Consider the following 115,343-nt stretch of genomic DNA (forward strand, 5'->3'; position numbering starts at 1 on the left):
CTTGTTTAGCAGACGAGAATTTATGACGTTTGAAGAAGCGTTTATCGCACTTGATCAATATATGGACTTTTATAATTATCGAAGAATGCATGGTAGCCTGAAGCATATGGCTCCCATGAAGTTTTCGTTATGGGTCAAAATGCTAGAGGATACCTCAAAGTTCCATAAATCGATGTAAACACACAAGAAAATGAGCTGGACTGCGATAACACAAAACTTGTAGGTCAGGACTCCGGATTTAGGGGGCCTAGCCGCTTTTGCAGTTGAATGCGCTGAAAAGCGCCTTTTCCCCAAATATGAACTGTACTTTTACAGTTAACAGCCCTTTCGCTCAAGGATCTTCCCGATTAAGCATCTTTTTCGGGGAGGTCCTTTTGCACTTTCCGAAAGAAGATAAACAAGGTCATTTGGCATATCTTTATATACCAACTAACATCGATACTTTTTCTTATTGACATAATGATATGATACCAATATACTATCCTTATTGAAAACGCTTTAATTGCTATGTTATTCGAAATGAAAAGGGGAGGTTTACAAATGAAAAAGTGGATGATGGTAATGCTGGTGACCGTTCTGTTCGGTGCGATGCTGGCTGCTTGCGGAGGGGGAGGTAACGGCGGAAGTGCTGGCAACGGCGGCAGCGCAAGTAACGGCGGCGCAGGTAACAGCGGAGGCGGTGGTGACACCGGAAGCAGCAAAACCGAGAAAGTGAAGCTGACGTTCTGGGGCGACTGGGGCGGCGAAGGGCAGAAGCAGTTCGAGACGATGGTTGACGCCTTCAACAAGTCGCAAGACAAAATCGAAGTCAAATACGTGCTTCAGCAGGATATGGTCACGAAATTCCTCACGGCAGCGACGAGCGGCGGTTCGCCGGATATTTTGTTCTGGGACCGCTGGAGAACCTCATTGTACGCTCCGAAAAACGTGCTTCGTCCCATCGACGACTATATGGAGCGCGATGGAGTGAACAAGGAGGATTTTTACGAGGAGTCCTTGAAGGAGCTGACCAATAACGGTAAACTGTACGGCCTGCCGTTAACGGTAGATGCCCGCGCGTTGTTCTACAACAAGAAGATGTTTGCGGATGCAGGGCTGGAGGCGCCAACGACGTGGGAAGAATTGGAGCAAGCGGCCAAGACGCTGACGAAATGGAATGGCAGCAAGCTTGAAACTGCAGGGTTCTCCATGGCCGATCCGGGGTTGTTTAACATGTATTTACAGCAATCCGGCGGGCAAATGCTCAGCGAAGAAGGCAAAACCAACTTCAACAACGAGAAGGGCAAACAAGTTCTGGAGTTTTGGCAGCGCTTGCTGAACGAGGACAAAGTCTATAAAGTCGGCTTCGAACAAGGGCTTGGCGAAGGTACCGACGCGTTTGTTACAGGGAAAGTAGCGATGCTGTACACCGGACCTTGGATGATGAGCACGTACAACAAATATGGTAAGGATCTGGATTACGGCATCGTTCCGCCGCCAGCCGGTCCGAATGGGGACAAAGGCAGCGTGATGGGCGGTTTCGGGCTTGTTATCCCGCAAGGCTCCAAGCATCCGGATGAGGCATGGGAGTTCATCAAATGGTGGACAGCGAACAAGGACAACGCCTTGCTGTGGGCAAAAACGAGCTTGAACATGCCAGGCTTTAAACCGGCGCTGGAGGATGCATTCTTTACCGAAGATCCATTGTGGAAGCCGTTTACGGAGACGTTGGAATTTGCCAAAACGCGCCCGACCCATCCGGGATATTCCGTCATGGAAGAGAATGCGCTTATTCCGAACCTTCAACTGCTGCTCCAGAACAAGCAATCGATCGACGATACACTGAAAAAAGCCCAAGAGCAAGGCGACAAACTGCTAGAGGAAAATGCTGTCGTGAAGTAAAAATCGGCCTCTGAAAGGGGAGCGAAGAATGGCATCCATCAATAAGCTTGGACGGCATCAGGCTCGAATGGCCTATCTGTTCATAACACCAACCATGCTGCTATTTGCCGTATTCATGGTCATCCCCGTCGTGATGGCCCTGTACCTCAGCTTCACCAACTATGACGTGCTGAGCAGTAACGATTGGGTCGGTTTGGACAATTACCGCCGCCTGATCGACGATGCGCTGCTTTGGCAGACTTTCATCAACGTGTTCTATTATGCGATTGTTTTTGTACCGCTGAACTTATTGATTTCCTTGCTGTTTGCGATGCTGCTTAACAAAAAGATACGCGGGGTCAAGCTGTTCCGCACGTTTTACTACCTGCCGACCTTGACCTCGGCCGTCGCCGCGGCCACCGTATGGATCTGGATGCTGCATCCCGAATACGGGCTGATCAACGGGTTGCTTGCTTATTTTGGCATCACCGGCCCGGCCTGGGTGTCGCAGACGGAGACAGCGATGTTATCGATCATCGTCATGACGCTTTGGCAGTCGGTTGGCTCCAATATGATCATCTATTTAGCCGGCCTTCAAGGCGTGCCGGACTATCTGTACGAATCCGCCCGGCTGGACGGGGCGTCGCGGTTCGCTTGCTTCCGCTACATCACTTGGCCGCAGCTTCGTCCGACGACGTTCCTCGTCAGCGTCATGTCCATCATCGGCGCCTTGCAGTTGTTCGACCAGGCGTTTGTCTTGACGCAGGGCGGACCGGCGAACGTCACGAAAACTCCGGTCTACCTGATCTATCAGCAGGGCTTTAACCAATTGCAGATGGGGTATGCCTCAGCACAGGCGTTTGTGCTGGCGATGGCGATTCTCGTATTTTCCATCATCAGCATGAAAATCACCAAAGCGGAGGAGCCGATCGTATGACAAATCCAGAGACGATAAAACCAGGCGTCCGTACACGAGGTCCGCAAATCGGTGTATCCACGCAGAACCGAATCGCGAATGTGTTGTTTTATACGGTTGGCGGTATCATTGCGGTCATCATGTTTTTGCCCTTTTATTGGAGCGTACTGACCTCATTTAAACACGATGAAGACATGTTCACTTTGCCGATTAAGTGGTTTACGACGAACCTGACGTTCGAGCATTATTACAACGCGTTCACGACCGTGCCTTTTGGTCTTTATTTCTGGAATTCCTTTATTCTTGCGGCGGCTGGGGTGTTGTGTAACTTGTTCTTCGGTTCGCTGAGCGGTTATGCGTTTGCCAAGCTGAAATTCCGGATGAACCAGCCATTCTTCCGCATTCTGCTGGTCTCCATGATGGTGCCGGGGATCGTGACGATGATCCCCAGCGTCTACGTGCTGCGCCATATCCCGCTGGCAGGCGGCAATGACCTGTTCGGCAGCGGAGGGTACGGGCTGATGAACTCGTTTTGGGGCATTATTTTGCCGGGGGCTTCCGGGACGTTTGCGGTCTTTTTCATGCGGCAGTTCTTTCTGACCCTGCCCAATGACATGATGGAGATGGCGCGGATCGAAGGCTGCGGCGAATTCAAAATCTTCTGGCGCATTTACTTGCCGCTGACCAAGCCGGCGCTGGCGACGCTCGGAATCTTTACGTTCCAGGCCGGTTGGAACGGCTTCCTCTGGCCGATGATCGTCCTGAACGATCCGGCGAAGGCGACGATTCAGATGGGGCTACAGGCTTTTTCGTACAACTATCAGACGGATTATGGGCCGATGATGGCGGGGGCGCTGGTGGCCATTCTGCCGATCCTGGTGCTGTTCCTGCTGCTGCAGCGGTATTTTATTCAGGGGATCGCGTTTAGTGGAATCAAGGGATAGGACAGAGGGGAGAGCTCATATGACGACGACCATGAAAGAGACGGAAATCCGGCAGCAACGGGCCGACCTGGCTCAGACGGCATTGGATGAATTATTCTGGAACGAAAAAATCCGGATGTACAATATTCAAACGCCCTGCGAAAATGGAACCTGCAATGAGATTTTCCATTATTGGTGGATGGCGCATGCGGTGGATGTGCTGGTTGACGGACTGCGGCGCACAGGGGAGCGGCGGTATGTCCAGCGGCTGGAGCAGCTGTATGATGGTCTGCTTCAGCGTAACGGCGGCGCTTGGCCCAATGAGCTGTACGACGATATGGAGTGGATGGCGCTCGCTTGGCTGCGCGCCTATCAGACCACAGGTGAACCGCGTTACAAGGAGGCCGTCCAACTGCTGTGGCAGGACATTCAAACCGGCTGGAACGAGCACATGGGCGGCGGGATCGCTTGGCAGAAATCACAGCTCGACTATAAAAACACCCCAGCCAATGCTCCCGCCGTGATACTGGCAGCCCGGTTGTACCAAGCGTTTGGCGATCCAAACGATTGGGCTTGGGCACAACGGATCTACGAGTGGCAGGCGGCGAACCTGATCGACCCGGACACCGGCCTGGTGTGGGATGGGATGAACCGTACCGGGGATGGCACCATCGACAAGGATTGGCGGTTTACGTATTGCCAGGGCGTCTTTATTGGAGCTTCGGTGGAGATGTACCGGGTAAGCGGTGATGCGGCTTACTTGGAGGCGGCGCTTCGCACGTTCCGCGTCGTCCTTCAGGAGTTCACTTCCAGAAAGACCGGTCTACTGCCGGAGGAAGGGGATGGCGATGCCGGACTGTTCAAAGGCATCCTGATCCGCTACTTGGTGCAGTTGGCACAAGCGGCTCCAGACCATCCCGAGGTTGCCGAGTACGTCGCCCTTCAGGCGGAACGTACCTGGAGCCACCTGGCCGCCGATCCGCAGCAACCGCGGTTTGGCACGGATTGGAGCCAGGCTCCTAAGCCAGATATAGCCGTATCCCTCAGCTCGCAGCTGAGCGGCGTGATGCTGATGGAGGCGGCAGCAGCGCTTAAGCCGAAGGCGGCTCAGGATCAATCAGCCCCAAGGCTAACTTCGGAGGCTGCCCCCCAAGGGGAGACGCCGTGATGGACCGCTGTGAGCTAGGTTGGGCCCAACTGGCGGAACGCATGCACCGCGATCTGTTCGCCTGTTACGGGAATGAGCAGACCGGCATCCTGGACCAGTGGTATCCGCGTTCGGCGGGACGGGTCGGCGAAAATTTCTACTACTGGTGGCAAGCCCATGTCCTCGATGTGCTGGTGGACGCCTATGAGCGGACCGGCGACCCGGCGCTGCCGGATCGGATGCGTCAGTTCTGCCGCAGTCTGGAGCGTTATAACGGCGGGACGTTCACGCACAATTATTATGACGACATGGAATGGACGGCACTGGCCCTGCTGCGGGCTTACCGGGCGACCGGTGAGGCGTGGTATGAGGAGAAGGTTCAAGAGTTATGGGCAGACATCCAAACGGCTTGGAATGAGTATTGCGGCGGGGGGATGGCGTGGAAGAAGGATCAGTTGGATTACAAAAACACCCCGGCCAACGCCCCCGCAGCAATTCTTGCTGCCCGGCTTTATGGCATATTCGGTCGGCTCGAAGATCTCGCTTGGGCGAAACGAATTTACGATTGGAATAAAGCCAATCTGGTTGACCCCGCAACGGGCTTTGTTTGGGATGGCATGAACCGTACGGGGGACGGTGCGATTGATAAAGACTGGCGATTCACGTATTGCCAAGGCGTCTTCATTGGCGCGGGAGTTGAATTATACTTCTATACCGGCGAATCAGCCTACCTAGAGGATGCCCGGCGTACTGCGGCCGCCTGCTTCGAGGAGCTGTGCGAGCCCGGCACTTGGTTGCTTCCGGAGGAAGGCATCGACGATACCGGGTTATTCAAAGGGATCCTCATTCGCTATCTCGACCGACTTCTGGAGGTCGATCCAGCGTGTCCGCACGTGCGGGAGGTTATTTTTGCCAATGCGGAGACACTTCGATCCAGCGGGCTATTTGAGAGCCCGATGCTCTGCGCCCCTTCCTGGAAGGAGCAGCCGACCTTGCCGGTTCAGCTCAGCGTCCAGTTGAGCGGATTGATGCTGCTGGAAGCGGCGGCCCGGCTGGAGGCGCGCAAGTGAGGAACATGTACAACCGAACCACCGAAAGCGAACGTATGTGACCATAACGAGCACAACGAGCACAACCTGCATCACAAGCACAACGACTACGAGACAACACGGAGGAGATTAACCATGACTGAGCAACTAACTCAATCCGACATTATTGCCTTGGTGGAGACCAAAATGAAGCATCGCCCGAAAATCGTCGAGATGTTCAAACGGTGTTATGAAAATACGCTGGAGACCACCATCCATCGCCACGATGACGGCACGGTGTTTATGCTGACCGGCGATATCCCGGCCATGTGGCTGCGCGATTCCGTGAATCAGCTTCGGCCGTATCTCATCCCGGCGGCGCAGGATGCTGGCTTGCGCCAGATTATCGAGGGCGTGCTGAGAACGCAATACCAATCGATCCTGCGCGATCCCTATGCTAACGCGTTTAACGAATTTGAGAATTTCCGCGGTCATCAGACAGATTTGACCGAGATGTCCGGATGGATTTGGGAACGGAAATATGAGGTGGATTCGTTATGTTATCCCCTGCAGCTCGCCTACCTTTATTGGAAAAATACCGGAGAAACTCGCCACTTCACGCCGGAATTTAAGCAAGCGGCGGAACTGATTCTGCAAACGTGGCGGACCGAGCAGCGGCATGAGGAACTGTCAACATACACGTTCGTCCGGGAAAACAGCGGGGAAACCGATCGGCTTCCAGGACCGGTTGGCTACACGGGGATGACCTGGTCGGGCTTCCGCCCGAGTGACGATGCCTGCAAATACGGGTATCTCGTTCCGTCGAACCTTTTTGCCATTGTGGTGCTGGGGTATTTGTTGGAGATCAATGAGAAGTTTTACGGGGATGACGCTTTCGCGGGTGAGGTGCGTGCGCTGCGGGACGACATTCGGCAAGGGATCGAAAAATACGCCATTATTGAGGATGCGGAGTTTGGGAAGGTGTATGCGTACGAGGTAGACGGCCTGGGCGGCGTGAATCTGATGGATGATGCCAACGTGCCGAGCCTGCTGTCGCTGCCTTATCTCGATTACTGCAGCAAAGACGATCCGATCTATCTCAACACGCGTCGGATGATTCTGAGCCGCCGCAACCCCTATTACTATGAAGGAACGTATGCCAAAGGCATCGGCAGCCCGCACACGCCGCCGGACTACATTTGGCACATCGCCTTATCCATTCAAGGGATCACTGCGCTGGAGGAAGCGGAAAAGCTGGAGATTCTGGATATGTTCGAGCGGACCGATGCGGGAACGAATTTGGTACATGAAGGGTTCCACAAGGATAATCCATCGGAGTATACGCGGGAATGGTTCTCTTGGTCTAATGCCATGTTTGTCGAATTTGTGCTCAGTTTATGTGGTTTGGAAATTGCCATGCGCTAGCTTTCGGGTAAGAAAACATTTCCGAAAATGGAGGTTTTGCCGTGAAACGGAATCCGGGGAATGGAACGTTATCGAAATTACTTGCACTCACGTTAACGATGGCACTCTCGATTTCGCTGCTTACCGGAGCAAACGCTTCGGAGGCCCATGCGGCCAGTTGGACTTCCAAGGATGCGGATGCGGCGATCCGGGCATTTAACGCCAAGTTCTGGGATCCGCAGGCTAAATTGTTCTGGGCCGATTCCAATCGCGGCTCTAACTACCAGGGCTTCTGGGTGGAAGCCGAGCTGTGGGAAATGGTCATGGACGCTTACCTTCGTACATCGGATCGGGAGTTAAAGGCGCAGCTGCGGGCCCAGATCGACGATATTTTCGATGGAGCGGTCCTGAAGTATGGCGAGGATTGGACGAACAATCCGTTTAACGATGACATTATGTGGTGGGCGATGGCCAGTGCCAGAGCGTATCAAATCACCGGGGAAGTCCGGTATCTGAATAAAGCGAAGTATTACTTCGATTTCGTCTACGACACCCAATGGGATGATGAGTTTGCTGGCGGCGGCATCTGGTGGTTGAACAGCGAGCATGTCACGAAAAATGCTTGTATCAACTTCCCGGCGGCCGAAGCGGCAGTGTTCCTGTATGAAATCACGGATGACCCGCACTATTTGGAGGCGGCAACCCGGATATATCGATGGGGCAAAACGATGCTGACGGACGGAAACGGCAAGGTATTCGACCGGATCGAGATGGACCAAGGACCTGTGCCGGATGCAACGCATTATAATCAAGGAACGTTTATTGGCGCAGCTGTCGGACTGCATCGTGTAACAGGCGACAAGGTGTATCTGGAGGATGCGATCAAGGCTGCCCAATTTACGATGGCTCATCAGACAGAACCGAACGGACTGCTCGGTTACGAGGGGCCGCATGGAGATCTGAAGGGCGGCAAAACGATTCTGCTGCGCAATTTGGCTTACCTGCAAAAAGCAGTGGACGGCAGTAAGTCCAAGGCGCATCGGGAGTTCGAGCGGAAGTTCGACGATTGGCTCGCTTTTAATGCGGCGATGGCCTGGAGCCATCGGAACGCAGAGGGGCTCGTCGACGGCAACTGGATCGGACAGCTGTTGTCCGGCACCTATGAGTCCTGGTCAGCCTCCAGCGCCGTTCAGGCTGTGACGGTCGTGCAACCAAAGCCGGTGACAGTTCCGGTATATCCGGTGAAGCCGGCCAATCAACGGATCGAGGCGGAAAAATACAACATCGGCCAAGGCTTCGTGCTCGAGGGCAGTGCAGAAGGCACGTTGCAGCTGGGCGGGATCCAGCACGGACATACCGCTGTCTACAAAAATGTCGACTTCGGGTCGAAGGGAGCCGTTGGCTTCATTGCTAGGGCTGCCAGCGCCACGTCTGGCGGAAGCATCGAAATCCGGCTGGATAAGGAGAACGGACCTAAAATCGGTACCGTTCGGGTTGAGGGCACAGGCAGCTGGAACCAGTTTATCGATGCGGTGGCCGTGCTCAAGGATGAACAAGGTCAGCCGGTGGCCGTGACTGGCAAGCATGATGTCTATCTCACTTTTGTCAAAGCAAATGATGATTATCTGTTTAATTTGAACTGGTTCCGGTTTACGGAGACCGATCCGACGAAAACCGATGCCTATGCGAAGCGGAAGGCCGGCGATTTCGATGACGGAAACGGGGTGAGCCGAAACAGTGAATATGGCTTCCTGGAGGGGATCACGAACGGCGCGTACGTTCGGTATGAAGGCATCGATTTCGGCAGCGGTGCGGCCGGAATCACGGCGCATGTGGCAAGCGGAAACCGCGGAGGAACGATCGAGGTGAAGCTGGACAGCTTGAATGGGCCAACCGTCGCCACCCTTGAGATTCCGGCTGTAGGCGATTGGTCAACGTGGATCGACGTAATGTCCACGCTGGATGATTCGGCTGCGAGGGGCATCCATGACGTCTATCTGGTGTTCCACGGTACGGACGGCAGCGATTTTCCGTGTAATCTCGACTGGTTCAGCTTCACGACCGTCAAAGGCCGGGCTCAAGACGCTTACGGCAAGATCGAAGCGGAGAGTTATACCCTTGGCTCAGGGTTTGGCACGGAGCAGGGCGGAGGACAGACGTATCTCGCTGGAATGTACGGCCCGAACCAGCCTTATGCCATGTACAACTACATTGATTTTGGCGAAGGCGGCGCAGCGGGGCAATTCCATGTCAATGCGGCGAGCGATACCGCCGGAGGGACGATTGAGGTGCGGCTGGACAGCCCAAGCGGCCCTGTAATTGCGGAGGTGCAGGTCACAGGGACCGGTGGCTGGCAGGAGTTTAAGGTGTTCTCGGCGGATCTCACGGCTTCGGTTCGCGGCAAGCATATCGTGTTCCTGCTCTTTAAGGGATCGGATTGGTTGTTTAACCTGGATAAATTTACGTTTGGTGACCCGGACGTATTTACGGCACCGCCTGTTACACCTGAGCCGCCTCGGGACCACACTCCTCCAGGAGAGGTTGAGCATGTACGTGCGGTTCGAGAAAATGGACAGATTCGGTTAACTTGGGACGGTCCGTACGATGTGGATGCTGTGAAGGTGCAGATTCGTTTGCTCAAAAACAAGAAGCTAATCGGCAATACATTGGAGGTGGCGCGCGGTGTCCAGACCGCGGTGTTGCCGAACGTAAACAATCCCAAAAGCTATACGGTCCAATTCCAAGCCGTTGATGCTTCTGGCAATGTCTCCAAGGGAACTGCCGTTTCGCTGGGAGACTTGATCAAGAAGTAATAAAAAACAGACCGGGGCGGAGGGGAGATTCAGCCTTCGGTCTGTTTTTTTGCGATTAGAATTCGTATCTTAAATGTTCTGTGCGTACTCTGGTGCAGGAACTTTGGTTAAGAAAACGTACAAGCTGGCGGGCTTGGTTCCGTCATTCCGGTAGGAGAAGGCTTCCGCTCCTTCCAAATGCAGGACTTCACCTTGATTGAGCGGAGAGGTTGCTCCATCCACCGTAATCGTCCCGTGACCTTGCAAGGCGAGAATAAACACGTCTGTATTCGGATGGGTGTGGGTTGGCAGCTCTTGGCCCGGCATAAAGTTTAGCACAAACACGACGCTTTCCCCTTTTTTGTAGGCTATCCGTTTGGTGAATTTATCCGCTTGGAAGTCCTGAAGTTGAGCTATTGATAATTTTTCCATTTTCCTGATATCCTCCTTATTCCGGCCTGGTGGACCGGATCCTTTGGCTGGAATACTCCGGCTTGATCGCCGGGACTCCTGATCCTTGTCTCCTATGTTAGCATCGAGCTTCTTCTTTCTACTTGATTCAGATCAAGTTTGCGAAAAAATACCCCCTATTTCAAAACTCTGTGAAATGGCCACTACTGCAAATTGGAGTAAATTGGAGAAAGGGGATATGGATGTTTTTTGAAAATGTGGTGAAAGGAGTAACGCTCGTGAAACGTTTTCCGGGGATGGATCAAGAAGCGGTCATGATGGAGATTAAGCAGCTCAAGCAGAAAGCTGACCGGCTGCTTGCGATGTCAATTCGGCTGAATCAACCCAGCTTGGCAGACGAAGCGGAGCGGTTGTACCAGCAAATTGACAGGTTGGCTTTGCTCACCGGGTAATTTGACACATTTCATCCTATGCCATACATTTAAATATAGCCTTCATGTAAAATAACATCACATCCAAGTGGATGGATGTTATTTTTTTTGACGTAAACGTATTGACAATCCCTTTTAAACGCCTATAATAAATCACAAGAATGAGAGTTTCATTAATCACACCCCAGAGTTATGATAGAATACATGACATGAAGGAGGGTGTGAGGTATGGCCAACTTGACTGCTGGCGAATGGAAGCAGGACATTTTGAGGATTTACAACGCGATCAATAAGCAAATCTTTAACGTGGGTGTAAAACAGCAAAAGGTCGATTTCGTCGGCAACAAAATTGTGATTATTTCTTTGAACGGGCGAGTGCCGGTCTTAAAGCTATTGGATGAGGCTTATCCTCAGTCCACAAGGCAGCTGGATTACTTGTTATTTCAAGTGTTCAAGCGGGAGATTAAGGCAGCCCTCGAACGTCAATTTCAACTGAATATCGTCGCCATACTCAAAGATTACGATGCAGAGACCGAATTTTCCGGTACGATCGTTGTCTTGGATCGCGACGTGGAGGATTATCTGAAGGAGTTGTCGGAACTTCGCTAATCGAAAGAGCCGGCTAATCGTCAGTTTGGACTCGCAGCGCTATTTGTTAGGGGGCGCTATGGGTTTTAACTGGCGATTTTTTTATATCTACACACGAAAATTTCAAGGAGTGGAGGCGTTGGAGCATGCAGCCCAAAATCGAGATTAACGGAGTCAGTAAATGGTTTCGCCGGAACGGCCGAGATATCCCGGCCATGCAAGAAACGAGCCTGAAGATTGAAGCGGGAAGGTTCGTCAGCATCATTGGCCCAAGCGGCTGCGGCAAGTCGACCTTGTTCAACATCATTGCCGGACTCATTCCCCCCTCTACCGGAGAGGTGCTTGCGGACGGGGAGAACATCGTGGGAAAGACGGGATATGTTGGTTACATGCTGCAAAAGGATATGCTGCTGCCGTGGCGGACGATTCTGGACAACATCATTCTGGGGATGGAAATTCGCGGCGTCCCTAGAAAGGAAGCGGTGGATCGAGCGTTGCCCCTGATGGAGAAGTATGGACTCAAAGGCTTTGACAAGCATTATCCCAAGGAATTGTCGGGAGGCATGCGACAACGGGCTGCGCTGCTGAGAACGCTGCTTTACGATCGCGACATCATCTTGCTGGACGAGCCGTTTGGCGCGCTGGATGCCCAGACCCGGCTTACGATGCAAAATTGGCTGTTGCAAATTTGGACCGACTTTGGAAAAACGGTGCTGTTCGTCACCCATGACATCGATGAGGCGATTTACTTATCCGACGATATTTATGTCTTCTCTTCACGGCCGGGCCGGGTCAAAACGAAAATCACGGTCACGATGGAGCGCCCGCGTAAAACGGAGGATATGACGTCTCCGGATTTTATGGAATTGAAACATCTCTTGCTTGACCAGTTATCAGCGGGACATGCCGAGGAAGAACTCGCGCTTTGACCGTTGGGATAAAAAACGATCTAGGAGGGATGAAGTGTGGAAGAAACTGTGCGGAAATCGACTTTTGTGATTCATTCTCTGTCCACGGATGCGGTGGTGCCGGCAGCTGAAAAAAAGCTAAAAACCCCGTCCGCTACAAAATCCGCACCGCTGATTTATGACGAAGAGGCGGCGGAGCGGAAGAAAGCTCGCAGAATCGGCTGGGGAAGGGTGGCCGTAGGGGTTCTGCTGTTCATCATCTGGGAGGTATTTACCCGGATCGGCTGGTTGGATTCTTATTATTGGAGCAGCCCAAGCGCGATATGGCAAACGACTTGGCTGCAAGTGGCGGAGGGCGGCCTGTTAGGCGATATCGCCTATACATCAGGCTCAACCGTACTGGGCTTTGTGTTTGGCACGTTATGCGGAGCTTTGCTGGGCCTGTCCTTCTGGTGGTCACGCAGCTATGCCGGCATTAGCGAACCTTACTTAATCATTTTAAATGCAATGCCCAAGCTGGCTCTGGCGCCTGTCCTCGTCATTTTGCTGGGAATCGGCTTCTTCTCCAAGGTGGCGCTGGCTTTTTCCATGACGGTTGTGGTATCTGCTTTGTCCGCCTACAGCGGGGTGAAAAGCGTAGACCCGGATATGGAGAAGTTGATGTATTCGCTGGGGGCCAAACGCTGGCAGGTCTTTACCAAAGTCGTCATTCCGTGGTCGATGCCCTGGATCATCAGCAGTTTGCGCATCAACATTGCCCTTGCGCTTGCCGGGGCCATCGTCGGCGAATTTATCGCCTCCAGCCAAGGTGTTGGACGCATGATCATGTATGCGGGGACGATTCTTGACATCAATCTCGTATGGGTTGGCGTGGTGGTGTTGTCGGTGCTCTCTATGGCCATGTATTGGGGCGTCGTGCTGTTGGAAAGAGGGTTGTCCAAAGGGTTCGGCGTTAAATAAAGAGGACCTTGTCAGTCATCCGGAATCAGAAAATGTTCATGAGGGGGAAGTTGGATGAAGAAGAGCAGACTGTTACCGTTATTATTGGGATTGGCTTTGACGGCCAGCTTACTTGCGGGATGCGGAGGAAAAAGCGAGTCCACCGCGGAAGCAGCGGAGGGGAGCACGGAGCTCAAAAAAATCGTTATCGCCGAACCCGTTCATTCCACCGGATATCTACCTCTCTATTTGGCTCAACGGGAAGGTTACTTCAAGAAGCGGGGACTGGATGTAGAGGTGATTCAGGCAGCTGGCGGAGCACATGTCACCGCGGTGGTTAGCGGAGATGCATGGGGCGTCATCGGCGGAACGGAGTCCAACGCACTGGCGAACAAGAAGAACTCCGATCCCATCGTGTCAATCGTCAACGTCGTGAACCGAGCCAACGTCTACTTGGTGGCCAAAAAAGGGCTGGCTCCGGCCGGGAATTCAGAGGCGGATTTGAAAGAGTTCTTTAAAGGGAAGAAGATCAATGCCGGACGTCATGGCGGTACTCCCAATTTGCTGATCCGTTATTTGCTCATCTACTTGGGGCTGGATCCAGAGAAAGATGTCACGCTGCTGGAGCCGGCGGATGCCTCCACTGTCGTGACGATGGTGCAGCAAGGAGCGGCGGATATCGGCAATGGCGCGGAGCCGCAAATTAGCGACGGGATTTCTAAGGATGTCTGGGGCGAACCATTTTATAAGTTCCATGACTTCGGCGATTTCTCTTACTCTGTGCTTAGTGTTAAGAAATCGACGATCGAGAAAGATCCGGAAACGGTGCAGTTGTTCACCGACGCAATTATCGAGGCGCTGAAGGCAGTACAAGAGGACAAAGAACTGGCGATGAAAAACATGAAAGCTGAGTTCCCTACGTTATCCGATGATGCGATTCAGGCCTCCCTTGACCGCGCCTATGCGGACAATCTATGGAGCAGGGATGGGTTCATTACGGAAGCCGCTGTGAAACAAGACATGGATGTGCTGATCAAAACCGGGATTTATACGGGCGATTATTCCTATGATCAATTGGTAGATATGCAGTTCGTTAATTCATCCAAGTAAGGAAAGGGAAGGTGAAGCAAAGTGAATTTAGAACAGAAGCTAATGAACAGCCGGACAGCCATCGTGGTGGTCGATGTACAGAATGATTACTGTCACCCGGAGGGGGCTTTAGCTCAAGCGGGGAATGACATAGGTGCCGTAGCCGATATGATGCCCAATTTACATCGCCTGTTGGCAGCAGCCAGAGTGTTTGAGGTGCCGGTGATTTTTATCCAGACCTTTCATGAAGAAGCGACCGATTCCGAAGCTTGGAGGGGACGATCGAACGGACGATCGATGGCGGTATGTCGGAAGGGCAGCTGGGGCGCGGATTTCTACGAAGTTGCGCCCGAGCCGGGTGAGGTCGTCGTGAACAAACACCGTTACAGCGCTTTTGTGAATACTCGACTCGATTCCATCCTGCGGAGCCAGAAGATCGAAACGTTGATCATGACCGGTGTCAGCACCAATGTGTGCGTGGAATCGACGGCTCGGGACGGTTTTATGCTGGACTATCACATCGTGCTGCTTCGCGATGCCTGCGCCTCTTATTCAACCCAGGCTCATGAAATGACGATAAAAAATATTGAAGGATATTTCGGTGAAGTCACGGACACCCGCGAAGTGATTTCCTTGTGGGAACGGGCCGGGAAAACGACCGTGAACCCGATGACGATGACACAAGTGTAAAGCAGGTGCAGGTATGGGCATGAACGGCAAAACCCGTACACTGGTTCAATATATTATTTGTACGGGAGCCTTCTTATCGAACTGTTCCGCCGGCATGTTCAACATCGCGCTGGTGGATATCGCTAGAGATTATCAGATCGGCCTTGCCTCTGCGCAATGGGTGGTTACGGCTTATTTGCTGGTCATTTCCGTCCTCCTGCCGGTGATGGGGAAACTCGGGGATATCCGGGGGCGGCGGTCCGTGCATAATCTGGGTTACCTCGGCTTTGCGTTAGGGGCACTTGGCTGCGCGCTTGCCCCGTCCCTGGGCTGGCTGATTGCCTTCCGGATCGTACAAGGCGTTGGCGCTTCGATGTATCAGGCGACGAATATGGCGCTGATCGTTTCTCTGTTTCCTCCCGAAAAGAGGGGGAGAGCCCTAGGGATGATCAGCACCTTTGTGGCCGCCGGTTCGATGATTGGCCCCAGCCTCGGAGGGGTGCTGATTCAATGGATCTCTTGGGAGGCGTGCTTCTGGCTGCTGGCCGGCACTGCGTTAGCGGCTTGGATTATGGCCCAGCGGTTTATTCCGAAGGATCAGCCGGAGGAGCAAGGGCACATCGATGTAACCGGAACGCTATTGTTTGGGATTTCGTTAACCGGCCTGGTCACAGCGATTCATCTTGGCTCGGAATGGGGATGGGGATCCCTGGCCGTGGTCGTGTTGTTGCTCTTGTTTGCGGGTTGTGCCGCTGGATTTGTAATGTGGAGTCTTTCCACCAGCGGCTCCCCCTTCATCGATCTCAAGCTGCTCAGCGATGCTGCGACAAATACCGGGCTATGGATCACCATCGTTACGTATATGGCGGCATTTTCGGCGCAACTTGTATTGCCGGTTTATCTTCGCCACGAGTTAGACGCTCCGCCGGCAATGGCCGGATTGATCATGATGGGGTATCCGTTGGCGTTGATCGTCGCTTCCCCGTTATTCGGCAGTTTATCGGACAAGCACGGTTCCTTGCCGTTGTTGACGGCGGGATTGCTCGCGATGTCGGGAACGTTATTGGCTTTGGGATTTCTTTCCTCCTCCTATCCGATGTTTCTGCTCATTACCTTGATTGTCTTGCTGGGGGCATCCATGGGGATGATCACTTCGCCTAATACGAGCCTGGTGATGGGCCGCGTGGATCCAAGCCACTTGGGGTTAATCAGCAGTTTACTCGCGTTGTCGCGGAACCTGGGCATGATGTTTGGCACAGCGGCAGGTGGAGCCCTCCTGGCCGGCGTAGACGGATATCGGATGGTGTTCGTCCTTTGTCTCGCGTTGGTGTTCGGCTCCTTGGTTCTTCTGCTGTTTACCGTCCGTCAAGCGCGGCATCGTCGCCACCATGAAGAGACGGTATCGCCATCTTAGTAAAGCTAAGCCATTGCCTGGACGTTATCGTCCGGGCAATGGCTTTTTGGTGTAATTTGGGCGCGATCCGTTTATAAGGTAACTCCTGTTTTGAAAATTGCCAGTTCGCGGACCTCGTTCTGCTCGTTCCGAGTAGGTTGACCGCTGGCTACTGCAATGACGTATTGAATAAACTGCTCCAGCACTTCTTCCATCGGCGTATCCAACAAGACGCCGGCGTTGAAGTCCATCCAGTGCTTCTTCTTGGCGAACAGCTCGTTGTTCGTAGCCACCTTGACGGTGGGAACGAAGCTGCCAAACGGTGTCCCGCGGCCGGTCGTAAAGAGAACGAGCTGGCAATCGGCGGCGGCAAGCGCAGAGGAGGCGACCAGGTCGTTCCCTGGTGCCTGCAGCAGGCTGAGGCCTTTCTTGCGCAGCTTCTCACCGTATTTCAGGACGTCGACCACCGGGGCGGTCCCGGCCTTTTGCGTGCAGCCCAGCGATTTGTCCTCCAGCGTACTGATTCCGCCGGCCTTATTGCCGGGCGAGGGGTTTTCGTAGACGGGCTCGCCGTAGGATAAGAAGTATTGTTTAAAATCGTTGATAAGTGCAACAATTTGCTCGAACACCTCAGGACTTTCCGCGCGGGTCATTAACATCTGTTCAGCCCCAAACATTTCGGGAACCTCGGTTAGAATCGTAGAGCCGCCCTGGGAGATGAGAAAATCGGAAAAAGCGCCAAGCAACGGATTGGCCGTAATTCCGGAGAAGCCGTCCGAGCCGCCGCACTTGAGCCCAACGTTCAGCTCGCTGAGCGGCACCGGCTCTCTGCGATCGTTGCGCGCCGCTTCAACCAGCTCTTCCAGCAGTGTCAGACCGGCCTCAAGCTCATCCTCAACCTCCTGGGCCACCAGAAATTTGACGCGTTGCTCATCGTAATGCCCCAGCCTCTCCCGGAACTCGGAAACGACGTTATTCTCGCAGCCTAGTCCAAATACGAGAACGCCGCCTGCATTGGGGTGAAGCACGGCATCAGCGAGAATGCTGCGCGTCATGAGATGGTCTTCCCCAAGCTGCGAGCAGCCATAGGGGTGACTCAGCACGGTAATGTTATCGAAGGGACCAAGATCCGGGTGCTCCGCTTTAAAAGCGCGGATCATTTGCTCCGCGATTCCGTTCACGCAGCCGACCGTGGGCACGATGTACAGATCGTTGCGTATGCCGGTTTTTCCATTGGCCCGCCGGTATCCTTGAAAGGTCAAGGAACGCTTCGGATAAATGACGGGGTGCAGGTTCGGTTGATACACGTATTGCTCCTCGCCGACGAGGTTGGTTCTGATGTTATGCGTATGCACCCACTCGCCAGGAGCGATCGCGGTGACCGCATGGCCAATTGGGTAGCCGTATTTTGTAACGGACGAACCGGCGGGGATGGCGGTGAGTGCGATTTTATGGCCTTGAGGAATGTCCTGCGCCGCACAAACAGACTCCTCGTTAAGCTGGAGTTCCTCACCGGCTGTAATTGGCTGTAATGCTACCGCTACATTGTCACGCGGGTTCATTTTCATTAATCGTCGCATAAGCTCCCGCCTCCCAACCATTGTAGTGTCGCTCGGGCGCCAAAAGCGTCCAGCTTCCGCACATATTGCTCCAGGGTTCCCGCGAGTTCGGGAACGCTGGATAAATCCTGCCCCCACAGCTCCGTTTCCCGTAACAGGACCGGGATCGCTTCAGCGGGCTGTGACCAAGCTTGATCAAAGAGGGCCAGCACCTCCGGGCTGTCCTTTCGCGCAAGCCGATCTCCCCGATAACCAACCAGCAAGGCGGCCAAGGCCAGTGTAATTCGCTTTGGCAGCTCGCCCCGTTCCCGCTGGTAGCGTAGGAGCACAGGCAGCAGCCGGGTTTGGAACTTGGCGATGCTGTTTAGCGAAATCGAAGCCAGCTCGTGGCGGATAAACGGGTTCATGAAGCGCTCGCGTACAGCCTCGGCATAAGACAGCAGTCCGGCGCTAGGCAGATCAAGCATCGGAACGATCTCCTGCTCCATCAGTTCCTTGACGAACACAGAGAGATCCTCGTCGTTCATCACATCTTCGACCGTTGTTAGCCCGGCAAGCAAGCCCAACGCAGCCATGGCCGTGTGGGGACCGTTTAACAGATGAACCTTCTGCTCGCGGTACGGACGCAGGTCTTCGGTAAAGATGACGTTTAACCCCGCTTCGGTTAATGGCAGCCGTTCAGGCAGCCAGGCTGGGCCTTCAATCACCCACAGCAGGTAAGGCTCGGCGGTTACCATCAAATGGTCTTGATAACCGAGCTCTTGCGCCAGATGCTCTGCTTGCTGCTGCGGATATCCGGGAACGATCCGGTCTACGAGGCTGCAGCAAAAGGTGTTCTCCTGTTCGAGCCATTGGATGAACCCATCGCCAAGATCCCATTCAGCGGCGTAGCGCAGGACGATCTCGCGCAGCTTCTCGCCATTGCGGTCGATCAGCTCGCAGGGGATGATCGTAAATCCTGCTTTGCCCAGTTGATAGCGACGGTAGAGGAAGGCGGTCAGCTTACCGGGAAAGCTCCGCTGCGGTGCGTCCGTGAGACGATCCTCCGGGTTGTAGGCGATACCGGCCTCGGTCGTGTTCGAGGTGATGAATTGCAGCGAATCTTGCTCCGCTAAGGCAAGAAATTGTTCGTACTCGGTGTACGGACTGATCAATCGGCTGACAGAGTGAATGATCTCATGTTCGTTGATGACTTGCTGCTCGGCGATCCCGTTAATGAGTACCGTGTAAAGATGATCCTGCTTCGCATAATGCTCAGATACCGGGCTGCCCTGCGGCTTAATCATCACGATGCTACCTTGAAACCGGCCTTGCTTGTTCATCTGCTGCACCTGCCAGGCAGTAAAGGCACGCAGGAAGTTTCCTTCGCCGAACTGGATCATCCGTTCCGGATAGGCAGGCAAATCGGGAAATAAGGTTCGGGATAAGAGCGGATATTGCGGGGTGTCCATATTTTTAGCCTCCTTGGTATAGATGCTGAGGAGATTGTGAGATACCACACTTGCTTGCACACGTGAACATTGAGGAGTAGGGTGAGTTGCCTGGCTTGCCGAACAGGGCCAGGACAAACCCAATAAGCTTGCTAGTTGCGAGTCGAAGTCAGCCCTGTAGTGTAATGACTAACAGTCAGTAAGCATGATTCACTGTTCCAGTTTAGGTCAGGAGATCTTGGCCACGGACTGTCGAATCACCAATGCCGTTGGGACGAACAAGGTCTCGCTGGATGGTTCAGTTGGTTGTTCCTGATCCGATGCCCCTGGACCTGCAGGCTGCATTAGCTTGATCAGCTTGCGGGTTCCGAGTTCGCTGATATCGGCGACTGGCTTACGGATGGTCGTCAAGGAGGGGTTGGTGTATCCAGCGAACACAATATCGTCGAACCCGATCAGCGACACCTGATTCGGCACGTTCACCCCCCGTGCGAAGCAGGCGTTCATCGCCCCGATCGCCATATCGTCGTTCGCGCAAAATACCAACGTTGGCGGCTCCTTCAGATCCAGCAGCGCGTTCATCATCCGGTACCCGCTATCGATGCTGTAATCGCCGGCAACTTGATATTCAGCAGGGAGGGCAAGACCGTGGGCGAGCAAGCTTTCCAGAAAGCCTTGCTTTCGTTCTGTCGCAGACCGAAAGCCTGCTTTGCCTTCCATGATGGCCAGCCGCCGGTGGCCTTGGTCAATTGCATAGTTGATCGCCTCCCGCACACCTTCACGGTCATTGGCGACAACGTTCACAATGCCGGGATCATCCAGATAGCGGTTTAAGACAACAAGCGGGATTCCCGCCTGCTTCACATGGTAAATAAACGCATTGTCGGCGTCACTTTGGCTCATAACCAGGATGCCGTCGAAGCGGTACGGCGAAATGCCTTCCAAATGACGGATGCCGTCAATCCCGTGCACAGTAAGACTGTAGTTTTCATCCAGCGCATGATGAATGCCCTTGATTGCATCCACGAGGAAGCTGGCGGACGTTCCTTGATCGATGCTGGAGAAGAACAGTCCGATCGTGTACGTCCTTTTCATCACCAGACTTTTGGCGCTGACATTCGGAACATAATTCATCTCGGCGGCGATTTTTTCAATTTTCGCCCGCGTCTCCGGCTTAATCAGCGGGCTCCCGTTTAACGCCCGGGATACCGTGGTGTGGGATACTCCAGCCACGCGGGCAATGTCTTTAATCGTAATCATAGATCCTCAACTTTCGCAGGAATTCACATTAGTTTTCACGTTTTCATTCTATTCCCCAATATCTAAAAAAGTCAAGAAAAACAAGCAATGCACACGTGAAAATAAAATTTGCTCCAAATTGATTTTAAGCGCTATAATTATCGGTAAATTGTAACGGAGAGGATGAACGGATATGCACGTGAAGGAGCAGCGATCAAAGCTATGGGAGACGCTTGGGGAGTTGCCTTCCTTTGAAAGGCCGGTTTCCGCCCGGTTATTAAAGCGGGAGGAGTTTGACGGCTACGTGCTGGAGACTCTGCTGCTGGATTTAAACGGGCTGGAGGCGGTACCAGCCTTTTTCGCTAAGCCGCAGGAGGGGGAAGGTCCTTACCCGCTGGTTGTGTTTAATCACTCCCACGGAGGAAATTATGGAAACGGCCGCAAGGAGTTGATTCGCAGCAGCGGTTATCTACAAGAGCCGTCTTTTGCCAAGGTGCTGACTGGCTTAGGCTGTGCGGTATGCAGCATAGATATGTGGGGCTTCCATGAACGCAGCGGCAGGAGTGAAGGCGAGCTGGTTAAAGAAATGCTGTGGACCGGACGATCGTTATGGGGCATGATGATTTACGATAATTACCGGCTGATCGATTATATGTGCACCCGGGAAGACGTTGATCCGACGCGTATCGGGACGATCGGTATGTCTATGGGAGGGCTGATGGCGTGGTGGCTGGCGGCACTTGATGAACGGGTAAGCGTCGTCATTGACCTCTGCGGACAGGTTGATGCAGAAACGTTGATTGCGCGGCGCGGTCTGGAACATCACGGGTTTTATTACTACGTACCTGGGCTGCTGAAGCATTTTACGACCCTCGATATTCAAAAGCTCATCGTTCCCCGCCCCCGCCTCAGCTTGGTTGGCCGCAACGACCGGTTATGCCCGTTTGAAGGGGTGCAGCGGCTTGATCAAGGCTTACGTGAAGCCTACGCCGCCGCCGGGAAGGCAAACCATTGGCAAACCGTCATCACCGGCGGCGGCCATATGGAAACCGCGGAAATGCGTGCGGCGTGGCCGGAATTCATCGCTCAGCACTTGCTGCGTTCCGCGCCATAGGAAGAGTTCGCGCATGGAGCGGTCATCAGTCAACGATCATCAGCTGCTTTCCCGTCCGCGAAGCTCCTCCGACGGCAGCCGACCGAACTCGCGCTTGTACAGCCGAGCGAAATAAACCGGCTCCAAGCCGACATACGCCGCAGCTTGGCGAATCGTCATGTCGGGATGATCCAGGAGCAGATGACGGGCTGTTTTTAGTCGAATCTGATGAAGGTATTGCAGCGGCGTTAACCCCATCGCTTGCCTGAAGAGCCGGGTGAGTTGCTTTTGCGAGTAGCCGACGTGACCTGCCAGCCCGGCGATGGTAATCGGCCGATTTAGGTGGTCATGCAGGAAGCGAACCGCAACATCCACAACCGATGCTCGGTAGGAGGCGGGGGGAGCAGCGGGCGGTACCCATGGGGCGGCTGAATCCGCCTTTAGGCTCGTTTGTCCCGATGTATCCTTGAGGATGGCTAGAAATAACGAGTACAATAGCTCGGTCGTTCGCCAAGGGTCATGTTCGTTACCGGACAGCTGCCAGATGGCAAGCAGGCGATCTGTAAAAATTGAAATGTCTGAGAGCTGCATCAACCGCGGGGCATCTCCAAAGCCCCATCGGTTTAGCACCTCGCCGAAGTTTTCCAGCAACGTGACATACCCGACGAACCAAGGCCCCTCCCCGTAGGGCATATATTCATGAGCGCAGCCGGCGGGGATGTAGAGCAATTGGCCGGGGCGCAGAATGTCCCATTTGTCCTTGTTTACGTAGAGCCGGCGAAACTGTCCTGTACCAGAGATCGTTAAGAACAGCTGATGTGCCGAAAATCCCTTCATCCTCGTGAGCGGCGGCTGAATTTCCGTACCCACCGTATAAACGGATAACGGCAAAAGCTCGTTGCGGGAGGGGGTTAAATTACTTCTGAGCGGAAGCAGGTCCATGGGGAGTTCCTCCATTTTGTCCATTTTATCTGGTGGTTTGTCCGATTTGTGGCTTCCGCCCGATTATATCTCAACCCTATAATGAGAGCAAATCGTTTGGGGAGTGTGAAATAGGTGGAACTGAACCGTGAATGGGAAAATTTATCGTGTCTGCACATCGGCCGGCTGCCGGCCCGCGCCTCCTATATTCCGTATGAGAGCGCCATGACAGCCCGAACGGGAAAACGCGGACGCTCACCGCATGTTCAAACATTAAACGGAAGCTGGAAATTCCGCTATTATCGCAGCGTTCGCGAAGTAGACAGTCATTTCTATGAGACGGAAACGGATGTGAGCGGTTGGGACGATCTAATCGTGCCTTCTTGCTGGCAAACGAATGGGTATGATCAGCTGCATTATACGAACGTCAACTATCCGATTCCCTACGATCCGCCGTTTGTGCCGGATGACAATCCTGCGGGAACATATGTAAGGGATTTCAATCTGCCCGAAGCATGGACGAAGAAGCTGACGCGGATCGTATTTGAAGGTGTGAACGCCTGCTTTTACCTGTGGGTGAACGGCCGTTTTGTGGGTTACAGCCAAGGCAGCCGAATTCCGGCGGAGTTTGATCTTACGCCGTTTGTCGCGGCAGGACGTAACCGTCTCGCCGTGCTGGTATTGAAATGGTGCGACGGTACCTATTTGGAGGACCAGGATGTCTGGCGGTTCTCAGGGATTTATCGCGACGTTTATTTGCTGTCCCGGGATAATACGCATATCCGTGATGTGTTTAATCAACCGCTGTTATCGGACGATCTATCCGAAGGCAAGCTGCGGTCGGAGATTGAAACGACGGGGAGCCTGACGATTCAAGCGGAGTTGCGGGATCCTGCGGGCAAGCTGATTGGCCAAAAGGAGGCGCAAATCGACGGCAAAGGAGCGATGGAGCTGGACGTGCCGCAGCCTCAATTGTGGAATGCTGAGCAACCCCGGTTGTATGAACTGATTCTGACAGCGGGCCAAGAAGTGCTGCGCTTTCGGGTTGGCTTCAAAAAGGTGGAGATCACAGATGGCATCTTCCGCATCAACGGCCGCGCTGTGAAGCTGAAGGGAGTGAACCGCCACGATTCCCATCCTGAGCTGGGGCAGACCATTCCGGTGAACCATATGATTGCAGACCTGAAGCTCATGAAGCGGCATAACATTAACACGATCCGGACCTCGCATTATCCGAATGACCCGAAGTTTCTTGATCTATGTGATGAATTCGGGTTTTACATCATTGATGAAGCGGATCTGGAGTGCCATGGTGTGACCAGAACCGGTGAGCTCGAAGCAGGAGCTTTCCATAAGTTGTCGAACAATCCGGATTGGAAAGAAGCGTTCGTGGAACGGGCGGTTCGCATGGTCGAGCGGGACAAAAACCACGCCTCCGTCATCATCTGGTCCATGGGCAATGAATCCGGATACGGGGATAACCATATCGCCATGGCGGAATGGACAAAAGCGCGGGACGCCTCACGTTTAGTTCATTACGAAGGAGCGGATCCTCGGTATTACAGCAATTCGGACACGTCCTGCCTGGATTTGGACAGCCGCATGTACCCTTCAGTGAAGGAGATCGAGCGGTATGCCCTCGATGAGAACAGCACCAAACCGCTATTCCTTTGCGAATATAGCCATGCGATGGGTAACGGACCAGGCGATTTGCAGGATTACTGGAACGTAATTTATCGCTATCCGAAGCTGATGGGCGGTTGTGTCTGGGAATGGTGCGATCACGGGATTGCTGCGGAGACGCCGGATGGGCAACGTTATTATGCGTACGGCGGCGATTTCGGCGATCAGCCAAACGACGGGAATTTCTGCATCGACGGCCTGGTTTTCCCAGATCGTCGGCCACATACCGGTCTGCTGGAATTAAAGCAAGTCATTGCACCGGTGCTGATCGAGGCAGAGGATGTCGCTCAAGGCCGCTTCCGCGTACTGAACCGTTATGATTTCAGCAACCTGTCACACCTGGCGGTCAGCTGGAAGCTGGAGCAGGAAGGAGACGTGCTGCAGCAAGGGCGGTCAGGCTTGCTAACCGCTGCACCAGGTGAGACCGAGATCATCTCTCTTCCCTATGATCTGACGGTGGCACAGGAGGAGGGGACAGGGCCGCTCACCTTAACCTGCTCGGTCCGGCAACAGCTGGACACACCATGGGCGGAGGAAGGATACGAAATCGCCTTCTATCAATTTGAATTGCCGGGTGCGACTTCAGCGTTGGCCCACGAGAAGCTGCAAAGCGAGGGATACGCCGGCTTTATGACGATAGATGAACAAGACGGCATGCTTACGGTACGTGGGTTTGATTTCGAGCACGTCTTTGATCTGAAAAAAGGGATGCCGCAACAGGTATCGAAGCACGGTGTGCCGTTGCTTGCGAGTCTGGCTCGGTTTAACATCTGGCGGGCTCCGATGGATAACGATATGAACATCCGCAAGGAATGGGAAGCGGCGGGTCTTGATCATGCCGCAATGAAGGTATATGGGAGTCACTGGGAGCAAAAACCGGACGCTTCGGTCGAAATCCACGTTGACTTCTCGCTCGCCAGTTATATCTTCGAACCGTTCGTACGCGGCAACGCTGTATGGACAGTTGGGGTCACGGGCGAGATTCAGTTGAAGGTTCACGCCGAAGTGCGCGAGAATCTTCCATTCTTACCGCGCTTTGGCCTCGAACTGACCATGCCGAAGGGGACCGAAGAAATCGAATATTACGGCTACGGTCCGCATGAGAGCTACATCGACAAACGGGCAAGCGTACGAAAAGGCAAGTACTTGCTGTCGGTGGACGATATGTTTGAGAACTATGTGATGCCGCAGGAAACCGGTTCCCGCTACGGTACGGATTGGGCGATCGCCTCCACCGTTCAGGGCATGGGCTTGAAGTTCACGGCAGCCCAATCGTTCTCGTTCCAGGCGCTGCACTACACCGCCGAGGACCTGACAGCAGCGCAGCATACGTACGAACTCAAGCGCCGCCCCGAAACGATTGTCATGCTCGATTACCAAATGAGCGGCTCCGGCTCCGGCTCCTGCGGCCCGCAGCTCGCAGAGCCTTACCGTTTCGCCGAGAAGTCGTTCGATTTTGAGCTAACCATCCAGCCGATATTTAAGGAAGAAGAATAGAGATAACGTATAGTTGGCGTAAATAACCGTTCCCTGGCTAAAGCAGCTGGGTGAGCGGTTATTTCTTACTGCGGGGGAGGAAGAGGTGGTCTATCCGATCCCCCCTTTTGAAGGATTATCCCGTTGCATCAGGTGGTGAATAAAGAGAAGGAGTAACCGTAAGTAAAATTAGAAAAAGAAAAAGCAAAGAAGAGTAAGAAGCCCCAAAGTTAAAATTTAAAAGGAGTAGATATATAGAAAAGGAGTAAACATAGATATTGATATTTTTTTGTATATGAAAATATGGATCAAAAAGTAGATTTCGATATAGATCATAATACATATAAATAATGTATATTAAAGTAAATATTTAGATGATTAATCAGATATAGATTCGAGTGCAAATCTGCATGCTGAATTACGGATTCTCCCGATGCCTGTTGTGCCGAGAGATTAAGCAGCCGTTGCAAGATGGTTTAAGCTGCGGTTGCAATGGACGGATGGTTCCGATGATGTGCGATTAACTGGCGGTAAGGGATGGCAGGAATGGACAAGCACATCTGCAGCAGATTTTGGCGTATCTCTTCCTCGGAACAAGTCATGCGCAGGTAACGGCGGACGGTGTATTCATTCAAATACGCCTGCAAATGCGTTATTCCCAGCGCGACATACGTGCGTCGGATCGAGTCTCTTGCTTGTCGTACGACTCTCCGCAAGGGCAGATACATCCGATAAACGAAAGGAAACCACCGCTTGGTTGAGGTATGTTGTCCATCGACATACTTGTTGATGAATGCCTCAAGATCGCTCCGGTCAGCCTGTTGCTCGCCCCCTCCTCTTTTGTGCGGAATCAGTTGAATCTTCACTCGCTCGGGTTCACCAGTCTCCGTGACCGTGCAGCCGGTAACAACCGCGGTGGCATAAGGTTGACAAGCTGGATGAAAGCGTCTGGTATCCGTGCCATACTGATCGCGGCTTACCTTTACTTCTCCAGAGAGCAAAACCTTCGCCTCACATTCGCCGAGGGTATGACGGATTTTGTGCAGCATGAGCCAAGCGGTCTTGTAGGTCACTTGGATTACCTGACTCAACCGCAGCGCCGAGATGCCATCCGGGAGCAGAAACAGCTCCAGTGCTTGAAACCATTTCACCAAAGGCAGATGGGTTCTTTCAAAAATGGTGCCGACCAAAGGCGAGGCTTGATAACTGCATCTTCCACATTCAAATAAAGGAATATGTCGAGTGGACAGACGGGTGCTCTCGGTATAAGCACAGCGCGGGCAGACGAAGCCATTTGGCCATTTCATCGCGATAATCGCCTCGATACAGTCGGCTTCGCTTCGAAAACGGCTGCTAAAAGATTGAAGCTCTGAACTCGTACTGATCTCCATGTCTGATCCCTCCACCAATCAGAAATACGCACATTTGTTCTCTTTTTTATCATTATACCAAACGTATGTTCGTTTATCAAGAAAAATATTCCAAACCCCATCTTTTTCTAAAAAGGTCGGATGAAATGATCCCCTATAAATTAAATGAATAAATCCCCAATTACTGAACGAAAGGGATAATGGTGCAAAAGGGGCGCGCAAAGGAAGGACAGGGTATACAACATTTTGCATTTTGTGTTGCCAAAAAGTATATTTGGACGAAAGCTTGACGCGAAAATTATTAAGGAGTATATTATTAACCGCTAAAATATTTAAGTAGTAAAGTAATTAAATTGTGAAATTAATCGAATCGAACGGCTCAAGGCAGGGAGGAGGAGAGAAACGTTGGTGAAAAAAGAAGAGCTGTTCGAAGTTACCTCGATGTTTCGAATGCTGTTCAAGGCGATCACCCAGGAGTGGAACAAACGCGGGGGCGAGTTTAATCTTAGTTTTCCGCAATATAAGATGCTCTACATGCTCAATACTTCCGGGACGCATACCGTATCACAGATTGCAGAGAGCTTGGGGATTACCTCGGCAGCCATCACGGGAATTACGGACCGGCTGGTCACGGAAGGATATGTGAACCGTGAACGCGGGGAGAACGACCGCCGGGTTGTCAACATCTCGATTACCGATCGGGGGAGAGAAATCATGAATCAGATCACCGAGCGGCAGAAGGAGATGCTCGAGGGGATTTTTGATCAGTTGCATGAGGAAGATCTACAGCATTTGCGGCGAATTCTTGGCGTGGTGCTTGCAAATATAGAAAATAAATCATAATGGAGATGGAGAAACTACATGGAACATTTATCACTGAAACGTAAAGTTTCGATCATGATCGCCATCATGGCAGCGATGTTCTTCGCCGCCATTAACCAGACGATCGTGAGCACAGCCATGCCGCGAATCATTTCGATTCTGGACGGCATGGACTATTATACTTGGACGATTAACATTTACTTGCTGACGTCCACAATTGCTACTGTCTTGGTCGGCAAGTTGTCCGATATGTACGGGCGGAAGCCGTTCCTATTGATTGGGATATTGCTCTTTATGGTGGGCGCATTTATGACGGGGACATCTTCGAACGTGTTCCAGTTCATCGCCTACCGCGGGATTCAAGGGATCGGTGCCGGGATTATCCAATCGACGGCCTTTACGGCTGTAGGTGACTTGTTCCCGCCGCGGGAACGTGGGAAATGGATGGGTCTGATGACCGCGATTTTCGGCTTCTCGAGCGTGCTCGGCCCAACCTTGGGCGGTTACCTCGTCGATCACATGGATTGGCACTGGCTGTTCTGGATCTTCCTGCCGCTGGGCATCGTTGCATTTATTATGATTTTGTCGCTGTTTCCAAAAATGGAACGCGGCAGCTCCCAAAGTATCGACTATGTCGGCTCGCTATTCATGACGACGACGATTGTGCCGCTGCTGTTGGCCTTCTCTTGGGCCGGAACAACCTACGCTTGGGGTTCGACGCAAATCATCGGCCTGCTTGTGGCCTCGGTCGTATCTGGTTTGATCTTCGTATTCGTGGAACTAAAGGCGAAAAATCCGATTTTGCCAATGCATTTGTTTAAAAACGATGTGGTGACGATTTCGAATATTATCGGTTTTATTATGAACTTCGGGATGATGGGCGCCCTGATTTATCTATCGTTCTTCGTACAGGGCGTGTTGGGCATTTCGCCGACTTATGCGGGCTACGTAACGATGCCGATGTCTATCGTCATGGTTGTCGCGAGTGCTATCACTGGTCAAATGATTGCTAAGAAAGGGAAATACAAACAGTTTGCCTTGTTTGGCGTTCCGATCATGATCGCCGGGATGGTCATTATGATTTTCATGAACAGTGTACCGGTTGCCATTCTTAGTATGATCGTATTTGGTTTAGGCCTGGGCGTTGGGATGCCGGTGTTCTCGCTGGCTACGCAAAATGCCGTGCCGCATAAAGAGCTGGGCGTCGTTACTGCATCGACGCAATTGTTCCGTAACCTTGGCGGTACGATTGGGATCGCCGTGATGGGGACGGTAATGTCCAACAACTTGACGAAAAACCTGAAAGAGGCGCTGCAATCCTCGTCTGCACCGGATATGAGCCAGATGGACCCGCAAGTAGTTCAGCAAATGACGGCTTTCGCGAATCCACAGACGTTGATGAACAAACCGCTGCTGGAGCAAACGCAAGCTAGTTTGCCGGCCGATGCACAGCCGCTGTTTGCGCAGATGATTCAAGGCATCCGTGATGCCTTGGGAACGACGTTGTCTACTGTATTTTTAACAGGTACATTGGTGCTCGTTGTGGCCTTCGTGCTGGTCTTCTTCCTTCGCGAGCTGCCGCTTCGTTCCTCGAACCAGGCACCAACTCCTCAAAGTGCTAAAGAGGGCGGAGAGGAAGGTGCGGTGCAAGCTGCACAAGCTTCGGCTCCGCATCAAGCTTAAGTAGAAAATTTTCTATGTAAGTCATAGCTGTTAAGGCAAGCCAGAGTTCTCGCATTTCGGATGCGAGAACTCTGGCTTTTTGCGTTAAGTTGATGTGAGAAAAACGTGGCGAAAAATGTTGATTAAAGAGAAGTATTGGACAATTTTGCGGAATTAAATTTCAAAATATATTTTCTTATTGAAATAAAATTTCAACGTCTTTATAATTGCCCTAAGAGCAAAACTATCAGCTGATTTAAGAGAGCGGGGGTGGTGAACATGCCGGTACAAATCAGTTGGCCTCCATCGTAGAAAAATGCCTTCTGTCTATACCGGATTACACGGGTAAGCTCCCGTACGTAAGGCTAAGGAGGGGTGCAGATGAGCGAAGTGAACTGGCTCGAGGATACGGAAGCGGCGGAAGCCATGGGACTGGACCCGGCCCGAGTCCCATGGATCGGGAACACGCTGCGCGAAGCGGTGAGCGCAGGGGAGACTCCCGGCGGAGTTGCGGTCGTGTCCCGGCGCGGCAGGCGCATTCGCTTCGCCTGCGGCAACGCCATGGATGACGACACCGGGCAGACGCCGGTCTCGTTTAAGACGATCTTCGACTGCGCCTCGCTGACGAAGATCGTGGTGACGCTGCCGCTGACCTTGCTGCTGGCCGAACGAGGCCAGCTGCGGCTGGATGATCCGGCAGCGATATATCTCTCGCCCCTGGCCGCCGCAGAAGCGAAGCGGCGGTCAGGGACGAGGGGAGAGCAGATGACGCTTCGGCATCTGCTCACGCACACGGCGGGCCTGGCACCATTCTGCGATCTGCACTCCCACGGCTTCAGCCGGGAGGAGATCGTGGACTACATTTGCCAGGCTCCGCCGGAGGCAGCCCCGGGCGCTAGGGTGGTGTATAGCGACCTGGGCTATATTTTGCTTGGCGAGATCATCGCCAAGGTAGCGGGACGCCCGCTGCCGGAGCTGGCGGCAGCGGAGTTGTTCACGCCGCTGGGCCTTGCGTCCAGCGGCTACCTCACGGCGCCGGCGCCGGAGGTGCGCCGGCGTCTCGCCTCAACCGCCGAGCCTGGCACGGCGGTTGGCGCGGGCCCCGCGGGCGTTCCCGTCCACGACGAGAACGCCCGGGCCCTGGCCGGCGTCAGCGGGCACGCCGGCCTGTTTGCCACCGCGGACGATCTGGCATCGTACGCGGAGCTGTGGCTCGGCCGCGGCTACAGTGCCGCCGCCGGCCGGAGAGTGCTCTCGGCCGCGGCGGTGGAAGCCGCCACGCGGCCGTGCACGGACGGCGTGCCGGGCGGCTGCCGCGGCCTCGGCTAGGTGCTGCGCGGCGATCCGTTTGACGCCGCCGGCGACCTGCTCTCCCCGGTGGCCTACGGCCACACCGGGTTCACCGGCACCAGCCTCTACATCGATCCCGAACTGGAGCTGGCTTGCGTCCTGCTTACCAATCGCGTTCATTACGGGAGGGATCGATCCGTGGCCGGCTTGCGTGCCAAGTTTCACAACACGGTTGCCGCAGCGATTGCTGATGCATAGCAACTGCGGCAACAGGGACCGTTGATCGCGAAGTTTATTTCAAAATAGTTCAACGCTACAGAACAGGAGGGATCATCATGGGACAAATCGCAACCCGGGGGTACCGGCCTGGCGACGAAGGGCCGCTGGTCGAGCTTTGGAACCGCGTGCTGCTCCTCGACCCGGTGACGGCGAAGCGATTCCGGAATTTGGTGCTGCTGGACGCCAACTTTGATCCAGAAGGCCTGCGTCTCGCCTTCGACGAGACGGATCGGCTGGTTGGCTGCGTTTATGCGGTGCGCCGGCAGCTTCCGATGAGCGGCACAGAGCTGGAGCCGGAGAACGGCTGGATTCCATTCTTCTTCGTGGATCCCAGGTTTGAACGGCAGGGCGTGGGCAGCCGGTTGCTGCTTGAAGCTGAACGCTTCTTACGCGAGCACGGCCGCACGAAGCTGTTTTTCGCTTCCTACGCCCCGAACTACATCGTGCCCGGCATCGACGCAGCGGGATACCCGAAAGGAGCGGCATTTCTACAAAAAAACGCCTTTACCAAACAGTACTCCGCCGTTGCGATGGATTACAGCCTGGTGGGTTATGAAACTCCGCCCGAGGTCGAAGCGCTGAAGCGGCAAAGGGAGGAGGAAGGTTATACTTTTCGCACGGCGCAGGATAGTGATTTGACGGAATTAATCCGCTTTAATCTGGAGATTTTTAATCCGGACTGGGCTCGCGCGATCCGTGAAGGGATTCTTCAAGGGTTGCCGCTGGAGCAAATTTTAGTGGCCCGTGAGTGCGGCCGGCTTGTCGGCTTCTGCCTGTTTGGCGGGTACGAAGGGATTCGCGAACGATTTGGGCCATTTGGTGTTCATCCGGATCAACGCGGCCGGGGCATCGGCAAAATTCTACTCCATCACTGCCTTCACACCATGCGCGCCCACGGGCTGCACGGAGCCTGGTTTCTCTGGACCGGCGAGCAGAGCCCGGCAGGGCACCTGTACAAACAAACCGGTTTTTCGGTGACAAGAACCTTCGACATCATGGTCAAGACCCTCGCATAAACACCTCATCCGCTTTGCGTAAAAACAGAACAGCCACAAGCAAACACGATCCTAAGTCCGATCCTGGGAGGGAGAAACGTGAAAAAAACGTTTATTTGGCTTTTAACGATCGTCTGCGCCATCGGCATGACCGCCTGTTCATCCGGCAACAACGCGAGTTCCTCCTCGAAAGTGACCCTCACCTTGCTCTCGCATTATACCGGTGAAAACGAGAATTTCCTCAAACCTTACATCGAACAATGGAACAAAGAGAACCCCGACATCCAGGTGAAGCTGACGCCGGTCGAATTTGACCAACTGCTCAGCACGATGATGACCAAGCAGACCGCCGGTCAAGTGGCTGACATTGTCCATACGTACACCTTATGGGGCGGACAGCTATCCAAGAATAAGGTGCTGGCTCCGGCACCGGAGGATGTTGCGGCTGACATCAGAGAGAATTACCCCGAATCCGCCGTGGCTGCAGCAACGATCGACGGGCAAATCTTTGGTTATCCGACCGAAGTGCAGGCATATGGTCTGTTCTACAACAAGCGGTTGCTGAAGGAAGCAGGTTTTGAAGCACCGCCGAAAACGTGGGATGAATTGCTGCAAATGGCTTCGGCCATCGAGCAGAAAGACAAGGACGGCAAAACCACCGTACAAGGTTTTGGCTTCTTGCGAGGTTATGCCGGTAAAGTTGTCCAGCCATTTATGGGCCTGCTGGCTACAGCCGGAGGCACGCTGTTAAGCGAGGATTTAAGCAAGCCGAATCTCGACAGTGAAGCTGCGAAGCAAACGATCGACCTCTATTCGAAGGTTTACGGGAGTAACGGAATCTCCGACATCGGGTTCGAAACGACCAAGGCGTTTGGCGCCGGTCAAGTGGCAATGACAATTGAGGCCGGCTGGTGGGCGGGTTCCCTAAAAACGCTCATGAAAGACAGCTTCGTCGACGTAGGTGCAGCCCCGCTGCCTTCACCGGACGGTCAAACTCAAGGCTCGTTGGCCTATACCTGGGCCTGGGGCGTCAACTCTAAGTCGAAGCATCAAGAAGCGGCGTGGAAGTTCCTCAAGTGGTTTAACTCGGTGGAGGTGAAGAACGGAATGACGCCGGAAGGGAACTTCCTGATCGAAGGCTTTAATACGGTACCAGCGCGCAAAACCGATCTCGCCTCGCAGACGATCCAAGACAAGCTGGCCGCCGACCCGATCGCCAAAACGTTCTCTGATGCGCTGCAATACGCCAATCCTGAACAAAGCCCGGCCACCGCTTCGGAAATCCAGGACATTTTGTATAAGCAGATAGAAAATATGTGGGCAGGCAAAGCCACGAAGGAAGAAGTGCTTGAAAATGCCCAGAGGGATATCCAGGCGAAGCTGGGACAATAAGGGGACCGGCCAATGAAACAGAAGCTAGGTTTAGCATATCGAGAAGGCTTGGTTGGTTATTTGTTCCTGACGCCGGTGTTTGTGTTTTACGCGATCTTCCTGGTGATCCCGTTTATATTCTCCCTGTTCCTCAGCTTTACGGAATGGGGCGGCTTTGACCTTGCATCGATCCGGTGGGTAGGTTTAGCCAATTACCGTACATTGTTTTCAGCGAATTCCACCTTTCTGCATCCGATCTTGACCAACACATTCACGTTTGCGTTTGGCACGGTAGCGATTTCGTTTGTCTGTGCATTGGCAGTCGCCTACTTCATCACCCGTCTGCGTTGGGAAGGGCTATGGCGAACGCTGTACTTTCTGCCGTCGGTCACAACGGTTGTCGCCATCGGCAACATTTGGCTGTACCTGTACAACCCAACAAATGGGTTGATCAACGAAATGTTCACCTGGGTAGGTATCCCTCGGCAAAACTTTCTGCAAGACCCCAACACCGCGCTGACGTCGGTTATTGTGGTTGGAGGCTGGCTCGGGATCGGCAGTTCCATGCTGATCCTGTCCGCCGGACTCAAAGCCATACCGGAGGACTACTACGAGGCTGCGGATCTGGAAGGGGGAAGCTTGTGGAAGGTGTTCCTCGGGATTACGCTGCCGCTGCTGAAGCCATCCATCACCTTCGTACTGATCACCTCGTTTATCGGCGGGCTGCAGTCGTTTACGTTGACCATGGTCATGACGCGCACCGGAGGTCCGGGCGATGCTACCAATGTTGCAGGTTTGGAGATGTATAAGCAGGCGTTTTCCTTTGGTAACTGGGGCCTTGCCAGCGCGATGGCGTTTGTGTTGTTCGTGTGCATCATGATCATTACGGCGATCCAAATGCGATTTTTAAGACAGGGAGGGGTGGAGAGCTACTAATGCGACGGAGAAAAAAGCCTTGGGTTTCCTTCACCATCATCGTCATTGGCTCGATCGCGATGCTGTTCCCTTTCCTGGATATGATCTTCAGCTCGTTTAAAGGGCCGGCGGAGTATAACAGCTTGTACTACCGCTTTTTACCGGAGACGTTCCAGTTCGGCAACTACAAACTGGCGTTTGAATCGTTAAACATCGGGTTGCTGTTCAAAAACAGCCTGCTCAAATCCGTTATCACCACCATTTTGGTGCTCCTGACGAGCTCGATGGCGGCGTATGCGCTGACGAAACTGCGGTTTCGCGGACGGGATGGGATCTTTCGGTTTATTTTGTCGACGATGATGATTCCGAGCTTTCTGTTCTTTATCCCGAACTTTTACATCATGACGCATTTTCCATTGGTAGGTGGTAACGATCTCTTTGGTAACGGGGGCGTAGGCGGGATGACGACGTCGATCCTGTCCTTGATACTCCCCTTTGCGGTAAGTGCGTACGGCATATTCCTGATGCGGCAGTTTATTATGACGATCAATAACGCTTACCTGGAAGCTGCCCGTATTGATGGTGCATCAGAGTTCCGTATTTATTTTCGGCTCATTTTGCCGATGACGGGACCTGCGTTAGCGACTCTGGCGATTTTTGAATTTATCGGGCAGTGGAACGAGTTCATTTGGGCGTTAATTATTAACTCAGTCAATCCGGAATTGGCGGTCTTACCTGTTGGCGTTCAAATGCTGAAGGATCATCTGGATCCTACTTTAACCCAACCGCTTCTGATGGCAGGACTTGTCATCTCAACGGTGCCAATTCTCATCGTGTTTATCATTCTGCAAAAATATTACGTTCGCGGCATGATGAACTCAGGGTTGAAAGAATAGGCATGGCGAGTATATAGGTTTGCAAACGGTTTGCGAACAATACTACGACTTGAAGGGAGATTCTAATTATGGAAATGGATAAGCCGCAACATATTTTGGCCATCGGAGGACATGCCGGAGATATGGATTTAACAGCGGGGGCTGTGATTGCAAAATACGTACAGGCGGGGCATAAAGCGACCTTCCTGCACTTGACGCCAGGCGAGAAGGGGCATCCTAAGCTGTCCCCAGACGATTATGCGAAGCAAAAAATCGAAGAGGCCCACCGTTTCGCCGAAATCGTTGGGGCCGACGTACGGTTTCTTGCCTACAAGGATGCGGAGCTGCCAGTTGATGAAGAGGTGAAATATCAGGTTGCGGATGTCATCCGCGAAGTGAAGCCGACGCTTCTTATTACGCATTGGAAGGGCTCGATGCATAAAGATCATTCGAACACACACTACATCGTTGAGGATGCCCGGTTTTATGCGGCGCTGAAAACGATCGAACGGGCGCTGCCCAATCACTACCCCGGCCCGGTCTATTATGCCGACAACTGGGAGGACCCGTACGACTTCCAGCCGGAGGTGTTCGTGGATATTCCGGATGAAGCCTATGAAACGTGGGTCAAAGCGATGAATGTATACGCTTATGCTCGCGGTGAAACATCCGGCTTCCCCTTCATCGAATACTACAAAGCGTTGACCATCGTGCGCGGGGCGCCGGTTGGGTTCAAGCGGGCTCAAGCGTTTATGGTTCCGCCTGGCGCATTAAACAAGCGGGTACAGTTTTTATAGTATTACACATGCCGACCGGGGCCTTAGGGTCCCGGTTGTTTGTTCACCGTGCATTGTATTGCACCTTTAATGTGTCATTGATGTACCTTTACTGTGACTGTAACAGAATCTGAACCTGAACCTGAATCTGAATCTGAACGTGCACCGCACCTACACAGTACCTTTTGCCTTCGGAGCCCTCTTTTCCACCATTATCCCGTTGGTTCAGGAGTGTATTTGGTTCAGGCGGTGGAGGGGATTGTTTTGTTTGAGTTATGCTTTAGTTAAATCAAATCAATCGAACGATTGGAATCTACTTCAACCTGATTAAGATACATAATGATGTAAAAATGGGGGATGACCATAAGGTCGCAGCCCGCTGATTGAAGGGGATAATGGTGGAAAAGGACCTGAATTCAAAATGACCGGGGCCTAGGGGGCGCGATTGTTTTGTTACTAGGAACCTTTTGCCCGCTGGCCCCTCTTTTCCACCATTATCCCGTTGGTTCAGGAGTGTATTTGGTTCAGGTGGTGGAGGGGATTGTCTTGTTTGAGTTATGCTTTATTAAATCAATTCAATCGAACGATTGGAATTTACTTCAACCTGATTCAGATACATAATGATGTAAAAATGCGAGGGATGACCATAAGGTCGCAGCCCTCTGACTGAAGGGGATAATGGTGGAAAAGGACCTGGACAACGATGAGATAGCAACTTGCTGAAAGGACGCATCTGGCATAAACTTGAGGGCAGAAACCAAGATAAGGGCGGATAGTTATGAAAATGACGCAACCTAAGGTGGCTGTGATCGGCAGTTTGAATATGGATATTGTGGTGGAGGCGCGGCAGATTCCACAGATCGGGGAGACTCTGCTGGGCGATCGGGTTCGCTTTATTCCGGGAGGTAAAGGGGCAAATCAGGCGGTTGCCGCAGCCCGTTTGGGGGCGAGTACCTCGATGATTGGTGCGGTTGGAGCGGACAATTTTGGAGAGGATCTGCTGGCCGCCCTGCGTAAGGAAGGTGTTGATGTCAGCGGCGTCAAGAGGCTGGCCGATACGGCAACGGGCGTTGCTTCGATCTACGTTGCCGATGGTGATAACAGCATTCTGGTTGTTCCCGGAGCTAACGACCAAGTGACTCCGGCGGATATCGATCAGCATTTGGACAAGCTGAAGGAAGCCGATATCGTACTGCTCCAGCTGGAAATTCCGGTGCAAACCGTATTCTATGCAGCGCGGATCGCCAAATCGCTGGGCAAGAAGGTGATTTTGAACCCTGCCCCGGCTCGAGAACTTCCACAGGAGATTTACGGGTATATCGACTATATCACGCCGAATCGTACGGAGTTGGTGCGGTACGCCGGGATAGGGGCGAGCATGACGGATGCGACGGACACAACGGTGGCGACAGACGCGACGGGCACAACAGTGGCAACGGACGTGACGGACATGTCGAGTCCATCGAGCGCATTGAACAAGTCGAACACAGCGCACACAACGCACACGAACAGCGACTTTATCCGCATGGCGATGCAACGACTGAAGGAACTAGGTGCGGCCCAGGTTGTAACGACGTTAGGCGCCGAAGGATCGGCGTTTTTGGATGAGGTTGGGGAAGTTCGGACTGTGGCGGGACATGTTGTTTCTGTCGTGGACACGACAGGGGCCGGCGACTGTTTTAACGCTGCGTTGGCTATCGCTCTCGTTCAGGGACAAAGCCTGAAGGAGGCGATACAATATGCATCGCAAGCTTCCGCGCTGGCCGTGACGAAGTTCGGCGCCCAGGCAGGCATGCCAACGGCTGACGAAGTGCGGCAATTTGCGAAGACTGGCTCATCCCGCCCGACAACGACGCTTGGAGAGCAGATCCGGGTCAAACGGATCTACGAACCACCGGCTCCCGAAGACGGCTATCGCATCCTTGTGGATCGTCTGTGGCCGCGCGGGATGGCCAAGGCCGATGCGGCGATTGACGAGTGGATGAAGGGGATCGCCCCGAGCCCGGAGCTGCGCAAGGAATTCGCGCACCGAATGGAACGGTATGCGGATTTTAGCGCCAATTACCTGCGGGAATTGAGTAGCCGCCCGGAATGTGCTGTACTCGCGGACCGGATCCGCGATATCGCGCGTGAACGTCCGGTCACCTTGCTGTATGCCGCCAAGGACCCGGTGTATAATCACGCGAACGTGCTAAGGCGTTGGCTGATAGATGAGTAAATCAAAAAGCTGCTCCCTCGCTATAGAAGCGAAGAAGCAGCTTTTTTTCGCGAAAGGAATTGCTGCTAGGTGACCGCTGTGCTGTCAGCTCTCCTGCAAAAACCGGAACCCCTTGTGAACTCCATCCCCGGCATAGATCACCGGATTTAGCTTGTCAATTAGCAAACGTCCCTCCGCGCTCAAATAGTCCTTGGCCACAGAGCGGCTCCCGCTTTGAGATGCTGCGCGGCATAGCCCTTGCTGTTGTAGCCCAGCACAATCAGGTCCTCAAATCCCTCTCTATTTGAAGATAACGCTGTGAAAAGAGCGACAAGGTGATTCCGGTCACATTGCCGATAACGCGGAATGAAGGGGATGGACAACTTCAAAGCAAACTAAAAAGCTCCTGGACACAATCGTCCAAGAGCTGATTTTGCATTTTTTTCGATGTCGACCTTATCCGCTTAGCGCTTCACCCAAGCTAACTCCAAATCCATCTCTCGGATGCATTCATCGGAATCGTACCGGTTGTTGTCGATCCGCGGTGTCACCGGGTAGGCACGCATTTCTTCCGCTGCATGCGGCCGCAGGATCGGGTCCAGCGCGTCGAGATCACTAATCCCTTCATCCAGCCACCGGGTCATGTCTTCGGGGGACAAAATCGCCGGCATCCGGCTTTCAAACTCCCCGATCAGTGGGTTTGCCTCTGTCATCACGAGGGTACAGGTGCGAAGCGGCTCGCCGCGCGTATCCCGCCAAACTTCGTACAGGCCGGCGACCCCAAAGATACCGCGGTTTTTCAGCACAACGCGCACGGGATATTCCTTCTTGCCGTCCTTCTTCCAATAATAAAAGCCATTGCAGGGGATCACGCAACGCTGCGTGCTGATGAGCCGACGGTACGTCGGATTCTGATGGACGTTTCGCAGATCGGCATTCACCGCATCTTTGCCCCAATAAGGAACGAGCCCCCAGCGGAATTCGTCGAGCACCCGCTCTCCGTCCTGCTGTAGCACCACCGGCGTGGGCTGTGTGGGGCTGATGTTAAAGCGATTTTTATAATAACACATGACCCGTCCGATCTGAAAATGCTCCTGAACCTCCGGCAGCTCCGCTGCCATGGAAAACCGTTGACACATAATACTCTGCCTCCTTTACGAATTGTGATGTAGTGTTTGCTAAAGGAGGAAAAAAATTCATATTTATTCAATTTGATTTGAGAATTGATCTGAACAGGTTTTGATGGAAAGCAGTTCTTATGACAAAAAATACGAGTAAAGGAGTTGCTGGCATTCCCTTACCTTTGGGTAAGTACCCCACCTGAAAGTGCGTTCTTGTTATATTTTTCAACCCGAATAAAATAATCCTCAAAACAAGAACAGGAGGTTCTCCATGAAAACACTTATCATTGTGGCACATCCCAACATTTCGAAGTCTGTGATTAACAAAAGGTTTATCGAAGAACTGCGAAAAGATCCCGAAAAATACACCGTTCATGAACTCACTTCCGCCTATCCAGATGGGAAAATAGATGTGGACCAAGAACAGAAGCTGGTCGAGGCTCACGATCATCTCGTTCTGCAGTTCCCGATTCAATGGTTCTCTTGCCCGCCTATTCTTAAAACGTGGCTGGATGAAGTGCTAACCCAAGGCTGGGCCTATGGCAGAAACGGGGGAGACAAGCTGCACGGGAAAAAGGTAGCTTTGGCAGTAACCGCAGGGATTCGGCAGAGCGATTATCAGGAAAGCGGCCGATATCATTACACGCTGGAGCAGCTGCTGACACCGTTTGAGACCACTTTCCGCTATTATTGCCATGCGGATTATCGCTCGTTTTTTGCTTTTTACGGTGCTGAGCTCGTCCCGGGTGAAGAATATTCTTCAAGTACAGAAGAAATAGAAAAGGGAGTGAAAGATTACTTGGAGTTTTTAGTGAAGTTGTAACTCTCTCGATTCTGTTCTCCCCAATCGCACATCATGTTTAAGATCGGAATGAGGGATTGTCCCCGCTCGGTTAGCGAATATTCCACTTTCGGTGGTATTTGGGGGTACTCTTTGCGCGAAATAATGCCATCTGCCATAAGCTCTTTCAGCATAACGCTTAGTGTTTTATAGGAGACGGTTTCTAAGTACCGGTGGATTTCATTGTGTCGTAAAACCTTATGCTCTGCGAGTAAGTACATGATGGTCATTTTATATTTTCCGCCGATAACGGACAGCGTGTAGTAGAATCCACTCTTTTCCAAGTCGGGTCCAGGTACAGCGCAACGGGTGTTGTTCATTATCACCACTCCTTACTTATGGGCTAGTCGTTCTTGAATAATTTGTCATATCGTACAATGCATCTCCATATTCGTCAATGCAAGCAAAGGGAGGGATTTTCTTTTCCTCCGTACAGGCACGGATAGGCCTCCGCCCACATACAATGAATTGACCCAAAATGAAGCGAGGTTGTATTCATCGTGATGTGAATCTGCGGGAGGTGTCATCTTTGCCGGGATTGTTTACCGCAATTGCTTTATTCATTAAACAGCTGACGTTGCTCGTATCGTATGTCAAAAATAATGCGTTTCCGCAGCCCCTGACCGAGGAAGAGGAAACGAAGCATTTGCAGCGCATGGCGGAAGGGGATTCGGAGTCCCGCAATATCCTGATCGAGCATAACCTGCGGCTGGTGGCGCATATCGTCAAGAAATTCGATAACACCGGCGAGGATTTGGAGGACTTGATCTCGATCGGGACGATTGGTCTGATTAAGGCGATCGAGAGCTTCCGGCCGAATAAAGGGACGAAGCTCGCAACCTTTGCGGCCCGCTGTATCGAGAACGAAATCCTGATGCATTTGCGTTCGCTTAAGAAAACACGCAAGGATGTCTCTTTGCATGATCCAATCGGAACCGACAAGGAAGGGAATGAAATCACCCTCATTGATATTTTGGGGACGGAAGCGGACGATGTGGTGGACCGGGTTCAGTTAAAGATGGAGAAGAGTAAAATCTATCGCAACCTGGACATCCTGGACGCGCGGGAGCAGGAAGTCATCAAAGGGCGGTTTGGCCTGGAGCATGGGGGAGAAGAACGGACCCAGCGCGAAATCGCCAAGGAGCTCGGCATTAGCCGCAGCTACGTGTCACGAATTGAGAAGCGAGCGCTCATGAAGCTGTATCATGAGTTTTATAAGAAGAAATAATGTTGTTGTTGATCGAAATATGACTATAAAAAAGCGGGTTTGCGTTACTGCGCAAACCTCGCTTTTTTTGTTTCCACAATACAAGAGTTGACAATATCATATAAATCCTATAGGATTTAATTACAAACTGACTGACTAGTCAATCATGTGGGGTGGGAACAGATTGAGCGGAGAGAAAGAAGCCCAAATCAACAGTGATCGCAGAGAGCATATTCTGCAAATTGCCATGAAGCGATTTGCCAAGGATGGCTATCATGCAACAAAAATTTCCGATATTGTCGCTGAGGCGGGTGTGGCTCAAGGGACGTTCTACTGGTACTTCAAAAGCAAAGAAGCGATTGCGCTGGAAATTGTGAAGGAAGGCCGGGAAAAATTGCTTGACGTCATCCGTCATGGATACCGACGGGAAGCAGGATCGGTGCAGGACATGGTACATGCCTCCGAAGCTCTGCTGGAAAGTCTGTTTCGGTTTGCCGAATCCAACCGGTATTTAATAGAGCTTATTTTCGGCAGAGGTGAAGGGGTTGAAACGATTCGCCATGCGATCCGGGAAACGAGAGCAGCTATGGAGAACTCTTTTCTTCTTAACATTCGCAGGGCGATTGAGTTAGGCATGCTCCCGGCTTCCATCGATGCTGAATTCCGTGCCACGATGATTATGAGCTTGATCGAAGGCGTCATTTCACGTTGGTTGCTCGGGTTCGCGCCGCCAGGCAGCGGGATCGAATCCAAAACGGCTCAGCAGCTTGCCGCGGAGACGGCCAGATTCGAATTTTTTGGTTTGCTTGGTGTTTAGCTTTGATTGGATAATGATCTGCCTTTTCGGAATTGTACCCATTCTGCTACCCAATAAATACAAAGGAGAGAACATCCATGCTGAAAAGTAAGAAATCCAGAAATCCGCTGTTTCTAACATTATCCGCCGTATTGCTCGTAGTTCTGGCATTGACTGGCTGCGGTTCTAACAATAACGGCAATAACGCGCCAAGCTCGGCTCCTTCCAACAATACGGCGAACGGAGGAAGCTCCGCAAATGCCGATAGTAATTTATTGAACGAAATTAAAACAGCGGGTGTGATAAAGGTAGGGCTTATGGGGACATACGCGCCTTACAACTTCCTGAATGACAACAAGGAAATCGATGGTTTTGATGCTGACATTGCGAAAGAAGTAGCCAAACGGCTCGGCGTTAAAGTCGAGTTTGCTCCGCAGGAATTCTCTGGACTGATTCCTAGTCTGCAGGCTGGCAAAATCGATGCCATTATCAGCCAGGTTACGATTACTGACGAACGCAAGCAGCAAATTGATTTCACCCAGCCGTATATCACGAACCAAGTTAAAATCATCGTAAAAGAGGATAATAACTCGATCACGAAGCTGGAAGACTTTAAAGGGAAAAATATCGGCGTGGGACTCGGCACAAACGATGAATCCTATCTCCGGAATGACGTGCTGCCGCAGGTTGGCAACTTCGAGATCAAAACCTATGACGATGTGATTACTTCCCTGCAGGATTTGAATGCGGGACGGATCGATGCCACCATCAATAACTTGTACGCCTTGAAACCTATTGTCGACAAAAACGGTTATAAAATTAAAGCGGTGGGCGATGCGATCAAATCCGACCAAGCGGGTATCGCGATCCGCAAAAATAACCCGGAATTCCTGGCCGCTCTGGATCAGGCTTTGACCGATATGAAAGCCGACGGTACCTATAACACCATCTTCCAAAAATGGTTTGGCGAAGAGCCGCCGGCAGAATAAAGAATCGTGAAAAGGATAAGGCCTTGAAGAATTCGTATTCTTTCATGGCCTTCTCGCTTTAACCATGGAATCAAAAGGGGATTCAAACGACAATGAATCTGGTATGGGATAACCTTCCTTTCTTGCTGAAAGGTGCTTATTACACGCTGCTTGTTACGGTTGTATCCATGTTTTTCGGACTGATCATCGGTTTGGTGGTTGCGATTGCGCGATTAAAAGGGAATCGGCTGGTACGCGGAATTGCCCGTGTATATGTGTCGATTATTCGAGGTACGCCGCTTCTTGTCCAAATTTTTATTGTTTATTATGGGGTTGTAGATTACGGAATTACGCTGGGGCCGCTGACAGCCGCGTATGTGGCATTGAGCATCAACGTAGGTGCCTATCTGTCTGAAACGTTCAGAGGGGCGATTCAGTCAATTCCGAAGGGCCAGACGGAAGCCGCTTATGCGACGGGCATGACGGGCTGGATGACGATGAGAAGAATCATTCTGCCGCAAGCAGCTCGGGTGGCCATTGCGCCTATGGGTAATACTTTTATCGGAATGCTTAAAGAGACGGCGCTGGTGTCGGCCATTACGGTCACCGAGTTGCTGCGTTCAGCGCAGCTGCTGATCGCTCAATATTATGTCTATATGCCTTTTTTCGTTGGGATCGCCGCCATGTATTGGATCATGAGCACTGTGTTCTCGGCCATTCTGAATGCGGTGGAGAAGCAGTTGTCCAAAGTATATTGAGGCATGAGGTGGAGCAAATATGATTCAAACGACAGGATTGTCCAAGTCTTTTAACGGAGCAGAGGTGTTGAAAAGCATTGATCTGCATGTAGCTCCCAAAGAAATCGTTGTGCTGCTCGGACCAAGTGGTTCCGGCAAAAGCACCCTGCTGAGATGTCTGAACGGCCTTGAGGAGCTGGACGGCGGATCGCTTGAGGTGAATGGTGTTCGAGTGGACGCATCCATGCCGTCTAAGAAGAAACAGGCCGCCTTCCGTGAAATTCGTCGTCATACGGGAATGGTCTTTCAGCAGTTTAACTTATATCCGCACAAGACAGCGCTTGGCAACGTGATCGAATCGCTGTTATCTGTGAAGAAAATGAAAAAAGAAGAAGCCGTACAGATCGGCGAACGACTGCTGGATCGGGTTGGACTGTTGGCGAAGAAGGATGAATATCCCTCGAGGCTGTCCGGCGGCCAGCAGCAACGGGTGGCAATTGCCCGAGCATTAGCCATGGAGCCGGCGATCATGCTGTTTGACGAGCCTACTTCAGCTCTTGATCCCGAGCTTGTCGGAGAGGTGCTGGAAGTTATGCGCCAGCTGGCCCGGGATGGGATGACGATGGTCATCGTCACTCATGAAATGAAATTTGCCCGTCAGGTCGCCAATCGGATCGTGTTTATGGATGGCGGTGTAATTGTGGAATCGCAGGAACCGGAAGTTTTTTTTCAGAATACGGCGTCCGAAAGAGCTCGTAAGTTTATCAATCAACTTCAGGAGCATTAACAACAGAAAGTAGGTAATGATGATGAAGGTTATGACAACCTGGAATGGAAAACGTTTGTTTACATCAGTCGGGGATTCCGGTTATCCGGTAAGAATGGACGCTACGCCAAAATACGGCGGCGACGGCACAGGTGCAACACCCATGGAGCTTTTGCTGGCCGGACTGGCCGGATGTATCGGCATTGACATCACCATGATTCTGAATTCATTCCTTGAGAAGATCACTTCACTAGAGATCGAAGCGGACGGTACCCGGAAAGAGCAGAATCCGTCCGGCTTTACCGCCATTGAGCTGATTTTCCGCGTTGAAGGAGACATTCCAGATTACCAAATTTGGAAAGCTATCCAAATGGGCAAGGAGAAATATTGTGCTGTATCGGACTCGCTGAAGGCCGACATCAGCTACAGACTGATCCTCAACGGTCAAGAGGTTTTCCAGCCATAAACAAAAGGCACTTCCACACCAAAGCTTCGGACGATCAATACCCGTCCGGCATAATATCCGAGCTATCCCCCGTAGGCTTTTAGTAATTGATACTTATGGGGAGGTACATGCATGTTTAAACGCGTAAACCGATTGGCCATTGAATTGCCCAGACCGAAAGCCCCGGATCCGAATGGCGCCAGCGTCGTTCAGGAACTGTTAGGCGGACGGTTTGGTGAAATGTCGACGCTAAATAACTATTTGTTTCAGTCCTTTAATTTCCGGGGAAAAAGCAAGCTCAAGCCGTTTTACGACCTCGTCGCGAGTATTACGGCAGAGGAGTTTGGTCACGTTGAGCTGGTGTCGAATACGATCAATTTAATGCTGGAAGGTACGACTCGTCCCGGGGATCCGGATTCCACTCCGTTAGGGAATACGAAGGATCTTCGTTTCTCCCCTCACTATATTGAATCCGCTCAGACCTCTCTGCCGTATGACTCAATGGGGCGTCCTTGGAACGGATCGTACGTCGTTAGCAGCGGCAACTTGATCTTCGACTTGCTGCATAACTATTTCCTGGAGTGTGGTGCACGGACGCATAAGGCCCGCGTCTATGAAATGACCGATCATCCGACGGCCAGAGCAATGATCGGTTATCTTCTTGTGCGCGGCGGCGTGCACGTGTTGGCGTATGCGAAGGCGCTTGAGATCGCAACCGGAGTGGATGTCACCAAAATGCTGCCCATCCCGAAAATTGAAAATCGGAAGTTTGATGCGACCCGTCCTTGGGAAGCCGCTGGTGAGCATCGCAGATTGTATACGTTCAGCGATCATGACTATCACGGCATCGCCCAAATTTGGCGCGGCCAGCATCCGACGGACGGCGGCAGGCTGGAAGCATTTGCCGGACTGCCGGGGTACAGCGGCGAAATTCCAGAACTGGAGCCGATTCAGGAGGAATTCGCCCCCGGCATATCGCCAGAGGATTTGGTGGAAATCGCGAAACGGCTGCAACGCGCCGCTGGGCTCTGAGTTTTGTACGAATACTCTGATTTTGAACACCCGTCAACTGCATTGTTGAGCGGGTGTTTTTTTTACATATGAAGGCGGCCTTCGGTTGACGCCCCCTCCCGTCCGTGATATATTGTGTATACACGATATACACAATTTAAAAAGAGGGGGTATTCCATGCTGGCATTAGATGTTCGACATATTCATAAGAAATTCCCCGCCTTTGAGCTGAAGGATGTTTCTTTCCAGTTGGAGAAGGGATACATCATGGGCTTTATCGGAGTTAACGGCGCAGGGAAAACGACGACGATCAAGTCGATTTTAAATATGACTCGGATCGACAGCGGTGAGGTTTACATTCTGGGCAAGAACATGGCGGAACATGAGCTGGAATTAAAGCAGGAGATTGGATTTGCTTTCGGGAGCATTGATTTTTACACGCGCAGTAAGATTAAGACGTTGACGGATACCATTAAGAGGTTTTATGAAAATTGGGACGATCAAATCTACTCCTCCTACATGAAGAGATTTAACTTGGATGAGAATAGAAAGATCGCCGAACTGTCAACGGGCATGAAGGTCAAATACAGCCTGACACTAGCTTTGTCCCATGGGGCCAAGCTGCTGATCCTCGACGAGCCGACCAGCGGGCTGGATCCGGCTTCACGGGATGACCTGCTGGATCTTTTTCAGGAGCTGATTGCTGATGGCGAGGTGAGCATTCTGTTCTCCACCCATATTACCTCCGACTTGGAGAAGTGCGCTGATTATATTACCTTTATCTCAAACGGGCAAATTGTGCTGAGCGGGGAGAAGGATGAATTCAAAGAATCCTATCTCCTCGTGAACGGTTCAGAGGGCCAGCTTGCACAGGTGAAGGACCGGATGATTTCCTACAAAACGAACTCGTTTGGTTTTACGGGCTTGATGCATGCGGATGACTTTGACCTGTCTTCGGGAATCCGAGCCGCCACGCCAAGCTTAGAGGATATTATGATTTACTATGCGAGAAAAGGGGGGCAGAACCATGATTAATTTGATCCGAAAAGATATCCGACTGGGTGTACATCCTCTATTATTGAGCATGCCTGTGTTAATGGGCGTTTTGATGCTTGTTCCTGGCTGGATTTACTTCATAGTGATATTGTATTTTTGTTGGATCACCATCCCTAATATGTTTAACCAACTGAGAGCACAAAACGATTTGATGTTTACCTCGATGATGCCTGTTACGAAACGGGACATTGTGAAAGCGCGGATTATCGTGATCGCCGGACTGGAATTGGCGCATGTGGTGGTTGCTTTGATCTTTGGCCTGGTCAGTCAGCGCTTCTATTCGGATATGACCTACTTTTTCTTCCCGCCGAACTTAGGATTCTTTGGTCTCTGTTTGGTGATGCTGGCGATCTTTAACCTGATTTTTATTCCGATGTATTACAAGACGGCGTATAAATTTGGTATGGCACTGCTGACCTCCACTGTCGCAGCTACATTGTTTGCAGGGATCACCCAGTGGATCGGGATCGTGCATTCGGGGATGAATCGTGTGTTTTATGGGACGGAAGCGAATCATTTGGCAGTTCAAGCCTATATTCTGATCGCAGGAATCGTGATTTTCATTGCGCTTACCGCAGTGGCTTACCGGATGGCGGTCAAACGATTCCTTCAAGTGGAGATCCAATGAACATCGCGATATCCTATACTTCGGAGAAACCGATCTATCAGCAACTGTTCGAGCAAATTAGCGCCCAAATTCTAAAAGGGGAGCTGGAGAGCGGCTATATCCTGCCGCCCATCCGGCAAGCCGCCCATGAGCTGCGGGTGAGTGTCATCACCGTCAAGAAGGCGTGGGAAGAACTCGAGCGGCGCGGCTTGATCCATACGGTGACCGGCAAAGGGTGTTTTGTCGCCGAATTTTCCCCTGAAGAGATGCAGCGCATCCGCAACGAAATGGTGATGGAACAGTTGGCTAGCGAAGTGTCCTATTACAAGTCCTTTGGTCTGACTTTGGATGAGATGATTGAGTTGTTGAAGAAGGTGTACTGACTATTCCAACCGATACAACCGCACCCCGTGCGGCGGGATCGTAGTCCGAAGCTCCCCAGCCGTCGTAAGCTCCGCGGGAGCTTCGCTCCACAGCTCGGTTCCGGAAGAAATGCCGGATAAACCGATTTGCTCCAGAGGGAGCTCCAGCGGCAGCGTGCTTTCTCCTACATTAAAAACAGCTGCATAGTTGAACCCTTCGGGATGGTCGGCTGTCCAAACGATCAGGTCGTCTTGCCGAAGGGCTTCTTTGGCGCTGCGGCTTTCCCGGTGCATCCGCAGCACCTCGCGGTTGGTCAGCAGCGACAAGGTCCATTCGTCATTGTCTCGGAGTTCCCCGCCAAAGATCAGCGGCGAACGGAAAATACTCCAAAGCGACATCATCGTTAATTGCTCATCACGCGTGAACCGGGTCCAGCGATCCGCCCCGCCGCCGTCCACCGAGCGGATGCCGATATGCCCCAGCGGCAGCATGTCGCAGTCCGGCCATGACCCGGCTTGCGGGACGCCCTGCCATGCCCGGCAGCGGTCGAACATGTCCCTTAGCAGCGGCCACTGGTCCCAGAAATCGTCCGTCATGCGCCACATGTTGGCATGCTCGGCGAAGAAAGCTGCAAGCTCCACCGGAGCCGGTCCGGGGGATAAGCTGAGCACCATCGGACGGCCGCAACGCTTGATCGCCTCGGAGATCAATGCAATTTCGGCTTGGTGGGTGCCGTAAAGCCGGGAAGCGGCAATATCGTCTACTTTTACGAGATCAACGCCCCATGAGGCATATAAGGCAAAAAGCGAATCATAATAGGCCTGCGCCCCTTCTTTGGAGGCATCCACACCGTACATATCGGTATTCCAGGGACAGATCGAATTGGGATGTGCAATATCACGTGCGGTTGCGGTCGTCCCCAAGATCGGTGTGGCGGCGTGAACGGCTTGCCGCGGAATGCCGCGCATGATATGAATGCCGAATCGCAGCCCGAGGCTATGCACATAATCCGCTAACGGCTTGAAGCCTTGGCCGCCGGCCGCAGAGGGGAAGCGATTCTCGGCAGGCATCAGCCGGGAATAGCCGTCCATCACAAGCGGAACAAACGGCCGATATTGAGACGAAAGGGCTCCTGGTTCATACCATTGAATATCCACGGTGATATAGTTCCAACCAAAGTTTTTCAGATGCTTGGCCATGTATTCCGCATTGCCCCGAATCTCTTCTTCCGTCACAGCTGCGCCGTAGCAGTCCCAACTATTCCAACCTAGCGGTGGAGTTGGGGCAATCTGCTGATGGTTCATTTGCAAAACTCCTTTACGGATGGATCTTTATTGCTCTTGTTAGGTTCATCTTACCTAAAGGAGTTTTGCTATATCTATAGTAACTTTGCGATATGAATAGCAAAATATTGCGTTTAATCGAAGAACAGCTTGCGATAGACCAGACTTTCGCCCCCGCTGCGGAACTCTCCTGGGGTGAGCCCGGTCAAACGGCGGAAGGCCTTAATGAAGTAACTTCCGCTGGAGTAACCTACCCGCTCAGCAATGGTCTCAATGCTAAGTGACGTACCGCGAAGCAGGTCCATCGCTTTTTCGGTGCGGACACGGGTCAGATAAGCGCCTGGCGTAAGACCTGTACTGTCCGAAAACCGGCGGATCAAGTGGTACTTGGACAAGCCAACATGCTCGGAAAGCTGATCGATGCTGATCATCTGCGCATAGTTGCTCTCCATTAACTCGGCGGCACGTTTGACGCTTTCCGGCCAGTTCTCTTTATTTTTCTGCGATGTAACCTGCATTCTGGCTAATTCCGTGACGAACTGGTAAACGCAAGATGAGGCGATGTAGGGATCGGTGATCCGACCTGCCCCCGCATCAGTGATGATCATGCGCGCCAACCGCACCGGTGCGGAGTCTTCGGGGAGATAAGGAACTGCTCCGGCTTCGCTGAGGAATTTTCGCCATAAGGGAAGTACCACATTCGGCCGAAACAGCAGGAACAGGAACTCCCAAGGCGCCGAAGCTTCTTGCGGATAATAATAGCGATGGGAACTTGGAATTTCGGCGAGGAACGCTTGTCCGGCGGTAACGCGGTGAGAACAATCACCCAGCTCAAAGACCCCTTCTCCGGAGAATGTATATTGGAACAGGAGCAAAGGTCCGTCCGTTCGCTCTAATCCGTCCCAGTGATAAGAAGGATCAGTGATAGAGTCATAGCCGGCGGCAAACAACACGCACAGCGGAAGCTCTTGGTCTTCAGCGAACCGGAAACCGTAAGTTCCCCTTGTCATGTCCATAGGGATCCTCCTTCAACCATGTAAAGATGAATATCGCATCCCATAGATTGGAACGATAAGGCCATTATCCCATAAGTTTAAAGGAGAAAACATAAGGACAACTGGAATATGGGGACAAAACGCTCCTGTCGGCGGGGGAAAACACTGGTGATCCCAAGCGGTGTGCTTGCAGGGCTGCCGCGCGCTGAAGCCTAGCAAGCTGCGGGAGACCTTTACGCCGCTGCGGCTGGATTTGCTGGGCTGCGGCGAGTCATAAAGAAACCTGCGATTGCCCACAAGGCCCTCGCAGGTTTTGTTCATTAATACCGATCGGACTCGTGCCCCATCCCTTTGGCTTTATCCATCGCTTGATCTGCGTCCGCCGTGCTGGTATGCTTGCCTGCGGCTCCCATTTCCCGCTTGGCCGCTTCAAGCCCTTCCTTTACGCGTCTTCCATACTCTTCGTCAGCTTGGGTAAAGTAGCTGATCCACGTTTCCTGTATTTTAGGACTGCACACCTTCAGATTGTTCACCAAATTGGAAATCAGCTCGTTTTTCTCCACATCATCAAACTTGCGGTAGGTATCGCCGGCTTGAGCGAAATCGTTGGTGCGTTCGATCTTCCGTCGAACCAGATTGGCGTCGTAATGCGGCTCATGGTCTTTGCCTCGTTTGTCCGCTTCTTTCAGGCCTTCTTTCGTTGACGGTTCATAATCGACATGCGGGTTCGTGCCCGGATTGTGGACGACCCGATAGTCCATTTGCCCGCCGCGTTGGTTCGTGGCAACCTTCGTTTTTGGCGCATTGATGGGAAGTTGCAAATAGTTTGTCCCCACGCGGTAACGCTGCGTATCCGAGTAAGAGAAGGTCCGCCCTTGCAGCAGCTTGTCATCGGAGAAATCCAGCCCGTCCACCAGCACGCCGGTCCCAAACGCCGCTTGCTCCACCTCGGCAAAATAATTCTCCGGATTGCGATTCAGCACCATTTTGCCAACCGGCAGAAACGGGAATTTCTCGGGATCCCACAGCTTGGTGGGGTCCAGCGGATCGAAGTCCAGCTCCGGATGATCGTCATCGCTCATGATCTGTACGCACAGCTCCCACTCCGGATAATCACCGCGCTCGATCGCCTCATACAAATCTTGTGTGGCATGGTTATAGTTGGTCTTCTGGATCTCGTCGGCCTCGTGCTGCAGCAGGTTTTTGATCCCTTGCTTCGGCTCCCAATGGTATTTGACCAGTACGGCTTCTCCATCTTTATTGACCCATTTATACGTGTTGACCCCTGAACCCTGCATCTGACGGTAGTTTGCCGGGATGCCCCAAGGCGAGAACAGGAAAGTCACCATATGCGTCGACTCCGGCGTTTGCGACAGGAAGTCGAACATTCGCTCCGGGTCCGGCAGCTTGCTGACTGGATCAGGCTTGAAGGAATGCACCATATCTGGGAACTTCAATGGATCACGGATAAAAAAGATCTTCAGGTTGTTACCCACCAAATCCCAGTTGCCATCCTCCGTATAAAATTTCACCGCAAATCCGCGCGGATCGCGGAGCGTTTCGGGGGATTCCCCGCCGCCGATCACGGTCGAGAAGCGGACGAACACCGGCGTCCGTTTTCCGGCCTCCTGAAACAGCTTGGCCCGGGTATATTTCGCAATCGGCTCGTCCCCGACTTTGCCGTAAGCTTCAAAATAACCATGAGCCCCGGCCCCCCGCGCGTGTACCACTCGTTCCGGAATACGTTCCCGGTCGAAATGGGAAATTTTTTCGAGGAAATGATAGTTCTCCAGAGTGGTTGGCCCCCGGCTCCCTACGGTTCGGACGTTCTGATTGTCCGTGATGGGGTGACCCTGACGGTCCGTTAAAATATGTCTGGCTTCTGTTGATTCGTAGTTTGTTCCAGCTTGGCTATCCACAACATGACCTCCAATGATTGATATGGGGATAGCGTGTACCGTGAATGGAGTAAATATACATTTAATGGAAATGTAGGGAACTATATATGGGGAATTGTCCCTTGCCCGAAAAAATGGTTGCTAAGATCCGCTGGATGCTCCATCGAAATCAGGAGGAAGTGTACGCCAAACGAAGAGATGTACCTAGGCGAAGCCGGCACGTTCATGAGATCATTTCATCGGACAGATATGTAAGCGCTACCAAGATAATTTAATCGCAGAAAGGGGGAGGGCACCGAACTTCAATGAATCACAGAATCACAGAATCATTGAACCACCAACCGTCCAACAGGGACCACAATATCTACCAAAGGAGATGAATTGATGATCCGTTTGCTGCAAAAGACGTTGGTTTGCTGGTTAGCGGCGGCGCTGACCCTCGTGCCCTTTGCTTATTTTGGCACGGAGAGCAAGGTGGCCCATGCCGCCGATAACGGCCTGGCATTGAAGCCTTATATGGGTTGGAGCAGCTACAGCCTGCAGGTGTACGACGGGCCGGAGGGGAATTGGACCTCGGAAGCGAAGCTGAAGATGATCTCCGATGCCATGCGCGAGAAGCTGCAAGCTCACGGGTACGAATACATCAACATCGACGCAGGCTGGAACGGCAGCATGGACGAATACGGCCGGCCGCTTCCAAGTGAAACGTTGTATCCTAACGGTTTTGAGAAATTGGTGGACTATATCCATAATAATGGACAGAAGGTCGGGATCTATTTGATTCCCGGTTTGTCCAAAGAAGCTTACGAGAAGAACCTGCCGATTTACGGCACGGAATACCATACGCAGGACATCGCCGCTCAGCCGCTTCGACCAGCGGACTATTGGGATATTGATTACAAAATCGACTTCTCCAAGCCGGGGGCGCAGGAATATGTGGACTCCATCGCGGATCTGATCGCCTCCTGGGGCGTTGACTTCGTGAAGTTCGACAGCGTGACTCCCGGGTCTGGCCATAACGACCTATCGATCGACGCGCGGGATGACGTAAAGGCCTGGTCGATGGCGTTGTCCAAGCACGGAATATGGCTGGAACTGTCCTGGGCGCTGGACCACAACTACGTAGACTTCTGGAAAAAATACGCCAATGGCTGGCGCGTCAATTGGGATGTGGAGGCGTATGACCGCAACATTGGGATGACCCAATGGTCGAACATCGCCCGGTTGTTCCCGGATGCTGCCTTGTGGTGGCGTGACGCTGGCCCCGGCGGTTGGAACGATTTCGACTCGCTTAACATTGGGAACGGGCAGACGTCCGGCTTGACCCGAGACGAGCGGCAGACCGCGGCAACGCTGTGGGCGATTGCCTGTGCGCAATTTTACACCGGCGACGATTTAACTAACCTGGACAGCTATGGTATGGAGCTGTTGACGAATGATGAGGTGATCGCCGTCAACCAAGCCGGCCGCCCGGCACATCCCGTATCGATGGCAACCAATCAACAGGTGTGGTACGCCAATAATGGGGATGGCACATACACGGTGGCTTTGTTTAATCTGGGCACCAAAGGCGCATCCATGAATGTAAAGTGGAGCGACATCGGTTTGGACGGCGCTGCTTCGGTCCGCGATTTGTGGGCCCATAAGGAGCTTGGCGATGATGCAACCGGAATGACCAACATTTATTTGGAGCCGCATGCTTCGCGTTTGTTCAAGGTTACAGCCAAGAACGGAACCTCCAAAGTGAATGATGACGACACAGGCGTGAAATATACCGGAAGCTGGACGCGCAACGGCGGTAAAGAGCTGGTACAGGATGCCCAAGATTTGAACGTCCTGATTATGGAGTCTTCCGATGCAACGAATCCAATTGCGCCAGAAGTGAGCAACTTGGTGGAAAGCTTAGAGCAAGCGGCGCCCGAGTCCGTCGTTGAGACGGGAGAGCATTGGGTGATCTATAATGACAATCACCCGTCGGTGACCTACGATACTTACGGCACCGGGGGCAGCTGGGGTTACAGTTCAGGCAGAAATCCCGATTGGAACGATTATCAAGGGGATGTCCATTACGGGGAAAAAGGAGAGGTAGGTTTTGAATTCCCGTTTAGGGGCACTGGCATTGATTTTCTGACCGAAACTGCAGATTCTGGCGGGGAAATTGACATCTATCTCGACGGCGAATTCCGAGAGACGGTTAACGCCAATGCTTCCGTTCAACAGGGGCAGGTTCCCATTTACAGCGTGCGAAATCTGCCGTTTGGCGAGCATACCCTCTCCGGTATAAAAAAGGGCGGAACCTACCTGATCGTTGATGGGTTTAAGGTTTATGCGGACAGCTTAATTGGTTCGACAACGGCTGATTTTGAAACAACGAATCCACAGGATGTGACCGTATCGTTGCCGCTGGGAGGAGACACGTTGACGAGCATCGCGGCAGGTTCAACAGCGCTGGCGCGGAATACCGATTATGTGATCTCCGGGGACGATGTTACGATCAAGAAAGAGTTTTTGCTCCAGCAACTGCCGGGGACGCTGAGCTTGACGTTTCATTTCGCCGGCGGAGATATGCAGACGTTCAACGTCGATATCACCGGGCCTGCGATCGTCAACAGCACGATCTCGCCGACAACGGCGGAGTTTGATCAGAAACCGTCGGCGCAAGCGGACGTGACGACTGCGATGACGCTAAACGGAAATACGCTGGTTCGTATCGCCAACGGGGAGGAAGATTTGACCGAAGGGGCGGACTACACCATCGAAGGGGATACGGTCCGCATTCATTCCTCGTATTTAGCAGCCCAGCCTACAGGAACCATCGAGCTGACGTTCCATTTTAGCGCAGGTCTGAACAAACGCTTACGATTCAAATCGTGGATATGTCAGGCCGGTTCCTTATGATCAATAACGATGACCCCGGCATTCGTTACACGGGGTCCTGGAATCGCAACGGTGGTCGGAACTTTGGGGATTACATGGATGATGTGCATTTTGCCGAGACCAACGGTGATTTTCTGGAGTATACGTTTAAGGGCACCGGAATCCAGTACATCACTGAAATCGATCCGTCCCAGGGAGAGGTGGATGTGTATCTGGATGGCGCATTTGTAGGTACCGTGGATACCCATGCCGACGTTAGACAGGCGATGCAAGCTGTCTACAGTGTATCCGGATTGTCCAACAGCCTGCATACGATCAAGCTGGTGAAGAAATCAGGCCGATTTATGCTATTGGATGCGTTCAGGGTGCAAATTCCTGACCTGATAAACCGCACCGAAGCGACTTTTGATAAAACGCTGTCCGCTCAGGAGGACATCCAAGTAGAAGTGCTTAGCGGCATCGAAAATCTCAGCAGCATCCAAAACGGTGAGACGCCGTTGGTTGAGGGCACAGACTACACCGTAGAGGGGAACCAGGTGACGATCAAGAAGGAATACCTCGCCGCTCAACCGGCGGGAAGCTTGAAGCTGACGTTCCACATCAAGGGAGATTACTACGATGACGTGCATTCCACCGAGATGAATGGCGATTTCTTCGAGTATACGTTTAAGGGCACCGGCATCGATTTGCGAATGCCTGCTGGCCCGGCTCAAGGGGAAATGGAGGTGTACATCGACGGACAGCTGAAAGCGACGGTAGACGCCTATGCCGAGACCCGCAGCGCTCAGCAACCGTTGTTCAGCATCGCCAACCTGCCGGCTGGTGAACATACAATCAAAGTGGTGAAAAAATCCGGCGAGCTGATGCTGGTCGATCAGCTGATCTTCCACGTCGCTTCGGGTTCGACGCCGCCAACAACGCCAACCAATCCGACGAACCCGCCTTCGTCTCCATCTGGACCGTCAACGCCGCCTAGCCGTCCAGTGGAACCGGAAATTATCCGCGATCCATCCAGTCCTATCCCGGTCGACATCGTTCGGACGACCGCAGCTGATGGCTCGAAGCAGGATGAAATCAAGTTGACGGCCGATGCTAAGCTTCGGGAAGCGATTAACAAATTGGAGGAAGAAGGCGCCGCTTCGCTGAGTCTGATGATCCCGGATGCGAAGGATGAAGTGAGCACCATCAAGCTTTCGCTTGCCCGCGACGTCATTTCCTTGCTCACGGGGCGTGGACTTGACTTGCAATTTCGAACCGTAAACGGGGAGATCACGATTCCGGCAGCTTCCTTGCAGGGGGCAAGCAGTGATGTGACGATGACGATCCAGCCGGTAAAAGCAGCCGCCCAAACCAAGGAAATCGAAGGGCGCGCGAACCAGGCTGAGGTTGTGCTTACGGCTACAGGAGGTAATGAAGTTACAATTATCGGCCGCCCGGTTCAAATCGAGACGAATTTGCAAAACCGGGAGGTCGAGCTTGTTCTGCCGTTAACGGGGATGGCAGATGAAGTAGACCTGATTAAACTCGGGGTGTACGTCGAGCATTCCGACGGAACAACGGAGTTCCTGACGGGAGAAATTGTTCCGTTAGCGAGCGGCAAAGGGCTGAAATTCACCGTCGATCATTTCAGCATCTTCGCTCTAGTGAAGTCGGACTCAGCGTTAACCTCTATGCATAAGGCCTATATCAGCGGTTATCCCGGTGGTTTGTTTAAACCGGAGAACCCGATCACTCGCGCGGAGATGGCCGCCATGTTAGTCAAGTCGATGGAAATGAAGGAAACGGGCCAGACGATTCGCTTCAGCGATGTTCCGGCAGGTCATTGGGCCGCTGAGGCGATTGCCAAAGCGTCCAGAATGGGCTTGATGCAAGGCTATGCCGATGGCAGCTTCAAGCCAGAACAGCCTGTCACACGGGCGGAAATTACGGCAATCGCCGTGAAGTTGATGAAGTCGGCTGCAGGGCAGCAAGGCGCAGGCTTCTCGGACACCGCCGGTCATTGGGCGGAGCAGGCGATCCGAGCGGCCCAGGCGGCGGGTATCGTCAGCGGATATGCTGACGGCTCGTTCCGGCCAATGGCTTTGGTCACACGGGCCGAGGCTGTGACGGTGTTGAACCGCGCATTGGAGCGGGGACCGCTGTTTGGCGGAGCCGACGTACTTCCGGTGTGGCGTGACGTTCCGCAGTCGCATTGGGCATTTTATGAGATTGCGGAAGCATCGACAGAGCACACCGCGATGCCGAGAGCAGCTGAAATAAAATAAAAGAGGAGCGCCACCCGGCTTGCTTCAGCCGATGGGCGCTCCTTCTTTGTGCTTATTTATATGGATCGATGGTTTGAATGGTACCATCCGGATTGTAATGCAGCTCAGTATATTTAACGCTGCGTTTGTGGTTCACACCGCCGGACAGCGAGCTGTCATGGTAGAACAGGTACCATTTATCTTGGAATTGCACGATCGAATGGTGAGTGGTCCAGCCGATGACTGGCTCCAGGATTTTACCTTTAAATACGAATGGACCTTGCGGGTTCTTACTGATCGCATAAACCAGCGTATGGGTCGTTCCGGTGGAGTAGGACAAGTAGTAATACCCGTTGTACTTGTGCACCCATGGCCCTTCGAAATAACGGCGCTCCTCATCTTTGGCTAACAGCGGATTGCCATCCTCATCCACAATCGAGATTTCCTGCGGTTCGGATTTGAAGGTCAGCATATCGTCGCTCAGCTCGGCGAAGCGTGGTCCAAGCGCCGGTGCATCTGGTGCCGGGCCTTCTGCGTCCGGCTTGAAGGTGCCGGTTTGCCATTTCTCCAGTTGGCCGCCCCAAAGTCCGCCGAAATACATGTAGGCACGATTGTCGTCATCCACGAGAACAGCCGGATCAATGCTGAAGCTGCCTGGAATATAGTTTTCTTCCGCCTTGAAAGGCCCGGCAGGCGAAGAGCTGGTCGCTACGCCGATACGGAAGATGCCATCTTTGTCCCGCGCAGGGAAGTAGAGATAGTAAGTATTGTTCTTATAAGCCGCATCCGGAGCCCACATTTGCTTGCTGGCCCATGGGACGTCGCGCACATGCAGGACTTCACCGTGATCGACGCATGGAGAGTTGAAGTCGTCCAGCGACAGGACATGGTAGTCCTCCATGGCGTATTGGTCACCGTTGTCGTTGTCTGGACCGTCATGATCGATGTCATGGGATGGATAAATATAGATCTTGCCTTCATACACATGGGCAGATGGGTCTGCCGTATAAATGTGAGTTACAAGTGGTTCATTCGGACGTACAGGTTTTTCCACAAGGATTCCCCTTTACCTAGTTAGTTTGTTGACTAAACTTACTAACTTTAATTATACAGAAGCTTAGGCAACTATCAAGCACTTAACGTTATTTTCTCCGAAATCGTCGATTTTTATGGGAAAAGTGGAAATGAATCACTACATATTTTTGCTCATGCGGGAATAGGTTCACTGTGTAAATAGGTTTTGGTAAAAATTAGAAACAACTTGTCCAGATAAGGAGTGATGGTGAATGTCGGATCATTTGGATTCATCTGATTCCAGGCAGCCGGAGAATCAAGGCGGCGCGATGTCGTCGATCCCTCAGCCGATACGGGCTGACGGCGCCGGGGCTACCGATACAGGCCCGCGCGACGTCATGCGGGATCGCGAGAATCCCGATATGCTGGTTCCTCCAGTGACCGATAACGGATTGATTCCGAATTTGAAGTTTTCTTTTTCGGATACGCATATGCAGTTGAACCATGGGGGATGGTCCCGGGAAATTACGGTTCGGGAGCTGCCCATCGCCACGACGCTGGCGGGGGTTAATATGCGTCTGACGCCGGGGGGAGTGCGGGAATTGCATTGGCACCAGCAGGCGGAATGGTCGTTTATGATTTCGGGCAGTGCCCGGATTACGGCGGTGGATCAGGACGGGAGGAACTTTATCGCCGATGTGGGCGTGGGGGATTTGTGGTATTTTCCACCGGGGATTCCCCATTCGATTCAAGGACTGGAGGAAGGCTGTGAGTTTCTGCTTGTGTTCGATGACGGGAATTTCTCTGACCTCAATACGTTGACGATCTCCGACTGGTTTGCCCATACGCCCAAAGAGGTGCTTGCTGCGAATTTTGGCGTGCCTGAAAAAGCGTTCGACCATATCCCAAAAGAGCAGGTGTATATTTATCAGGACCGTGTTCCGGGGCCGATCGACACGCAAAGGATTGAATCGCCGTACGGCGAAATTCCTCTCAGCTTCAAGCACAGCCTGCTGGCCCAAGAGCCGATTCGAACGCCGGGCGGGACGGTACGGATCGCGGATTCGCGGAACTTCCCCATTTCCAAGACGATTGCGGCTGCCCTTGTGGAAATTAAGCCTGGTGCAATGCGAGAGCTGCATTGGCACCCCAACAATGATGAATGGCAATATTATTTGTCCGGAAAAGGACGGATGACCGTATTTGCCGGTAACGGCGCCGCCCGTACCTTTAATGTCAGAGCAGGGGATGTAGGGTATGTGCCGTTTGCCTATGGCCACTATATCCAGAATACCGGCGACCGCAGCATCTGGTTCTTGGAGATGTTCCGCAGTGACCGGTTTGCGGATGTGTCGCTCAATCAATGGATGGCGCTGACGCCGCATCAGCTGGTGGAGAGCAATCTAAATGTCGGGCCGCTGCTGATGGATGCCCTGCGCAAGCAAAAGTGGCCGGTCGTCAAATATGACCATCCCAATCAACCGATGACATAACCTAGAATTTCTTCGACGTCGTCCATCTGCAACACCAGGCGCTGGATGTCCGAGGGATCGCCGCAGCGGGCAGCAATTTGCGGCAGGCGGATGCCCAGCAGCTGTTGTGATGGATGGGAGGGCGATGTGTCCGGTGCGCCAGTTGAGATTTGATCTGATGGCTCCTGTTCCAGCTTAGGTCGAACGAGGTCTTCCAGCAGGACAGATACGCAGGGCAGGTCGCCAAAATCCTCGGGAGCAAACGGCTCAAACGGTCCCAAAACCGGGATATACAGCGTCTCCGACCAATCCACATCCCCCGGCTGGAGATCCACAATTAACTGCAGCGGACGGATTGAGTCCGTATAATAATCGCAATATGCCGCAACCCGCATTCTTTACCGCCCTCCTCGACTTCCGATTTGTCGTTCCAGCTGGGACAGTACCCGCCGGGTTTCTGACGACCAGCTCTGCTCCGCTTCGCGCTGGCGGCGGGTTGCCTCCTGGGCTGCTGCGATGAGGCTGCCGTGCAGCACCCGCCGTTGGATTTGGTCCAGCCGCTGCTCCGCCAGCTCCGGGGGAACCTGGAACTGCTCGGCAATGTAAGCCACCGCTTCACTGCGATGATCCGGCACCGGCAGCTTGGCGAACATATAGAAAGGAATGGCGGCATACAGCACAAACTGCTCAGCTTCGGTCTCTTGGGCATGCATGAACAGCTCGGTCATCCGCCGCTGATCTCCAGCATGGCGCAGCACATGGCAAAGTTCATGGAAGAAGACGACCCGGGTCTGATCCGCCTGCATCATTTTGTTCAGGAAAATCACATTCTCCTCATTGTCCGAAAAGGACGGGTGATTCCCGTAGACTAACCCGATCCCGAAGGCTTCGGCGATGCGGTCGATGTCGAGATCGGCGGGGGACGAGATCCCGTGATTCAGATATTTGGTATTCATCCATTGCTCCAGATGAGTCTCGCGATAATAGGCGTACAACATTCACGTCACCTCTTGGATAAGAATGTATGTTCGGTCTATAGTCCGAAATAAGGGCCCTTAGGATCAGGGCCGTTGTAGTTGTCTTGTTGACTTTATATGTAACTCGTTATCTTCGAATAATTTAGCCTTTCGTTTCGTCTCCGTCCAGCAGCTTCTTCTTCTGCTCCCGATATGCTTTCAGAGCTGCCTCCATCATGGCGATTTCATCCGCCGTATACGCTTCAGGTCCTCCGAAAAAAGACAAGCTCATGCCTTTCCCCACTGCTGAAGACGGGTCGTTGGTCCGGCCTAGTAAATAATCGGCACTGGTATCCAGAGCGTCAACGATTTTACGCAGCACCTCCGGATCCGGCTTGCGGTCGTTGGTCTCATACCGAGACAGCTGCACGACCGAAATTTCGGCTTGGGAGGCGAGGTCTTTTTGCGTGAGCTGACGTAGTTCACGAAGATATTTGATTCGTTCGCCTAGCGTTTGCATGGTTACTCCTCTTCCTAACCGTTTCATTTAGTGTAGCACAAGTTGCCAAATTGGTAAAGAGAAGGTGGTCAGAATGGAATTTATTTATATTACCAAATCGGTAATCTAGTGGCTTGACATTACCAAAACGGCAACATATAATCAGGTTGCGGTTACCAAATTGGTAAAAAAGAGGAGGTTGAAGAACGTTTGTTCGAAATTTACAAGCGGTTTAAGACTTGGACAAGCGAATGGATTTGTCGGAGGGAAATGATATCACTTGCCAAAATGGCAATAAAATATAGGAGGGATATCTGATGGGGAGAAGACGCATTCATGTGTATCATGCTTTATTTGATTCATTGCCGGTGGATGAAGCGGCAACCCGGGCTGCGGTGGAAAAGTGGCTGGAAGAAGTCAGACGGTACCGGCAAGTCGGATGGATTCGTAAGGAAGCGTTCATCACAGCACGATATGAGCCGCAGTATCATGGTGCGACCCATGTTGTAAGTCAACCAACGGAACGAATTGCGATCGGGAACGTGGATAAGGAGGCGGAGCTGATTCGCAAATCCGAGCTGCTGGACCTTGCGATGGAGAGGTTATCGGAGGAGCAGCGAGAGGTGATTCGACGCAGTTATTTGGATCAGAAAGGCGAGTACGATTTTATCAGCTGCGGTGAGATGGGCATTAGTGACCGGACCTACCGCCGCATCAAAGCCAGTGCGATCCGCCTTCTAGCAGCGGCGCTGAAGCTGGAGGTCTATAAAAAAGAAGAAACGCAAACGGCAAAACATGGGGTCGGCTGATAGCCGGCTTTTTTTGTGTGGTTATAGGAAAATTAGGCGTTGTCCGATACCTGTCCGGTGGGTGTCCGTCAACTGTCCGTTCGCTTGGTTATCCCCGTGTTACATTGGTAGCGTGGAAGATCAGGTTAAGGCGAACCGAATCGATGATATCACGAAGAAAACCGCTGAGCAGGTCAGCGGTTTTTTGCTTTGGAAAGGAGGGGCCGAGATGCGAAATCAGAACAAGACACCGCCGCATTCATCTGAACCTGAATGGGTGCAGCCGATACGTTGCCAAGGATGCATCTGGGGGCGGTTCGAGGGGACCAAGCAGTTTTGCAGTATGCCGCGCTGTATCCACGGCGATTCCACGCTGGAAAGGAGGTGATTGCCATAGCAGAAGAAGAGATGACTTTAGCTCCGGAACCAGTGCCGATCACAAGTGATCCTTGGTTGACAGAGTTAGCGAACTGGACGTCAGCGGTGCTGGGCTCCAAATGGCAGGTTTACTGCGGAATGTGGCCGCCGGATGTGGCCGCTCCAGCCGTGATGTGGCAGATGATCGGCATGGACGTGCGGGCACTGGGTCCGTCGTCCTATGAGATCCAAAAGCGGATGACGGCTTTTCTGCTGGCGGAAGATACCGAACGGGAACATGCTGCGGTCCTGCGGCTGCTGGAAGGGCTGGGATCGGCGGTGAAAATCCCGCTGGACACCGCGGCTAAGCGATATCTGCGAGTTGTGGATCCGAAGCTGAGCTTGCAGCCCGAGGAACACGCGGAAGGAGCGGCGTTACAAGGGCCGCTGACCGTCACGTTGCTTCAGCGGACGACAAGGCCGGTGGTGGAAGCGCCGCTGATGCAGGCTGTTTTTTATCAATCCAAAATGAGGTGAACTGGCGTGGCAAGAAGAAAATCAAGGAGCTCGGAAAGCGCATCGGCTTTAGCTGCAGCGGAGGGGGCTGCTAGTTATCGCATGGAGGAACTGATGGCATGCTCCGAGACGGTGCTTGGCGTAAAACCGGAAATTGTGGCCGGGGCGATGTTGGGCATAGAAAGCAAATTACTTCAAATTGGCGAGGCGAAACGGCTCGTTGATCAATTTTTGAGAAAGAAGGTGCTGTAATTATGGCAGGAGGTACATGGAATGTAACGGATCAACCGGTTTTGCCCGGGTTGTATATGAATTTTGTCAGCGCGGCGGGGAACGCCATTCAGGCAGGGGCGCGCGGTGTTGTGGTTGCGCCGGTGAAGGCCCATTGGGGACCGGTTGGACAATTTGTGGAAGTTGGCAGTGAAGCGGCGATCCGGGAGTTGTTTCAGGAGGACGAATCGGAGGGCGCGACGGCGTATAGTACGCTCTATCTCGCTTTGCTGGGCGGTCCGAAAAAACTGCTGGCCTACCGTCTAGCCGGTGCTTCCGCAACGGAGGCGTCGGTAACACTCCAGGATGAGTCGGGTAACGCCGTGCTGCGGGTGAAAGCAAAGTATCCCGGCAAGCGCGGAAACGGCTTCATCGCTTCGGTTGAACCGAGTCTTTCGCTTCCCGGCAGCAAGGAGTTGAAGCTCTATGAAGGTACGGCTTTGTTGCGCACGTTCCCGTTGGGGGACGGTTCGACGTTGCAAGCCGCTGCAGCGGTCAACGGTGATCCGGCCAACGCATGGATCGTTGCTGAAGCGCTGGAAGACGGCACGTTGGCGGACGTCTCCGGGGCGGCCTTGACCGGCGGGGACAGTGGCATCGCAGATCTTACGAACGCCGAGTACGCTTCAGCTCTGTCTGCGTTTGAGACGCAGGACTTCCATGTGCTAACGCTGGACGGCGTGTCGGATTCGGCTTTGCGGACCAGCGTTGCCGCTTGGGTGAAGCGCGTGCGCAGTGAAGGTAAAGGCGTCATCGCTGTGTTGGGCGGATCCGCCGCCGACGATACGGCTGCCGACGCCGTGAGTAAAGCGGTGGCACGCAGCGCCGCTATCGACCATGAGGGCGTCGTCAACGTCGGCACCGGCGCGGTGCTGAACGGCCGGGCGTATTCGTCGGCGCAGGTCGCCGCCTGGGTTGCCGGCTTGATCGCCGGCCAGCCGCTGAAGGCATCGACGACATACGCGGCCTCGCCGTTCGGCGACGTGACGCGGCGCTGGACGCGCTCCGAGCAGGAGCAGGCGGTGCAAGGCGGCGTGTTCCTGCTCGTGCACGACGGCCGCCGGGTGAAGGCGCTGCGCGGCGTGAACAGCCTAGTGACGCTCCGTGAGGGGCAGAACAAAGGCTGGAAGAAGATTCGCAAGATTCGCGTCATGGACCAAATTAATGCGGATCTGCAGCGGACCGCCGAGGATGCCTATATCGGCAAGGTGAACAACACCGAGGAGGGCCGCTTGGCGCTGATCGGCGCAGGGAAGCAGTATTTGCAAACGTTGGCCGCTGAGAACGTGATCGAGGCGACTGGGTTTGATGTGACGCTGGATCCGCGGTTTTATGGCAACGCGCCGCAATTCACGCCGGAGGATGATCAGGTGTTCCTGGCTTGGACGGCGGATGATACCGATGTGATGGAGCAAATTTTCGGCACGTTTTATGTGCAATAATTTTATTTTCTAATTGGAGGAGGAGCTAACTGATGGCACAATTTCTTGATCCCGGCCGCGTGATTATGGGGACGTTTGGCCAGATTTTTATCGAAGGGGTATGGCAGTCGAACTTGAACCACCTGGAAGCCAGCGTTGAAGCAGAGAAGAAGGAACTGAATCTCGTGGGCACCGATTATACGGTGTACAAGCTGGGGCGCAAAAAAGGCACCGGCACGATGAGCGGCTACAAGGTCACATCGGATATGATCGCGCGCGGCTTTCAGAGATTTTCGATCATTCATAAGCTGGACGATCCGGAAGCCTACGGCTTCGAACGCATCCAACTGAACAATTGCATGGTCGATAAAATCGTCCTGGCTAACTGGACCGCCGGCGAAGAAGTAACGGAGGAAACGCCTTTTACGTTCGAATCGTACGAGTTGTTGGATCCGATCGTGGCGTCTTAAAGGGCCGTTTGGCCGTATGGGTGGCGTATACGGGACTTGAACTCGCAGCGGCCCAGTTGACTTGAACTTAGCGGACATTTTGGGCGTTATTCCCGTTTATATTCGCATAATGGGTGAATTAGCGGACTTTTTTGGCTCTATTTTGCGATTGGATGTCGTTGGACGCCGGGTTTGCGCTGATTTCGTGTAAATAAGGCCATGGAATGGTCTTATTTTTCGTTAGAGCTTGATTTTGTGTGGGAATAACGCCCATTTGTACCGCTATTGCTGCTCAAAAGACACATTTGATTTTTGGAAGATCATCTGAAGGAGGAAGCGAGCATGAGTGAATATTCAGCTTTGGATCCGGTTCGCGAACAGGAGATTTTGGACGGGCTTTTTGAGACGGTGTCGAATTTACCGGAGGAGACCGTATTTATCGGGCGCTTGGGATTGCGCGTGACGCTGCGCGGCCTGACGTCCAGCAAAGTGGATGCGATTCGCGAACGTTGCACGGTGCGCAAGACGACCAAAGGGCAGGTGACCGAGAAGATCGACAGCGAGTTGTTTAACGCGGCGTTGATCAAGGAAGCCACCTCGATGCTGGAAGTGGTGAAAAAAGCCAACAACGGTGAAGACCAGAGCGGGAAGGCGCAAAGCGTGAAGCTGAGCGGTTGGGACGATTCGCGCCTGACCAGCCGGCTGAAGTTGTCCGGCGGGGAAGAGGCGATCCGCCGTCTGCTCCTGGCCGGGGAGCTCGACGCCGTTGGTGATAAGGTGCTGGAGATTTCCGGGTTTGGGGTCGACATCGAAGACGTAAAAAACTAATCGGCTCCGGCGGCATGACGACGCTGCTGTTCCATATGTGGACGCGGCATCATCTTCGCCCCGGGGAATATTGGTCACTCCCGAAGGGGGAGCGCCTGCTGCTGCGGGCATTTTCCGAACGGGAGTTGGAGATGTTGTGAGGTGCTGGACCACGAGCGTTTAGGAGGGTGAGAGATTAGCTGTAAAAAGTACCGTTATTTTGCTGCATTTATCGGTTTTTGGGCGATTAACTGGAATTCTTACCGTTAATTTGATGGATTTTAGCCCTACTCGGGAAAATCGGGCGAAATAACCGTAGGATTTCCAGTTAGTTTGCGTGGAAGCTGGATTCTTCCAAAAATAACGGTAGGAAATCCTGTTATTTTTATCGGGAGTTGGTTGGAACCGGTTAGAAGCTAACAGAAAGGAGGTTAAACAACCTATGGCTAGAGATGACAATGACAAGCTTGAAGTCGAGATCGACGACCGTGACATAGACCGAACCGCAAAAAAGCTCCGCAATTTGGACAAACTGCTGCAACAAACTCATCGCCGTGCAGCGCTGCTCGGCAAATCTCGCATCAAGCCCGCCCTCACCCTGGACGACCGTTTTACTTCCGCGGCCCAAAAGGTCGAGGACACGCTGAGACGTCTACATCGAACGACGGTGCAGCCAACGGTGAACTTTAGCGATCGCGTCACGGGTGACGCGCTGAAGTTGCGGGCTTACCTTACTGCGCTGACAGTGACTCCATGGCAGGTTTCTGCGGCGGGAGTAGATTGGGAAGCGGTGGTGGGGGACTCTTTTACCGATTGGATCAGTTCCGAGGGGAAGAGTACGTTGAAGCGAATTTCTGCGGCGATTGGGAATGCATTGGTTATTACGGGAAAGTTAGCTAATTCTGTACTCAATCCCGGAAGTCATGGAATGTCGAAGGAGAATTCTCCTGTGCCAGAGCAGCCCGAACGCAAAGGCTTTTTAGAGAAGACGGTAGGGTCGCTGTTCGAATTTACAAATACCGTTCGAAAGGACGTGGCCAAGGATTACACCAAGGAAGGCACCAAAGAACTGATGGATAAGTACATCCTGAAAAAGGATGAAAAAGACAAGAAAATAACGGTTGAATGTAAGTGCAGAGTCACCTGTTACTGCAACTGCGGAGCAGGTGGAGGCGGATATATTAGTGGAACTGGACCCGGGAGGAAGCGAACGGGTCGTGCTGCTAGGGGGGCTAGAACCAGGAGTACGGTGGTCACCCAAGTACAATTGCCTAAGCCTAAACCTAGTTCTGGTGGAGGACTTAAAGGTTCTCTAAAAAAAATCGGTGTAGGATTGCTCCTGAGCACAGGAGGAGATTTGCTGGCGGGAAGTGGTCTGCCGGAGTTGATCACCAAGGGAGCAGGGAAGGTTGATCAATTCGGTGCAAAATTATTAGGTAAAGCAGGCGGGCTGATTGGAAAGATTGGCAAGGGCATTAAGCTTCCGGGACCGTTAGGATTACTGTCGAATGCAAGTGCGATCGCATCAGCCGACAATAATAAGGATCGCTTAAAAGCGACCACCTCCGCGGTGGTCTCTTCGATCGGCGGTCTTATAGGCGGGGCCCTCGGTTCAATTATTCCCTTTGCAGGGACGGCCGTCGGGGCGACATTAGGTTCGATGGGCGGTGACTTTCTAGGAAATCATTTGGGTGGTTGGATTTATAACCTTTATTCTAAGAAAAAAGAGCCAGCCGACAAGAAAGCAACACCGAAGCCAGATTCCTTGTCCGTAAAGGATACGCTAGGCTTATCTGCGATTCCACAGATGGCTCCGAGCTTGGCTGGTATAAATCCTTACGCGGGAAATGTAAGTCGACAACAGGATGACGCACAGAAAAAGGCTTCTCCCCCGTCTCAGATTAACGTTTCTTTATCCCAAGGCGCAATTAACCTCACTGTGAACAAAGATGAGATCAATTACGACGAACTTGCCAAAGCTGCCGGCTGGAAAATCGCCAACGAAGTGCGGTTTGCGATGCAAAATCTGAAGTAGGGGAGGGGAGCAGGGACATATGGAGATTCACTTAATTGATGGTGCAGGACAGAATTTTGTGTTCCCGGTCAACCCGGAGGAGATTACGATCTCCCGAAGCAAAGGCGTGGAGACGGTGAATATCGTCTCGCTGGGGGAATATGACTTTTCGGCTGGAGAGAGGGTGAAGGAGATCGCCTTCTCTTCTTTTTTTCCGGCGGTCTATGATCCGGGGTATTGCAATTACCAAGACCTCCCTGATCCGCAGGAGGCGATGAACCGACTGACGACCTTGATGAACAGCAAGTCGCCGGTCCGCCTGATCATTACGGATACAGCTGTAAACGTGCTTGTGACCATCGCTGCACATAACAGTACCTTTCGGGGCGGGGAGCCAGGGGATGTGTACTTTGAACTGACCGCTCGGACTTGGCGAGAGATGAAGGTGCACACTCAGGCGGGTGCCGGCGGGGCAGCTTCGACAGCGAAAACAACCCGGTCGGACACGAAAAAGCCCGCAAAAACCTATGTCGTTAAATCAGGTGACACCCTGTCCAAAATCGCCAAGCTGGAGCTTGGAGACAGCTCGAAGTGGCAGCAGATCTATAATGCCAACCAAAAAACGATCGGCAAAGACCCGAACCAAATCAAGCCCGGACAAAAGCTGGTGATGCCGCAATGAGTTACGAAGTGGTGCTCCAAAACAAGTATTACTTGCGGGAACTGGTAAAGAACATTTCGCTTAAGGATTCGCTTGATCAGATATCGTATCAGGGCACGATTGGGCTGAGTATTCCGGCTTCTTTTCCTGGGATTGAACCGGGACAAGAGATTCGGATCAGCGGCGTACCGTATAGCGGATCGGGCCGTGACATTGCTGCTGGGGGCAAGATGGTTCCGTTACTGCATCCGGGCGTGGTATGGGATTGCTCCAGCACATTGAGACAATCGAAGTACATGACGGTGACGGTGTATGACCGGACGATTTATTTGGCGAAATCGGAGGATGAGTATCTTTTTCCGGCGGGGGGAACGGCAACTCAGCGGCTCCGGAAATATGCTGCAGATTGGGGCATTCCGCTTGATAAGGTACCAGATACGAAAACCAAGCTAAAAAAAGCCGTCTATCGCCCGCAAACCCTTTACAACATGATTTTGTCGGATCTCAAGGAGACAGTAAAGGCCGGCGGGGACATGTACGTACCGCGAATGACGCCTGCGGGATTAACCTTGTTCAAGGTCGGCAGCAATGACGTGGTTTGGAAGCTGGAGCAACTGGAGGAAGCGACGCAAAACCGTACGCTGGAAGGTGCAGTGACGCGTGTGAAGGTCATCGGGACCGAAGATCGCAGCGAAAGCGCACCATCCAAGGTGTTAGCTGTAGCAAGCGGGGAGACCGCTAAATACGGTGTGTTGCAACGGGTTGTGCAGGACGAGAATGTCAAAACCGCTGGTGCTGCCAAAAAATATGCCGAGTCCATGCTAACGGGTTTAAGGCAGTCTTACACCGTAACCTGCATCGATCTAAATACGATCCGGGCAGGAGATAAGGTGATTTTTAACGGGCTGAACCTGATCGTAACTTCCGTTTCGCATGAACTGGGGGACCCCGGGCATATGACGCTGGAGCTCGCGACGATGGACGACGTGAAAAGGAGGTATTTTCTTGAGCAATGATCCTTATGCGGCGTTGGCCGTTTCACTGCGAGAAAATGCAGCAAGAAAAGCCGCCGAAGTGCTCACCGGTGCGACGGCAGAGCTTGGGACCGTGACGGGCACGGGACTGAAGCTCGACAGTTTCAAGTATGAAATTCAAGACTACTATGTTGCAGAGTTCCCAGGCATCCTGAAGCTCCCGGAGTTGAAGATGACCGGAGAGGTCCGCGGGCTCAGAGACAGCGGTGGGGGTGGCGTCGAGGGCCAAGGGCAGTTTACATTTATGCCTTCGGAAACGAAGGATGCGGTGTTGTCGCTAAAACTTCAGCCCGGAGATCGCGTACTGGCGTTGCCGCTTAACGGCGGAAATGATGCGATTGTGTTATGCAGGGTGGTGAGCGGGAATGGCTAATCTTTTTCCGGAGGCAGTGGCGGATTCTTGGGAGGTTGCAGGACAGGACGGGCAGGAATCTGGAGCGGATGAGGTAACGTTTGGCCGAAGCTGGCGGTTTGATTTTGAGACAGGAGAGTTCGTGATGACGCCTACGGGAAAAATCGCGCCTGCTGACGAGATCGCCGCCTGGAAGGTGTGGTGTGAAAAAGCAATTCGTACCCCGCGATACCGACATGTGATATACTCCCGTGCCTATGGTCAGGAATTTGAGGAGCTGATCGGCCAAGGCTATAGCCGGGCCGTTCAGGAGAGCGAAATCCGGCGGATCGCGACGGAGACGCTGATGGTGGACCCGCGGACGCTGAGCGTGGATGGGTTTGTTTTTGTTTGGCGGGAGGATGGTTGTCGATTTACATGCCGGGTCAAAAACGTGCGGGAGGATGAGTTGATTGTGGAAGGGAGTGTGACGTGATGGCAGATTTGCCGCTTTATTTGCAGGATCAGACGGAAGAACGGATAATGCAGCGTATGCTGGATCGAGTGCCTTCGGATATGGATAAGTCTGAGGGTTCTTTTATTTGGGATGCAGAAGCGCCGGTGGCCTTCATGCTGGCAGAGGCGGCATCGTGGGCGCAACAGCTGCTGGCGCGGGGATTTGCGAGTACGACGTATGGGGAGTACCTCGATCTCCGGGCGGCGGAGCATGGCGTTACACGGCGGCCGGCTGTGGCTGCTACGGGTACGGTGCAGTTTGCGGGAGAGCCGGGGAAGACGGTGCCTGCGGGGACGGTTGTGGCGACGCCGGCAGATGAGTTCTCGGCGGAAGCATCGATGGAGTATGTAACGACGGCGGCTGTGACGTTGGATGAGAATGGAGTAGGGACGGTGCCAATTCGCGCGCTGGTTCCTGGCCGAGCAGGGAATGTCCCGGCTGGAGTTATTCAGGTGATGACGACACCCGTTCGTGGAGTGACGGCGGTTACGAACCTGGAGGCGACTCGGGGCGGTGCCGATGTTGAGTCGGATGAGCTGCTGTTGGAGCGTTTTTTGTCGCAGGTACGGAATCAGGGCACAAGCGGGAACAAGGCGCAATATTTGAAATGGGCCGGCGAAGTGCCTGGTGTGGGCGGAGCGCAGGTGGAACCGTTGTGGCAGGGTCCGGGCACGGTTGGGATCTATTTGCTTGATACGGACAAGCGGGCGGCGAACGAGGAGATCGTTGCGGCGGCGCAGGCGTATATCGATCCGACGCAGGATGGGCAGGGCGAAGGCGTGGCACCTGCGGGAGCGATTGTGACGGTGATGGCTGCCGAGGAAGTACCGATCGATATTCGCGTGAAGCTGACGTTAGCCAGCGGCGTGACGCTGGAGGAAGTGAAGAAAAAAATCGAGGACGGTGTGCGGGCGTATTTGAAGCAGCTTGCTTTTGTTGACCCGTTGGTTCGGTTTACGCGGATCGCTGCGATTCTGCTGGACATTCCACCGATCATCGACTATGCCGAGTTGACGGTGAATGGCAACGCAGATACCAATTTGGAGATCTACACGGGCCAGGTTGCCGTGTTGGGGACGGTGGATGTGTATGAGTGAACCAGTTCGGCGGGAGAAGGGAGAAGCTCTACGTCTAAGTACGGGTGAGTCTTTGTTGACCAGCCCTCGAGGGCGTGAAATGTTCTCCTATCTGCCGGCCTATTACGAATCTTCCCGAGTCATGCAGGCGGACATGAACGCCAAAGGGGTGGAAATGGACCTGCTGTTCGCAGCGCTGGAGGAGACGTTTCAGCAGTTCTTTGTGCGCACGGCCACTTGGGGGCTGGATCGCTGGGAGAGTGAGCTCGGCATCACGACCGACTTAAGTAAGCCGCTGGATCAACGCCGCGCTGTTGTTGAATCCAAGCTGCGCGGCAGCGGGAAGTTTTCAGGTCAGCTGGTGAAAAATGTGGCAGAGGCGTATGACCGGGGGAGAGTGGAGGTTTCTTTTCAGCCGGGGGAGTGGGGGGTTACGGTTCGTTTTGTCGATTCAATCGGAGCCCCTCCAAATCTCGATGATTTGAAAGGCATGATTGAAGAAATTAAGCCGGCGCATATGTCCGTCGTTTATCGACTGAACTATCTTACGATTGCCCAAGTTGAGGGAATGACCATTACTCAGATTGAATCGATAACGCAAGACAAATTACTAGGAGGTGGGTTGTAGTGCCGAATCCAACTACACCAAATCTTGGACTAAATAAAATCGATCGTACTTCGCCAGAAACTACGTATTTCGATTTGAATAAATATATCGATCAGAATGCAGAAAAGGTAGATTCTTTTGCCGGTGAGGTACAGGAAGAGATTAGCGCTCTTAAAGATCGTCTAGATCATGCTGTAACTAAAGAGATTACCCTTAACCCAGGACTACAAGTCGTAAACTCGCCCAAGGATTCAAGGTTTAAATTGAGTGAGATTCAGGGGAGGACGTTGATTAACCTACTTGGGGTTGCTGGAGGTTGTGAAGAAGCTAACAGTTGGTCTGCTCCGTATGGAATGCTTTCTGTTGACGCGACCATAAGAGACAGCGGGATGGCAAGTCTTAAATACACACACAGTAGTTCATCGTCGTCGGGTGCATATGTCAGATCGAATTATTTTCCGATTGATCCATCTAAATATCTATTAATTGCTGCTTGGGTAAAGTCGGTAAGTAAGTCTGTATCTGTTCGGCTTGTAACGACTGGTGGTGAAAATATTCAATATTCATTTGGCAGATTTCACGCGGCAGGCGAGACGGGTGGGGTTGCCTTCCGAGTATTTACACCATCTAATTTGGGTGCAAACACTTCTGTATGCGTTGAAGCTTTCAGTAATGATCCATTCGCTATAGGAGATACTTTTAATTTCGACTCCTTTCGCGTTTATCAATTAACCGCCGATGAATATGCACAACTTAACGAATCAACGCCGGATAGTTACATTAATTACAAATATCCATTTGTGCCGTGTGGCATTATCGGTGTAGAGAATCCTTACGCTATCAGTTATGGAGAAAACCTTTTGCCACCGTTTTACGAGTGGGAAAGTCTCCATGCCAACGCAAAAGTAATTGAGCCGTACAGAATGAAGCATACAACAACCACTAACGCAAACGAGTACAATTACCATACAATCCCGGCGTTAGAGGATGCTTATTATGATTTATTCGTCCAAAATGCAGCAGGAGATGAGAATAGAAACTTAATAAAGGTTTTGGATGATAGCTTTTCCCAGATAGCAGAGGCTGAAATTGGCGAGGAAATTTTAGAGGGTAACATTAGGCATACTTGGATTAAAACTCCACCAAACGCCAAGTACATTAGGGTTTATCTTTACCCGAAACCAGACTTTGAAATTACGGCGGAGTTTATCAGCCCAATCTTGGCCTTTAATGATGATGAAAAGTCATTCAAGCCGCAGCGCAAAACCATGCTTGCCCTGCAAACGGAATTGCACGCTAACCCAGAAGATGGTAGCGAACCGGACGTCCTGTTTGAGAAGGAGGGGCAATATTTCAAATTGGCGAAGTGGAAAAAAGTCGTATTGGATGGGGCGCTAACATATGAGCATTCTAGCAATTATAGCGTCTCTGGTTCAAAACGCATTAGAATACCAAATATGGGTCGTGACGCCACCGGATCGTATAATGGAGCCGTTGTTAAATACACTGGGGTAACTCTTGAACCTGCCGTTATTGCTGGATGGAGTAAAAACGATCAATGGGGCATTGATACAACAGCAGGACACACATTGATAACTATTAGCAACGCAGAAAGCGGTTGGGGAGACAGCTACACACCAACAGCAGACGAGGTTAAGGCGTATTTTATGGGCTGGAAAATGAGCGTATATGGCGGTACAAGATGGGACAATTACAATGGAACCGGGACGAAAGTTTGGATAAGGATCACTAGGTTAAACGATTCAGTCGGTTTATCTAATAACATCGACTACACCACAACGTTACCAACAGTTGATGCCGGAACAGATGCTTTAGGGAACACTTACAAACCATATCAACTTCTATACCGCCTAGCCAAAGAAGTAGTAGAACCTGTTCCATTTGAAGGAGCGTTAGTTTTACCAGAAGGGCAAAGCGTGGTTGAGGTTGGTACAGGGATCGTGCTTAGAGAAGTTAACAAACCGACACCAGTAACGAGTTCGGGAGTTCAAACTTTCAATGGTACCGCCGATCCCTTATCCTATCGAGCCGGGGCGATTCTTTCCCTTTATGAAAATGGAAGATACAAAAAAGTAGATGTATGGGGAATGAGAAGCGGCGGAGGGAGCGTTGAAATTTCCAACGGCCCAGCATTTATCAGCTTGAACAATAATAATTATGACGAGATGGCTACCTACACAATAACCTATATCAAATTTGACAAGTCTCATGCTCAACCGATTAAAGGGGTTGTAGCGAATAACGAAAAGGCACAGATTAGCGATTTGGTGGATGCGGCTGCCGCAATAATCGGAACTATCCCAATCGAGACAAAAGGTGGAGCAGGATCGGAAGAATCCGAAAACGGAGCAATCAGAACGGTTATTCCGTATACGACAACAAAGAGCGGGGACGCCTACACGATTGCGACAAGTGACGTTTTGGTCGCCAACCAGCAAATAACCGTCAAATTCAACGCAAACAGCAGCGGAACACCGATGTTAAAGTTTGGCGGCACGTCAGCCTATCCGATAAAAAAAGCCAACGGATCGGCGGCTAAATTCTACGCCAGTGTATATACGTTGTTCTTTGACGGATCGGCTTTTATCTTATCGGGTGAAGGGGGGGAAGTCGAAAGCTACGGAACAGCAACAGCAAGCGACGTATTAGCGTCAAAAACTATCCTAACCACAAATGGACTAGTTACCGGAACTATGTCAAACCGTGGGGCCGTTACAAATACAATTACAACACAGAATGGACAGTATACAATACCAGCTGGGTACCACAACGGGAGCGGGAAGGTGACGGCGAGTTTTGCCAATCTTGTGGCGGGAAATATAAAGAAGGACGTCAACATCGGAGGAATTACCGGGTCATTGGAGCCGTCTGTTAAAGGTAGTATGTCACTTAATTATACAAAAACCGGGTATGTTAGTGATTATACAACAATAGCTACGTTCCCCGTTGGCATAACTCAAATTGCTTTTATTGCTGATTCTAGTTCTTATTTTCAGTTAAACTCAGCCTCCGGCTTATCTCTTATATTGACAGATGGTAGTAAAAGAACGGTGTTATTAAGTTTGTATGAAAAACCAACAAAAAGTGTTAATTTAGGTTCTTTGCTATATGACAAAGATTATCGAATGCGATTCCGAAATATAGATGGAGTAGTGCAGTACTATGGTAATATCAATGACGTTGCCTTAGATCCAACTGTGCCATGGCAAATTTACTACGAAACAAGCATTTGGGCTGGCAACGATGAATCAACTAGAACTGTAAACATTAGGCTTGTCGGTAAGTTGTACTACTCGTAAAGGCGGTGTTTGTATGTTTTATCTTATACCAAGAGAAACTGAGGAAAACATAGTTGCGATTCAAATTATTATTAACGATCCATATCCTGAACAAGAAGTAGAAGGCGGATTTTATGTAACTGAACTGCCGACAGCCAATACACCAGAGGGTATGTACCCGGTTTTAATGTATAAGAAAGATACACAAGAGTTGTTTTACAATTACGAAATAAATACATTGCCGCCAGAACCAATTCTCTCATTTTACGATCAATTGGCGGAACTAAGTGTAAAGTTGGAAGAGGCCGATGCCTCCAATCTACTCGCCCTCGACGCCCTAGCCAGCACATTTGAACTGACTTTGGAATTACAGGATAAGGCTTCGACTTTACAGACCGAAATCGAAACTCTGAAAAACGGGACGGTGGCTTAAATCATGGAAAATAACATCATGGTTGAGGTATATGTACAACTTATCAAGGCGGGGCGTAAGACAGTAGATCAAGTGCCATTATACGATGGTTTAAGAAATGCTGTGGCGGAAAGACTTAATGCGGTAACTGCAACAAATGAGCTCTGAGTTAAAATGCAGTTGCTTTGAAGGAAGCCAATCTGACTAGGTTCCGGAAGTCGATGGACCAGTAACTATTTCAAGTTTGACAGGTATAACCGCACAAACGCCGCAAGGCGTATTTTTTATGCCCTCGATCCCCCGAGGGCTCTTCATTTTCCCCGAAAGAAGGTGTAATCATGGACATTACGATCATCACCGCGGTAACCTCCGTGCTGGCGGCGGTGAGCGGAATTGCGTTGGGGTGGGCGGGGCGTGCGAAGGCGGCGCGACGGGAGGCTGAGGAGTCGGCCGAAGCGGAGGCTGTGCAGCGGGCGGATGTCGAATACATCAAGCGGGGGGTAGACGACATGAAAATCGAGCAGAAGCTGCAAGGCCAGCGATTTGAAGCCTTCTCCGAGCGGCTGACCCGCGTCGAAGAGTCAGCAAAACAAGCCCATAAACGGATCGATCGGCTGGAGGAATAAGCTCTTGGGTATGATTGAGGTATATGGAAGAGTATGCTAAGATAACAATAGAAACAAGGAGGCTGCGCCACAGCCTCCCCGGTACAACACTTGGGTGGGAAACCTCCAAATGTACTTCAGAGAATAACCCGCACCTCGGCGCTAACCTGGGCGGGTTATTTTCGTTTATTCAGGTAAGTAAGCAGTGCAAGGACAAACATGCCTAGCATGATCACTTCCGAAAACGAAAATTGCATACGCATCACCTCCCATCCGGAGGCGATACAGTCCCACCCAATTTCAGTTGTACATGCTAAATTATACCAGAGTCTGCTAAATCATCGCAGGCTCTTTTGTTTTTTGATGAAAATCCTAGATTCGTCCTCACAAGTGCACAAGCGAAGGGGTCACCTTGCGGAATAGCATAAATGGAAGGGGTGAAATCGTTTATGGATACAAAGAAGTACCAAATTGAAAGGCGATACATTGTAAAGCGGCCTAACGTCCGGCCAGGGACGAGGTTGACGACGGGAACCCCGGAGTTTTTTGTGGCGCATGACACGGGGAATCCGGGGGCTACGGCGGACAACCACTATGCCTATTTCAACTCGCTGAAGGATCGGACAGCCTCGGCCCATGTGTTTATCGATGATACAAAAATTCTTGAAATTATCCCGACAGGCACTGGCTCGGATCCCGCGGAAAAAGCTTGGCACGTGCTGTATAACGTGAAAACGGACAACGATTTATTTGGCTATGATGCCAATGACGCGGCCATCGGGGTGGAATTTTGCTACGGCGGGCGCATAAAATTTACGGAAGCGTACAAGCGCTATGTCTGGTATCTGGCCTATTGCTGTTACAAATGGAACAAGAACCCGTACGTCTTTATTCCATCCCACAAACAACTCGACCCGGCGCGAAGACAAGATCCTGACAAGGCTCTGGCTACAGGCGGAAAAACGATGAACCGATTGCTGGACGATATCTCGGCCGAACTCAAGTCGATGCGTACGTCTAGCCCAACGCAAAATTCGAATACCTCTTTTACACCGCTTCCGGCTTCCATCGCGCAATCACTGATCGACAACTATGTTTCTCCTGCATGGTTTGCTTCACGTGCCAAAAGGGACCAGGTTGGCATGACGCATTTTCACAATTTAGCGAACAATCTACGGGTAGCCTCTGGCATTCCATTAACCTCTTCGTCCACTCCCGGCCCATTGATTCCACTGCCAAAAAGCAATGCACAGGAAATCATCTTCCGCTGGCTTTCTCCGGCTTGGTTTAAGGCACGGGACGAAGGGAATATGGCACGAGCGCAGCATTTTAACAACTTAGCAAACTACCTGCGCCGGGCGGCGGGCATCCCGGAGCAATAAGAAGGAGGGGAATCATCGTCAATGCAAAACGAGATTTTAACCAATGTACTGGCCTTTGCCTCGGTCTTGTCCGTATTTGTATTAGCTTTGGTGCAACTTGTGAAAACAACCTTCAACCTGCCGAAAAATCTGATCCCTTTCATCGGGGTAATCATCGGCATTTTGGTTGGAGCAGCGGCGTACCCATTTACGGAAATGGAGCTGGTGCTGCGACTGTGGGCGGGAGGTTTAGCGGGTTTATCGGCCACCGGGTTGTTTGAGCTCGGGAACAAACGCCAAGGAAGAACGAAGGACAAATAAGGGGCTTCGGGGACAGCATGATCTTGCTTGGAGGTCATTTCCACTTGAATAAAGAACATTTGTTTGCATATAATACAAACAAACGTTCCTATATGGAGATGATCCTGGTGGAAAAATACATCGGTCGCACCGTAGAAATCATTTACCTTGACCGTACAGGCAAGATTACGCAGCGGCGGATCGAAGTTCATGATGTGCGGGGCGGTTTGGTTCGGGCGACTTGCCTGACTTCCCATGCCCCTCGGGCTTTTCGGATCGAGAACATATTAGCTTGTGTACCTGTGGCAAAAGGGCGGCATACTGCCTCCTGAGCCTCCCTATATTTTGGGCCGTTCGCTTCGCGAGCGGCCCTTTTTGCATTTCAAATCTTGATGATTAGTAGGTGCATTGTCAATATGTTTGGTAAAAGGATAGACCCTTACCTAACGCGTGGGGGTCTATTTCTTTTTGATTTGGTAGAGTTACTGGCTTACTAGTTCCCCCGGTCACTTTCCAAGTGATACGGGGGGCTTTTTGCTTAATACACAGTGTGAAATTACAACTTTTTCGGATATTATCGTAATTTCGTGGGATATTTCCTGGACTTTTGGGAGGCTAAGATAAAATTAATGTACGAGAAATCCAATGTTTAAACATTATAACGTTATATTCTCAAGAGTTATTTTCCATGTTATGCTAAATTCAATCAGAGGCAGGCATGACAACGATCCTTATTAAAAAGAGGCGAGCTATGATGAAGGAAAGAGTCGTTTATCGCCATCTCCAAAGAGTTAATGGGGAAGCGATCGACATTGTGATCGAGGATGGGATCATCACGGAGATCACGGAAGCCGGCCAGGCTCGCGGCGATCGGGACTGGGACGGGACCGGCCACTATGTGTCCAGCGGTTGGATCGATATGCATGTCCACGCATTTCCAGAGTTCGACCCGTACGGTGACGAGATCGATGAGATTGGCGTGAAGCAAGGCGTCACAACAATTATAGATGCCGGCAGCTGCGGTGCGGATCGGATCGGCGATCTGCTGGCCAGCGGCAAGCACGCGGAGACCAATCTGTTGGCTTTTTTGAACATCTCGCGGATTGGACTGAAACGCATCGACGAACTGTCGGAGTTAGCTTGGATCGACCGTGAGCGCTTGAAGGCTGCACTTGCCGAGTATCGGGACTCCATCGTTGGCCTGAAAGCGCGAATCAGCCAGAGCGTCGTCCGCGACAACGGCGTCATGCCGCTGCGGATCGGAAGGGAGCTGTCGCTGGAGACGGGGCTGCCGCTGATGGTGCATATCGGCTCAGCGCCGCCCGATATCCGGGAGGTGATCCCGCTGCTGCAACGAAAAGATATCATTACCCATTATCTCAATGGTAAAGCGAACAATTTGTTTGACGAAGCAGGCGAACCGCTCCCGGTGTTAAACGAGGCAATCCGCCGCGGGGTGCATCTTGATGTAGGCCATGGTACGGCCAGCTTCTCGTTTCGGGTGGCCGAGGCGGCGAAGCGACAAGGGATCCACCCTGATACGATCAGCACCGACATCTACCGGGGGAACCGGCTGAATGGTCCGGTGTACAGCATGGCCAACGTGCTGAGCAAATTTCTTTATCTTGGCTATTCGCTTGAGGAAGTCATTGCTGCGGTAACCACTCAAGCAGCACAATGGCTGGGCCGTGAGAAGTTGGGCCGCATTCAGGTTGGAGACCCGGCCCACTTAACGTTGTTCGTCGTGAAGGAAGAACCTGTGGAACTCGTTGATTCGGAAGGAGAACGGCGCGTCTCGAAGCGCCGTATCGAAGCTAAAGGAGTGATCGTCCATGGAAAATTCATTAAATGCGAAGTACGGGCTTAAGCGCGTGATTAACGCCAGCGGGCGGATGAGCATCCTTGGCGTATCGGCGCCAAGCGACACGGTGATGGACGCGATGAAGCGGGGCGGCCAAAGCTACGTCGAAATCGCTGACCTCGTGGACAAGGCGGGAGACTATGTCGCCAAACATGTGGGATCGGAGGCAGCGGTGGTCGTCAACTCGGCATCCAGCGGCATCGCTTTGTCGGTTGCGGCAATCGTAACGCAAGGCGACCGACGCAAGAGCTTGCGTCTGCATCAGGAGGAAATCCCCCGTAACGAAATCATCATGCTGAAGGGGCATAACGTGCAGTACGGCGCTCCCGTGGAAACGATGGTGTACCTCGGCGGCGGCAAGCTGGTGGAGGCGGGCTACGCGAATGAAGGGCGAGCAGAGCACATTGAAGACGCGATCGGCGACAGAACTGCGGCGATCCTCTATGTGAAATCACATCATGCCGTGCAGAAGAACATGATCTCCGTTGAAGAGGCGTGGGAGGTCGCGCAGCGGAATCAAATTCCAATGATCGTCGATGCCGCGGCGGAGGAGGATCTGCAAAAGTACGTGAAATTCTCCGACTTGGCCATTTACAGCGGCTCCAAAGCGATTGAAGGCCCGACCTCCGGTATCGTTGCCGGGAAACGCAAGTACATCGAATGGGTAAAGGTGCAGCTGCACGGCATCGGACGAAGCATGAAGGTGGGCAAGGAAACGACCTTTGGGTTGCTGCAAGCCCTGGACGAGTACGCCGTGAAACCCGACAACAGTGAGCGCGAAAAAGAGGCTTTGCAAACCTTGATGCCGCTGAGTGAGCTTCCGGGAATCCGGGTCTCTATCGTGCAGGACGAAGCCGGGCGAGCGATTTTCCGGGCGCGAGTGCAGGTGGACCCGCAGCAAGCTGGAATTTCGGCGAAGGACATGGTACATGCGCTGCAAACGGGGGATATTGCCATTTACACCCGGGATTATGGGGTGAGACAAGGGTATTTTGATATCGATCCACGCCCGCTGATGGGGGACGATATCGAGGTCATTGCCGCAAAAATTCGCGAATTGGCAGGAGGACAATAAGATGTCGCAAATCGCAAAACGCTTTTATAAAAATCGGGTAGCCCTCAACGTCCTGGCTAAAGATATTCCGAACGCCAAGGAAGTGTTTGAAGCGGCGGAAGGTTATGTGCTCGTTGGGGTCCTGTCGAAGGACTACGCTAGCGTTGAGGAAGCCGTAACGGCAATGAAGGCATACGGCCGGGTAATTGACGATGCAGTGTCGATCGGTCTGGGTGCCGGCGATAATCGTCAGGCGGCCGTCGTTGCCGAGATCGCCAAGCATTATGCCGGCAGCCATATCAATCAGGTGTTCCCGGCGGTTGGAGCGACCCGAGCGAATCTTGGCGCACAGGATGGCTGGATCAACAGCTTGGTCTCCCCGACGGGGCAAGCGGGATACGTGAACATCTCCACCGGCCCGGCCAGCGCAGCCCAGGAGAAGCCAGCGATTGTTCCGGTTGAAGCAGCGATTGCGCTGGTGCGCGATATGGGCGGCAATGCGCTCAAATACTTCCCAATGCAAGGCTTAAGCCGCGAAGAAGAGCTTCGCGCGGTAGCGGCTGCTTGTGCGAAGGAGAATTTTGCGCTGGAGCCGACCGGCGGAATCGACCTGGACAATTTTGAGCCGATCGTGCGCATTGCCTTGGAAGCCGGGGTTCCACAAGTCATTCCGCATGTATATACCTCGATCATCGACAAAGAGACCGGCAACACCCGGACCGAAGATGTGCATCTGCTGACCCAAATCATGAAACAGCTGGCGAATGCTTATGCCTAAACATCGTATTGCCGCCTTCGGTGAAGTAATGATGCGCCTGCAGGTCCCGGGGTATGAGACGTTAGCGCAGGCGGATACGTTGAAGTATTCTTTTTCGGGTACCGGCGTAAATGTGGTGTCGGCTTTATCCCGCTACGGGCATGAGGGTGTACTAGTCACACGGTTGCCGGATAATCCGCTGGGCGATGCAGCTGTCGCCTATCTGCGCCAGCTCGGCATCGGCACGGCTCACGTTGTCCGGGGAGGCAAGTTCGTAGGCATGTACTTCCTGGAAAATGGCTTTGGCGTGCGACCCAGCCGCGTCACTTATTCGAATCGGTTGGACAGCAGCTTTAACACTGCGCCGGAAGGAACCTATGATTATGAGGACATCGCCGCCGGCATGGAGGCGGTGCACTTCGATGGGATTACGCTGGCGATGAACGAAGGCGTACGTTCCCACATGAAGTCGCTTGCCGAAGCCGTGAAGCGGCAGGGGGGCAAGGTGATTTTTGACTGCAACTACCGGCCGTCTCTTTGGAGCGCAGGCGGATATGCCCAGGCGAAGCCGCATTATGAAGCGATGCTTCGATTAGCGGACATCGTGATGATGAATGAAAAAGATGCGCTGCTGACCTTAGGAATGACCACGAACCAGCAGGAGCGGGAGAAGCAGCTGAAGGAGCTGATTCCGGTTGTGGCGGATAACTACGGCATTTCCGTGATTGCCGGAACGCACCGCCAAATCCACGGTGATAACTCCCATTCGCTGCGCGGATTCCTGTTCAAAGGGGGACGTTTTGCGTTCTCTGAACAGCTCACGTTTTCGGTCTATGATAGAATAGGGGCAGGAGACGCTTTTGCGAGCGGGATTATCCATGGGGAGTTGGAGGGCTATGAAGCGGGGCAGACCGTCCGGTTTGCCGCGGCAGCAGGCATGCTGGCGCACACGGTGCCGGGCGATACCCCGATGGCGACGGAGGCAGATGTCCTCCGGGCAATGGAGCAATCCGCCGCAGGCGATGTGGAAAGGTAGGGTACTGGTTCGTGAGGTTGTCCCGCAAAGATCGACCGTTATATGTACAAATCAAAAACATCCTGAAGGAACGCATCTTACACGGCGTATACCCGCTGGGCAGCAATATCCCTTCTGAGCCTCAGCTGGAGCAGGAGTTTGCCGTCAGTAAAATTACGGTTCGCGGCGCGATTCAGGAGCTTGTCCAGGAAGGTTATCTGGAGAAGGGCAGCGGGAAAGGCACCAAAGTGATCCGCAACAAAGCCGCCTCCAAGTGGTCGAAATGGAAGCACTTCACGGAGATTCTGGTGGAGGAGAATCATCAGATTCGCAAGGAATGGCTCCGTGCCGAATCGTTGTGGAACGAGGCAGGCTCCGAGCTTCACAGGCTGTTCGGGGAGCGCTGCTTGAAGCTGGAACGGGCGTATCATCTCGACGGCGAGCCTTATATTTTTTACGAGCATTATTTGGCCGTCACTTGGAAAGAACCGACGGAACCGGAGCTTGAAGATTTCCGCGACCACTCATTCTATGAGGTGCTGGAAGAGTGGGGCGTATCACTGGACAAGCTGAGGGACGAGTTCACGGTGGCTCTTCCGCCGGTCGGAGCCAAGCAATTCCTGCGGTTGGAAGATGGGGTCCCCGTGCTGAAGCGTTTGCGGTATTCGCGGGATGCCCAGGGAAGATTGGCTGAATATAGCGTTGGTTATTATAATACGGAGCTGCAAAGTTACATCGTCGATTATGACGCGTAACGAGGCGAATGCCAGCCCCCGGATTGTTGCTTAAATCGCAATGATCCGGTTTTTTTTGCCACAAAATGATTAGAATATTTCAGATGTTTTCGAAAGTTTATGGGATATTTCCTCAAGAAGCCCAGGGCTATAATAACAATACAGATTTGATCTCAAGATGGGTATAGGGGTTTAGGAGGAGGAACGCAGATGAAGATCACGAGACATCCGGAAAACCCGATTGTGGTGCCGGGAGGATATGAGTGGAGAAAAGTGACGGTATTCAACCCGGCGGTGATCATGGATAACGGCAAATTTTATATGATCGAACGGACGGCAGGATCGCTGACTCCGTGCAAAAACTACTTGGGGCTGTTGGAAAGCGAAGACGGCGTGCATTTCACCCATGTAAAGGACGAGCCGATCATTACGCCGGACATGCTAGGTTTCCCGTACGGCAGTGTGCAGGACCCGCGGATTGTAAAAATCGATGACACGTTTTATATGAACTACGCGCTGCGTCCATGTGCAATGAGTTATTATCCGACAGGAAGAGGCGTTCCGGAGCGTTCCATTCCGAAATACCCAGACGGTTGGGGAGAGCAGGAAGGACATTGGCTGACGCGTTCCTCCATTGTTGCCTCCAAGAACCTGATCGATTGGGAATTCGTTGCCGACACAACGCCGCTGGATATCAATGATCGCGACAACATCCTGTTCCCCGAGAAGATTAACGGCAAGTTCGTGCTGCTGCGGCGGCCGGAGGAATACGTCGGCGATGCGTACGGCACGGAAAAAGCAGCGATGTGGATTACGTATTCCGAGGATCTGATCCATTGGGAAGAGCCGAAGTTGCTGGCGAAAGCGGAGAACATGGCCTGGGAATCGCGAAAAATTGGGGGATCGACGCCGCCGATCAGGACGGATCGCGGATGGCTCGTGTTGTACCACGGCGTCGATGATGAGGTCGTTTACCGCGTAGGGGCGATGCTGCTGGATCTGGAGAATCCAGAGAAAATCATTGCCCGCACGAAAAACTTCATCATGGAGCCGGAAACGTACTACGAGAAATTTGGCTATCAGATTCCAAACGTCATCTTCCCCACGGGGAATGTCGTTAAAGACGGCTTACTCTATATCTACTATGGGGTGACGGATACCGCGATCGCGCTGGCTACGGTGCCGGTAGATGAATTGGTGGACCATATTTTGAAAGACTCGCAAGCTTAATACTAGCAGGAAGATAGCCGCATAAAGCGGTTATCTATAACCAACTAATGTAAGCGTTACCAAATAGAAGCTCCAACTTCTGCTGCAACCCCTCAACACAATGATTGTGTTAGTATATATAACAAATTAAGTGAGTTATATTTAGAATTGCTTCAAAATATTAGATATAATCGAAAAATCATGGGATGTTTAGATATCGGATCCGTCTATATAATAAGCGATATAACAGATGAAGAAATATATTAGATCATTTTCTGTTATTTTCTTAGGAAGTTCTAAATTCGATAAGGGAGAGGGTTGTACGATGAGGAGAACAAACCGAAGTAGAAAATCGATCATGCTTGGCTTTCTTGCTGTATTGATGTTGTTGGTCACCGCGTGTGGCAGTAATAGTGCAAGTAATGCGAACAATACTAGCGGTTCAGGAACGGAGCCGACAATTACGTTAACCATGATGCATCCTTGGACTACCCCGAATGTGGATAACGAAGTGTATAAAGAACGTATTGCAGAGTTCGAGAAGCAACATCCCAATATTATTATCAAGCAAGACAGCGTGCCTTCTGCACAATACAAGACGAAGCTGCGTACGCTGGCTGCTGCCAACAACTTGGCGGATATCAATGTCATATGGCCGGGAGCGGATCTGGACCCGCTGGTAGCCGGGAACTTGCTTCAACCGATTAATGACATGATGGACAATTGGAAGGATCTCCTGCCGGAATATGCCTTGAGCGGCTTTAATGTAGACGGTCAGCAGTATGCGATCCCAACCAAACAAAACTTTGTTGATATCATTTACTACAATAAAGAGATGTTTGCCCAGGTGGGCTATGACCATTTCCCGGATACTTATGAAGGCTTTATCGATGTAATAACCAAGCTGAAAGCAGCAGGGATTACACCGATTTCGTTAGGCAACAAGGAACAATGGCCGCTGCAATCCACATACGTATCCGGCATTGGCGATCGTTTTACAGGCAGCGACTTTTTGCCCGCTGTTTTGGCAGGGAAGGCGAAGTTTACCGACCCTGAGTTCGTGAAAGCACTGGCAGTTATTGATGAGTTGACTAAGCTGGGAGCTTTTAATACAGATGCCAATAATATGGACTCGGTACAAAGTCAGGATTATTTGATCCAAGGTAAGGCCGCCATGCATATTTCGTCGGCAACGGTGGATGGGCGGATCCGGATGAATAACGAAGAAGGCGATAAGTTTGGGATTGCTTTGTTGCCGAGCTTTGAAGGTGGTAAGGGCGATCCGAAGAAGAGTGCCGGGATCATGCAATTTGGCATCGGTATCAAGAGCGGGTTGGATGAACAGAAGCTGCAGGCTGCCCAAGAGTTCCTGAAGTTCTTTGTCAGCGAGGATCTATATAAGGAACTGGCACGTAAGGGCGTAGTGGTCCCAGCGAAAATTGATGTTCCTGAGGATGCAAGTCCTTATTTGAAGGAAATGCTGGCTTTGACGAGCAACGGAATGTCTCCGGTCTTCGATAGTTTAATTCCGACCCAAGTCGTCGATGTGTTACAAAATGGCCTGCAGTCGATGATGATGGGACGTACGACTCCTGAGGAACTGGCTGCAGAGGTTCAACAGGCGATGGATGACATGAGATAGACATGATGATGAGGCCATAGCACGGTATCCATATCGATGCGTGATAGAAAACCCGTTCCTCGGGTTTTCTTCATTCATCGGAGTTGAATCTAGATATAAAGGAGGGAACCCCTGATGCAAACATTACGAGGCGCGAAACTGGCGATCTTTATTGGGTTATTACCTGCCCTGATCATCTATCTGGGAATCGCCATTGTACCGATCGGTGTGTCGCTGTACTATTCGTTGATGGACTGGAACGGCATCGGATCGATGGAGTTTGTTGGTCTTGATAACTTCACGAAGATTCTGGGCAACGACACCTTCTGGCTCTCGGTCAAAAATAACGTCATCATCATGGTGACCGGTCTGATCGGCCAAATTCCGCTTGGGTTACTGCTCGCGCTGTTGCTGAATCGCGGACTGAAGGGTTCCGGGTTCTTCCGCACGGTTGGGTTTATGCCCGTAGTCATCTCTTCCGTCATGGTGTCCTTGATATGGGGCATGGTTTATAACACGGAATACGGGATGCTAAATAACCTGTTGGGCCTCGTGGGCCTCGACAGTTGGAAGCAGAACTGGCTTGGTGATGACCGTTGGTCCATGTTGTCCATCAGCGTGGCGTATATCTGGCAGAACTGTGGTCTATATATGGTTATTTTTCTGGCCGCATTGCAAAACATCCCCGATGAGGTCAACGAAGCTGCCGAGCTGGATGGGGCCACGGGGCTCAAACGTACCTTCCTGATTACGATCCCGATGATTCGCACTACGCTGATGGTTGGGGTTGTCTATAGCATCAGTAACTCCTTCCGCGTCTTCGACTTAATTCAAATTTTGACGGGCGGTGGTCCTGCACACCAAACCGAAGTGATGACGATTCATATGTACAACAGCGCCTTTATAAATATGCGCTACGGATATGGCAGTGCAGTTGCAATCTTAATCTTACTTTTCAGTTTGATCGTGATCTCGATCGTTAATCGCCTAGGCCGAGAAAAAGATGCATAAAGAAAGGAGGGACTGACCATGAGCATGAAGTCCGTAGGGTTCCGAATATTGGCATACACTTTTCTAAGTCTATTCGCTATCATAAATATAATTCCGCTGTTCTGGATGGTCGTTAACTCTTTCAAAAATGAACAGGAATACGCGCTCAGCCCGTTTTCGCTGCCGGAAGCCTTGCATGTGTCCAACTACGCGGAGGCGTGGAAAGTAGCCAATATGAATGTATACTTTCTGAACAGTTTGTTTGTTACCTTTGCTTCCTTGGTAGTCACCGTATTTTTAGGGGCCTTAGCCTCCTATTTTCTATCACGGTTTCAATTTAGATTGCGAGGTTTCACTTACGGCGTATTTCTGTTGGGCATGCTTGTGCCAATTCACGCAACATTGATTCCGATCTTTCTGATCATGCAGAAATTACACCTGTTAGATACCCATTTATCGTTGATTTTGCCGTATACAGCGTTCCACCTGTCGTTAACGATCATTATTCTGGAGGGCTTCATGCGGGGATTCCCCAAGGATCTCGAGGAATCGGGCGTCATGGATGGCGCAGGTATTTTCCGAATTTTCTGGTCGATCATCCTCCCTATTACAAGACCTGCAATGGCAACCGTCATTATCCTCAACTTTATCTATAACTGGAATGAATATTTGTTCGCTTTAGTATTAATCAGCTCATCAGAGCTCAAGACGCTGCCGCTTGGCTTGGCCAACTTCGTAGGCATCGAAACGGCGAATCTGACGTTGCAAATGGCAGCGCTGACGATGGCGCTGATTCCGATCATTATTTTCTATTTATTATTGCAAAAACAACTGGTTACCGGCATGACGGCAGGGGCGGTCAAAGGGTAACTAAGGTTCACATAGCATCACGACCGGACGGAGGCGATGTGCGATGGCAAGCTACAAAAGGTTTCTAGGCAGCTTTGGCTTAAAGCGGAAGGCGCTTGTCATTTTCCTCATCTTCGTCATTTTGCCGACGTTTGGCGTCGGTGTGGTCGTGCAAGTTCAATTTAATGAGGTGCTTCGGGAGCAGTTCATCAATTCCACGAAGCGGAACCTTGATAACGTCGTCGGCCAGCTTGGCGAGCAAACCAAAATGGTGGAAGACATCGCCAATTACTTCATTTTAAGTCCAGATATGCGCAACTTCCTGCGCACCTCTCCACCCTTGAGCAGTGAACAACAAGCAGTTCTGAAACGGAATATCGAGGATTTCCTGACGTTTCAACTGATGTCAAAGGGATATATTCGTTCCATTGAGATTCTCGGGTATAACGGCAACTCGATTGAAATGGGTGAGCCGTTCCGCGGAGACGAAACGAAATGGGAGGAGGCCGCAAAGGCCCAAAAAGGCGGGATTACTTGGACCGAAGGGTACTCGCTGCACAGCGATTGGAACGGTGAGGTTCGGGTGCTGTCGATGTTCCGAATTCTCAATTCCTACAGTAAAATCACCTTACCGCTGGGAAGGTTAATTATCCGCTTGGATGAAGCAAGCATTGTGGGCTTGCTGGAGAAAGGGATTTTCAAGGACGGTGTGGGAAGCGTCTTTATCGTTGGCCCGGAAGGCCAGGAGATATTAAGGACGAATCCACCGTCGCCGAAAGATCTTCATCCGAATGAGTCGTTGCTGGACAAGCTGTCGGCCTCCGGACAAGGGGACCTAACCTATGAGGTGAAAGGCCAACGTTATTTAACTTTATATAAAAAAATGGAGAACACGGATTGGACACTGGTCGCCATGATTCCCGAAGCGAAGGTGTCTGAGGAGTTCCGCGGCATTAAAATGATCATGCTGGTCATTCTGGCGGCGATCATGATGCTGGGCTTAACTGCATTGATCGGGTTTCATTACACGATCATTCGCCCCATTTTACGGCTGAAAAAAGAAACCAGCAAAGTTACCTACGGGGACTTCAACGCTCGGGTTCCGGTCAAATCCAACGACGAGATCTCCGAATTAAACCGCAAGTTTAACGAGATGGTCGAGACGATCCAACAACTGATTGAGCATAAATACAAGCTGGAGTTAAGGGAACGGGAGTCCGAGCTGAAGCTTCTGCAAAATCAGATGGATCCGCACTTTTTATATAATACGCTGGATATGATTCGTTGGACGGCACGTTTGGAGCAGGCAACAAAGTCGAGCCAACTGATCGAAATGTTGTCGAAGTTCTTCCGTTCCAGCATGAGCAATGGAAACTACCAGACCACGTTGCGCAAAGAACTGGAATTTGCTCAATCGTATTTGTATTTGCAGCAGCGCCGGTTAGGTGAGAAGAAGCTGAAGTATTCGTTATATATCGAGGCGGGGATTGAGGAGACTGTGACGTTGAAGGCTACACTTCAGCCCTTGGTGGAGAATTTCATCAAGCATGGACTGGATCGCAGCAAACCGTACGGCATGATAAACGTGCGTTGTTACGCCCGTCAGGATGAAGTTTGGGTAGACGTGATAGATAACGGCAAGGGGATGGATCCAGGGAAAGCGGAGGTGATCCGCAACGCGTTGGGGCGGCGAGAAACCGGCGGAATCCGGGAAGGAGCCTTGCTGAACATCCATGAAAGACTCACGATTTTTTACGGACAGGCGTATGGTTTGGAGATTGTCGATACTACGGCGGCGGGCACGTGGGTACGGCTTCGTTTCCCTATTGCCGAGCCCGGCCATCCGGGAGGTGAGCCCAATGAATCCGAATGATCGAATCACGAATGTAGCACCTGCAGATGCAGGCAAACTGGTGAAAATGCTGATTGTGGACGATGAAGCGGTCATTTGCGAAGGACTGCGTTATACGATCGATTGGACGCAGCTTGGCGTGGAAGTCGTAGGTGAGGCGTATGATGGATTCGAAGCGCTGCGGCTCATTGAAGAGCATGGAGCCCAGCTGATTCTGTCTGATATCCGTATGGACGGTATGGATGGGCTGGAATTGGCCAAGGAGGTACGGCACCGCCATCCTGAGGTACAAATCGTCATGATCAGCGGATACGAGGAGTTCGAATATGCGCGCCAAGCCATTCGAGTTGGCGTGGGCGATTATTTATTGAAGCCGGTCGATATTGAAGAATTGAGCTCGGTCGTGAAAAAAATCGTTACCGCTATCCACACCGGCGGCAAGGAAGAAACGACGCGGGAGATCGAGTTGTGGCTGTCGGGCATGGCTCGGCACGGGATGGCGTTTGGCCAGGAGCCTCCAGCTTCACTGAACGGTGTGCAATTCCGAATTGCAGCAACTCAGCTGGCGGAGTTCCACGAACGCTATGCCAGTATGGGGGCGGATCCCTACGCGACCGTTCAGGAGGCCTGGCAGCTCGGTTGGCAGCGTGCGCTGGAAGGCAGTCCCTTCCATGTAGTATCCGTCTTCGACCATGAAAATCTGCTGATGACCCTGCTGACGGCGGAGAGCCGCATCGAGCCCGGTGTGTGGGATGAGTGGGCGGCCAAAGCGATTGGCTCAATTAACTCTGAAGTCGGAGCGCGAATTTATGGCGGGGTTTCCACCGTGTACGAGGATTTAGGGGAAACTGCCCTTCGATGCGCTGAAGCGTTACGCCTGCTGTCGTTCCATGTACTGGACGGTCGAGAAGTCCTGACGCCCCGTTATGGTGAAGAGGTGATGTCGGAGCGGGTGTTGCCGGCCTTCGATAGTACCGAGATGGTGCAATGTCTCGTAGCTGCGTTATTTAAGCAGGATCGGGAAGAAGTTCATCGTTTGGTCGAGGGCATGTTTCGTTTTTTCCGGGAATCGGGGTATCTTCTGCCGGAAGCTTGGAACGTGTATGAAGAATTGTTTGCCCTGCTCCGCCAGCGTTTGCGCAAAAGCGGGATGACCGGGTTGGACTACGCCCTCCGGGGACAGCCGGACCCGAATATTTATAACTCCTATGCTGGATTAGAAACTGTTGTTCTTGAGGATATGGAGGAGCTGAAGCGGTTAATCGATCAGAACGGAATCGACAAGTCGTATTGGATTGTGGAAAAAGCGAAAAAATACATCATCGGCCATTACCGCACGGATCTTAAGGCTTCTGAGGTTGCGGCTTGGCTGAAAATCACGCCGAGTTATTTCAGTTACATTTTTAAGCAAAGCACGGGAAAAGGGTTTACGGAATACATGAATGAGATGCGGATTGATCAAGCCAAGCATTTGCTTGCTACGACGCAAGATAAGGTATTCGAAATTGCGGACAAGGTCGGCTACAGAGAGTATAAGTACTTCGTGTCCGTGTTTAAAACCTATACAGGGATGACGCCAAAGGAATACCGCGGTCTGCGCGTCAGCAGAGAAATGTCGGAGAGCGGCGGGGAAACGTCGGCCAGTTTGGAATCGGGAACAGAGTAGGAGACGGCCGGAGATCGTTGGGGTCGCTGGCCGACAAGCGGGGGGAAATACGGATGGAGACTTATAAGCTGTTGTCCGCTCCGATCGAAGAACGGGTAGCGGATTTATTGGCCCGGATGACGCTCCGGGAAAAGGTGGGCCAGTTGAATCAACGGATGTACGGCTGGGATGCCTACGTCCGTCAAGGAGATTCGTTTGAGCTGACCGACGCTTTTAAGGACGAGGTGGCCAAAGGCGGCGGGATAGGTGCGTTGTACGGCTTATTCCGCAGCGATCCTTGGTCCGGCGTGAATTACGAGAACGGTATTACAGCGATGGATAGCGCGAAGGTCGCAAACATGGTGCAGCGGTACTTACTGGAGCATACCCGGTTAGGCATTCCCGTCCTTCTCACGGAAGAGTGTCCGCACGGCCACCAGGCGTTAGACGGAACGATGCTGCCGGTGAATCTCGCTGTTGGAGCCACCTGGAATCCGGAGCTGATGATACAGGCCTATGCTCGGGTGGCAGCCGAAATTCGCAGCCGCGGGGCGCACGTTGGACTGGTCTCGGCGCTGGATATTTTGCAGGAGCCGCGCTGGGGACGTTCCGAGGAATGCTTCGGCGAGGACCCCTATTTGGCTGCCCGCTTTACGGAAGCCGCGGTGCGCGGCATGCAGGGCGACGACCCGCGCAGGCTGGATGCTCCAAACCGCATTGCGGTTGTCCTGAAGCATTTATGCGCGCAGGGGGCAGCTCAGGGCGGGCGTAACGCAGGACCGGCCGCCATTGGGCTGCGGGAACTAAGGGAAATCCACCTTCCGGCGGCGCAGGCAGGTGTACTCGCTGGAGCCGCTGGCTTTATGGCAGCCTACAACGAAATTGATGGTGTGCCTTGTCATGCCAATCGCGATTTACTGACAGGCATCCTGCGCGAGGAATGGGGCTTCGAAGGGCTTGTGATGGCGGACGGATGCGCGGTGGATCGGTTGCTGGCACTTACCGGCAGCCACGAGTCCGCAGCAGCGTTGGCACTGTCGTCCGGTGTAGATCTTAGTCTGTGGGATACCGCTTTTACCACGTTGGAGGAGGCGGTGCGTCAAGGACTGGTTCTGGAATCGGATATCGATCGGGCGGTAGCACGCGTCCTGCGGCTGAAATTTCGGCTGGGCCTGTTTGACAAGCCCTACGTGCCTGAGCTACGGGCGATTTCCGTGGTGGGCTGTCCTGAAATCCAGAAGGTTAATCTGCAGGTTGCCCGCGAGTCTGTTGTGTTGCTGAAGAACGAAGGAGACCTGTTACCAATCGTTGGGCAGCCGCGTCGGATTGCAGTGATCGGTCCGAACGCCGACCGCTTGTACAACCAACTTGGCGACTATACCAGCGTTCAACGTGAGGGGATCGGAACGACGGTGCTGCAGGGTATCCGTGCGTGCGCGCCGGAAGACGTCGACGTCGTATACGCCTTGGGCTGCGGGATTCGCAACTGTTCCAAGGCAGGGTTCACGGAAGCGGTGGCTGCAGCGAAGGAGGCGAACCTCGTGGTTCTTGTGCTCGGCGGGAGCAGCGCCCGGGAGTTCGGAGGTGAGTTCGAAGACAACGGGGCCGCAATAGTCAAGGAGGGCAGCCCGTCCGAGATGGATTGCGGTGAAGGTGTAGATCTGGCCGATCTGTCCCTCGGCGGGGGCCAGCTGGAGCTTGCAAAGGCGATTGCTGCCACGGGCACTCCCGTTGTTGGCGTTATCATTCAAGGCAGGCCGCATGCACTTGGCGAGGTTGTGGATATGTGCGATGCAGTCCTCTGCGCATGGTATCCCGGAACGGAAGGAGGGCGGGCGATCGCCGAGATCCTGTTTGGGAAGGTGAACCCAAGCGGGAAGCTGCCGGTGACGTTGCCGCGATCCTCTGCCCAACTTCCGGTATATTACAACCAAAAGGATCCGGGAAGGATCCGAAATTACGTTGATATGACTTCTGCGCCGTTATATCCGTTTGGTTATGGGCTGAGCTATACGCAGTTTACTTATGCGAATCTATCCTTATCTAGGGCTGCTATCTCGCCGTCCGCACTTGAGAACGGGGAGCGGGTTATGGTGCAGGCAGAGGTCAAAAATACGGGAGCACGAAGCGGTGCAGAAACCGTCCAGCTATACATACGAGCTCGGGAATCGGGGATCACCCGGCGAATCGCCGAATTAAAAGGTTTCACCAAAATCGAGCTCGACCCAGGAAAAAGCTGCACTATTGAGTTTAGCCTGGGCAGGGAAGAGTTGGGGATCTGGACGCGGGAGATGCGTTTTGAAGTAGTTCCATGTAAAATCACGGTCATGGTTGGAGGCAGCAGTCAAGCCGCCCTGTCTGCCGAATTGGCTGTGACGGATTGAGAGCGTTTTAAAGTTCATTAGCCGCAGCGCGAGAGTCCAAGCGTCAGTTAAGGTGCTCTCGTGCTGTCTCTCCGCTGTGTTACTTTCTTGGTCCACTCCTGTTTTGGCGCGGCCTTTAACACCATTATCCCGTTTAATCCGCAACTTCAAACCTCCAATAAATACCTCTAAGTAGCCTCTGTAACATCTTAACTTCACTTCTTACCTTCACTCCCATTTTCCGTACTTCCATCTCTTTGAAACTCTGTATCTCCTAAGTCCGCACCCCCATATCCTTCATAATGTCGTGCCCTCTGATCAAAAGGGATAATGGTGCAAAAGGGCGGCCCAAAACCCGCCAATGCCCTTTTGACACCTCCCCCGTCCCTCCAGCAAAAAACTTCCCTTACATTCATCTATTCGTTGACTTCGCCAATGGCTGTCCATACAATCTTAAGAAAACGCTTTCCTTTGCTTTTGTGGATGACGAAAATGCATTCGAAGTGGGAGTGGTGAAATGAGAGGAAATTGGTACCGACGGATGCTGTTATCGTACTTTCCCATCTTTTTGATCACGGTGGCAGTGTTGTTTTTTATCTTCGTAATTATTGTTAGCGATATCTCGTATAAGCAGACGGTCAAGGCCGATCGGATCACAACGGATTATGTGGTAGGGCGGCTGACCAGCTCGCTGAAAGGCATCGAGATGGACGTGCTGGAGGAAGTCGAAAAAAACAAACGGTACGAGGATTTCCTTAACGTGGCACTCACCGAACAGGACAGCCAGATCATCTTGGATGTAGCAGCGAGCATTCGCGAATTGGCTTCTCGGGACAGCCTGATTGAATCCATTTATATTTATCGGATCAAAGATCGAAGAGTACTGACACGCAGCGGTCTGATGGATTTAGAAACGTTTGCCGACCGCGCTTTCGTTGAGACCGCCTTAACGAAGCTGGAGGATCGAAGCTGGTCGCCGATTCGCGGCTACCGGGAGTTTAGCACGGATCAGGAGAAACGAGTGATATCCAGTTACAAGCGAGAACCGCTCCCTTTCGGTGATGATGGATTGGTCGTCATCAATCTCGATATGTATGCGATCGAGCGAATGATTCGCTCCATGAACGACAGCGAGGTTTCTTTCCTGGACGTGCGCGATGCATCTGGAGAGCTGCTGTTCTCTACGCGTCCTTCCGATATGCAGCAACAGGGAGAGAAGAACCGCGTTGTCAATCGGGTAACATCGGAGGTGCTTGGATGGCATTTCGAGAGCGGCCTTGCCGCCGGGCAGCTGTTTACGTGGGTCTCATTTATCTCTTATATCTGGGTCGTGCTTGGGATTGCGACAGTGGTTGCCGCTCTGGTGTATTTGATTTTTATCACTCGAAAAAATTATCAACCGATCCGAGCGATGGTCGGCCGCATCGAATCGCTCAGGCAGCGGGAGGACGAGCTTGGCCTGAAGATGGATGAGCTGTCGCTGATCGACCGGGCGTTGGAGGATTTAATTCAGCAAGCTGCCGATTATGAGAAGCAGCAGCGCGAGAACCTGCTGATCAGCCGTCGCCAGCTGTTTTATGACCTGATGCAGGGCGAGACGCCGGACATGCTCTGGGATCGTCTGAAGAAGCTGGGCGTGCAACCGAAGGAGGAGCCGCTCCAATTGGCATTTGTTCTCGTGGAAATTAGCAATTATCCCGACTTTCGCAGTTCGTTCTCCGAACGGGATCAGCATACACTCAAGTTTGCGCTCACGAACGTCCTTCAGGAGCTGGCACAAATCGATGGGCTCTACGGCTGGGCGGAATGGATCGCTGAGGATCGATTGGGCATGATCGTTGGCGTTGACCCAACTCATGAATCGGCGGCGCAGGCCATCCGCGGGTTTGCGGACAAAGGGAAGGCCTGGGTCGAGCAGCATCTGCGGTTTTCCTTACGATTCTGTGCCGGTCATGTTGAGCACGAGTGGCAACGCATTGACCGTTCCTATAAAGCAGCGCTTGACGTCTTGCAGCACAAGCTGTCGCTCGGTCAGGAGGCGATCTTCCTGAGCGAAGATCTGCCGCAGGCTGCCGAACGCAGATGGCATCAGGATGTAATGATGATTTCCGGACTGGTGCGCGATTTCCGGCACTTGGACGGCGAATGGCGCATGCGTCTGGATCAGTGGTTTGAGCGGATGGCCAGCGATTGTCTGAAGGACGAGGATATCCGAATGCTGCTGCAGATGCTGATCGATATGCTGGGTTACGAGCTGGCGTCTCTTTCTGAAGAGATTCACAACTATTTTCACGGTCCAGAGATGAAGAAATTGCAGCATGACGTGAAAAAGGCAGGCACTCTGGAACAGTTGAAATCGCTATACTCCGATTACTTAACAGGGCTGTACCGCTTATATGTGGCACACAGCGAAACCAAAAACCATCGAGCGATGGTGGGCGAGCTTAAAACCTACATTGAGGAGAACTTTGAGAATCCAGATCTCTCCTTGAAGCATATCAGCGATCGGTTTCATATTTCGGCGAAGTACGCGAGCTATCTGTTTAAGGAAGAATTTAACATGAAATTCGTTGACTTTATCGTTCAGCTGCGGATGGAGCGAGCTCAAGAGCTGCTTACCGAAACTGACGAGACGATCCAAAATATTTCTACTCGCGTAGGGTATGCCAACTCGATTACCTTTGGCCGCGTATTCAAAAAGATCGTTGGCGTGACGCCCGGCGATTTCAGAAGGCTGAGGCTCAAACCCGCGAAGTCCCGGCATTCTGAGAAATAACGAAATTGGTTTATTGCGGGAAATCGCTTTATTTTACCATAATCTGGGTATCGGGATGGCGGTTTATCCGCCTGAAACTAGTTTATTGCTGCCCCTTCGCGAGCCATGGCATACTTGGGTCAATCTGGACGGGGGGCGTCAGCCGCAGTGAAAAAAGTGTGAATCCGCCAATTCACGAATTCACGTCTTACGTCTTCCGATCAGAGGATACAACTATTCGAGAAGAAGGGGATGAAGAAAGATGAGGAACAAAAAAAGATCAGGATTAGCTATCACTACGATTATTTTGATTACTTCCTTGTTGTTTACAGCCTGTTCGTCTTCGTCGAATTCGAAATCCAATGATCCCAGTGGTTCAGCACAATCGGGCGAATCCAGCAGCAAACGGGTCACACTGAAGGTTGAGGTGTTCGATCGCGGGAATTCTCCGGCCGGAGCCACAATTACCGACAACTACTTGACGAGATTTGTTCAGGAGAGCTTCGGTGACCCGAATAACATCGATGTCGAATTTGTACCGATTCCCCGTTCCGAAGAGGTCGAGAAGCTGAACGTCTTGATGGCGAGCGGCAGCGACGTACCGGACATTGTGTTCACCTATGACACCAACACGTTTAACCGTTATGCTTCTCAGGGCGGCTTGACCGATCTGGCTCCGCTTCTTGAACAATATGCCCCGAACTTAACGGCTTTCCTCGGCGAAGAAATTTTGCAATACGGCCGATATGAAGGCACGCAATATGCAGTTCCGGCCAAACGGACGCAGCTGGGCAAATATGCTTCCTTCATCCGCCAGGATTGGCTCGATAAGCTGGGACTGCCTGTTCCGCAAACCACAGAGGAGCTATACAATGTGCTGAAGGCTTTTAAGGAGAAGGATCCTGGAGAAACGGGCGGCCAAGTTATCCCAATGGCCATGACCGTAGCCAACGCGCAATATGAACCTCTCCTCTGGTCTTTCATCGAACCGTTAACCGAAGAACAAACCTACACCTTGACCCAAACCCTAGGCTCCAATGATTATCCGACGCTGCTGCCAGGCTTTAAGAACGGCCTGCAATTTATGAATAAGCTTTACAATGAAGGCTTGATCAGCAAGGACTTCGCGCTGGATACAGACAAGAAAAAACTAGGCGAGGACGTATCCTCGGGGAAAGTTGGCTTTTTCAGCGAGGACGATGTGAATCCATTCTATGAAAACGGCCCTTACGCCACTCTCCAGGAAAATGTTCCCGGCGCGATTCTCAAATCGGTCGACGTCTTCACCAATTCTGAGGGCAAACATGCCAAACCGATGTACAACCCGAACGGCATGTACATTATGGTTCCGAAATCCAGCGAACGTGCGGTGGAAGCGATCAAATACCTAGAGTGGATGGCTTCCGATGACCACCTGTTCCATATGCAAAACGGCGTCGAAGGCGAGAACTATACCATGGTCGACGGCGTACCGGTTGCTGTAGAGAACCCAACGGAAGAAGCCTTAAGCCGCCTGTTTAACAGCGGCGATATGGCGATTATCTCCAACGGCAAGCAGCTGGGCAGCGATGAATTAAACCTGAAAGCCCGGGCGATGCAATTCCCACCAAGATATCAACAGGATGTTGCCGAGGCTCAGGAGATCGCGAATACGGATCTGATTAAGCCCGTCGTGATGAGTAAACCAATTGAAGCGCAGACGAAGTACGGAACCACGTTGCAGGAGAAGTTCCACGAGATGCTCGTCAAGGTGACGATGGCTAAGCCGGAGCAATTCGAAAGCGTATACGAATCGATGATGAAGGACTATATGGCCAGCGGAGGCCAAGCGATCCTTGACGAGCGCACAGCTGTCTACAAAGAAATGAAATCCAAATAAATCGAGTTAGGTTAACTGCGGGGAGTGGGGTTGTTTTACTCCCTCTTCGCAGTTGACTAACGCATCAGGAGGGGACCGCTGTGAGCTGGAAAGTTTATATCCGCAGATATTGGCAGTTATATGCATTGCTTGCCTTACCGCTCGCTTATTTTGTGATATTCCGATACGGCCCGATGTACGGGATTCAGATTGCCTTTAAGGATTTTAACTTCTTTCAAGGGATTGGGGGCAGTAAATGGATTGGGGTTGAGGCGTTCCGGGAAGTGTTTGGGATGCGGGACTTCTATCTCACGCTTCGCAATACGCTGATGCTGAATTTCTTGGATTTACTCGTCTCCTTTCCGGCCCCGCTCATTCTGGCCATCCTGCTTTACGAAATGCGGGTTCAATGGTTTAAGAAGCTGTCGCAAACGATTCTCTACATCCCGCATTTTATCTCTTGGGTGATCATCGGCGGGATTGCCGCGCAGGTGTTCGGGACGCAGTCCGGGTTGATCAACAATGTGATCACCTCGATGGGCTTTGAGGCGGTTCCTTTTCTCACCGAGAAAAATATTTGGCTGGTCACATATTTGCTCATCGGCATGTGGCAAAGTGCAGGCTGGGGGACGATCATCTATTTGGCGGCGCTCACAGGCATCAACAAAGAGTTGTTCGAGGCGGCCAGCATTGATGGAGCCGGTAGATTAAAACGAATCTGGCATATTACCCTCCCCGGATTAAAATCCACCATCGTGATGCTGCTGATCATTAATTTGGGCCACTTAATTACGATTGGCTTTGATCGGCCATATGTGATTGGCAACCTAGCCGTACGCGAGTATTCCGATGTGCTGAGTACGTTCGTTTATCGCGTCGGGCTGCAATCCGGTCAGTACACGATCGCCACGGTCGTTGGCTTGTTCCAGGCCGTTGTTGGGCTGGTGATGGTGCTGTCGGCCAACCATATTTCCAAGAAGCTTACCGATGAAGGAATCATATAGGAAGTATAGGGAGGTTTAGGTGGTATGCACGTTGAGGAAAGGAGCGGACGGACGTGAAGGAACAAACCGCTAACCGTGTGTTCGATGTTGTCAATTTTGTCGTGATTGCTGTCGCCACGTTGCTATGTCTTGCTCCATTTGTTCATATTCTCGCCGTATCTTTAAGCTCAGCAGGGCCGATTCTGTCCGGGAAGGTCAGCTTGCTTCCGGTAGAATTGACGTTTGATTCTTATAAACAAGTGTTCAAGGATCCATCAATGATTCGATCTTTGGGATTTACGGTGCTGTTGACGGTGTTGTATACGCTGCTGTGCATGTTGATGACGATCGCTGCCGGCTACCCGTTGTCCAAGCGAAAGCTGAGAGGCCGCAAATTGTTTATGACGGTCGTCGTGATCACGATGTTCTTCAGCGGAGGGATCATCCCGGAGTATATTTTGGTTCGCAGCTTGAACCTGTTGGATTCGATCTGGGCTCTGGTGCTTCCAGGACTCGTTAATCCATTTTACTTGATCATCCTGATCACTTTCTTTAACAACATTCCGGAGGGGCTGGAGGAGTCGGCGGAGATCGATGGCAGCAGTCATTTTCGCACCTTGATCCATATTATCCTGCCGCTGTCGCTGCCGGTGATCGCAACCCTCAGCTTGTTCTATGCGGTCGGACGTTGGAACGGATTTCAGGACACGTTGATGTATATTAACAGCCCGGAGCTGTATCCGCTGCAATTAAAGCTGTATCAGATGATCCAAAATAACATGATTTCCGATCTCTTGGCAGCGGAAGGCGCTGGTGCAATGACGAAGCTCGTTTCGGAAGGCTTGAAGTCAGCGAGCGTGATGTTCGCGACAATTCCGATCCTGCTTGTATACCCGTGGTTGCAGCGTTATTTCGTCAGCGGCGTGATGCTTGGCGCAGTGAAGGGATAACGGAGCGGTTTATTTTTTGATGCTGTGACTACACGGAGGGGGAGAGGCGGGTTGGAAAAGGAAATCTACGACAAGCTGGTGGCTATGAACGATGAGTTCGCGCAAGCGGCGATGGAGCTGCAGGTTCTTGATCCGGAAAATCGCTTTTATGGCGGAGTCATCGACCCGGCAAACGGAATCGCTTGGCCGAGCCACGGCGGAACGCCGAAGGATATGGCCATCTGGGCATGCGCTCTGGTGAACGAGGATTCCCGGTTTTATCACAGCGAGACATTGCTGAAGCGCTTGGAACTGGCAGCCCAGTTTATGCTGCGGTCGCAGCATGCCGACGGCTCAATCACGCCGCCCTGGACCAATTTGCATTCGCCGCCTGATACCGCTTTTGTGGTAAGCGGGCTTGCCCAGGTCTATGAGCTCCTCGATGCTCATACGGTCGAATATGCCCCGGTTCGGAAAGCGGCAGAGGAAATTCGGCTCTTCCTGGAGCGGACGCTGCCGGTGCTATTGACGGGCGGTTGTCATACACCCAATCATCGCTGGGTATTGTGCTCGGCGCTTGGGTTCATGTACAAGCTGACTGGTCGGCCGGAGCTGAAGGAGCGGGCGGAAGCATGGCTTGCGGAAGGGATCGACTGCACGGAAGACGGCGAGTGGACGGAGCGCAGCAACGGAATCTATAACGCGGTCAGTGACATTGTGATGATCTTTGCCGCCGAGCAATTGGGGCTTCCTGCACTGCTTGAACCGGTTCGCCGCAACCTGCGGATGATGGCGTATTTGATCCACCCGGACGGAGAGGTGGTCACGGATTATTCTGGACGCCAAGATTATGGCTATCCGTTTGATATGAGCGGGTATTTCCTTGCCGCCAAATGGCTGGCGAACCGCGACAAAGACCCGCTGTTTGAGGCCATCGCCGAACTGGCCGGCCGTTCGTTGAGGCATCCGAGCGGCTTGCCGAACCATGCGCTTCTGGGATTGCTTCGTTATCCTGAGCTGCGCCAGCCGGCGGTTCCGCCTGTCCGTTTGCCGGAAGACTATCGGGTCGTGCTCAACGGCAGCTTTCCGCGTGAGCGATACTTAAGCGGGATGGAGGCGGCCGGACACCACGGGCGAATATATCACAGCAAGCTGCATCCCGATTTTGGCGCACCAATTGCCCGGCATCGGCATGGGAAGACAAGTGCCACCGTGATGACGGAAGCGAATTCCTTCTTTGCCTTACGACACGGCAGCGTGCGGCTGCTGGCGGTGCAGCTGGCATCTGCGTTCGCGCCAGGGTACGTGAAGCTGGAGCGGTTGGAGGTGTTGAAGCAGGCGCCGGAGGAGGCGCAAGAGCAGAGGGAAGCGCAGGGCCAGGGAGAGGTGCTGGGTATGCAGGAGCGCGGGCTGGGACTAAGGTCAAGGTCTGGCTACCGTCTATCTGCAACGGAGCGAAAGGGATACTATGCTCCTGTCGCGAAGGAGCTCTTGCCTGAAACGGCTCGAGGGCCGGTGAGCCCCTGGTATTTGCTGCCCCATCATCGGCGGGAAGTGACCCATGAGCAGCAGCATCGGGTCGAGGTCGAGGTCTTGGAGACCGCAGAGGGGTGGAGCCTTCGTGTTCAATGCGCCCGTGAAGAACCGATTTTAACGCAGCTTACGTTCCTCTTTGGCCAAGAAAGCGAGATGTCGGGCGAAGAGATGGTGGAACAGGCGGAGAACGGGATGTGGTTCTGGAAGCAGGGGAAGGTCCGCTTCTCCTCCGGCGAGGATTGGATTGAGCTGCATGGGGGCGTGATGGAACATCAAGCTGCAGGGTTAAACAATACCGCGATCCCCGTCAATTGCCGGGCGCTCGTCGTGAATCTGCTGACACCTTATGACCGGACGTTTGAACTCAAGCTTTCACCCTAATTAAGGACATAGCCAGGTATAGAAGGGAAGGAGACATCAACTTGGGCGAATATATGGAGGATCGGGAGAGTTCCTATTATGGCTTCGGTGAGGAAGACGAACGGATATTGGAAGTGATCGCCGCAAGGTATATCGGGGCGAATCCGCCGATCCCGTTTGCGCTGCGCACCTTCTCCAAGGCAGGGATTTTGCAGACGGCGGAAGGCCTGTATGACATGGAATTGGCTTCCAAACTTCCACAGGCGGAGGATGGGGATTACGCCTATGCATTCGGGCTGGTCTGGAGCGATGGGGAGCGGGAGATCGACGGTCTCTTGGAGCCGCTGGGGCCGATACGTCTGTTCGTGAACGAGAAACTGGAATACCGTTCTACAGTAGTCGACGAACTCGACCCTAAGGCTCGGATCAAGGTACCGCTTGCATTCACCCCCGGCTGGAACACACTGCTGATTGAGGCGCGCAATACCCGCTCCGGCTTCGGCTGCCGATTCGGTGCCGATGAAGCGAAGGTGCGGATTCTGCAAGTTCTGGCCCCGTTTGCCGACCGGCAGGGGAGCGCCGGCTGGGTGTTCTCGGAGCCGGTAAAGACGGCCTGCTTTGGTGGAAGCGACCTAGGCCAAGCTTTTCCGAATTGGCAAGAACCCGAAGCTGCAACCGGGTTGAGATGGTTGCCAGCAACCCAATGGCCAGATGCGAAACAGGAGCATTCCGTACCAAATCTGGAACGAATCTACGGAAATCTGGCCCAGTCTGCAGCGGCTTATGCGTGGAGCTCGGTGCGTATCCCAGCCTCGGCCGATCAGATTGAACTGAGCGGAACCGTTTGGGGAACGACGCAGATCTGGGTGGATGATACGCTGGCAACCACCGTTACGGGCGGTGGACCGTTCCATATTCAAGTAAAGGTACAGCCGGGAGTTCGGCAGATCGTGGTGCGAACGGAAAGCGCGAAGGAACGCTGGGGCTTCGAACTGGCGGCGGAAGCCGGGGGGAAGCCGCTGGCTTTCACTGATCCGGTGAAGGTTCATGGCAATCCCAGCCCGTGGTTGTACCTCGGCCCCTTTCCGGCGGAAAGGATGCTGAAGCCGCAAGAGGTCCGCACGCTCAAGAGGCCGTTTGACGGTTTGGGAGGCCCGATTTACTGGGAGGTGGATGCTCCGGAGATGCGCGTGCGGCCTTTTTACGAAAATGCCATGCTAAGCAACAAGTGGACAACAGAAGGAGCCACCAATTTCGGGCGCTGGGATTACCCGCTGGGCGTGACGATGTATGGCTTACTCCGCACGGCGAAGGCATTAAATCGCCCAGACATCCGGCGCTATGCCCTCTCCCATATTTCCACCTGTACGGAAATGTATGAATACTCGCTTTGGGACCGGGAGGAATACGGTTTTCCGGGGATCAACCATCAGCTGGTGCTCATGCGGATGCTGGACAATTGCGGCTCCTTCGGATCCGCGATGCTGGAAGCTTATTTAGATGGAGCGGAGCAGGCTGAGTTCCGCCAGATTGCGGACACGATCGCCGATTTTATGCTGCATCGGTTAGAGCGGCGGGAGGACGGAGCCTTTTACCGGCGTTGTGAAGGCGAATATTCGGCCGATACGATGTGGGCGGACGATTTATATATGAGCGCCCCGTTTCTCGTCCGTTATTCGATGGTGACGGGGGAAGCTGATGCTATCGATGAAGCGGCGAAGCAGTTTTTACGCTTTAAGCGCTATCTGTATATGACAGATCAGCAGATTATGTCCCATGTTTATGACTTTAAATACAGCCAACCAACCCGAATCCCTTGGGGACGGGGGAATGGGTGGGTGCTGTTTTCGTTAAGCGAACTGCTGGAGCAGCTGCCCGAAACGCATGAGGATCGGGAGGAGCTGCTGGCGATGTTTCGTGAATTAAGTCAAGGCATTGCCGCACTTCAATCCGATTCCGGGTTATGGCACCAGGTTCTAAATCGGCCGGACGCTTATTTGGAGGCATCCTGTACTGCAATGTTTGTATATGCCTTTTCCCGCGGCGTTCGCTTCGGCTGGCTTGATCGTGAGGGGCCTTATGCAGAGGCGGCGCTTAAAGGCTGGAGAGGGCTGACCGCGCAGGCGATTGACCGCCAGGGCAACGTCCATGGCGTCTGCAGCGGTTCCCGGTATTCCTTCTCTCCGGATTATTATATGGAGGATCTGCGGACGGTTCGGAACGACAATCACGGCATCGGCATAATGATGTTGGCCGCAGTGGAAGTGATGCAGCTGAAGGCACTCGGATTTGCCAAGGAAGGACGATGAAAAGATGGCGGGCAGCATGCTGGAGCACATGACACCGGAGCAGGTGTTTTTGGTGAAGCAGGCGATGGAGGAAATGGACCGTCATTATGACGAGGCCAAACACCTGCTGCGAAATGCGGAGGACGGGCGGAGCGAGTGGCATTCAACTCGCGGCAGTGCGCATTATGCCGTCGGATTGTTAATCCGGAACGGCGAAGGGGATACGGAGCGGGCTTGCGCTGTGTTGAATGAGGTGCTGAACCTGCAACTTGATGCGCCGGACGAAATCTTTCACGGCACGTTTAAAACTGCACCGCAAGCGGCAGATCCTCCCCGGGGCGGTTATCCGTGGAAACGTTTCGGACCGGGCTTCGCATACTACGTTACAAGCCTGTTGGAGAAGATCTCCGGTCATCTGGCCGAGGAGCTTGGTGCGGCAGGCAACGGGAAAATAAACGTCAGCAGGAAGGAAGCAGAGGATGCCTTGGCGAGGGCGGCGGATCGAGTCATTCCCCCGGTCTGGCGAAGCTATGACCCGAATTGGCGGGAGTTTATCGCCTGCGCGTTCGCTGTGATTTTGGAGCATTTTGAGCCCAGACTCCCCCGGGAGTTGGTTCAGCGCATGGATGATGCGATGGTCAAAGCTGTCACCGGCTCCATCGATCGCAGGCTGTCGGATGCGGTGCCGATGAATACGAACATCGAGCTGATGCATCTGTTTATCACCCATTATTACGGGTATCGTTATGGCAATGAAGCGTGGATTCGTCATGCCGACGGTGAGGCAGAGCGATTCCTCGAAGAATTTCATGAATTTGGCACGCTCGCAGAGTTTAATTCGACCACCTATTACGGTGTTGACCTCACCGTGCTTGGTCTAATCCGCAAATATGCCCGAACCGATCGGTTCAAAACGATAGGACATACGATTGAGCAGGCGTTGTGGGAGACGATTGCGTTATTTTATCACCCGGGCTTGGAAAATATGGCTGGCCCCTATGCCCGCGCCTACGAGATGGAAATGACGGCCCACAGCTCGCTGGGCGTGTTCTTGTATCTCGCGTTTGGCGAACGATTCAAGCATCTGGCCGGGGTGAATTGTGAGACGGGGCATGATCCGATAATCGCGCTGGTTGGCGTGGATGTACCGGAGCCAGTTAAGCCCAAGCTGCTTGGCGAGCCGGAGGAGCGGAGGGTGACTCGGCAATATCGCGAGCTGTGCGAACGGGATCAGCCCGGTAAGAACCGCTTCGTGTGTACGGCCACTGCATGGCTGGGGCGGAACCTGATGATCGGCGCATGTTCAGGCAGCCGCAATACGAACGGTCAGCTGCATCCGGCAACGATCCATTGGCAGAGTGAGGATGGAGGCCGCTACGCGTTGCGGTTAATCCGCCGGGAGCCGGAGGGCAGCTGGAACACCCATCTGCGCGGCTATTATGTGGAAGCAGAAGCGTCGCCGGGTAAATTGACCGCCTCGGTGATCTTGGAGCAGGACAGACCGCTGGACGTCTATTTTGAGGTGTGCGGCCCTGCGGTGACCGCAACAGGCGTGACTCCCACGAGTTGGTCTTTTCCCGGATTGGCGCTGCGTGTGGAAGCTGCGGCTCCAGAGCCGATCATCCGGGAACGGGATGGCTGCGTGGAAATTATTTATCCCTATCGCCCGGGGGCGCCAGAGGCTGTCTCACATATGGAATTCAAACTGGAGGTTACGCCTTGAAATTGGCAAAATAAAAGCCTTGCAGCCTATCGCTGCAAGGCTTAGTTCATTTCCCGGAAAGTGCTGGGCGATTGGCCGGTCACCTTCTTGAACAGCATCGAGAAGTATTTGTCGTTCCCGTAACCGACCCGGGCGGCGACTTCGTGAATCGGCGCATTGGTTTCCCGGAGCAGGCGCTTGGCCTCTTCAATCCGGCGGTTAATGAGGTAGTTGACGGGGGAATCGCCGAGTTCTTTTTTAAAGAGATGGGATAAATAGTGCTGACTGACGTAGAGGGTATCGGCGATCTCTTTAAGCGTGATGCTGCGGGTGTAGTTCTTATCGATAAATTGCTTGGTGCGGACCGTAATTTCGTTCTTGTCCTTCAGCGGATCAAACGGATGCTTCACATCCACGATCCGGTACAGCAGCGTGATCAGCGACATCAGCAGATTATTGCTGAGCGTCTCGTATCCGAGCACTTGGGAGTCGCATTCCTGAAGCATCTCCGACAGGTAACTCTCCACTTTGTAGGCGTATTTCTCGCACGGAATGACCGGGTCGACGGAGGCGGGCAGCAGCTGCCCCGGCGGCACGCCGTCAATATGCACGTTGCCGACACCGCAATAAATGACCTTAAACGGTTCGGTGCTGATCGAACGCTCTTCATGCGGGACGCCGGCATTATAGACAGCGACATCCCCGGGATGCACTTCATAGATGGTGCCGCCGATGCGGAATTCCCCGCGGCCTTCGACGATATACAGGATCTCGCAATAGTCGTGGATCTGCGGCGGCGCGTAGAAGCGGCGCTCGTCGACGACCTGGCCGGCGTAGAGTAATTCGGGCGTTTTTTTGAAACGAAAACGGTCGCTTTTGCGATAAGGAATTTCGATTTTCGGCACAATCAGTTCCTCCCGAACATTGGATAGCTCCATTATAACGGATGTGAGGCACGATGGGAGGATTTCCTAGGAATAGGCGGATGCGGAGGTGCGGGAGGGTTCACTTTTTTGCGATGTTGTGCGAGGAAGATGGCAATATAGTAGGTTCTCGAACGGGCGGAGCGAACGATAGAATGGGACTATAATTCATTGTCCAAGGAGGCAGGTTGGCTATGGTTGAAAACGGTTACAGATGGCGGGACGGGTTCCCGAAGATCGGCATTCGTCCAACGATTGACGGCAGACGAAGAGGGGTACGCGAATCCCTGGAGGAGCAAACGATGAACTTGGCCAAAGCGGTAGCTCGGCTGTTAGAGGCGGAGCTCCGTTATCCGAACGGACAACCGGTCGAATGCGTGATCGCTGATACCTGCATCGGCGGCGTCGCTGAAGCGGCGGCGGCAGCGAAGAAATTCAAGGCGGCGGAAGTCGGAGTGTCCATCACTGTAACGCCGTGCTGGTGCTACGGCACGGAAACGATGGATACCGATCCGCAGATTCCGAAGGCGGTGTGGGGCTTTAACGGCACCGGCCGACCGGGAGCGGTATATTTGGCCGCCGTGTTATCCGCACATGCGCAAAAAGGGCTTCCGGCCTTTGGCATCTACGGCGAGGATGTGCAGGATGAAGGCGATGACCGTATTCCGGCGGACGTGCAGGAGAAGCTGCTGCGTTTTGCCCGGAGCGGGCTGGCAGCCGCGATGATGCGTGATCGAGCGTATTTGTCGATGGGCTCGGTGTCGATGGGGATTGCCGGTTCGATGGTGAACGATACCTTTTTCCAAGAGTATCTGGGGATGCGCAACGAGTATATCGACATGACCGAGTTCACGCGGCGGATGGAGGAAGGGATATACGATCCCGAAGAATACCAGGCGGCGCTGGCTTGGGTGAAGCAGAACTGCCAAGAAGGTCCGGACAATAACCCGGCCCATCTGCAGACTTCGCGGGAGCGGAAAGACCTGGAATGGGAGACGGTGGTCAAAATGACGCTGATCACGCGCGACCTGATGATCGGCAACCCGCGCCTAGCGGAATTGGGCTACGAGGAGGAAGCGCAAGGCCATCACGCGATCGCCTCCGGCTTCCAGGGACAGCGCCAGTGGACGGATCATTTCCCGAACGGCGATTTTATGGAGACGATCCTCAACTCGTCGTTTGACTGGAACGGGACGCGTGCGCCTTATATTGTGGCTACGGAAAATGACAGCCTCAACGGCGTTGGCATGTTGTTTGGCTATTTGCTGACGAATACGGCGCAAATTTTTGCCGATGTGCGGACGTACTGGAGCCCGGCATCCGTGGAGCGGGTGACTGGCTACAAGCTGGAGGGCCGGGCAGCAGGAGGCATCCTGCATCTGATCAACTCCGGTTCGGCGGCGCTTGACGGCACCGGCGAGCAGCTGAAAGACGGCGATCCCGTCATCAAGCCGTTCTGGGAGATCAGCGAGGAAGAGGTCGCGCGCATGCTGCAGGCCACGCAGTTCCGTCCGGCTTCGCTGGAATATTTCCGGGGCGGCGGGTTCTCCACCGACTACTTGACCCGCGGCGGCATGCCGATGACGATGACCCGGCTCAACCTGGTCAAAGGGCTTGGCCCCGTGCTGCAAATCGCCGAGGGCTACTCGGTGGACCTGCCGGAGCATGTGCATGATACGCTCGACAAGCGGACCGACCCGACGTGGCCTTCAACGTGGTTTGCTCCGAATCTGACCGGCAGCGGCGCGTTTACCAGCGTTTATGACGTGATGGATCATTGGGGCGCAAACCACGGGGTCATCAGCTACGGCCATATCGGCGCCGACTTGATTACGCTGGCCTCGATTTTGCGCATTCCGGTCAGCATGCACAACGTACCGAAGGAGAAGGTGTTCCGCCCGCGGGCTTGGGGCCTGTTCGGTACCGAGGATGCGGAGAGCGCCGACTTCCGGGCTTGCGCTGCGTTTGGGCCGTTATACAAATAAGCTGTGACTCGACAACCAAGCCTCATAAAAAAAGGAGAACAACGCCATGCAAAACATGGAAACGCGCCTAGAACTGTGCAAATACGCCCGCAAAATCGTCGACAGCGGGCTGGTCGTAGGGCCGGGCGGCAACATCAGCGCCCGGGCTGGCGACAAAATGTACTTGTCGCCCAGCGGCTTCGCGCTGGAGGAGATCGAGCCGGAGCAGTGGATCGAGGTGGATATCCCAACCGGAGAGGTGACCGATATCGGCCTGCGCCCGTCGTCTGAGGTGCTGATGCATCTTTACGGCTACCGCCAAAAGCCTGACATGGGAGCAATGGTGCATACGCACCCAGCCCATTGTATCGCGTTTACGTTGATTGAGCGGGAGCTGCCAATTATGTTCCCGGACCAGGCCGCATTGGTCGGCCGAACGGCATTTATCCCTTATTTGATCCCAACGACGGAATTGCTGGCGAATGCAGTCGCCGAGAAGGTGAATGAAGCGAGCTCGATTTTGCTGGGGAACCACGGGCTGGTGACGACGGGCCGAAATTTGCGGGAGGCCTTCTACCGGACCCAGGTTGTGGAGGAGAGCGCGAAAATTTACTTAAGCGCCAAAGCGGCGGGAACCCCTGTCCCGCTAACGGATCAGGAGGTCGCAGACATCGCCGCCCTCGAAAGTGAAGACTACCGGATTGCACTGCTTCAAAAAATGAAGTGATCGGACGGTGAACACGCATGTCATCGGAACCACAACGCATCCCTTGCGTCCTTGCGTTTGATTTGGGCGCAAGCAGCGGTCGGGCTTTCATCGGCGAGATCCGTACCGAAAGCCCGGATGACACCACCGGTGCCGCCGCTGTCACGCCTGGCGTTCGGAAGCTGCACATCACCGAAATCCACCGTTTCCCGAACGTTCCGGTTCAGATTGGCGGGCACCTGCATTGGGATACACCGATGCTGCTGCGGGAGATCAAAACCAGCATTCGCAAAGCGTTCCAGGGCGGGTATCGTCCCGAAAGCTGCGCCATCGACACCTGGGGCGTTGATTTTGGTCTGTTGGATCGAAACGGCGAGCTGCTGGGCATCCCGTATCATTATCGGGATCGTCAAACGGAAGGATTGGTGGAGGAAGTGTCTGCCCTTGTTGGGGCAGAGCGTTTGTTCCGCGAAAGCGGATTGCAGTTTATGCCCTTTAATACGTTATATCAGCTATATGCCATGAAAAAAGCCGGCTCCCCCAAGCTTGGTCTGGCCGAAACGCTGCTGCTCACGCCGGATCTGCTGAGCTATTTCCTGACCGGCCAGCGGGTTTGTGAATTTACGATGGCGACCACGACCGGGCTGTTCGACCCGGGGCGGGGCGCGTGGAACGCTGCGTTGATGGATGAGCTGGGCATCCCAAGCGGAATCTTCTCCGATCCGGTTCCCCCAGGAACCGTGATCGGGGAGCTGACGGCGGAGGTGTGCGCTGAGCTTGATGTGCCGCCGATCAAGGTCGTGGCCGTCGCTTCGCACGACACGGAGTCCGCTGCGGCGGCGGTGCCGGCGGATACACCGGCGTTCGCCTATCTGGTCAGCGGCACCTGGTCGCTGCTGGGGACGCAGATGGCGAAGCCTTTGCTGACGCCGGCGGTGCTGGAGCGCCAATTCTCCAACGAAGGCGGCGTAGACGGCACGTACCATTTGCTCAAAAACATCATGGGCCTGTGGCTCCTCCAGGAATGTAAACGCAAATGGGAGCAGGCTGGCGAAGCCTATACTTACGGCGAGTTGGCGGAATTGGCGGAACAGGCCGAGCCGCTGCGCAGCTTGATCGATCCGGATGATCTGCGGTTTATGAATCCGGCCGATATGCCGGAGGAGATCCGGGCGTATTGCCGGGATACCGGCCAGCCGGTACCGGATTCGCCCGGCGCCTTCGCCCGCTGCATCCTCGAAAGCCTGGCGCTCCGCTACCGCCAGGTGCTGGAGCAGGCCGAAGAGCTGACCGGCTCTCGATTTGCCGGGCTGCATATGGTGGGCGGCGGCACTCAGAACGAGCTGCTCTGCCGCTTAACCGCGGAGGCAATTGGCCGCTCGGTATGGGCGGGACCGGTGGAGGCCAGCGCCATCGGCAATCTGCTGGTTCAGCTGCGGACCGGCGGCTGGCTGCATGACCTGCAAGAAGGCCTGGAAATGGTGAAGGCTTCATTCCCGATACAGGTGTATGAGCCGGAGCAAGCGACCAGGCCGGAGAACGAGAAACGCAGCGCTCTCTGGGCTGCCGCCTATGAGCGATTCGAACGATTAGGGAGGTCGATCCCATGCTAAAGGGCATATCCAGCTTGATTTCGCCGGAACTGCTGAAGGTTTTAATGGAGATGGGGCATTCGGACGAGATCGTGCTTGCCGACGGCAATTTTCCAGCTGCGAGCCATGCCCAGCGATTGATTCGTTGTGACGGTCATGGCATTCCCGATTTGCTGGAAGCGATCCTGCCCTTGTTCCCGCTCGACAGCTACGTGGACCATCCGGTAGCATTGATGGCGGTGATGCCCGGCGACCCAGTGGAAACACCAATCTGGGACGACTATCGCAGAATTGTAAGCCGCTATCATCCAGCGGACCAGCCGTTTGAAGAGGTTGAGCGGTTTGCTTTTTACGAGCGGGCCAAACAGGCGTATGCGATCGTCTCCACCGGGGAGAGAGCGTTATATGCCAATCTCATTCTGAAAAAGGGGGTCGTCACACCATAAAGCTCAAACACGGATCTGGGGGGCTGCCGCAAGGTATGCCCTCTTTTATCGTCGAATAAAAGCGTTTACAATAAAAGAGATTGCGGCCCTGTCAGATGAACATGAACAGGCAAGCTTCGAAGGAGAGGAGTGGACGGCAATAAGGTATACGGCATTGGTGACCGGGGCCGATCACGGTATCGGTTTGGCATTGGTGCGCCAGCTGCTTGAGGAAGGACACCAGGTTTTTGCCGGGAGATTTAACCCGAAGGAACAGGCGTTGTCGGAGCTGGCTGCAACGTACGGTGATCGGTTTATTCTTGTGGATTTGGACGTGGGCAATGATGCCAGCGTACAGGCTGCTGCAGCCAAAGTGAAGGAGCATACGGATTCGCTCGATTTGCTGATCAATAATGCGGCGATTCTGGGCGATATCGAAACGACGGTGCTTGGCGAACTGAACTTTGAAGAAATGCTGCAGGTGTATAACGTGAATGCGCTGGGTAGCCTGCGTATGACGAATGCCTTGATCGAGCTGATCCTGAACAGCAACGGCCGTACGATCGCCAATATCTCCTCGGAAGCGGGCAGCGTTGGCCAGTGCTACAGAGACAGCTGGTTCGCTTATACGATGTCGAAGACGGCGGTGAATATGCACTCGAACGTCGTACATAACGGCATCAAAACGCAAGGCGGACAAGTGCTGGTGTTGCATCCCGGTTGGGTGCAGACGTTTATGCGCGGCGAGAAGGATTCCGCGGCGACCCTCACACCGGAGCAATCCGCTAGCAAACTGTGGGGCATCATCCGCGAGGCGATGGAACGGGAAGACAGACCTCTGGAGAAGCCCGTATTCCTCGATGTAGATGGCCAGGTGTTACCGTGGTAGGTTGAGAGCCTTATTTTTTCATTAGTGAAATTAATAGATAAAAATGGAGGAATGAGCAATGGAGTATACGTACTTGGGACGTTCCGGTTTAAAGGTAAGCAAGCTGTGTCTGGGCACGATGAATTTCGGCGTGAACACCGATGAGAAGGAAGCGTTCCGGATCATGGATGCGGCGCTGGACGCGGGAGTGAATTTTTTCGATACCGCGAACATTTATGGATGGGGCAAAAACGCCGGTAAAACCGAAGAAATCATTGGCCGCTGGTTTGCCCAAGGGGGCGGACGCCGGGAAAAAGTCGTGCTGGCAACAAAGGTACATGGTGATATGAGTGATCCATTGGACGGTCCGAATAGTCCGGCAGGGTTGTCGTCCTACAAAATCCGCCGGCATCTGGAAGGCTCGCTGCGCCGGTTGCAAACCGATCATATCGAGCTGTACCAAATGCACCATATTGACCGTAATGTGTCCTGGGATGAGCTGTGGGAAGCGTTCCAGATTGCGATTGTCCAAGGAAAAATCGGTTATGTCGGGTCCAGCAACTTTGCCGGTTGGGACTTGGTGAAGGCGCAATATGAGGCGAAGAACCGCCATATGCTTGGCCTCGTCTCGGAGCAGCACAAGTATAATTTGCTTTGCCGTTTACCGGAGCTGGAGGTGCTGCCGGCGGCGGAGCATCTCGGGATTGGCGTCGTAGCCTGGAGCCCGCTTGATGGCGGATTGCTGGGCGGCAACGCGGCGAAGAAGCTGGCGGGTTCGCGCACAGCGAATGACAACCGCTACGAGAAATTCCGTACGCAGCTTGAGGCGTTTTCGGCACTTTGCCGGGAGCTGGGTGAAAGCGAGGCGAACGTGGCATTAGCTTGGACACTGGCGCATCCGGCGATGACTGCACCGATTATCGGACCGCGTACGTTGGAGCAGTTCCAAGATACGCTCCGTGTGGTCGAGATCAAGCTGGATGAAGCGGTGATGAAGCGATTGGATGAAATTTTCCCAGGCCCAGGCGGTGCAGCACCTCAAGCTTATGCTTGGTAAAAAGAGAGGGGGAGACGGAAGATGAGTCATGTGCGGAAGCAAGCCTTGGTGATCGGGAATAACGCGGATGCGCCGTATCATCCGTTGGACGCAGTACAGGAACAGTTACGGCAGATACTGCAGGACGATTTCGAGCTGACGACCAGCTTGGACTACGATCAGTTAGCCTCAGGTGCCTTGGAGAACTACGACCTCTTCATCTCCTACACCGACCGCTGGGAGGAGGCGGTGAGCGCGGAGCAGGCAGCGGGACTGCTCACTTATGTGGCGAATGGCGGCGGGCTGCTTGTCGTGCACAACGGAATCTCGCTGCAGGTGCGCCCGGAACTGGCCCAGTTGATCGGCGCTAAATTTATAGAGCATCCGCCTTACACGGAGCTGGAGTTTGGGGTGGCAGTTGACTCTGGCGGCGCCAGTCATCCGGTTGTGGAGGGAATCCAACCGTTTACGTTGGCGGAGGAGCCTTACCGCTTCGAATTCGATCCGTTCTGTGCCAAAAAGGTGCTGCTCACGTACCGCCATGAGGGCCAGGATTGGCCGGCGGCTTGGGCGCATTCATACGGACTTGGCAAAGTGGTATTCCTGATGCCGGGGCATCATCTGCCTTCGTTCCAGCATCCCGAAGTGGCAAAGCTGCTGCGGGGCGGAGCCAAGTGGGCTGCAAAAGCAAAATAAGTTAAAGGAAGAACTGATCCTTATAGCACATCAGTTGCTTATGGGATCAGTTCTTTTTGGATTGTCAACAGTAAATCAGACAACTTTATTAAGGGCTTCTTGACGATACTGAACAGGTGTCAGGTATCCCAGTGTTCCGTGAATCCGATGCTTGTTGAACCAGTTGATGTAATCGTACAGTTCCACCTCTAGATGAAGAAGGCTGTGGAAGCTCATCTGGTTAATGAACTCCGTTTTCATAATTTTATAGGTAGCTTCAGCCACGGCATTGTCATAGGGACAGCCTTTCATGCTGAGAGATCGACCGATTTTAAAGGTCTCCAATAGCTCGTCCATCTTTT

The 115,343-nt window shown here is 52.8% G+C and carries 102 protein-coding genes and 1 pseudogene (1 of these 103 only partly in view); 86 read left to right on the plus strand and 17 right to left on the minus strand.

What is annotated here, in order from left to right; all coding sequences use genetic code 11:
* The first annotated feature begins 540 nt into the window (after positions 1 to 540).
* From C812_RS03120 to C812_RS03145, 7 genes are all read left to right on the plus strand, one after another.
* Positions 541 to 1,881 carry an ABC transporter substrate-binding protein gene (locus tag C812_RS03120; RefSeq protein ID WP_016311230.1) on the plus strand — a complete coding sequence of 447 codons (1,341 nt, stop codon included), beginning with the start codon at positions 541 to 543 and terminating at the stop codon, positions 1,879 to 1,881.
* Positions 1,882 to 1,909: 28 nt separating this feature from the next.
* The gene (locus tag C812_RS03125; RefSeq protein WP_016311231.1) at positions 1,910 to 2,797 is read left to right on the plus strand and encodes a carbohydrate ABC transporter permease; all 888 of its coding nucleotides are present in this window, start codon (positions 1,910 to 1,912) and stop codon (positions 2,795 to 2,797) included.
* Positions 2,794 to 3,720, plus strand: a complete 927-nt coding sequence (locus tag C812_RS03130) for a carbohydrate ABC transporter permease (RefSeq protein ID WP_016311232.1) — start codon at positions 2,794 to 2,796, stop codon at positions 3,718 to 3,720. The genes C812_RS03125 and C812_RS03130 overlap by 4 nt, the downstream gene beginning before the upstream one ends.
* 19 nt (positions 3,721 to 3,739) lie before the next feature.
* Positions 3,740 to 4,867 carry a glycoside hydrolase family 76 protein gene (locus C812_RS22750; protein WP_016311233.1) on the plus strand — a complete coding sequence of 376 codons (1,128 nt, stop codon included), beginning with the start codon at positions 3,740 to 3,742 and terminating at the stop codon, positions 4,865 to 4,867.
* Positions 4,867 to 5,916: a glycoside hydrolase family 76 protein gene (locus C812_RS22755; RefSeq protein ID WP_016311234.1), complete on the plus strand. Its 1,050-nt coding sequence runs from the start codon at positions 4,867 to 4,869 to the stop codon at positions 5,914 to 5,916. The genes C812_RS22750 and C812_RS22755 overlap by 1 nt, the downstream gene beginning before the upstream one ends.
* Positions 5,917 to 6,030: 114 nt before the next feature.
* Positions 6,031 to 7,299, plus strand: a complete 1,269-nt coding sequence (locus tag C812_RS03140) for a glycoside hydrolase family 125 protein (RefSeq protein ID WP_016311235.1) — start codon at positions 6,031 to 6,033, stop codon at positions 7,297 to 7,299.
* A 41-nt stretch (positions 7,300 to 7,340) separates the two neighbouring features.
* Positions 7,341 to 10,091 (plus strand): carbohydrate-binding protein, encoded by a 2,751-nt coding sequence (locus C812_RS03145; protein ID WP_016311236.1) that lies wholly within the window; start codon positions 7,341 to 7,343, stop codon positions 10,089 to 10,091.
* A gap of 69 nt (positions 10,092 to 10,160) precedes the next feature.
* On the opposite strand, the gene C812_RS03150 is transcribed toward C812_RS03145, so the two are convergent.
* Positions 10,161 to 10,502 carry a cupin domain-containing protein gene (locus tag C812_RS03150; protein WP_016311237.1) on the minus strand — a complete coding sequence of 114 codons (342 nt, stop codon included), beginning with the start codon at positions 10,500 to 10,502 and terminating at the stop codon, positions 10,161 to 10,163.
* A gap of 257 nt (positions 10,503 to 10,759) precedes the next feature.
* Here C812_RS03150 and C812_RS03155 point away from each other — a divergent pair, with 257 nt between their 5' ends.
* From C812_RS03155 to C812_RS03185, 7 genes are all read left to right on the plus strand, one after another.
* Positions 10,760 to 10,933, plus strand: coding sequence for a hypothetical protein (locus C812_RS03155; RefSeq protein ID WP_157268794.1), 174 nt, complete (start codon positions 10,760 to 10,762; stop codon positions 10,931 to 10,933).
* Positions 10,934 to 11,140: 207 nt separating this feature from the next.
* Positions 11,141 to 11,521 (plus strand): Na-translocating system protein MpsC family protein, encoded by a 381-nt coding sequence (locus tag C812_RS03160; protein ID WP_016311239.1) that lies wholly within the window; start codon positions 11,141 to 11,143, stop codon positions 11,519 to 11,521.
* A gap of 125 nt (positions 11,522 to 11,646) precedes the next feature.
* Positions 11,647 to 12,429 carry an ABC transporter ATP-binding protein gene (locus C812_RS03165; protein WP_016311240.1) on the plus strand — a complete coding sequence of 261 codons (783 nt, stop codon included), beginning with the start codon at positions 11,647 to 11,649 and terminating at the stop codon, positions 12,427 to 12,429.
* A gap of 36 nt (positions 12,430 to 12,465) precedes the next feature.
* Positions 12,466 to 13,368: an ABC transporter permease gene (locus C812_RS03170; RefSeq protein ID WP_016311241.1), complete on the plus strand. Its 903-nt coding sequence runs from the start codon at positions 12,466 to 12,468 to the stop codon at positions 13,366 to 13,368.
* 54 nt (positions 13,369 to 13,422) lie between these two features.
* Entirely contained in the window at positions 13,423 to 14,457 is a 1,035-nt protein-coding gene (locus C812_RS03175; RefSeq protein WP_016311242.1) for an ABC transporter substrate-binding protein, read from the plus strand.
* Positions 14,458 to 14,499: 42 nt separating this feature from the next.
* Positions 14,500 to 15,126 carry a cysteine hydrolase family protein gene (locus C812_RS03180; protein ID WP_036624583.1) on the plus strand — a complete coding sequence of 209 codons (627 nt, stop codon included), beginning with the start codon at positions 14,500 to 14,502 and terminating at the stop codon, positions 15,124 to 15,126.
* 19 nt (positions 15,127 to 15,145) lie between these two features.
* Positions 15,146 to 16,519: an MFS transporter gene (locus C812_RS03185; protein WP_036624585.1), complete on the plus strand. Its 1,374-nt coding sequence runs from the start codon at positions 15,146 to 15,148 to the stop codon at positions 16,517 to 16,519.
* Between the two features lie 71 nt (positions 16,520 to 16,590).
* On the opposite strand, the gene C812_RS03190 is transcribed toward C812_RS03185, so the two are convergent.
* The 3 genes from C812_RS03190 to C812_RS03200 form a co-directional block, all read right to left on the minus strand.
* Positions 16,591 to 18,078: a UxaA family hydrolase gene (locus C812_RS03190; RefSeq protein WP_016311245.1), complete on the minus strand. Its 1,488-nt coding sequence runs from the start codon at positions 18,076 to 18,078 to the stop codon at positions 16,591 to 16,593.
* Positions 18,066 to 19,508, minus strand: coding sequence for a tagaturonate reductase (locus C812_RS03195; protein ID WP_016311246.1), 1,443 nt, complete (start codon positions 19,506 to 19,508; stop codon positions 18,066 to 18,068). Before C812_RS03195 ends, C812_RS03190 begins: the two co-directional genes overlap by 13 nt.
* A gap of 207 nt (positions 19,509 to 19,715) precedes the next feature.
* A complete protein-coding gene (locus C812_RS03200) occupies positions 19,716 to 20,747 on the minus strand; it encodes a LacI family DNA-binding transcriptional regulator (protein ID WP_016311247.1) in 1,032 nt (343 codons plus the stop codon).
* Between the two features lie 172 nt (positions 20,748 to 20,919).
* Between C812_RS03200 and C812_RS03205 the strand changes: the two genes are divergently transcribed.
* Positions 20,920 to 21,840: a dienelactone hydrolase family protein gene (locus C812_RS03205; protein WP_016311248.1), complete on the plus strand. Its 921-nt coding sequence runs from the start codon at positions 20,920 to 20,922 to the stop codon at positions 21,838 to 21,840.
* Positions 21,841 to 21,879: 39 nt separating this feature from the next.
* Here the strand turns inward: C812_RS03205 and C812_RS03210 are convergent, their stop codons facing one another.
* Positions 21,880 to 22,761 (minus strand): AraC family transcriptional regulator, encoded by an 882-nt coding sequence (locus C812_RS03210; RefSeq protein WP_016311249.1) that lies wholly within the window; start codon positions 22,759 to 22,761, stop codon positions 21,880 to 21,882.
* A gap of 114 nt (positions 22,762 to 22,875) precedes the next feature.
* On the opposite strand from C812_RS03210, the gene C812_RS03215 reads away from it, so the two are divergent.
* Positions 22,876 to 25,920, plus strand: a complete 3,045-nt coding sequence (locus C812_RS03215; RefSeq protein ID WP_016311250.1) for a glycoside hydrolase family 2 TIM barrel-domain containing protein — start codon at positions 22,876 to 22,878, stop codon at positions 25,918 to 25,920.
* A gap of 455 nt (positions 25,921 to 26,375) precedes the next feature.
* Here the strand turns inward: C812_RS03215 and C812_RS03220 are convergent, their stop codons facing one another.
* The gene (locus tag C812_RS03220; RefSeq protein ID WP_016311251.1) at positions 26,376 to 27,290 is read right to left on the minus strand and encodes a transposase; all 915 of its coding nucleotides are present in this window, start codon (positions 27,288 to 27,290) and stop codon (positions 26,376 to 26,378) included.
* A gap of 387 nt (positions 27,291 to 27,677) precedes the next feature.
* Here C812_RS03220 and C812_RS03225 point away from each other — a divergent pair, with 387 nt between their 5' ends.
* From C812_RS03225 to C812_RS03265, 9 genes and pseudogenes are all read left to right on the plus strand, one after another.
* The gene (locus C812_RS03225; RefSeq protein WP_379401793.1) at positions 27,678 to 28,112 is read left to right on the plus strand and encodes a MarR family winged helix-turn-helix transcriptional regulator; all 435 of its coding nucleotides are present in this window, start codon (positions 27,678 to 27,680) and stop codon (positions 28,110 to 28,112) included.
* 18 nt (positions 28,113 to 28,130) lie between these two features.
* Positions 28,131 to 29,774, plus strand: coding sequence for an MDR family MFS transporter (locus C812_RS03230; protein ID WP_016311252.1), 1,644 nt, complete (start codon positions 28,131 to 28,133; stop codon positions 29,772 to 29,774).
* 405 nt (positions 29,775 to 30,179) lie between these two features.
* Positions 30,180 to 31,301 (plus strand): annotated as a pseudogene (locus C812_RS03235) (serine hydrolase domain-containing protein).
* Positions 31,302 to 31,378: 77 nt separating this feature from the next.
* Positions 31,379 to 32,338: a GNAT family N-acetyltransferase gene (locus C812_RS03240; RefSeq protein ID WP_016311254.1), complete on the plus strand. Its 960-nt coding sequence runs from the start codon at positions 31,379 to 31,381 to the stop codon at positions 32,336 to 32,338.
* A gap of 78 nt (positions 32,339 to 32,416) precedes the next feature.
* Complete coding sequence (locus C812_RS03245; protein WP_016311255.1) at positions 32,417 to 33,709, plus strand: ABC transporter substrate-binding protein; 1,293 nt, start codon at positions 32,417 to 32,419, stop codon at positions 33,707 to 33,709.
* Between the two features lie 12 nt (positions 33,710 to 33,721).
* Complete coding sequence (locus C812_RS03250; RefSeq protein WP_016311256.1) at positions 33,722 to 34,624, plus strand: carbohydrate ABC transporter permease; 903 nt, start codon at positions 33,722 to 33,724, stop codon at positions 34,622 to 34,624.
* Complete coding sequence (locus tag C812_RS03255) at positions 34,624 to 35,499, plus strand: carbohydrate ABC transporter permease (protein WP_016311257.1); 876 nt, start codon at positions 34,624 to 34,626, stop codon at positions 35,497 to 35,499. The genes C812_RS03250 and C812_RS03255 overlap by 1 nt, the downstream gene beginning before the upstream one ends.
* Positions 35,500 to 35,567: 68 nt before the next feature.
* Positions 35,568 to 36,275: a PIG-L deacetylase family protein gene (locus tag C812_RS03260; protein ID WP_016311258.1), complete on the plus strand. Its 708-nt coding sequence runs from the start codon at positions 35,568 to 35,570 to the stop codon at positions 36,273 to 36,275.
* 763 nt (positions 36,276 to 37,038) lie between these two features.
* Entirely contained in the window at positions 37,039 to 38,472 is a 1,434-nt protein-coding gene (locus C812_RS03265) for a PfkB family carbohydrate kinase (RefSeq protein ID WP_341860316.1), read from the plus strand.
* Positions 38,473 to 38,915: 443 nt separating this feature from the next.
* On the opposite strand, the gene C812_RS03270 is transcribed toward C812_RS03265, so the two are convergent.
* Positions 38,916 to 39,590, minus strand: a complete 675-nt coding sequence (locus tag C812_RS03270; RefSeq protein ID WP_016311260.1) for an SOS response-associated peptidase — start codon at positions 39,588 to 39,590, stop codon at positions 38,916 to 38,918.
* A 253-nt stretch (positions 39,591 to 39,843) separates the two neighbouring features.
* On the opposite strand from C812_RS03270, the gene C812_RS03275 reads away from it, so the two are divergent.
* Positions 39,844 to 40,395: an NAD(P)H-dependent oxidoreductase gene (locus tag C812_RS03275; RefSeq protein WP_016311261.1), complete on the plus strand. Its 552-nt coding sequence runs from the start codon at positions 39,844 to 39,846 to the stop codon at positions 40,393 to 40,395.
* On the opposite strand, the gene C812_RS03280 is transcribed toward C812_RS03275, so the two are convergent.
* Positions 40,368 to 40,733 carry a winged helix-turn-helix transcriptional regulator gene (locus tag C812_RS03280; protein ID WP_016311262.1) on the minus strand — a complete coding sequence of 122 codons (366 nt, stop codon included), beginning with the start codon at positions 40,731 to 40,733 and terminating at the stop codon, positions 40,368 to 40,370. The genes C812_RS03275 and C812_RS03280 overlap by 28 nt on opposite strands.
* Positions 40,734 to 40,942: 209 nt before the next feature.
* On the opposite strand from C812_RS03280, the gene sigK reads away from it, so the two are divergent.
* From sigK to C812_RS03330, 10 genes are all read left to right on the plus strand, one after another.
* Positions 40,943 to 41,641, plus strand: a complete 699-nt coding sequence (gene sigK / locus C812_RS03285) for an RNA polymerase sporulation sigma factor SigK (RefSeq protein WP_016311263.1) — start codon at positions 40,943 to 40,945, stop codon at positions 41,639 to 41,641.
* A gap of 145 nt (positions 41,642 to 41,786) precedes the next feature.
* Positions 41,787 to 42,437, plus strand: coding sequence for a TetR/AcrR family transcriptional regulator (locus C812_RS03290; RefSeq protein WP_036624286.1), 651 nt, complete (start codon positions 41,787 to 41,789; stop codon positions 42,435 to 42,437).
* A gap of 80 nt (positions 42,438 to 42,517) precedes the next feature.
* Positions 42,518 to 43,405 (plus strand): transporter substrate-binding domain-containing protein, encoded by an 888-nt coding sequence (locus C812_RS03295; protein ID WP_036624593.1) that lies wholly within the window; start codon positions 42,518 to 42,520, stop codon positions 43,403 to 43,405.
* A gap of 92 nt (positions 43,406 to 43,497) precedes the next feature.
* On the plus strand, positions 43,498 to 44,142 hold the full coding sequence (locus C812_RS03300) for an amino acid ABC transporter permease (protein ID WP_016311265.1): 645 nt from the start codon (positions 43,498 to 43,500) through the stop codon (positions 44,140 to 44,142).
* Between the two features lie 19 nt (positions 44,143 to 44,161).
* Positions 44,162 to 44,908 (plus strand): amino acid ABC transporter ATP-binding protein, encoded by a 747-nt coding sequence (locus tag C812_RS03305; RefSeq protein WP_016311266.1) that lies wholly within the window; start codon positions 44,162 to 44,164, stop codon positions 44,906 to 44,908.
* A 22-nt stretch (positions 44,909 to 44,930) separates the two neighbouring features.
* Entirely contained in the window at positions 44,931 to 45,353 is a 423-nt protein-coding gene (locus C812_RS03310) for an OsmC family protein (protein ID WP_016311267.1), read from the plus strand.
* 111 nt (positions 45,354 to 45,464) lie between these two features.
* A complete protein-coding gene (locus C812_RS03315; RefSeq protein ID WP_009224293.1) occupies positions 45,465 to 46,364 on the plus strand; it encodes a manganese catalase family protein in 900 nt (299 codons plus the stop codon).
* 156 nt (positions 46,365 to 46,520) lie between these two features.
* Positions 46,521 to 47,378 carry an ABC transporter ATP-binding protein gene (locus tag C812_RS03320; RefSeq protein ID WP_016311268.1) on the plus strand — a complete coding sequence of 286 codons (858 nt, stop codon included), beginning with the start codon at positions 46,521 to 46,523 and terminating at the stop codon, positions 47,376 to 47,378.
* Positions 47,371 to 48,027 (plus strand): ABC-2 transporter permease, encoded by a 657-nt coding sequence (locus tag C812_RS03325; protein WP_016311269.1) that lies wholly within the window; start codon positions 47,371 to 47,373, stop codon positions 48,025 to 48,027. Before C812_RS03320 ends, C812_RS03325 begins: the two co-directional genes overlap by 8 nt.
* Positions 48,024 to 48,389 (plus strand): GntR family transcriptional regulator, encoded by a 366-nt coding sequence (locus C812_RS03330; RefSeq protein WP_016311270.1) that lies wholly within the window; start codon positions 48,024 to 48,026, stop codon positions 48,387 to 48,389. Before C812_RS03325 ends, C812_RS03330 begins: the two co-directional genes overlap by 4 nt.
* On the opposite strand, the gene C812_RS03335 is transcribed toward C812_RS03330, so the two are convergent.
* The 3 genes from C812_RS03335 to C812_RS03345 form a co-directional block, all read right to left on the minus strand.
* Positions 48,390 to 49,673 carry a glycoside hydrolase family 27 protein gene (locus tag C812_RS03335; protein ID WP_016311271.1) on the minus strand — a complete coding sequence of 428 codons (1,284 nt, stop codon included), beginning with the start codon at positions 49,671 to 49,673 and terminating at the stop codon, positions 48,390 to 48,392.
* A 113-nt stretch (positions 49,674 to 49,786) separates the two neighbouring features.
* On the minus strand, positions 49,787 to 50,668 hold the full coding sequence (locus C812_RS03340) for an AraC family transcriptional regulator (RefSeq protein WP_016311272.1): 882 nt from the start codon (positions 50,666 to 50,668) through the stop codon (positions 49,787 to 49,789).
* A gap of 299 nt (positions 50,669 to 50,967) precedes the next feature.
* Complete coding sequence (locus tag C812_RS03345; protein ID WP_016311273.1) at positions 50,968 to 52,566, minus strand: catalase; 1,599 nt, start codon at positions 52,564 to 52,566, stop codon at positions 50,968 to 50,970.
* 363 nt (positions 52,567 to 52,929) lie between these two features.
* Here C812_RS03345 and C812_RS03350 point away from each other — a divergent pair, with 363 nt between their 5' ends.
* Together C812_RS03350 and C812_RS03355 are read left to right on the plus strand one after the other, a co-directional pair.
* On the plus strand, positions 52,930 to 55,443 hold the full coding sequence (locus tag C812_RS03350) for a X2-like carbohydrate binding domain-containing protein (protein WP_016311274.1): 2,514 nt from the start codon (positions 52,930 to 52,932) through the stop codon (positions 55,441 to 55,443).
* Complete coding sequence (locus C812_RS03355; RefSeq protein ID WP_016311275.1) at positions 55,440 to 57,686, plus strand: S-layer homology domain-containing protein; 2,247 nt, start codon at positions 55,440 to 55,442, stop codon at positions 57,684 to 57,686. The genes C812_RS03350 and C812_RS03355 overlap by 4 nt, the downstream gene beginning before the upstream one ends.
* Positions 57,687 to 57,738: 52 nt before the next feature.
* Here C812_RS03355 and C812_RS03360 read toward each other — a convergent pair whose 3' ends face one another.
* Positions 57,739 to 58,719 carry a glycoside hydrolase family 43 protein gene (locus C812_RS03360; RefSeq protein ID WP_016311276.1) on the minus strand — a complete coding sequence of 327 codons (981 nt, stop codon included), beginning with the start codon at positions 58,717 to 58,719 and terminating at the stop codon, positions 57,739 to 57,741.
* Between the two features lie 289 nt (positions 58,720 to 59,008).
* Here C812_RS03360 and C812_RS03365 point away from each other — a divergent pair, with 289 nt between their 5' ends.
* A complete protein-coding gene (locus C812_RS03365; protein WP_157274707.1) occupies positions 59,009 to 60,172 on the plus strand; it encodes an oxalate decarboxylase family bicupin in 1,164 nt (387 codons plus the stop codon).
* Here the strand turns inward: C812_RS03365 and C812_RS03370 are convergent.
* The 3 genes from C812_RS03370 to C812_RS03380 all read right to left on the minus strand — a co-directional run bounded on the left by C812_RS03370 (position 60,157) and on the right by C812_RS03380 (position 61,627).
* Entirely contained in the window at positions 60,157 to 60,546 is a 390-nt protein-coding gene (locus C812_RS03370) for a hypothetical protein (protein ID WP_016311278.1), read from the minus strand. The two genes, C812_RS03365 and C812_RS03370, sit on opposite strands and share 16 nt — an antisense overlap.
* A gap of 3 nt (positions 60,547 to 60,549) precedes the next feature.
* Positions 60,550 to 61,149: an ImmA/IrrE family metallo-endopeptidase gene (locus C812_RS03375; RefSeq protein WP_016311279.1), complete on the minus strand. Its 600-nt coding sequence runs from the start codon at positions 61,147 to 61,149 to the stop codon at positions 60,550 to 60,552.
* 121 nt (positions 61,150 to 61,270) lie between these two features.
* Positions 61,271 to 61,627, minus strand: coding sequence for a helix-turn-helix domain-containing protein (locus C812_RS03380; protein ID WP_016311280.1), 357 nt, complete (start codon positions 61,625 to 61,627; stop codon positions 61,271 to 61,273).
* 296 nt (positions 61,628 to 61,923) lie between these two features.
* Between C812_RS03380 and C812_RS03385 the strand changes: the two genes are divergently transcribed.
* The 40 genes from C812_RS03385 to C812_RS03570 all read left to right on the plus strand — a co-directional run bounded on the left by C812_RS03385 (position 61,924) and on the right by C812_RS03570 (position 106,813).
* Positions 61,924 to 62,415 carry an ArpU family phage packaging/lysis transcriptional regulator gene (locus C812_RS03385; protein WP_016311281.1) on the plus strand — a complete coding sequence of 164 codons (492 nt, stop codon included), beginning with the start codon at positions 61,924 to 61,926 and terminating at the stop codon, positions 62,413 to 62,415.
* 252 nt (positions 62,416 to 62,667) lie between these two features.
* Positions 62,668 to 63,288, plus strand: a complete 621-nt coding sequence (locus tag C812_RS03390; RefSeq protein WP_016311282.1) for a hypothetical protein — start codon at positions 62,668 to 62,670, stop codon at positions 63,286 to 63,288.
* 6 nt (positions 63,289 to 63,294) lie between these two features.
* Complete coding sequence (locus C812_RS22190) at positions 63,295 to 63,519, plus strand: YqzN/YkzM domain-containing protein (protein ID WP_016311283.1); 225 nt, start codon at positions 63,295 to 63,297, stop codon at positions 63,517 to 63,519.
* Positions 63,520 to 63,521: 2 nt separating this feature from the next.
* Positions 63,522 to 64,979 (plus strand): phage tail sheath family protein, encoded by a 1,458-nt coding sequence (locus C812_RS03400; RefSeq protein WP_016311284.1) that lies wholly within the window; start codon positions 63,522 to 63,524, stop codon positions 64,977 to 64,979.
* Positions 64,980 to 65,011: 32 nt separating this feature from the next.
* Positions 65,012 to 65,428 (plus strand): phage tail tube protein, encoded by a 417-nt coding sequence (locus tag C812_RS03405; RefSeq protein ID WP_016311285.1) that lies wholly within the window; start codon positions 65,012 to 65,014, stop codon positions 65,426 to 65,428.
* 321 nt (positions 65,429 to 65,749) lie between these two features.
* The gene (locus C812_RS03410) at positions 65,750 to 66,235 is read left to right on the plus strand and encodes a phage tail assembly chaperone (protein WP_016311286.1); all 486 of its coding nucleotides are present in this window, start codon (positions 65,750 to 65,752) and stop codon (positions 66,233 to 66,235) included.
* Positions 66,236 to 66,249: 14 nt separating this feature from the next.
* Positions 66,250 to 66,375: a hypothetical protein gene (locus C812_RS22920; RefSeq protein WP_260071006.1), complete on the plus strand. Its 126-nt coding sequence runs from the start codon at positions 66,250 to 66,252 to the stop codon at positions 66,373 to 66,375.
* A 281-nt stretch (positions 66,376 to 66,656) separates the two neighbouring features.
* Positions 66,657 to 68,249, plus strand: a complete 1,593-nt coding sequence (locus C812_RS03415; protein ID WP_016311287.1) for a hypothetical protein — start codon at positions 66,657 to 66,659, stop codon at positions 68,247 to 68,249.
* A 19-nt stretch (positions 68,250 to 68,268) separates the two neighbouring features.
* Positions 68,269 to 68,910 (plus strand): LysM peptidoglycan-binding domain-containing protein, encoded by a 642-nt coding sequence (locus C812_RS03420; protein WP_016311288.1) that lies wholly within the window; start codon positions 68,269 to 68,271, stop codon positions 68,908 to 68,910.
* Entirely contained in the window at positions 68,907 to 69,905 is a 999-nt protein-coding gene (locus C812_RS03425; RefSeq protein ID WP_016311289.1) for an XkdQ/YqbQ family protein, read from the plus strand. The genes C812_RS03420 and C812_RS03425 overlap by 4 nt, the downstream gene beginning before the upstream one ends.
* A complete protein-coding gene (locus tag C812_RS03430; protein WP_016311290.1) occupies positions 69,895 to 70,296 on the plus strand; it encodes a hypothetical protein in 402 nt (133 codons plus the stop codon). The genes C812_RS03425 and C812_RS03430 overlap by 11 nt, the downstream gene beginning before the upstream one ends.
* Positions 70,289 to 70,750 (plus strand): DUF2634 domain-containing protein, encoded by a 462-nt coding sequence (locus C812_RS03435; RefSeq protein ID WP_016311291.1) that lies wholly within the window; start codon positions 70,289 to 70,291, stop codon positions 70,748 to 70,750. Before C812_RS03430 ends, C812_RS03435 begins: the two co-directional genes overlap by 8 nt.
* Positions 70,750 to 71,868 carry a baseplate J/gp47 family protein gene (locus tag C812_RS03440; RefSeq protein ID WP_016311292.1) on the plus strand — a complete coding sequence of 373 codons (1,119 nt, stop codon included), beginning with the start codon at positions 70,750 to 70,752 and terminating at the stop codon, positions 71,866 to 71,868. The genes C812_RS03435 and C812_RS03440 overlap by 1 nt, the downstream gene beginning before the upstream one ends.
* A complete protein-coding gene (locus C812_RS03445) occupies positions 71,861 to 72,475 on the plus strand; it encodes a YmfQ family protein (protein WP_208855740.1) in 615 nt (204 codons plus the stop codon). Before C812_RS03440 ends, C812_RS03445 begins: the two co-directional genes overlap by 8 nt.
* Entirely contained in the window at positions 72,475 to 75,774 is a 3,300-nt protein-coding gene (locus tag C812_RS03450; RefSeq protein WP_016311294.1) for a hypothetical protein, read from the plus strand. The genes C812_RS03445 and C812_RS03450 overlap by 1 nt, the downstream gene beginning before the upstream one ends.
* A 13-nt stretch (positions 75,775 to 75,787) precedes the next feature.
* Entirely contained in the window at positions 75,788 to 76,186 is a 399-nt protein-coding gene (locus C812_RS03455; RefSeq protein WP_016311295.1) for a hypothetical protein, read from the plus strand.
* A 3-nt stretch (positions 76,187 to 76,189) separates the two neighbouring features.
* Positions 76,190 to 76,333: a CD1375 family protein gene (locus C812_RS22195; RefSeq protein WP_016311296.1), complete on the plus strand. Its 144-nt coding sequence runs from the start codon at positions 76,190 to 76,192 to the stop codon at positions 76,331 to 76,333.
* A gap of 170 nt (positions 76,334 to 76,503) precedes the next feature.
* On the plus strand, positions 76,504 to 76,791 hold the full coding sequence (locus C812_RS03460; protein WP_009224258.1) for a hypothetical protein: 288 nt from the start codon (positions 76,504 to 76,506) through the stop codon (positions 76,789 to 76,791).
* A 428-nt stretch (positions 76,792 to 77,219) separates the two neighbouring features.
* On the plus strand, positions 77,220 to 78,152 hold the full coding sequence (locus C812_RS03465) for a peptidoglycan recognition protein family protein (RefSeq protein ID WP_036624601.1): 933 nt from the start codon (positions 77,220 to 77,222) through the stop codon (positions 78,150 to 78,152).
* Between the two features lie 21 nt (positions 78,153 to 78,173).
* Complete coding sequence (locus C812_RS03470; RefSeq protein WP_016311299.1) at positions 78,174 to 78,452, plus strand: holin; 279 nt, start codon at positions 78,174 to 78,176, stop codon at positions 78,450 to 78,452.
* A gap of 44 nt (positions 78,453 to 78,496) precedes the next feature.
* Complete coding sequence (locus C812_RS03475; RefSeq protein WP_016311300.1) at positions 78,497 to 78,763, plus strand: hypothetical protein; 267 nt, start codon at positions 78,497 to 78,499, stop codon at positions 78,761 to 78,763.
* 422 nt (positions 78,764 to 79,185) lie between these two features.
* Positions 79,186 to 80,298, plus strand: coding sequence for an amidohydrolase/deacetylase family metallohydrolase (locus C812_RS03480; protein WP_016311301.1), 1,113 nt, complete (start codon positions 79,186 to 79,188; stop codon positions 80,296 to 80,298).
* A complete protein-coding gene (locus C812_RS03485) occupies positions 80,264 to 81,367 on the plus strand; it encodes a DgaE family pyridoxal phosphate-dependent ammonia lyase (protein ID WP_016311302.1) in 1,104 nt (367 codons plus the stop codon). Before C812_RS03480 ends, C812_RS03485 begins: the two co-directional genes overlap by 35 nt.
* A 1-nt stretch (position 81,368) precedes the next feature.
* Positions 81,369 to 82,124 carry a 2-dehydro-3-deoxy-phosphogluconate aldolase gene (dagF, locus tag C812_RS03490; RefSeq protein WP_016311303.1) on the plus strand — a complete coding sequence of 252 codons (756 nt, stop codon included), beginning with the start codon at positions 81,369 to 81,371 and terminating at the stop codon, positions 82,122 to 82,124.
* Positions 82,117 to 83,139, plus strand: coding sequence for a sugar kinase (locus C812_RS03495; protein WP_016311304.1), 1,023 nt, complete (start codon positions 82,117 to 82,119; stop codon positions 83,137 to 83,139). Before dagF ends, C812_RS03495 begins: the two co-directional genes overlap by 8 nt.
* Before the next feature lie 11 nt (positions 83,140 to 83,150).
* Positions 83,151 to 83,873 (plus strand): GntR family transcriptional regulator, encoded by a 723-nt coding sequence (locus C812_RS03500; protein ID WP_016311305.1) that lies wholly within the window; start codon positions 83,151 to 83,153, stop codon positions 83,871 to 83,873.
* Positions 83,874 to 84,062: 189 nt separating this feature from the next.
* On the plus strand, positions 84,063 to 85,082 hold the full coding sequence (locus C812_RS03505; RefSeq protein ID WP_016311306.1) for a glycoside hydrolase family 130 protein: 1,020 nt from the start codon (positions 84,063 to 84,065) through the stop codon (positions 85,080 to 85,082).
* Positions 85,083 to 85,386: 304 nt separating this feature from the next.
* Entirely contained in the window at positions 85,387 to 86,703 is a 1,317-nt protein-coding gene (locus C812_RS03510) for an extracellular solute-binding protein (protein ID WP_016311307.1), read from the plus strand.
* Between the two features lie 114 nt (positions 86,704 to 86,817).
* A complete protein-coding gene (locus C812_RS03515) occupies positions 86,818 to 87,693 on the plus strand; it encodes a carbohydrate ABC transporter permease (RefSeq protein WP_016311308.1) in 876 nt (291 codons plus the stop codon).
* Between the two features lie 18 nt (positions 87,694 to 87,711).
* Positions 87,712 to 88,542, plus strand: a complete 831-nt coding sequence (locus C812_RS03520) for a carbohydrate ABC transporter permease (RefSeq protein ID WP_016311309.1) — start codon at positions 87,712 to 87,714, stop codon at positions 88,540 to 88,542.
* Between the two features lie 43 nt (positions 88,543 to 88,585).
* Positions 88,586 to 90,394, plus strand: a complete 1,809-nt coding sequence (locus C812_RS03525; protein WP_016311310.1) for a cache domain-containing sensor histidine kinase — start codon at positions 88,586 to 88,588, stop codon at positions 90,392 to 90,394.
* Complete coding sequence (locus tag C812_RS03530; RefSeq protein ID WP_016311311.1) at positions 90,381 to 92,039, plus strand: response regulator transcription factor; 1,659 nt, start codon at positions 90,381 to 90,383, stop codon at positions 92,037 to 92,039. Before C812_RS03525 ends, C812_RS03530 begins: the two co-directional genes overlap by 14 nt.
* A gap of 53 nt (positions 92,040 to 92,092) precedes the next feature.
* Positions 92,093 to 94,402, plus strand: coding sequence for a glycoside hydrolase family 3 N-terminal domain-containing protein (locus tag C812_RS03535; RefSeq protein ID WP_016311312.1), 2,310 nt, complete (start codon positions 92,093 to 92,095; stop codon positions 94,400 to 94,402).
* Positions 94,403 to 94,898: 496 nt separating this feature from the next.
* The gene (locus tag C812_RS03540) at positions 94,899 to 97,157 is read left to right on the plus strand and encodes a helix-turn-helix domain-containing protein (RefSeq protein ID WP_016311314.1); all 2,259 of its coding nucleotides are present in this window, start codon (positions 94,899 to 94,901) and stop codon (positions 97,155 to 97,157) included.
* Positions 97,158 to 97,398: 241 nt separating this feature from the next.
* Positions 97,399 to 99,015, plus strand: a complete 1,617-nt coding sequence (locus C812_RS03545) for an extracellular solute-binding protein (protein WP_016311315.1) — start codon at positions 97,399 to 97,401, stop codon at positions 99,013 to 99,015.
* Between the two features lie 80 nt (positions 99,016 to 99,095).
* Complete coding sequence (locus C812_RS03550; protein WP_016311316.1) at positions 99,096 to 99,998, plus strand: ABC transporter permease; 903 nt, start codon at positions 99,096 to 99,098, stop codon at positions 99,996 to 99,998.
* A 53-nt stretch (positions 99,999 to 100,051) separates the two neighbouring features.
* A complete protein-coding gene (locus C812_RS03555) occupies positions 100,052 to 100,927 on the plus strand; it encodes a carbohydrate ABC transporter permease (RefSeq protein ID WP_016311317.1) in 876 nt (291 codons plus the stop codon).
* A 51-nt stretch (positions 100,928 to 100,978) separates the two neighbouring features.
* Positions 100,979 to 102,823, plus strand: coding sequence for a polysaccharide deacetylase family protein (locus C812_RS03560; protein WP_016311318.1), 1,845 nt, complete (start codon positions 100,979 to 100,981; stop codon positions 102,821 to 102,823).
* A 41-nt stretch (positions 102,824 to 102,864) separates the two neighbouring features.
* On the plus strand, positions 102,865 to 105,111 hold the full coding sequence (locus C812_RS03565) for a glycoside hydrolase family 88/105 protein (protein ID WP_016311319.1): 2,247 nt from the start codon (positions 102,865 to 102,867) through the stop codon (positions 105,109 to 105,111).
* A 4-nt stretch (positions 105,112 to 105,115) separates the two neighbouring features.
* Entirely contained in the window at positions 105,116 to 106,813 is a 1,698-nt protein-coding gene (locus C812_RS03570) for a hypothetical protein (RefSeq protein WP_016311320.1), read from the plus strand.
* A 41-nt stretch (positions 106,814 to 106,854) separates the two neighbouring features.
* Here C812_RS03570 and C812_RS03575 read toward each other — a convergent pair whose 3' ends face one another.
* Positions 106,855 to 107,697 carry an AraC family transcriptional regulator gene (locus C812_RS03575; RefSeq protein ID WP_016311321.1) on the minus strand — a complete coding sequence of 281 codons (843 nt, stop codon included), beginning with the start codon at positions 107,695 to 107,697 and terminating at the stop codon, positions 106,855 to 106,857.
* Between the two features lie 212 nt (positions 107,698 to 107,909).
* Here C812_RS03575 and C812_RS03580 point away from each other — a divergent pair, with 212 nt between their 5' ends.
* From C812_RS03580 to C812_RS03610, 7 genes are all read left to right on the plus strand, one after another.
* A complete protein-coding gene (locus C812_RS03580; RefSeq protein WP_016311322.1) occupies positions 107,910 to 109,700 on the plus strand; it encodes an L-fucose isomerase in 1,791 nt (596 codons plus the stop codon).
* A 46-nt stretch (positions 109,701 to 109,746) separates the two neighbouring features.
* Positions 109,747 to 110,406: a class II aldolase/adducin family protein gene (locus tag C812_RS03585; protein ID WP_016311323.1), complete on the plus strand. Its 660-nt coding sequence runs from the start codon at positions 109,747 to 109,749 to the stop codon at positions 110,404 to 110,406.
* Between the two features lie 17 nt (positions 110,407 to 110,423).
* On the plus strand, positions 110,424 to 111,998 hold the full coding sequence (locus C812_RS03590) for a rhamnulokinase (RefSeq protein WP_016311324.1): 1,575 nt from the start codon (positions 110,424 to 110,426) through the stop codon (positions 111,996 to 111,998).
* On the plus strand, positions 111,992 to 112,423 hold the full coding sequence (gene fucU, locus C812_RS03595; protein WP_016311325.1) for an L-fucose mutarotase: 432 nt from the start codon (positions 111,992 to 111,994) through the stop codon (positions 112,421 to 112,423). Before C812_RS03590 ends, fucU begins: the two co-directional genes overlap by 7 nt.
* Positions 112,424 to 112,580: 157 nt before the next feature.
* A complete protein-coding gene (locus C812_RS03600) occupies positions 112,581 to 113,291 on the plus strand; it encodes an SDR family NAD(P)-dependent oxidoreductase (RefSeq protein ID WP_244268270.1) in 711 nt (236 codons plus the stop codon).
* Positions 113,292 to 113,349: 58 nt separating this feature from the next.
* Positions 113,350 to 114,327: an aldo/keto reductase gene (locus C812_RS03605; RefSeq protein ID WP_016311327.1), complete on the plus strand. Its 978-nt coding sequence runs from the start codon at positions 113,350 to 113,352 to the stop codon at positions 114,325 to 114,327.
* A 21-nt stretch (positions 114,328 to 114,348) separates the two neighbouring features.
* A complete protein-coding gene (locus C812_RS03610) occupies positions 114,349 to 115,002 on the plus strand; it encodes a ThuA domain-containing protein (RefSeq protein WP_016311328.1) in 654 nt (217 codons plus the stop codon).
* Between the two features lie 75 nt (positions 115,003 to 115,077).
* Here C812_RS03610 and C812_RS03615 read toward each other — a convergent pair.
* The gene (locus C812_RS03615; RefSeq protein WP_157274695.1) for an IS3 family transposase occupies positions 115,078 to 115,343 on the minus strand (it continues 855 nt past the right edge of the window). Within the gene, positions 115,078 to 115,343 belong to an annotated coding region that runs on past the window's edge; the region does not span the whole gene.

The sequence above is a fragment of the Paenibacillus barengoltzii G22 genome (assembly GCF_000403375.2).
In the GTDB taxonomy this organism is placed as follows: Bacteria; Bacillota; Bacilli; order Paenibacillales; family Paenibacillaceae; genus Fontibacillus; species Fontibacillus barengoltzii.

What these genes read in the sequence shown, in the direction of transcription:
- C812_RS03120 (WP_016311230.1), top strand. Translation starts at nt 541, where the DNA reads ATGAAAAAGTGGATGATGGTAATGCTGGTGACCGTTCTGTTCGGTGCG.
- C812_RS03125 (WP_016311231.1), top strand. Translation starts at nt 1,910, where the DNA reads ATGGCATCCATCAATAAGCTTGGACGGCATCAGGCTCGAATGGCCTAT.
- C812_RS03130 (WP_016311232.1), top strand. Translation starts at nt 2,794, where the DNA reads ATGACAAATCCAGAGACGATAAAACCAGGCGTCCGTACACGAGGTCCG.
- C812_RS22750 (WP_016311233.1), top strand. Translation starts at nt 3,740, where the DNA reads ATGACGACGACCATGAAAGAGACGGAAATCCGGCAGCAACGGGCCGAC.
- C812_RS22755 (WP_016311234.1), top strand. Translation starts at nt 4,867, where the DNA reads ATGGACCGCTGTGAGCTAGGTTGGGCCCAACTGGCGGAACGCATGCAC.
- C812_RS03140 (WP_016311235.1), top strand. Translation starts at nt 6,031, where the DNA reads ATGACTGAGCAACTAACTCAATCCGACATTATTGCCTTGGTGGAGACC.
- C812_RS03150 (WP_016311237.1), bottom strand. Translation starts at nt 10,502, where the DNA reads ATGGAAAAATTATCAATAGCTCAACTTCAGGACTTCCAAGCGGATAAA.
- C812_RS03160 (WP_016311239.1), top strand. Translation starts at nt 11,141, where the DNA reads ATGGCCAACTTGACTGCTGGCGAATGGAAGCAGGACATTTTGAGGATT.
- C812_RS03165 (WP_016311240.1), top strand. Translation starts at nt 11,647, where the DNA reads ATGCAGCCCAAAATCGAGATTAACGGAGTCAGTAAATGGTTTCGCCGG.
- C812_RS03175 (WP_016311242.1), top strand. Translation starts at nt 13,423, where the DNA reads ATGAAGAAGAGCAGACTGTTACCGTTATTATTGGGATTGGCTTTGACG.
- C812_RS03180 (WP_036624583.1), top strand. Translation starts at nt 14,500, where the DNA reads ATGAACAGCCGGACAGCCATCGTGGTGGTCGATGTACAGAATGATTAC.
- C812_RS03185 (WP_036624585.1), top strand. Translation starts at nt 15,146, where the DNA reads ATGAACGGCAAAACCCGTACACTGGTTCAATATATTATTTGTACGGGA.
- C812_RS03190 (WP_016311245.1), bottom strand. Translation starts at nt 18,078, where the DNA reads ATGCGACGATTAATGAAAATGAACCCGCGTGACAATGTAGCGGTAGCA.
- C812_RS03195 (WP_016311246.1), bottom strand. Translation starts at nt 19,508, where the DNA reads ATGGACACCCCGCAATATCCGCTCTTATCCCGAACCTTATTTCCCGAT.
- C812_RS03200 (WP_016311247.1), bottom strand. Translation starts at nt 20,747, where the DNA reads ATGATTACGATTAAAGACATTGCCCGCGTGGCTGGAGTATCCCACACC.
- C812_RS03205 (WP_016311248.1), top strand. Translation starts at nt 20,920, where the DNA reads ATGCACGTGAAGGAGCAGCGATCAAAGCTATGGGAGACGCTTGGGGAG.
- C812_RS03210 (WP_016311249.1), bottom strand. Translation starts at nt 22,761, where the DNA reads ATGGACCTGCTTCCGCTCAGAAGTAATTTAACCCCCTCCCGCAACGAG.
- C812_RS03220 (WP_016311251.1), bottom strand. Translation starts at nt 27,290, where the DNA reads ATGGAGATCAGTACGAGTTCAGAGCTTCAATCTTTTAGCAGCCGTTTT.
- C812_RS03230 (WP_016311252.1), top strand. Translation starts at nt 28,131, where the DNA reads ATGGAACATTTATCACTGAAACGTAAAGTTTCGATCATGATCGCCATC.
- C812_RS03240 (WP_016311254.1), top strand. Translation starts at nt 31,379, where the DNA reads ATGGGACAAATCGCAACCCGGGGGTACCGGCCTGGCGACGAAGGGCCG.
- C812_RS03250 (WP_016311256.1), top strand. Translation starts at nt 33,722, where the DNA reads ATGAAACAGAAGCTAGGTTTAGCATATCGAGAAGGCTTGGTTGGTTAT.
- C812_RS03255 (WP_016311257.1), top strand. Translation starts at nt 34,624, where the DNA reads ATGCGACGGAGAAAAAAGCCTTGGGTTTCCTTCACCATCATCGTCATT.
- C812_RS03260 (WP_016311258.1), top strand. Translation starts at nt 35,568, where the DNA reads ATGGAAATGGATAAGCCGCAACATATTTTGGCCATCGGAGGACATGCC.
- C812_RS03265 (WP_341860316.1), top strand. Translation starts at nt 37,039, where the DNA reads ATGACGCAACCTAAGGTGGCTGTGATCGGCAGTTTGAATATGGATATT.
- C812_RS03270 (WP_016311260.1), bottom strand. Translation starts at nt 39,590, where the DNA reads ATGTGTCAACGGTTTTCCATGGCAGCGGAGCTGCCGGAGGTTCAGGAG.
- C812_RS03275 (WP_016311261.1), top strand. Translation starts at nt 39,844, where the DNA reads ATGAAAACACTTATCATTGTGGCACATCCCAACATTTCGAAGTCTGTG.
- C812_RS03280 (WP_016311262.1), bottom strand. Translation starts at nt 40,733, where the DNA reads ATGAACAACACCCGTTGCGCTGTACCTGGACCCGACTTGGAAAAGAGT.
- C812_RS03290 (WP_036624286.1), top strand. Translation starts at nt 41,787, where the DNA reads ATGTGGGGTGGGAACAGATTGAGCGGAGAGAAAGAAGCCCAAATCAAC.
- C812_RS03300 (WP_016311265.1), top strand. Translation starts at nt 43,498, where the DNA reads ATGAATCTGGTATGGGATAACCTTCCTTTCTTGCTGAAAGGTGCTTAT.
- C812_RS03305 (WP_016311266.1), top strand. Translation starts at nt 44,162, where the DNA reads ATGATTCAAACGACAGGATTGTCCAAGTCTTTTAACGGAGCAGAGGTG.
- C812_RS03310 (WP_016311267.1), top strand. Translation starts at nt 44,931, where the DNA reads ATGAAGGTTATGACAACCTGGAATGGAAAACGTTTGTTTACATCAGTC.
- C812_RS03315 (WP_009224293.1), top strand. Translation starts at nt 45,465, where the DNA reads ATGTTTAAACGCGTAAACCGATTGGCCATTGAATTGCCCAGACCGAAA.
- C812_RS03320 (WP_016311268.1), top strand. Translation starts at nt 46,521, where the DNA reads ATGCTGGCATTAGATGTTCGACATATTCATAAGAAATTCCCCGCCTTT.
- C812_RS03325 (WP_016311269.1), top strand. Translation starts at nt 47,371, where the DNA reads ATGATTAATTTGATCCGAAAAGATATCCGACTGGGTGTACATCCTCTA.
- C812_RS03330 (WP_016311270.1), top strand. Translation starts at nt 48,024, where the DNA reads ATGAACATCGCGATATCCTATACTTCGGAGAAACCGATCTATCAGCAA.
- C812_RS03335 (WP_016311271.1), bottom strand. Translation starts at nt 49,673, where the DNA reads ATGAACCATCAGCAGATTGCCCCAACTCCACCGCTAGGTTGGAATAGT.
- C812_RS03340 (WP_016311272.1), bottom strand. Translation starts at nt 50,668, where the DNA reads ATGGACATGACAAGGGGAACTTACGGTTTCCGGTTCGCTGAAGACCAA.
- C812_RS03350 (WP_016311274.1), top strand. Translation starts at nt 52,930, where the DNA reads ATGATCCGTTTGCTGCAAAAGACGTTGGTTTGCTGGTTAGCGGCGGCG.
- C812_RS03355 (WP_016311275.1), top strand. Translation starts at nt 55,440, where the DNA reads ATGATCAATAACGATGACCCCGGCATTCGTTACACGGGGTCCTGGAAT.
- C812_RS03365 (WP_157274707.1), top strand. Translation starts at nt 59,009, where the DNA reads ATGTCGTCGATCCCTCAGCCGATACGGGCTGACGGCGCCGGGGCTACC.
- C812_RS03370 (WP_016311278.1), bottom strand. Translation starts at nt 60,546, where the DNA reads ATGCGGGTTGCGGCATATTGCGATTATTATACGGACTCAATCCGTCCG.
- C812_RS03375 (WP_016311279.1), bottom strand. Translation starts at nt 61,149, where the DNA reads ATGTTGTACGCCTATTATCGCGAGACTCATCTGGAGCAATGGATGAAT.
- C812_RS03380 (WP_016311280.1), bottom strand. Translation starts at nt 61,627, where the DNA reads ATGCAAACGCTAGGCGAACGAATCAAATATCTTCGTGAACTACGTCAG.
- C812_RS03385 (WP_016311281.1), top strand. Translation starts at nt 61,924, where the DNA reads ATGGGGAGAAGACGCATTCATGTGTATCATGCTTTATTTGATTCATTG.
- C812_RS03390 (WP_016311282.1), top strand. Translation starts at nt 62,668, where the DNA reads ATGGGTGCAGCCGATACGTTGCCAAGGATGCATCTGGGGGCGGTTCGA.
- C812_RS03400 (WP_016311284.1), top strand. Translation starts at nt 63,522, where the DNA reads ATGGCAGGAGGTACATGGAATGTAACGGATCAACCGGTTTTGCCCGGG.
- C812_RS03405 (WP_016311285.1), top strand. Translation starts at nt 65,012, where the DNA reads ATGGCACAATTTCTTGATCCCGGCCGCGTGATTATGGGGACGTTTGGC.
- C812_RS03410 (WP_016311286.1), top strand. Translation starts at nt 65,750, where the DNA reads ATGAGTGAATATTCAGCTTTGGATCCGGTTCGCGAACAGGAGATTTTG.
- C812_RS22920 (WP_260071006.1), top strand. Translation starts at nt 66,250, where the DNA reads ATGACGACGCTGCTGTTCCATATGTGGACGCGGCATCATCTTCGCCCC.
- C812_RS03415 (WP_016311287.1), top strand. Translation starts at nt 66,657, where the DNA reads ATGGCTAGAGATGACAATGACAAGCTTGAAGTCGAGATCGACGACCGT.
- C812_RS03420 (WP_016311288.1), top strand. Translation starts at nt 68,269, where the DNA reads ATGGAGATTCACTTAATTGATGGTGCAGGACAGAATTTTGTGTTCCCG.
- C812_RS03425 (WP_016311289.1), top strand. Translation starts at nt 68,907, where the DNA reads ATGAGTTACGAAGTGGTGCTCCAAAACAAGTATTACTTGCGGGAACTG.
- C812_RS03435 (WP_016311291.1), top strand. Translation starts at nt 70,289, where the DNA reads ATGGCTAATCTTTTTCCGGAGGCAGTGGCGGATTCTTGGGAGGTTGCA.
- C812_RS03440 (WP_016311292.1), top strand. Translation starts at nt 70,750, where the DNA reads ATGGCAGATTTGCCGCTTTATTTGCAGGATCAGACGGAAGAACGGATA.
- C812_RS03445 (WP_208855740.1), top strand. Translation starts at nt 71,861, where the DNA reads ATGAGTGAACCAGTTCGGCGGGAGAAGGGAGAAGCTCTACGTCTAAGT.
- C812_RS03455 (WP_016311295.1), top strand. Translation starts at nt 75,788, where the DNA reads ATGTTTTATCTTATACCAAGAGAAACTGAGGAAAACATAGTTGCGATT.
- C812_RS22195 (WP_016311296.1), top strand. Translation starts at nt 76,190, where the DNA reads ATGGAAAATAACATCATGGTTGAGGTATATGTACAACTTATCAAGGCG.
- C812_RS03460 (WP_009224258.1), top strand. Translation starts at nt 76,504, where the DNA reads ATGGACATTACGATCATCACCGCGGTAACCTCCGTGCTGGCGGCGGTG.
- C812_RS03465 (WP_036624601.1), top strand. Translation starts at nt 77,220, where the DNA reads ATGGATACAAAGAAGTACCAAATTGAAAGGCGATACATTGTAAAGCGG.
- C812_RS03470 (WP_016311299.1), top strand. Translation starts at nt 78,174, where the DNA reads ATGCAAAACGAGATTTTAACCAATGTACTGGCCTTTGCCTCGGTCTTG.
- C812_RS03480 (WP_016311301.1), top strand. Translation starts at nt 79,186, where the DNA reads ATGAAGGAAAGAGTCGTTTATCGCCATCTCCAAAGAGTTAATGGGGAA.
- C812_RS03485 (WP_016311302.1), top strand. Translation starts at nt 80,264, where the DNA reads ATGGAAAATTCATTAAATGCGAAGTACGGGCTTAAGCGCGTGATTAAC.
- dagF (WP_016311303.1), top strand. Translation starts at nt 81,369, where the DNA reads ATGTCGCAAATCGCAAAACGCTTTTATAAAAATCGGGTAGCCCTCAAC.
- C812_RS03495 (WP_016311304.1), top strand. Translation starts at nt 82,117, where the DNA reads ATGCCTAAACATCGTATTGCCGCCTTCGGTGAAGTAATGATGCGCCTG.
- C812_RS03505 (WP_016311306.1), top strand. Translation starts at nt 84,063, where the DNA reads ATGAAGATCACGAGACATCCGGAAAACCCGATTGTGGTGCCGGGAGGA.
- C812_RS03510 (WP_016311307.1), top strand. Translation starts at nt 85,387, where the DNA reads ATGAGGAGAACAAACCGAAGTAGAAAATCGATCATGCTTGGCTTTCTT.
- C812_RS03515 (WP_016311308.1), top strand. Translation starts at nt 86,818, where the DNA reads ATGCAAACATTACGAGGCGCGAAACTGGCGATCTTTATTGGGTTATTA.
- C812_RS03520 (WP_016311309.1), top strand. Translation starts at nt 87,712, where the DNA reads ATGAGCATGAAGTCCGTAGGGTTCCGAATATTGGCATACACTTTTCTA.
- C812_RS03525 (WP_016311310.1), top strand. Translation starts at nt 88,586, where the DNA reads ATGGCAAGCTACAAAAGGTTTCTAGGCAGCTTTGGCTTAAAGCGGAAG.
- C812_RS03530 (WP_016311311.1), top strand. Translation starts at nt 90,381, where the DNA reads ATGAATCCGAATGATCGAATCACGAATGTAGCACCTGCAGATGCAGGC.
- C812_RS03535 (WP_016311312.1), top strand. Translation starts at nt 92,093, where the DNA reads ATGGAGACTTATAAGCTGTTGTCCGCTCCGATCGAAGAACGGGTAGCG.
- C812_RS03540 (WP_016311314.1), top strand. Translation starts at nt 94,899, where the DNA reads ATGAGAGGAAATTGGTACCGACGGATGCTGTTATCGTACTTTCCCATC.
- C812_RS03545 (WP_016311315.1), top strand. Translation starts at nt 97,399, where the DNA reads ATGAGGAACAAAAAAAGATCAGGATTAGCTATCACTACGATTATTTTG.
- C812_RS03570 (WP_016311320.1), top strand. Translation starts at nt 105,116, where the DNA reads ATGGCGGGCAGCATGCTGGAGCACATGACACCGGAGCAGGTGTTTTTG.
- C812_RS03580 (WP_016311322.1), top strand. Translation starts at nt 107,910, where the DNA reads ATGGTTGAAAACGGTTACAGATGGCGGGACGGGTTCCCGAAGATCGGC.
- C812_RS03585 (WP_016311323.1), top strand. Translation starts at nt 109,747, where the DNA reads ATGCAAAACATGGAAACGCGCCTAGAACTGTGCAAATACGCCCGCAAA.
- C812_RS03590 (WP_016311324.1), top strand. Translation starts at nt 110,424, where the DNA reads ATGTCATCGGAACCACAACGCATCCCTTGCGTCCTTGCGTTTGATTTG.
- fucU (WP_016311325.1), top strand. Translation starts at nt 111,992, where the DNA reads ATGCTAAAGGGCATATCCAGCTTGATTTCGCCGGAACTGCTGAAGGTT.
- C812_RS03605 (WP_016311327.1), top strand. Translation starts at nt 113,350, where the DNA reads ATGGAGTATACGTACTTGGGACGTTCCGGTTTAAAGGTAAGCAAGCTG.
- C812_RS03610 (WP_016311328.1), top strand. Translation starts at nt 114,349, where the DNA reads ATGAGTCATGTGCGGAAGCAAGCCTTGGTGATCGGGAATAACGCGGAT.